This window comes from Actinoplanes sp. CA-015351 (assembly GCF_050955685.1).
Taxonomy (GTDB): Bacteria; Actinomycetota; Actinomycetes; order Mycobacteriales; family Micromonosporaceae; genus Actinoplanes.
In genome coordinates, this window is sequence record NZ_CP192102.1 from 511,920 (window position 1) to 626,917 (window position 114,998).

At 68.7% G+C, this 114,998-nt stretch carries 101 protein-coding genes, 4 tRNA genes, 1 pseudogene and 1 riboswitch (2 of these 107 cut by a window edge); of the genes and pseudogenes, 77 read left to right on the top strand and 29 right to left on the bottom strand.

Annotated elements, in window-relative coordinates:
- Window positions 1–337, bottom strand: partial view of a transglycosylase family protein gene (locus ACQP2E_RS02280; RefSeq protein WP_433828236.1) — the 5' portion only. 317 nt of this gene lie to the left of the window's left edge; the window shows 337 of its 654 coding nt (coding positions 1–337); it begins with the start codon at window positions 335–337; its stop codon lies beyond the left edge, outside the window.
- Window positions 338–510, bottom strand: a riboswitch (cyclic di-AMP (ydaO/yuaA leader).
- Between the two features lie 224 nt (window positions 511–734).
- Between ACQP2E_RS02280 and ACQP2E_RS02285 the strand changes: the two genes are divergently transcribed.
- Both ACQP2E_RS02285 and ACQP2E_RS02290 read left to right on the top strand, forming a co-directional pair.
- Window positions 735–1,973 (top strand): saccharopine dehydrogenase family protein, encoded by a 1,239-nt coding sequence (locus ACQP2E_RS02285; protein ID WP_433828237.1) that lies wholly within the window; start codon window positions 735–737, stop codon window positions 1,971–1,973.
- Window positions 1,974–2,049: 76 nt separating this feature from the next.
- Complete coding sequence (locus tag ACQP2E_RS02290; protein ID WP_433828238.1) at window positions 2,050–3,159, top strand: calcium-binding protein; 1,110 nt, start codon at window positions 2,050–2,052, stop codon at window positions 3,157–3,159.
- A 335-nt stretch (window positions 3,160–3,494) separates the two neighbouring features.
- On the opposite strand, the gene ACQP2E_RS02295 is transcribed toward ACQP2E_RS02290, so the two are convergent.
- Window positions 3,495–4,772 (bottom strand): serine/threonine-protein kinase, encoded by a 1,278-nt coding sequence (locus tag ACQP2E_RS02295; protein ID WP_433828239.1) that lies wholly within the window; start codon window positions 4,770–4,772, stop codon window positions 3,495–3,497.
- Between ACQP2E_RS02295 and ACQP2E_RS02300 the strand changes: the two genes are divergently transcribed.
- Together ACQP2E_RS02300 and ACQP2E_RS02305 are read left to right on the top strand one after the other, a co-directional pair.
- Complete coding sequence (locus ACQP2E_RS02300) at window positions 4,756–5,364, top strand: RNA polymerase sigma factor (protein ID WP_433828240.1); 609 nt, start codon at window positions 4,756–4,758, stop codon at window positions 5,362–5,364. The genes ACQP2E_RS02295 and ACQP2E_RS02300 overlap by 17 nt on opposite strands.
- Before the next feature lie 27 nt (window positions 5,365–5,391).
- On the top strand, window positions 5,392–6,627 hold the full coding sequence (locus tag ACQP2E_RS02305; RefSeq protein WP_433828241.1) for a D-alanyl-D-alanine carboxypeptidase family protein: 1,236 nt from the start codon (window positions 5,392–5,394) through the stop codon (window positions 6,625–6,627).
- 7 nt (window positions 6,628–6,634) lie between these two features.
- On the opposite strand, the gene deoC is transcribed toward ACQP2E_RS02305, so the two are convergent.
- Window positions 6,635–7,330 carry a deoxyribose-phosphate aldolase gene (gene deoC, locus ACQP2E_RS02310; RefSeq protein ID WP_433828242.1) on the bottom strand — a complete coding sequence of 232 codons (696 nt, stop codon included), beginning with the start codon at window positions 7,328–7,330 and terminating at the stop codon, window positions 6,635–6,637.
- Between the two features lie 66 nt (window positions 7,331–7,396).
- Between deoC and ACQP2E_RS02315 the strand changes: the two genes are divergently transcribed.
- Window positions 7,397–8,107: a GntR family transcriptional regulator gene (locus ACQP2E_RS02315; RefSeq protein ID WP_111648605.1), complete on the top strand. Its 711-nt coding sequence runs from the start codon at window positions 7,397–7,399 to the stop codon at window positions 8,105–8,107.
- Between the two features lie 33 nt (window positions 8,108–8,140).
- Here the strand turns inward: ACQP2E_RS02315 and ACQP2E_RS02320 are convergent, their stop codons facing one another.
- Window positions 8,141–9,430: a cellulose binding domain-containing protein gene (locus tag ACQP2E_RS02320; RefSeq protein ID WP_433828243.1), complete on the bottom strand. Its 1,290-nt coding sequence runs from the start codon at window positions 9,428–9,430 to the stop codon at window positions 8,141–8,143.
- A 204-nt stretch (window positions 9,431–9,634) separates the two neighbouring features.
- Here ACQP2E_RS02320 and ACQP2E_RS02325 point away from each other — a divergent pair, with 204 nt between their 5' ends.
- Window positions 9,635–14,479, top strand: a complete 4,845-nt coding sequence (locus ACQP2E_RS02325) for an ExeM/NucH family extracellular endonuclease (RefSeq protein ID WP_433828244.1) — start codon at window positions 9,635–9,637, stop codon at window positions 14,477–14,479.
- Window positions 14,480–14,567: 88 nt separating this feature from the next.
- Here ACQP2E_RS02325 and ACQP2E_RS02330 read toward each other — a convergent pair whose 3' ends face one another.
- From ACQP2E_RS02330 to ACQP2E_RS02355, 6 genes are all read right to left on the bottom strand, one after another.
- Entirely contained in the window at window positions 14,568–14,840 is a 273-nt protein-coding gene (locus ACQP2E_RS02330; protein WP_111648603.1) for a DUF3040 domain-containing protein, read from the bottom strand.
- A 232-nt stretch (window positions 14,841–15,072) separates the two neighbouring features.
- Window positions 15,073–16,275, bottom strand: coding sequence for a glycosyltransferase (locus ACQP2E_RS02335; protein WP_433828245.1), 1,203 nt, complete (start codon window positions 16,273–16,275; stop codon window positions 15,073–15,075).
- Window positions 16,276–16,421: 146 nt separating this feature from the next.
- Entirely contained in the window at window positions 16,422–18,614 is a 2,193-nt protein-coding gene (locus ACQP2E_RS02340; protein ID WP_433828246.1) for an ArnT family glycosyltransferase, read from the bottom strand.
- A 128-nt stretch (window positions 18,615–18,742) separates the two neighbouring features.
- A complete protein-coding gene (locus ACQP2E_RS02345) occupies window positions 18,743–19,807 on the bottom strand; it encodes a 3-deoxy-7-phosphoheptulonate synthase (RefSeq protein WP_433828247.1) in 1,065 nt (354 codons plus the stop codon).
- Window positions 19,808–20,011: 204 nt separating this feature from the next.
- Complete coding sequence (locus ACQP2E_RS02350) at window positions 20,012–21,631, bottom strand: HAMP domain-containing sensor histidine kinase (protein ID WP_433828248.1); 1,620 nt, start codon at window positions 21,629–21,631, stop codon at window positions 20,012–20,014.
- 1 nt (window position 21,632) lies between these two features.
- Window positions 21,633–22,370, bottom strand: coding sequence for a response regulator transcription factor (locus ACQP2E_RS02355; RefSeq protein WP_111648599.1), 738 nt, complete (start codon window positions 22,368–22,370; stop codon window positions 21,633–21,635).
- 325 nt (window positions 22,371–22,695) lie between these two features.
- Between ACQP2E_RS02355 and ACQP2E_RS02360 the strand changes: the two genes are divergently transcribed.
- Both ACQP2E_RS02360 and ACQP2E_RS02365 read left to right on the top strand, forming a co-directional pair.
- Window positions 22,696–23,067: a tetratricopeptide repeat protein gene (locus ACQP2E_RS02360; RefSeq protein WP_433828249.1), complete on the top strand. Its 372-nt coding sequence runs from the start codon at window positions 22,696–22,698 to the stop codon at window positions 23,065–23,067.
- Window positions 23,068–23,077: 10 nt separating this feature from the next.
- Window positions 23,078–23,362, top strand: coding sequence for a Smr/MutS family protein (locus ACQP2E_RS02365; RefSeq protein WP_111648597.1), 285 nt, complete (start codon window positions 23,078–23,080; stop codon window positions 23,360–23,362).
- A 1-nt stretch (window position 23,363) separates the two neighbouring features.
- Here ACQP2E_RS02365 and ACQP2E_RS02370 read toward each other — a convergent pair whose 3' ends face one another.
- On the bottom strand, window positions 23,364–25,718 hold the full coding sequence (locus tag ACQP2E_RS02370; protein WP_433828250.1) for a M28 family peptidase: 2,355 nt from the start codon (window positions 25,716–25,718) through the stop codon (window positions 23,364–23,366).
- A 75-nt stretch (window positions 25,719–25,793) separates the two neighbouring features.
- Between ACQP2E_RS02370 and ACQP2E_RS02375 the strand changes: the two genes are divergently transcribed.
- The 11 genes from ACQP2E_RS02375 to ACQP2E_RS02425 all read left to right on the top strand — a co-directional run bounded on the left by ACQP2E_RS02375 (window position 25,794) and on the right by ACQP2E_RS02425 (window position 36,877).
- Window positions 25,794–26,135: a hypothetical protein gene (locus ACQP2E_RS02375; protein WP_433828251.1), complete on the top strand. Its 342-nt coding sequence runs from the start codon at window positions 25,794–25,796 to the stop codon at window positions 26,133–26,135.
- A 70-nt stretch (window positions 26,136–26,205) separates the two neighbouring features.
- Window positions 26,206–27,402 carry a PP2C family protein-serine/threonine phosphatase gene (locus tag ACQP2E_RS02380; RefSeq protein ID WP_433828252.1) on the top strand — a complete coding sequence of 399 codons (1,197 nt, stop codon included), beginning with the start codon at window positions 26,206–26,208 and terminating at the stop codon, window positions 27,400–27,402.
- Window positions 27,399–29,000, top strand: a complete 1,602-nt coding sequence (locus ACQP2E_RS02385; protein WP_433828253.1) for a sensor histidine kinase — start codon at window positions 27,399–27,401, stop codon at window positions 28,998–29,000. The genes ACQP2E_RS02380 and ACQP2E_RS02385 overlap by 4 nt, the downstream gene beginning before the upstream one ends.
- Window positions 28,997–29,452 carry a response regulator gene (locus ACQP2E_RS02390; RefSeq protein ID WP_111648592.1) on the top strand — a complete coding sequence of 152 codons (456 nt, stop codon included), beginning with the start codon at window positions 28,997–28,999 and terminating at the stop codon, window positions 29,450–29,452. The genes ACQP2E_RS02385 and ACQP2E_RS02390 overlap by 4 nt, the downstream gene beginning before the upstream one ends.
- Window positions 29,445–30,266, top strand: coding sequence for an inositol monophosphatase family protein (locus ACQP2E_RS02395; RefSeq protein ID WP_433828254.1), 822 nt, complete (start codon window positions 29,445–29,447; stop codon window positions 30,264–30,266). The genes ACQP2E_RS02390 and ACQP2E_RS02395 overlap by 8 nt, the downstream gene beginning before the upstream one ends.
- A 10-nt stretch (window positions 30,267–30,276) precedes the next feature.
- On the top strand, window positions 30,277–31,050 hold the full coding sequence (locus ACQP2E_RS02400; protein WP_433828255.1) for an SDR family NAD(P)-dependent oxidoreductase: 774 nt from the start codon (window positions 30,277–30,279) through the stop codon (window positions 31,048–31,050).
- Window positions 31,051–31,113: 63 nt separating this feature from the next.
- Entirely contained in the window at window positions 31,114–32,127 is a 1,014-nt protein-coding gene (locus tag ACQP2E_RS02405; protein ID WP_433828256.1) for a coiled-coil domain-containing protein, read from the top strand.
- A 116-nt stretch (window positions 32,128–32,243) separates the two neighbouring features.
- Window positions 32,244–32,681, top strand: coding sequence for a deaminase (locus ACQP2E_RS02410; RefSeq protein WP_433828257.1), 438 nt, complete (start codon window positions 32,244–32,246; stop codon window positions 32,679–32,681).
- A gap of 96 nt (window positions 32,682–32,777) precedes the next feature.
- Window positions 32,778–34,277 carry a fused MFS/spermidine synthase gene (locus tag ACQP2E_RS02415; protein ID WP_433828258.1) on the top strand — a complete coding sequence of 500 codons (1,500 nt, stop codon included), beginning with the start codon at window positions 32,778–32,780 and terminating at the stop codon, window positions 34,275–34,277.
- Between the two features lie 58 nt (window positions 34,278–34,335).
- On the top strand, window positions 34,336–36,135 hold the full coding sequence (locus ACQP2E_RS02420; RefSeq protein ID WP_433828259.1) for a serine/threonine-protein kinase: 1,800 nt from the start codon (window positions 34,336–34,338) through the stop codon (window positions 36,133–36,135).
- A gap of 16 nt (window positions 36,136–36,151) precedes the next feature.
- Window positions 36,152–36,877, top strand: coding sequence for an SDR family NAD(P)-dependent oxidoreductase (locus tag ACQP2E_RS02425; RefSeq protein ID WP_433828260.1), 726 nt, complete (start codon window positions 36,152–36,154; stop codon window positions 36,875–36,877).
- Between the two features lie 6 nt (window positions 36,878–36,883).
- On the opposite strand, the gene ACQP2E_RS02430 is transcribed toward ACQP2E_RS02425, so the two are convergent.
- Entirely contained in the window at window positions 36,884–37,315 is a 432-nt protein-coding gene (locus ACQP2E_RS02430; protein ID WP_433828261.1) for a hypothetical protein, read from the bottom strand.
- A gap of 1,258 nt (window positions 37,316–38,573) precedes the next feature.
- Here ACQP2E_RS02430 and ACQP2E_RS02435 point away from each other — a divergent pair.
- The 3 genes from ACQP2E_RS02435 to ACQP2E_RS02445 all read left to right on the top strand — a co-directional run bounded on the left by ACQP2E_RS02435 (window position 38,574) and on the right by ACQP2E_RS02445 (window position 41,793).
- Window positions 38,574–38,756, top strand: coding sequence for a hypothetical protein (locus tag ACQP2E_RS02435; RefSeq protein WP_433828262.1), 183 nt, complete (start codon window positions 38,574–38,576; stop codon window positions 38,754–38,756).
- A complete protein-coding gene (locus tag ACQP2E_RS02440; RefSeq protein WP_433828263.1) occupies window positions 38,756–39,526 on the top strand; it encodes a hypothetical protein in 771 nt (256 codons plus the stop codon). The genes ACQP2E_RS02435 and ACQP2E_RS02440 overlap by 1 nt, the downstream gene beginning before the upstream one ends.
- A gap of 113 nt (window positions 39,527–39,639) precedes the next feature.
- Window positions 39,640–41,793 carry a RecQ family ATP-dependent DNA helicase gene (locus ACQP2E_RS02445; protein ID WP_433828264.1) on the top strand — a complete coding sequence of 718 codons (2,154 nt, stop codon included), beginning with the start codon at window positions 39,640–39,642 and terminating at the stop codon, window positions 41,791–41,793.
- A gap of 100 nt (window positions 41,794–41,893) precedes the next feature.
- Here ACQP2E_RS02445 and ACQP2E_RS02450 read toward each other — a convergent pair whose 3' ends face one another.
- Window positions 41,894–42,349, bottom strand: a complete 456-nt coding sequence (locus tag ACQP2E_RS02450) for a GNAT family N-acetyltransferase (RefSeq protein ID WP_433828265.1) — start codon at window positions 42,347–42,349, stop codon at window positions 41,894–41,896.
- 139 nt (window positions 42,350–42,488) lie between these two features.
- On the opposite strand from ACQP2E_RS02450, the gene ACQP2E_RS02455 reads away from it, so the two are divergent.
- Both ACQP2E_RS02455 and ACQP2E_RS02460 read left to right on the top strand, forming a co-directional pair.
- Window positions 42,489–42,701, top strand: coding sequence for a heavy-metal-associated domain-containing protein (locus tag ACQP2E_RS02455; RefSeq protein ID WP_111648580.1), 213 nt, complete (start codon window positions 42,489–42,491; stop codon window positions 42,699–42,701).
- A gap of 160 nt (window positions 42,702–42,861) precedes the next feature.
- Window positions 42,862–43,926: a hypothetical protein gene (locus ACQP2E_RS02460; RefSeq protein ID WP_433828266.1), complete on the top strand. Its 1,065-nt coding sequence runs from the start codon at window positions 42,862–42,864 to the stop codon at window positions 43,924–43,926.
- Window positions 43,927–44,304: 378 nt separating this feature from the next.
- On the opposite strand, the gene ACQP2E_RS02465 is transcribed toward ACQP2E_RS02460, so the two are convergent.
- Window positions 44,305–45,453 carry a class I SAM-dependent methyltransferase gene (locus ACQP2E_RS02465; RefSeq protein WP_433828267.1) on the bottom strand — a complete coding sequence of 383 codons (1,149 nt, stop codon included), beginning with the start codon at window positions 45,451–45,453 and terminating at the stop codon, window positions 44,305–44,307.
- 109 nt (window positions 45,454–45,562) lie between these two features.
- Here ACQP2E_RS02465 and ACQP2E_RS02470 point away from each other — a divergent pair, with 109 nt between their 5' ends.
- Window positions 45,563–46,204 carry a heme oxygenase (biliverdin-producing) gene (locus ACQP2E_RS02470; RefSeq protein WP_433828268.1) on the top strand — a complete coding sequence of 214 codons (642 nt, stop codon included), beginning with the start codon at window positions 45,563–45,565 and terminating at the stop codon, window positions 46,202–46,204.
- 50 nt (window positions 46,205–46,254) lie between these two features.
- Here the strand turns inward: ACQP2E_RS02470 and ACQP2E_RS02475 are convergent, their stop codons facing one another.
- The 3 genes from ACQP2E_RS02475 to ACQP2E_RS02485 all read right to left on the bottom strand — a co-directional run bounded on the left by ACQP2E_RS02475 (window position 46,255) and on the right by ACQP2E_RS02485 (window position 49,404).
- Window positions 46,255–48,204, bottom strand: coding sequence for a DEAD/DEAH box helicase (locus ACQP2E_RS02475; RefSeq protein WP_433828269.1), 1,950 nt, complete (start codon window positions 48,202–48,204; stop codon window positions 46,255–46,257).
- A gap of 278 nt (window positions 48,205–48,482) precedes the next feature.
- Window positions 48,483–48,707: a DUF3107 domain-containing protein gene (locus ACQP2E_RS02480; RefSeq protein ID WP_111648577.1), complete on the bottom strand. Its 225-nt coding sequence runs from the start codon at window positions 48,705–48,707 to the stop codon at window positions 48,483–48,485.
- A gap of 37 nt (window positions 48,708–48,744) precedes the next feature.
- Complete coding sequence (locus tag ACQP2E_RS02485; RefSeq protein ID WP_111648576.1) at window positions 48,745–49,404, bottom strand: TetR/AcrR family transcriptional regulator; 660 nt, start codon at window positions 49,402–49,404, stop codon at window positions 48,745–48,747.
- 286 nt (window positions 49,405–49,690) lie between these two features.
- On the opposite strand from ACQP2E_RS02485, the gene ACQP2E_RS02490 reads away from it, so the two are divergent.
- The 6 genes from ACQP2E_RS02490 to ACQP2E_RS02515 all read left to right on the top strand — a co-directional run bounded on the left by ACQP2E_RS02490 (window position 49,691) and on the right by ACQP2E_RS02515 (window position 58,661).
- A complete protein-coding gene (locus tag ACQP2E_RS02490) occupies window positions 49,691–51,457 on the top strand; it encodes a Daple (protein ID WP_433828270.1) in 1,767 nt (588 codons plus the stop codon).
- Window positions 51,457–52,401 carry an alpha/beta fold hydrolase gene (locus ACQP2E_RS02495; protein WP_433828271.1) on the top strand — a complete coding sequence of 315 codons (945 nt, stop codon included), beginning with the start codon at window positions 51,457–51,459 and terminating at the stop codon, window positions 52,399–52,401. The genes ACQP2E_RS02490 and ACQP2E_RS02495 overlap by 1 nt, the downstream gene beginning before the upstream one ends.
- A 94-nt stretch (window positions 52,402–52,495) precedes the next feature.
- Complete coding sequence (locus ACQP2E_RS02500) at window positions 52,496–53,404, top strand: DUF3152 domain-containing protein (RefSeq protein WP_433828272.1); 909 nt, start codon at window positions 52,496–52,498, stop codon at window positions 53,402–53,404.
- Between the two features lie 151 nt (window positions 53,405–53,555).
- Complete coding sequence (locus ACQP2E_RS02505) at window positions 53,556–56,435, top strand: DUF3152 domain-containing protein (protein ID WP_433828273.1); 2,880 nt, start codon at window positions 53,556–53,558, stop codon at window positions 56,433–56,435.
- Window positions 56,436–56,544: 109 nt separating this feature from the next.
- Entirely contained in the window at window positions 56,545–57,726 is a 1,182-nt protein-coding gene (moeZ, locus tag ACQP2E_RS02510; protein ID WP_111648573.1) for an adenylyltransferase/sulfurtransferase MoeZ, read from the top strand.
- Window positions 57,727–57,923: 197 nt separating this feature from the next.
- Entirely contained in the window at window positions 57,924–58,661 is a 738-nt protein-coding gene (locus ACQP2E_RS02515; RefSeq protein ID WP_433828274.1) for a prenyltransferase/squalene oxidase repeat-containing protein, read from the top strand.
- Between the two features lie 658 nt (window positions 58,662–59,319).
- On the opposite strand, the gene ACQP2E_RS02520 is transcribed toward ACQP2E_RS02515, so the two are convergent.
- Complete coding sequence (locus ACQP2E_RS02520; RefSeq protein WP_433828275.1) at window positions 59,320–60,561, bottom strand: glutamate-5-semialdehyde dehydrogenase; 1,242 nt, start codon at window positions 60,559–60,561, stop codon at window positions 59,320–59,322.
- 131 nt (window positions 60,562–60,692) lie between these two features.
- Entirely contained in the window at window positions 60,693–61,805 is a 1,113-nt protein-coding gene (gene proB, locus ACQP2E_RS02525; RefSeq protein ID WP_433828276.1) for a glutamate 5-kinase, read from the bottom strand.
- Window positions 61,806–61,867: 62 nt separating this feature from the next.
- On the opposite strand from proB, the gene ACQP2E_RS02530 reads away from it, so the two are divergent.
- Both ACQP2E_RS02530 and ACQP2E_RS02535 read left to right on the top strand, forming a co-directional pair.
- The gene (locus ACQP2E_RS02530) at window positions 61,868–62,170 is read left to right on the top strand and encodes an MGMT family protein (protein ID WP_433828277.1); all 303 of its coding nucleotides are present in this window, start codon (window positions 61,868–61,870) and stop codon (window positions 62,168–62,170) included.
- Window positions 62,158–62,967, top strand: coding sequence for a class I SAM-dependent methyltransferase (locus tag ACQP2E_RS02535; RefSeq protein WP_433828278.1), 810 nt, complete (start codon window positions 62,158–62,160; stop codon window positions 62,965–62,967). Before ACQP2E_RS02530 ends, ACQP2E_RS02535 begins: the two co-directional genes overlap by 13 nt.
- Before the next feature lie 6 nt (window positions 62,968–62,973).
- Here ACQP2E_RS02535 and ACQP2E_RS02540 read toward each other — a convergent pair whose 3' ends face one another.
- Complete coding sequence (locus tag ACQP2E_RS02540; protein WP_433828279.1) at window positions 62,974–63,654, bottom strand: TetR/AcrR family transcriptional regulator; 681 nt, start codon at window positions 63,652–63,654, stop codon at window positions 62,974–62,976.
- 104 nt (window positions 63,655–63,758) lie between these two features.
- On the opposite strand from ACQP2E_RS02540, the gene ACQP2E_RS02545 reads away from it, so the two are divergent.
- Complete coding sequence (locus ACQP2E_RS02545) at window positions 63,759–64,688, top strand: NAD-dependent epimerase/dehydratase family protein (RefSeq protein WP_433828280.1); 930 nt, start codon at window positions 63,759–63,761, stop codon at window positions 64,686–64,688.
- 181 nt (window positions 64,689–64,869) lie between these two features.
- A complete protein-coding gene (locus tag ACQP2E_RS02550; RefSeq protein WP_433828281.1) occupies window positions 64,870–70,347 on the top strand; it encodes a fibronectin type III domain-containing protein in 5,478 nt (1,825 codons plus the stop codon).
- Window positions 70,348–70,406: 59 nt separating this feature from the next.
- On the opposite strand, the gene ACQP2E_RS02555 is transcribed toward ACQP2E_RS02550, so the two are convergent.
- Entirely contained in the window at window positions 70,407–71,798 is a 1,392-nt protein-coding gene (locus tag ACQP2E_RS02555) for a gamma-glutamyltransferase (RefSeq protein WP_433828282.1), read from the bottom strand.
- 48 nt (window positions 71,799–71,846) lie between these two features.
- Here ACQP2E_RS02555 and ACQP2E_RS02560 point away from each other — a divergent pair, with 48 nt between their 5' ends.
- The 5 genes from ACQP2E_RS02560 to ACQP2E_RS02580 all read left to right on the top strand — a co-directional run bounded on the left by ACQP2E_RS02560 (window position 71,847) and on the right by ACQP2E_RS02580 (window position 78,655).
- Window positions 71,847–73,184: an MFS transporter gene (locus ACQP2E_RS02560; protein WP_433828283.1), complete on the top strand. Its 1,338-nt coding sequence runs from the start codon at window positions 71,847–71,849 to the stop codon at window positions 73,182–73,184.
- A 41-nt stretch (window positions 73,185–73,225) separates the two neighbouring features.
- Entirely contained in the window at window positions 73,226–76,192 is a 2,967-nt protein-coding gene (locus ACQP2E_RS02565) for a tetratricopeptide repeat protein (RefSeq protein WP_433828284.1), read from the top strand.
- The gene (locus ACQP2E_RS02570; protein ID WP_433828285.1) at window positions 76,189–76,575 is read left to right on the top strand and encodes a DUF5663 domain-containing protein; all 387 of its coding nucleotides are present in this window, start codon (window positions 76,189–76,191) and stop codon (window positions 76,573–76,575) included. Before ACQP2E_RS02565 ends, ACQP2E_RS02570 begins: the two co-directional genes overlap by 4 nt.
- Window positions 76,576–76,605: 30 nt before the next feature.
- Window positions 76,606–78,030 (top strand): pyridoxal phosphate-dependent decarboxylase family protein, encoded by a 1,425-nt coding sequence (locus tag ACQP2E_RS02575; protein ID WP_433828286.1) that lies wholly within the window; start codon window positions 76,606–76,608, stop codon window positions 78,028–78,030.
- A gap of 103 nt (window positions 78,031–78,133) precedes the next feature.
- Window positions 78,134–78,655, top strand: coding sequence for an NADH-quinone oxidoreductase subunit B (locus ACQP2E_RS02580; RefSeq protein ID WP_111648563.1), 522 nt, complete (start codon window positions 78,134–78,136; stop codon window positions 78,653–78,655).
- Between the two features lie 64 nt (window positions 78,656–78,719).
- Here ACQP2E_RS02580 and hemC read toward each other — a convergent pair whose 3' ends face one another.
- Window positions 78,720–79,649: a hydroxymethylbilane synthase gene (hemC, locus tag ACQP2E_RS02585; RefSeq protein ID WP_433828287.1), complete on the bottom strand. Its 930-nt coding sequence runs from the start codon at window positions 79,647–79,649 to the stop codon at window positions 78,720–78,722.
- Window positions 79,650–79,699: 50 nt separating this feature from the next.
- Here hemC and ACQP2E_RS02590 point away from each other — a divergent pair, with 50 nt between their 5' ends.
- On the top strand, window positions 79,700–81,016 hold the full coding sequence (locus ACQP2E_RS02590) for a DUF2252 domain-containing protein (RefSeq protein WP_433828288.1): 1,317 nt from the start codon (window positions 79,700–79,702) through the stop codon (window positions 81,014–81,016).
- 10 nt (window positions 81,017–81,026) lie between these two features.
- Here the strand turns inward: ACQP2E_RS02590 and ACQP2E_RS02595 are convergent, their stop codons facing one another.
- Both ACQP2E_RS02595 and ACQP2E_RS02600 read right to left on the bottom strand, forming a co-directional pair.
- Window positions 81,027–81,995 (bottom strand): hypothetical protein, encoded by a 969-nt coding sequence (locus tag ACQP2E_RS02595; RefSeq protein ID WP_433828289.1) that lies wholly within the window; start codon window positions 81,993–81,995, stop codon window positions 81,027–81,029.
- On the bottom strand, window positions 81,992–82,516 hold the full coding sequence (locus tag ACQP2E_RS02600) for an RNA polymerase sigma factor (protein WP_433828290.1): 525 nt from the start codon (window positions 82,514–82,516) through the stop codon (window positions 81,992–81,994). Before ACQP2E_RS02600 ends, ACQP2E_RS02595 begins: the two co-directional genes overlap by 4 nt.
- A gap of 64 nt (window positions 82,517–82,580) precedes the next feature.
- On the opposite strand from ACQP2E_RS02600, the gene ACQP2E_RS02605 reads away from it, so the two are divergent.
- Window positions 82,581–83,189: an NADH-quinone oxidoreductase subunit C gene (locus ACQP2E_RS02605; RefSeq protein WP_111648557.1), complete on the top strand. Its 609-nt coding sequence runs from the start codon at window positions 82,581–82,583 to the stop codon at window positions 83,187–83,189.
- A complete protein-coding gene (locus ACQP2E_RS02610) occupies window positions 83,189–84,148 on the top strand; it encodes a complex I subunit 1/NuoH family protein (protein WP_433828291.1) in 960 nt (319 codons plus the stop codon). Before ACQP2E_RS02605 ends, ACQP2E_RS02610 begins: the two co-directional genes overlap by 1 nt.
- On the opposite strand, the gene ACQP2E_RS02615 is transcribed toward ACQP2E_RS02610, so the two are convergent.
- Window positions 84,145–84,717, bottom strand: coding sequence for a Uma2 family endonuclease (locus ACQP2E_RS02615; RefSeq protein WP_433828292.1), 573 nt, complete (start codon window positions 84,715–84,717; stop codon window positions 84,145–84,147). The two genes, ACQP2E_RS02610 and ACQP2E_RS02615, sit on opposite strands and share 4 nt — an antisense overlap.
- A 106-nt stretch (window positions 84,718–84,823) precedes the next feature.
- Here ACQP2E_RS02615 and ACQP2E_RS02620 point away from each other — a divergent pair, with 106 nt between their 5' ends.
- From ACQP2E_RS02620 to ACQP2E_RS02690, 15 genes and pseudogenes are all read left to right on the top strand, one after another.
- On the top strand, window positions 84,824–85,471 hold the full coding sequence (locus tag ACQP2E_RS02620) for a NuoI/complex I 23 kDa subunit family protein (protein ID WP_433828293.1): 648 nt from the start codon (window positions 84,824–84,826) through the stop codon (window positions 85,469–85,471).
- A complete protein-coding gene (locus ACQP2E_RS02625) occupies window positions 85,468–85,995 on the top strand; it encodes an NADH-quinone oxidoreductase subunit J family protein (RefSeq protein WP_433828294.1) in 528 nt (175 codons plus the stop codon). The genes ACQP2E_RS02620 and ACQP2E_RS02625 overlap by 4 nt, the downstream gene beginning before the upstream one ends.
- On the top strand, window positions 85,995–86,366 hold the full coding sequence (gene nuoK, locus ACQP2E_RS02630) for an NADH-quinone oxidoreductase subunit NuoK (RefSeq protein WP_433828295.1): 372 nt from the start codon (window positions 85,995–85,997) through the stop codon (window positions 86,364–86,366). Before ACQP2E_RS02625 ends, nuoK begins: the two co-directional genes overlap by 1 nt.
- Window positions 86,363–88,303, top strand: a complete 1,941-nt coding sequence (locus ACQP2E_RS02635; protein ID WP_433828296.1) for an NADH-quinone oxidoreductase subunit 5 family protein — start codon at window positions 86,363–86,365, stop codon at window positions 88,301–88,303. The genes nuoK and ACQP2E_RS02635 overlap by 4 nt, the downstream gene beginning before the upstream one ends.
- Window positions 88,303–89,838: a complex I subunit 4 family protein gene (locus tag ACQP2E_RS02640; protein WP_433828297.1), complete on the top strand. Its 1,536-nt coding sequence runs from the start codon at window positions 88,303–88,305 to the stop codon at window positions 89,836–89,838. The genes ACQP2E_RS02635 and ACQP2E_RS02640 overlap by 1 nt, the downstream gene beginning before the upstream one ends.
- Window positions 89,835–91,295 carry an NADH-quinone oxidoreductase subunit N gene (locus tag ACQP2E_RS02645; RefSeq protein ID WP_433828298.1) on the top strand — a complete coding sequence of 487 codons (1,461 nt, stop codon included), beginning with the start codon at window positions 89,835–89,837 and terminating at the stop codon, window positions 91,293–91,295. The genes ACQP2E_RS02640 and ACQP2E_RS02645 overlap by 4 nt, the downstream gene beginning before the upstream one ends.
- 130 nt (window positions 91,296–91,425) lie before the next feature.
- Entirely contained in the window at window positions 91,426–91,932 is a 507-nt protein-coding gene (locus tag ACQP2E_RS02650) for a SigE family RNA polymerase sigma factor (RefSeq protein WP_433828299.1), read from the top strand.
- Window positions 91,929–93,104, top strand: coding sequence for a hypothetical protein (locus ACQP2E_RS02655; RefSeq protein ID WP_433828300.1), 1,176 nt, complete (start codon window positions 91,929–91,931; stop codon window positions 93,102–93,104). Before ACQP2E_RS02650 ends, ACQP2E_RS02655 begins: the two co-directional genes overlap by 4 nt.
- Window positions 93,101–93,628, top strand: a complete 528-nt coding sequence (locus tag ACQP2E_RS02660) for a SigE family RNA polymerase sigma factor (protein ID WP_433833732.1) — start codon at window positions 93,101–93,103, stop codon at window positions 93,626–93,628. The genes ACQP2E_RS02655 and ACQP2E_RS02660 overlap by 4 nt, the downstream gene beginning before the upstream one ends.
- A complete protein-coding gene (locus ACQP2E_RS02665) occupies window positions 93,625–94,800 on the top strand; it encodes a hypothetical protein (protein WP_433828301.1) in 1,176 nt (391 codons plus the stop codon). The genes ACQP2E_RS02660 and ACQP2E_RS02665 overlap by 4 nt, the downstream gene beginning before the upstream one ends.
- Window positions 94,801–94,989: pseudogene (locus ACQP2E_RS02670) on the top strand (protease HtpX); the annotation flags it as partial.
- A 102-nt stretch (window positions 94,990–95,091) separates the two neighbouring features.
- On the top strand, window positions 95,092–96,348 hold the full coding sequence (locus ACQP2E_RS02675) for an MFS transporter (RefSeq protein ID WP_433828302.1): 1,257 nt from the start codon (window positions 95,092–95,094) through the stop codon (window positions 96,346–96,348).
- 44 nt (window positions 96,349–96,392) lie between these two features.
- Entirely contained in the window at window positions 96,393–96,956 is a 564-nt protein-coding gene (locus tag ACQP2E_RS02680) for a TetR family transcriptional regulator (RefSeq protein WP_433828303.1), read from the top strand.
- Window positions 96,953–97,966: an LLM class flavin-dependent oxidoreductase gene (locus ACQP2E_RS02685; protein WP_433828304.1), complete on the top strand. Its 1,014-nt coding sequence runs from the start codon at window positions 96,953–96,955 to the stop codon at window positions 97,964–97,966. Before ACQP2E_RS02680 ends, ACQP2E_RS02685 begins: the two co-directional genes overlap by 4 nt.
- A gap of 104 nt (window positions 97,967–98,070) precedes the next feature.
- A complete protein-coding gene (locus ACQP2E_RS02690; protein ID WP_433828305.1) occupies window positions 98,071–98,751 on the top strand; it encodes an MOSC domain-containing protein in 681 nt (226 codons plus the stop codon).
- On the opposite strand, the gene ACQP2E_RS02695 is transcribed toward ACQP2E_RS02690, so the two are convergent.
- From ACQP2E_RS02695 to ACQP2E_RS02705, 3 genes are all read right to left on the bottom strand, one after another.
- Entirely contained in the window at window positions 98,732–99,955 is a 1,224-nt protein-coding gene (locus ACQP2E_RS02695; protein ID WP_433828306.1) for a hypothetical protein, read from the bottom strand. The genes ACQP2E_RS02690 and ACQP2E_RS02695 overlap by 20 nt on opposite strands.
- Window positions 99,952–100,410, bottom strand: coding sequence for a sigma factor-like helix-turn-helix DNA-binding protein (locus ACQP2E_RS02700; RefSeq protein WP_433828307.1), 459 nt, complete (start codon window positions 100,408–100,410; stop codon window positions 99,952–99,954). The genes ACQP2E_RS02695 and ACQP2E_RS02700 overlap by 4 nt, the downstream gene beginning before the upstream one ends.
- 272 nt (window positions 100,411–100,682) lie before the next feature.
- Window positions 100,683–100,763, bottom strand: a tRNA-Tyr gene (locus ACQP2E_RS02705).
- A 147-nt stretch (window positions 100,764–100,910) separates the two neighbouring features.
- On the opposite strand from ACQP2E_RS02705, the gene ACQP2E_RS02710 reads away from it, so the two are divergent.
- Genes ACQP2E_RS02710 through ACQP2E_RS02720 form a run of 3 tightly spaced genes read left to right on the top strand, consistent with a single transcriptional unit; the run spans window position 100,911 to window position 102,405 of the window.
- On the top strand, window positions 100,911–101,402 hold the full coding sequence (locus ACQP2E_RS02710; RefSeq protein ID WP_433828308.1) for a YajQ family cyclic di-GMP-binding protein: 492 nt from the start codon (window positions 100,911–100,913) through the stop codon (window positions 101,400–101,402).
- 31 nt (window positions 101,403–101,433) lie between these two features.
- Window positions 101,434–101,724: a hypothetical protein gene (locus ACQP2E_RS02715; RefSeq protein WP_433828309.1), complete on the top strand. Its 291-nt coding sequence runs from the start codon at window positions 101,434–101,436 to the stop codon at window positions 101,722–101,724.
- A 45-nt stretch (window positions 101,725–101,769) separates the two neighbouring features.
- The gene (locus ACQP2E_RS02720; RefSeq protein WP_433828310.1) at window positions 101,770–102,405 is read left to right on the top strand and encodes a LysE family translocator; all 636 of its coding nucleotides are present in this window, start codon (window positions 101,770–101,772) and stop codon (window positions 102,403–102,405) included.
- Between the two features lie 80 nt (window positions 102,406–102,485).
- Here ACQP2E_RS02720 and ACQP2E_RS02725 read toward each other — a convergent pair whose 3' ends face one another.
- The gene (locus ACQP2E_RS02725; protein WP_433828311.1) at window positions 102,486–102,725 is read right to left on the bottom strand and encodes a hypothetical protein; all 240 of its coding nucleotides are present in this window, start codon (window positions 102,723–102,725) and stop codon (window positions 102,486–102,488) included.
- Window positions 102,726–103,050: 325 nt separating this feature from the next.
- On the opposite strand from ACQP2E_RS02725, the gene ACQP2E_RS02730 reads away from it, so the two are divergent.
- The 16 genes from ACQP2E_RS02730 to ACQP2E_RS02805 form a co-directional block, all read left to right on the top strand.
- Window positions 103,051–103,191 (top strand): hypothetical protein, encoded by a 141-nt coding sequence (locus ACQP2E_RS02730; RefSeq protein WP_433828312.1) that lies wholly within the window; start codon window positions 103,051–103,053, stop codon window positions 103,189–103,191.
- 43 nt (window positions 103,192–103,234) lie between these two features.
- The gene (locus ACQP2E_RS02735) at window positions 103,235–105,763 is read left to right on the top strand and encodes a putative bifunctional diguanylate cyclase/phosphodiesterase (RefSeq protein WP_433828313.1); all 2,529 of its coding nucleotides are present in this window, start codon (window positions 103,235–103,237) and stop codon (window positions 105,761–105,763) included.
- Window positions 105,764–105,860: 97 nt separating this feature from the next.
- Window positions 105,861–105,936 (top strand) — tRNA-Thr (locus ACQP2E_RS02740).
- A gap of 46 nt (window positions 105,937–105,982) precedes the next feature.
- Window positions 105,983–106,055 (top strand) — tRNA-Met (locus tag ACQP2E_RS02745).
- Window positions 106,056–106,168: 113 nt separating this feature from the next.
- Window positions 106,169–106,336: a 50S ribosomal protein L33 gene (rpmG, locus tag ACQP2E_RS02750; RefSeq protein WP_014687739.1), complete on the top strand. Its 168-nt coding sequence runs from the start codon at window positions 106,169–106,171 to the stop codon at window positions 106,334–106,336.
- A 79-nt stretch (window positions 106,337–106,415) separates the two neighbouring features.
- Window positions 106,416–106,868, top strand: a complete 453-nt coding sequence (locus tag ACQP2E_RS02755) for a MaoC family dehydratase N-terminal domain-containing protein (protein ID WP_433828314.1) — start codon at window positions 106,416–106,418, stop codon at window positions 106,866–106,868.
- A complete protein-coding gene (locus ACQP2E_RS02760) occupies window positions 106,865–107,260 on the top strand; it encodes a MaoC/PaaZ C-terminal domain-containing protein (protein WP_433828315.1) in 396 nt (131 codons plus the stop codon). The genes ACQP2E_RS02755 and ACQP2E_RS02760 overlap by 4 nt, the downstream gene beginning before the upstream one ends.
- An 83-nt stretch (window positions 107,261–107,343) precedes the next feature.
- Window positions 107,344–107,416 (top strand) — tRNA-Trp (locus ACQP2E_RS02765).
- A gap of 108 nt (window positions 107,417–107,524) precedes the next feature.
- Window positions 107,525–107,893, top strand: coding sequence for a preprotein translocase subunit SecE (gene secE / locus ACQP2E_RS02770; RefSeq protein WP_433828316.1), 369 nt, complete (start codon window positions 107,525–107,527; stop codon window positions 107,891–107,893).
- 56 nt (window positions 107,894–107,949) lie between these two features.
- Window positions 107,950–108,675 carry a transcription termination/antitermination protein NusG gene (gene nusG / locus ACQP2E_RS02775; RefSeq protein ID WP_433828317.1) on the top strand — a complete coding sequence of 242 codons (726 nt, stop codon included), beginning with the start codon at window positions 107,950–107,952 and terminating at the stop codon, window positions 108,673–108,675.
- A gap of 73 nt (window positions 108,676–108,748) precedes the next feature.
- Window positions 108,749–109,465: a 50S ribosomal protein L1 gene (rplA, locus tag ACQP2E_RS02780; protein WP_433828318.1), complete on the top strand. Its 717-nt coding sequence runs from the start codon at window positions 108,749–108,751 to the stop codon at window positions 109,463–109,465.
- Window positions 109,466–109,538: 73 nt separating this feature from the next.
- Window positions 109,539–110,321, top strand: coding sequence for an ATP-binding cassette domain-containing protein (locus ACQP2E_RS02785; protein ID WP_433828319.1), 783 nt, complete (start codon window positions 109,539–109,541; stop codon window positions 110,319–110,321).
- On the top strand, window positions 110,318–110,995 hold the full coding sequence (locus ACQP2E_RS02790; protein ID WP_433828320.1) for a hypothetical protein: 678 nt from the start codon (window positions 110,318–110,320) through the stop codon (window positions 110,993–110,995). Before ACQP2E_RS02785 ends, ACQP2E_RS02790 begins: the two co-directional genes overlap by 4 nt.
- A 281-nt stretch (window positions 110,996–111,276) precedes the next feature.
- Window positions 111,277–111,822, top strand: coding sequence for a 50S ribosomal protein L10 (gene rplJ, locus ACQP2E_RS02795; RefSeq protein WP_433828321.1), 546 nt, complete (start codon window positions 111,277–111,279; stop codon window positions 111,820–111,822).
- Between the two features lie 56 nt (window positions 111,823–111,878).
- Complete coding sequence (gene rplL / locus ACQP2E_RS02800) at window positions 111,879–112,259, top strand: 50S ribosomal protein L7/L12 (protein ID WP_433828322.1); 381 nt, start codon at window positions 111,879–111,881, stop codon at window positions 112,257–112,259.
- Window positions 112,260–112,818: 559 nt separating this feature from the next.
- A protein-coding gene (locus tag ACQP2E_RS02805; RefSeq protein WP_433828323.1) for a DNA-directed RNA polymerase subunit beta crosses the window boundary here: on the top strand, window positions 112,819–114,998 show its 5' portion. Its footprint extends 1,261 nt past the window's final position; the window shows 2,180 of its 3,441 coding nt (coding positions 1–2,180); the start codon lies at window positions 112,819–112,821; the stop codon falls past the right edge of the window.

Consider the following 114,998-nt stretch of genomic DNA (forward strand, 5'->3'; position numbering starts at 1 on the left):
TGCCGCAGGTTGGCCAAGCGCCGATTCCCTGCCCGCGCAGCACGCGTTCCGCGACGCGGATCTGCTCGGTTTTTGTTGCCCGGTTCGCGGTCCGGGCATAACGCGCACCGCCATATGCACGCCACGTGCTGTGGCTGAACTGGAGGCCGCCGTAATAACCATTTCCTGTGCTGATGCGCCAGTTGCCGCCTGACTCGCAGCGGGCGATGGCGTCCCAGTTCACGTCGGACGGCACAGCATGCGCAGGCACGCTGGAGCCCAGCAGGCCCACGGTTCCGACGAGTCCCGCGACGGCTACACCGATCGCGAGGTGGACCTGCTTTCGGATTTGCACCATTTCAGTTGTCCTCCACGCCTGCGAGGTCAGCTGTCGGGTTCGGGCAGAGTGGCCCGGCCGCACGGTGCGGCTTCACCCCAAGACGCATAAGCGCCGGAGAACCTGTGGGTCCCCCGCTCCATGCCTTTGAGTTGTGATCCGTGGTCGGCGGCAGGATTCGGCGTTCCGGCCACGGTGCCCGCCTCATGCGGGCTACCAACGGGTGTCTCACCCTCCGGTCACGCGGCGCCACGCCTTCACGGGCTACGCCTTCATGCCGGTCCGATGGACCTGTTCCCCCAAATTAGCCCTTTGATCCGGGCTTGTATGGATAACTCGGCAGATTTTCACCAACCCACCTACCAGGAGGTAACTGATGTGCTGCGCACCCTCCACCAAGGGTGCACAATCGGCACCCATGAGCGATCAAGCACGCGAGTTCGACGTGATCGTGTACGGCGCCACGGGTTTCGTCGGTGTCCTCGTGGCACGGCACCTGGCCGGATTCGCACCCGCGGGCACACGGATCGCCCTCGCCGGACGGTCACCGAAGAAACTGGAGGCAGTCCGCACCCGGCTGAACGTGGACTGGCCGCTCGTGGTCGCCGACGCCACCGACAAGGCCGCGCTGGACACTATGGCCGCACGCACCCGGGTGGTCATCACGACCGCTGGACCTTATGCGAAATACGGCCGGATACTTGCGCACGCCTGCGCCGAAGCGGGCACCGACTACGTCGACCTGACCGGTGAGGTGCTGTTCGCCCGGGACAGCATCAACGACAACCATGAGGCGGCTCGGCGTACCGGGGCGCGGATTGTGCACTCGTGCGGGTTCGACTCGATCCCGTCCGACATCGGCGTGCACGTGCTGCACTCGCTGGTGGAGGCCGAGGGCGCCGGCGAGCTGACCGACACCACACTCGTGGTGACGAGCCTGCGCGGCGGGGTGAGCGGCGGCACGATCGACTCGATGCGCTACCAGGCTGACGTGATGAGCAAGGACCGTGCGCTGCGAAAGATCGGCGCCAGCCCGTACTCGTTGAGTCCGGATCGCGCGGCGGAACCGGATCTCGGCCGGCAGGAGGACATGCCGGTCCTCCCGGCATCCGAAGTGGATCCGTCGCTGCGGGGCCATCTGGCGCCGTTCGTGATGGCGTCCTACAACACGCGCGTGGTGCGGCGCAGCAACGCACTGCGCGAGTGGGCCTACGGCCGGCAGTTCCGATACCGCGAGCTGATGAGCGTCGGCGCCTCACCGCTGTCCCCGGTGATCGCGCACGGTACGAAGATCGGGCTCGGCGCGCTGTTCGTCGGGTTCGCCGTGCCGCCGGTCCGGTTCGTGCTGGACCGGATCCTCCCGAAACCCGGCACCGGACCGAGTGAGCAGCGTCAGCAGTCAGGTCACTTCACCATGGACATCTTCACCACGACGAGCAGCGGGGCGCGCTATACGTCCCGTTTCCGGGCGAAGGGCGACCCGGGCTACGCGGCCACCGCGGTCATGCTCGGCGAGTCAGCACTGGCCCTGGCTCTGGACAGGGAGAAACTGCCGCCGTCCGAGGGCGGTGTCCTGACCCCGGCCACCGGGATCGGAGACGCCCTGGTCGAGCGGCTGCGCACCTCAGGAATGGAGATCACCGCTCGCAAGCTCTGACTGCGGCTTTTCTCCTATCGACGTCGTAACGGTGCCGTTCTATGATCCTGGCGCTGGATCTCGGGGGAGGACTTGTATGTCTCGTTCTATCTGGCTGACTCGTGTCGGCATCGCCATGTTCACTATCGTCTCGGCTGGTGTCCTCGCGGCACCCGCGCAGGCGGCCACCTCGGGTGTCGTCTCGGTCGTGGGCAAGACGACGGTGCAGTACAAGTCCGCGACCGGCGCCAAGAACAAGGTCGTCGTCACCCGGGCGGGGCGGACGATCACGATCGACGACCGGGTCACGGTCAAGGCCGGCAAGGGCTGCAAGAAGGTCAAGGGCGACAAGACGAAGGTCCGCTGCCCCTTGGCGAAGGCGCCCACGAGGCTGCAGGTCTACACCTACGACCGCAGCGACTCGATCACCAACAAGACCGGCGTACGGATGACCGCGGACGGCGGCACCGGCAATGACGTGCTGACCGGCGGTTCGCTCGGCGACCGGCTCTACGGCGGCACCGGGAACGATTACATCAACGGTCGGTTCGGCAACGACACGATCTACGGTGACGCCGGCCATGACACGATCCACGGCTGGTTCGGCAAAGACGTGCTGCACGGCGGTGACGGCGACGACGACATGTGGGGCGAGGAAGGCAACGACAAGATCTACGGCGAGGCCGGTCGTGACGACCTGGAGGGTTATCAGGGTCGTGACTACCTCGATGGGGGTTCCGGCGACGACTCGCTGTCCGGGGATGTGTACTCCGACGGCATCGCTGCCGACGTCATTCTGGGCGGCCCCGGAACGGACATCGTCAACTATGGCGGCCACGAGAAGGCGATCACTGTCGACCTCGACGGTTCCCCCGGTGACGATGGCATGAAGGGGGAGCACGACACGGTCGGCGCCGATGTCGAGAGCCTCGTCGGAGGCTGGGGCAACGATCGGCTCACCGGTAACGCGGCGAACAACGTGATCCAGGCGTACACCGGGAACGACATCGTCTACGGCGGCGGGGGCGACGACTGGCTGTTCGGCGACGACGGCCGCGACAAGATCTACGGCGGGGCCGGTGACGACTGGCTTGAGGGCAACGATCACCCGGACGTCCCGGACCGGCTCGACGGCGGTGCCAACGGACCGCTTGGTGACGAGTGCGTCGTAGGCAAACTCGACACAGCGGTTGGCTGCGAACGCTGAGAACGCCACCCATGTCGTAACGCTGAGAAACGCCACCCGTGTCGAAGCGCCACGCGTGTCGTAACGCTGAGTAATTCCACGCAACCTCGTGAGTAAGGCCTGAGCTGCGAGGACACGGCTCAGGCCGCCGCCGTCAGCGCTTGGCCATCCGTTACCTATCCGTGATGTTAATCCGAGAACCAAGAGGCGAGTGGCGGCATCGCACTGGAGGAAAGCATGGGGAGTTCCGCGGGGGATGACCGACCAGTGCTTGTGGGAACGGCCGCAATACGGGGGCGGCCGACTTCACGGCTCTGGTCGGCCACCCGCTCTTTCTAAAACCCGCCCAGCTTTCTCTAAAACCCGCCCAGCCGGAGTGTGCGCAGTACCTCGTCGGTGCGGTCTTTTCCGTCGACCTGGGTGATCTGGATGTAGACGCCATCGAGCAATACCTCGGTATAAGCCGCCTCGCACCCCGTCCACCGCTGAGCCACGCCAGCCCGGCCGGCGGCGACGACGCGGCGTTCAGGCAGGCGTGTGCAGTTCTTGTGACGCGGCGTTTCCGGAGTTCCGAGACCCGCGAACACTCCCGGGGCGTCGCCCGCGTTCAGATCCGCGGAGACGTGCAGGCCGGGGCGCTGGCCATCCTTGCTTTCCCAGCCGCTGTCGTGCAGCTGCTGTCCCCACTGTTCAGGAACGGACAGCGAGATCGCGCGGGTGCTGTCGGTTACGCGTACCCAAGAAGGTGGGGTTGCGTCCGGGACCGTGGCGCCTGCGGTGGCGGCGACGGCGGCCAGGGCGAGCGTCGCACCGAGGAGGCGTCCGGCGCGGCGGGCGAATCGGCGCCTTCGTTTCGGCACCGAGATGTCGAGAGCAGCGGCGAAGGCGGCCGCGGACTCCCAGCGGCGGTTTCGGTCGGCGTCGAGCGCCCGCAGCACCACCCGGTCGAGCTGGCGCGGAATCCCAGGCCGCAGTTTCGACGGGGCAACCGGCGCACGCAGCGCCGGCGTCCGCCCGGTCAGCATCTGATAGGTCATCGCGCCGATTGCGTGCACATCGGCGCGCTCGTCCAGCCCGCCGCCGGGCAGTCGCTGTTCCGGGGCCATGTATCCGGGGGTTCCGGCGGCCACCGTGAAGCCCGAGGCCTGCGCGATCTCCTTGGCGAGGCCGAGGTCGGCGACCAGGACTCGCTCGGCACCACGGACCGTGTCGAAGAGCACATTGGACGGCTTCAGGTCGCGATGCAGCACGCCGGACTCGTGCAGAACGGTGACGGCCTGTGCAATATCGGTCGCGGTACGCACTGCCGCCCCCACCGGCATAGGGCCCTGCTCAAGTCGTTCGGCGAGTGTCCCGCCGGCCGCATATGTCATGACCTGGTACGGCCGCCCGTCCGGCAGTTCACCGAAGTCATGCACCCTGACCAGGCGTTCCGAGTCGGCCCGGCGCAGAACCTGGGCCTCCTGCTCGAAGCGGGCCCGCACGTCCGGGTGGTGCGCCCAGTTGTCGGCCAGCACCTTGATCGCGACCATCGAGTCGAGGACGTCGTCCTCGGCGAGCCACACCGTCGCGAAGGCGCCTGAGCCGAGGCGCTGTACCACGCGATATCGGCCGATCATGGTGGGAAGCGACACGCTCGTATTATGGGCGCCGTCTATCGGGGGGAACGGCATGGGCACACGCGAAGAGGAGCAGGAAGCGCTCGCGGTTCGAGCAGCGGCCGGCGATCGGTCGGCGCTCGACGAGTTACTGGCGCTGATCCAGCCGAACGTTCTGCGGCGCTGTGCCCGCTTTTTGCCCTGTTATCAGGACGCCGAGGAAGCTTGTCAGGACGTGCTTCTGCAGGTCGCGCGCAACATCGGCAGTTTTCAAGGCCGGTCGAAATTCAGCACCTGGTTGCATGTGATCATCGCGAACGGCTCACGTCAGACGTACCGGTCGTTGAAGCGGCGTGCCGCCGAGCAGTCGCACGCCGAGGCGCCGGTCGACGTGGCGGACGCGCGTACCACGAGCGTGATCGCCGGGTCGCGGCTTGATCTGCTGGACGCGCTGGAGCAGTTGGAGGGCCGCCGGGCCGAACTCGTCGCGCCGATGGTTCTGCGCGACATCTGCCAGCTCGATTACAAGGAGATCGCGCTGCATCTCGGGATCCCCGAGGGGACCGTGAAATCGCGGATTCATCAGGCTCGCGGGCACGTGCGGGAATACCTTGTTGCCGGGCTCTAGCTTGATCCGTCCGGCTTTACTGGGCCGATGACCGTCTACGGCACCCCTGCGCCCGTACCCAAGCGCCGTGGATTGATCATCGCGGCGGTGGCCGCGGCAGTCAGCCTGCTCATCGCTCTCGTCGCGGTCTTTCAGCTCGTCCGGGATCTTCCGGCGACGACGATCACCACCACTATCGCCACGAAACTTGCGATTCCCGGCAAAGCGCCCAGTCTGCCGTGGCCGTCGACCGGTAACGCAGAGATCATGGTGGAGGGCCTTGGCCGTCTCGGCGGTACAGGCGGTGACGGGGCTGAACCGATCGGCAGCGTCGCTAAAGTGATGACTGCCTATGTGATTCTCAAGGAACATCCGCTCACTGGTGCGGCCGAAGGCCCGTCGCTGACCGTTTCTGATGATGACGTGAAGGACTACGAAGGACGCAAGGCGACAGGGCAGTCCCTGGTGCACGTCGTGGAGGGCGAGCAGCTCACCGAGCGGGACGCCATCGAGGCGCTGATGCTGCCGTCGGCAAACAACATCGCGCACCAGCTCGCGATCTGGGACGCCGGCAGCGAAGAGGCGTTCGTCGCGAAGATGAACGCCGCCGCGGACTCGCTCGGCATGGACGAAACTGAGTACACGGATCCGAGCGGTTTCCTGCCGACCACTGTCAGCACCGCTGTTGACCAGGTAGATCTCGCGCGCGCCGCGATCAAGATGCCGGTCTTCGCGGAGATCGTCGAACTGCGTGAGGCGGCCATTCCGGTCGTCGGCACGATCCGGAACTATAACGACATGCTCGGCGTCGAAGGCGTTTTCGGCATCAAGACCGGCTCCACCGACGAGGCCGGTGGCAACCTCGTCTTCGCGTCCCGGCTGAAGGTCGGCGACCGCACCCTCACGATCGTCGGCGCGGTCTTCAACCAGCCCGGCGCGAACACCCCGGAGCAGCTCGCCGAGGTCAACACGCACGTCCGCAAGCTGCTGGCCGCGGTCCGCAAGACCGTTAAGGAATACCAGCTGATCGGCACTGATCCGGCCGGGCGCGTGGCGACCGCGTGGGGCGGTTCCACCACGGTGTCGCCTGCGGCGCCACTGAAAGTAGTTGGCTGGCCAGGACTTTCGGTCCCGGTCACGGTCACTACGACGGCGCCGGGTCCGTCGATCGCCGCCGGCTTGGTCGTGGGCCAGGTCGAGGCCTCTTCGGTACGCGTGGAGCTGCGCACTGATGAGGCAGTGGAGAGTCCGTCCGCGTGGTGGCGACTGAGCCGGATCTCGTAAGAAACGATCAGGCGCGCCCGCCCGGAACGTTGACCTGACGCCGGGCGAGGTCGTCGAGGATCTCAGCGGTGGACGACGTCCCGAACCGGGACACACCGACCGCGGCCATCGCCAGCATGGTGTCCAGGCTGCGGATGCCGCCGGACGCCTTGACCTGCACGGCGGTGGAGACGGCCGAACGCATCAGCGCGAGGTCGTCGATGGTCGCGCCGGTCGGGGCGAAACCGGTGGAGGTCTTCACGAACGCCGCGCCGGCCCGCTCGGCAGCCCAGCAGGCCGCCAGCTTCTGCTCGTCGGTGAGGTACGCCGTCTCCAGGATGACCTTGACGTGCGCGTCGCCGGCTGCCTTCACCACGGAGAGGATCTCGTTCTCCACCGAAACGATGTCGCCGGAGCGCAGCCAGCCGATGTTCAGCACCATGTCGATCTCGGTGGCGCCCTGGTCGACGGCGAGCTCGGTCTCGGCCACCTTGATCTGCGTCGCGCTGTCCCCGTGCGGGAACCCGATCACGGTGCCGACCCGCACGTTGCTGTTCTGCAGCAGCGCCACCGCGGTGGGCACGTCACTCGGGCGCACGCAGACCGAGGCGACGTCGTACTTCGCCGCGATCGCGCAGCCGGTGCGCACGTCCTCGACGGTGAACTCGGGCCGGAGGATGGAGTGGTCGATCATCTTCGCGATCTGCGCGACAGTGAAGTTCATGACAGAAACGTAGCTGTCTAGACAGCCTGTTGTCTAGACAGGTTGGCGCATCGGTAGGGTGTGGCCATGCCCGACTTCGTGCCGCGCTATTTCCGTATCGAACAGGCACTGCGCGCACGGATCGCCCAGTCCCGCCCGCACGACCCGTTGCCCTCCGAGCCGGAGCTGGCCAGGGAGTTCGGCGTGAGCCGGATGACCGCCCGCGCCGCCGTGACTCAGCTGGTCAACGACGGTCTCGTCTACCGTGCCCCTGGCCGGGGCACGTTCGTCGCCGTGCCGGCCGGCCCGCGTCGCGCCGACAACCTGATCCGGCTCAGCGAGGAGATCCGCAAACAGGGCCGCAAGCCCTCGGCCCGGGTGCTGCTCGCCGAACTGCGCCCGTCCACCGGAATGGAGGCGACCCGGTTGCGCCTGCGCGACAACGACGCGGTGGTCGCCATCCATCGGGTACGCCTCGCCGACGACGAGCCGATCGCCTTCGAGCGGGCCATGTACCCGGGCACGCTCGCCGCGCTGCTCGACGCGGACGTCTCCGGCTCGGTCCACGAGGCGATCGTCAGTCTCGGCCGGGTGCCCACCCGCGGCACCGCCACCCTGACCGCCCAGCCGGCCACCGAGGAGGACGCCCAGGAGCTGGGTGTCCCGGTGGGCTCGGCCCTGCTCGTCGAGGAACGACTGATCCTCGACGAGACAGGACGGCCGCTGGAGCTGAGCGAGTCCCGGTACGCCGGTGAGCGTTACCGGCTCGACGTCGCCTTCGGGGTCGAGCCGCTATAGAGAGGCGCTGTAGAGAGGCGCTGTAGAGAGCCTCTACAGGCCGTACCGGCTCTTCAGGTGGCGCCACCAGTCACGCAGCATCCACTTGTCGAACTCGGTGATCTCGGTGGCGCTGCCGGCCATCATGATGAAGCCCTGCTTGCCGGCGAGCGGGTCCCAGTCGTAGAAGTCGTCCAGGCCGTACGTGTGGCCGATCTCGTGCAGCAGCACGTGGACGTTCTCGGTGGTCAGGTTGCTCATGAAGTACTCGGTGCCGATCCGCTGGCCCCAGTCGCCGCCGGCGCCACCGTTGAAACCGTCGGTGAGCCAGAGCGAGTGGTCGTAGTGGTGGGCCGTGCCGCCGGTGCACCCGGAGTAGTTGCCGTCCTGGTGGAAGAACCGGCCACACGGTTCGGAGCACTGCGGTGCGTCCTCACGGATGTCGTTCACGTAGATGTCGACCGAGGAGTCGGTCCACTCCAGTTGCGCCCGGTCGCGTACCGCCCAGCCGACAACGTTGACCTTGACCTGCTGGTAGGGCCAGGCGTTCCAACCGGTCAGCTGGTCCATCCACTTCTGGTACTGCTTCTGCAGGGCCGCGTGCACGGCGTCGCGCTGTGCCGTGCTGACCTGCTTGCTGGAGTCCCAGCGTACGCAGTAGTTGATGGTGCCGTTGTTCGCGAAAAGCTGGTCCCAGCCGTAGTTCTTGAAGCCGTACAGATCGCTGTAGGTGTCTTCCTGGTGTTGCCAGACCGCCGCAAGCGGCGCGACCAGAGTGGACGGAGGGTTCCAGGGGTCAGCGCTGGCTGAGGCGCTGGGAGAGGCACTGGCCGAAACGCTGGCTGAAGCGCTGGGAGAGGCGCTGGCGGAGGCGATGGGAGACGCGCTGGCTGAAGCGCTGGCTGAAGCGCTGGGGGAGGCGGTCGCTGCTCCCGTGCAGGTCGTGCCGTTCAGGCTGAACGAGGCCGGCACCGGGTTTGCGCCGCTGAATCGGCCGGTGAAACCGGCAGTCACCGAAGCGCCGGCGGCGACCGTTCCGTTCCAGCCCGCGTTGCGTACGGTCACAGCGGTTCCGGCCTGGGTCCAATCGGCGTTCCAGCCCTGGTCGACCTTCTGATTCGCGTCGGGGAACATGAAGTTCAGCGTCCAGTTCTCCACTCGATCGCCAAGATTCACAAGCGTGATCGAGCCCTGAAAACCGCCGGACCACTGGGCGGTGATCGCGTAATCAACGCGGCAGCCGGTGGCGGCGAACGCGGACTGTACGACGGCGACCGTGGAGAAGGCGGCGGCCAGGCAGGCGGCGAACCACGCGATGCGACGTTTCCGGATCTTTGGGAACACGGGGGAGTCGCCTTTCGAGAGTTGGGGATGTCACACAGGAAGTGGATCCCGCGTCCAAAAAGGTTGCTCGGGCCGAACAAAAACGAACAATAAGGAGTCCGAACTCATCGACTGAATGCCTTTTCGTTACCTGAAAGAGAATTGATCGTCATTCGGCATACCTACGCTCCGGCGGATCTACTTCGTTTCGGAGGATCCACCTCGATGCGTCCATACATACGCAGCGTGGTTTCCCCCGCGCGGTCCCGCTCCGCACTGCTGACCCGTTCCGGGTTGCGTGCGCTGGGCGCCACCGCCGTGGTTACCGCGCTCGGCCTTTCCCTGGCCGGCCCTGCCGTAGCAGCAACTGACACGCCGTTCATCAGCGAGATCCACTACGACAACACCGGCACCGACAGCGGCGAGGCTGTCGAGATCGAGGCTCCGGTCGGGTTCGACCTGGCCGGCTGGCAGGTTGTCCTCTACAACGGCAACGGTGGCGCCGCGTACAACACCGCGACGCTCAGCGGCCTCGTGCCGGCGTCCGGTGTGGTCGTTCAGACCTACGCCACCGACGGCATCCAGAACGGCGCGCCTGACGGCGTCGCCCTGGTGAAGCCGGACGGCACGGTCGTCGAGTTCCTGACGTACGAAGGCACCTTCGCCGCGTCCGGTGGCCCGGCCGTGGGTCTGGCCGGCACCGACATCGGCGTCGCGGAGACCACGACCACGCCGGTCGGCCAGTCGCTTCAGAAGATCGACGGCACCTGGCTCGCGCCGGCCGTGAGCAGCTTCGGCACGCTCAACAAGGCCGTCGTCGTCGAGCCCGAGGAGCCGGAGGAGCCGTCCCTGGGCTGCACCACCGCGATCACCCACACGATCGCCGAAGTCCAGGGCACCGGCACGGCGACCGGCCTGGCCGGCCAGACCGTCACCATCGAGGGCGTCGTCACCGCTGACTACCGCACCGGTGGTTACAACGGCATCGCGATCCAGACCGCCGGCACCGGCGGTGACCGTCCGGTCGCCGCGGGCACCGCGTCGGACGGCATCTTCGTCTACCTGACCTCCACCGCCGCGAACCACCCGGCCGTTGCGATCGGCGACGTCGTCCGGGTCACCGGCGCGGTCAGCGAGTACAGCGGCCTGACCCAGGTCAGCATCGCGGCCAAGGCCGACGTGCAGGTCTGCTCCACCGGCGCGGTTCTGCCGACTCCGGTCGCGCTGAGCCTGCCGGCCTCGGACGACGCTCGTGAGTCGCTCGAGTCGATGCTTGTCGCCCCCGTCGGCGCCTACACCGTCTCGGACAACTACAACACCAACCGGTACGGCGAGATCATCCTGGCCGCCGGCGACGAGCCCGCCCGGATCCCGACCGACGTGGCCCGCCCGGGCTCCGAGGCCGCCGCGAAGCTGAAGGCCGACAACAAGGCCGGCCGGATCCTGCTGGACGACGCCAAGACCACGAACCTTGCCACCGCCGGCCTCGCGCCGCCGTACTTCTCGAAGGACGAGCCGCTGCGTGTCGGCGACACCGTCGAGCAGTTCGGCCCGAGCGTGCTGAGCTACGGCTTCAGCGAGTGGCGCCTGCAGCCGACCACCCCGGTCGACGCGAGCACCCCGGCCGCCACGCGGACCACGTTCAAGCACACCAACCCGCGTACCGCCGGTCCGGCTGCCGTGGGCGGCGACATCAAGGTCGCCAGCTTCAACGTGCTGAACTACTTCGTCCACTTCGGTGGCGAGGCGCGCGGCGCGACCGACGCGGCCGCTCTGGCTAAGCAGGAAGCGAAGATCGTTTCGGCGATCACCGCGCTCGACGCCGACGTGATCGCCCTCATGGAGATCGAGAACTCGGTCCGCTTCGAGGCGACCGACACCCAGCTGGCGCTGAAGACCCTGGTCGGCGCGCTCAACACGGTTGACGGCGCGGGCACCTGGGACTACGTCCGCTCGCCGGCCGAGCTGCCCAGCGCAGCCCAGCAGGACTTCATCACCAGCGCGATCATCTACAAGCCGGCCGTGGCCACGCCGAAGGGCGCGTCCAAGTCGCTCAACGACGAAACGGTCTGGGGCAACGCCCGCGAGCCGATCGCGCAGACCTTCACCTCTGGCGCTATCGACTTCACCGTGGTGGCGAACCACCTGAAGTCGAAGAGTGCCTCGGTCGTGCCGACCGGTGACAACGTGGACACCGGTGACGGTCAGGGCGCCTACAACGGCGACCGGATCCGTCAGGCGAACTCGCTGGCCACCTTCGTCGACAGCCTCGGCACCGACAAGGTGATCCTGCTCGGTGACTTCAACTCGTACGGCCAGGAGGACCCGCTCCAGGTCCTGTACGACAAGGGTTACTCCGACGCGCACGTCACGTTCGCGCCGGACAAGTCCTCGTACGTCTACGGCGGCGAGTCGGGCTCCCTGGACCACGCGCTGGTCACCGAGGAGTTCTCGAAGCGGATCACCGGCGTCGACATCTGGAACATCAACTCGGTCGAGTCGTTCGCCTTCGAGTACGACGGTTACGCGCCGTTCTTCTCGGCTGACGCGTACCGCTCCAGCGACCACGACCCGGTCGTCGTCGGCCTGGACACCAAGGCTGCCGGTCCGGTCGACCTGCAGCTGCTGAGCATCAACGACTTCCACGGTCGTCTCGAAGCGCCGACCACGGGCAACGGCAGTGCCGCGCAGCTCGTCGGTGCGGTCAACCAGCTCCGGGCGGCCAACCCGAACACCGCGTGGGTCTCGGTCGGTGACAACATCGGCGCGTCGACGTTCATCTCCGCGATCGACAACGACAACCCGACGCTCGATGCTCTGAACGCCGGCGGCCTCAACGTCTCCGCGGTCGGCAACCACGAGTTCGACAAGGGCCTGTCCGACCTGCTGGGTCGCGTCGAGGACCGGGCGAACTTCCCGTACCTCGGTGCCAACGTTTACAAGGACGGCGAGCGGGTCCTGCCCGGTTACGTCGTGCAGACCGTGGGCGGCGTCAAGGTCGGTTACATCGGTGTGGTGACGAAGCAGACCGGTTCGCTGGTCAGCCCGGACGGCATCAAGGGCGTGGAGTTCCGCGACCCGATCGCCGAGACCAACACCCTCGCGACGCAGCTCTCCGACGGCAACGAGGCCAACGGTGAGGCTGACGTGCTGGTGCTGCTCGCTCACGAGGGCGCGGCCACCGAGAACATCAGTTCGGCCGCTGCTCTGCAGTCCGACTCGGTCTTCGGTGACTTCACCCGGGTCAGCGCGGACATCGACGCGATCTTCAGCGGTCACACCCACCAGCCGTACGCGTTCCAGGTTCCGGTCCCCGGCACCGACAAGACCCGTCCGGTCATCCAGGCCGAGGACTACGGCCTGAAGCTGGGCAAGGCGGTTCTGACGTTCGACCCGACCACCAAGACGGTCACGAACTCCACCGCTGAGCTGCTCAACGTCAACGGTTACCCGTCCGACCAGGCCGTCGCCGACATCGTGGCGAAGGCCAAGGTGACCGCGACCGAGCTCGGCAAGGCGGAGCTCGGCAAGATCACCGGTGACATCAAGCGGGCCGTCACGGCCGCCGGTGCCGAGGACCGTGGCGCCGAGTCGGTGCTGGGCAACTTCATCGCCGACGTGCAGCTGGACCAGACCAAGGACGCCGGCCGCGGTGGCGCCCAGATCGCGTTCATGAACGCCGGCGGTCTGCGGGCCGACCTGCTGTACGGCACCGACGGTGGCATCACCACCTACTCGGAGGCCTTCGCCGTCCAGCCGTTCGCGAACGACGTGGTGACCCAGACGCTCAAGGGCTCTGACATCAAGCAGGTTCTGGAAGAGCAGTGGCAGCCGGCCGGTGCGTCCCGTCCGGTGCTGCACCTGGGCTCGTCGAAGGGCCTTACCTACTCCTACGACGTCAGCAAGCCGCGCGGCTCGAAGATCATCGCGTCCTCGCTGAAGCTGAACGGCGTGGTGCTCGACCCGAACGGCACGTACCGGGTCACGTCGAACTCGTTCCTCGCCTCCGGCGGTGACAACTTCACCACCCTCGGCACCGGCACCAACAAGGTGACGACCGGCGACAACGACCTCACCATGCTGGTCAACTACTTCGCCAAGTACACCCCGATCACCGCGGACACCACGTTCCGCAGCACCCCGGGTGTGGCCGACGAGACCGCGCCGACCGGTACCTACAGCCTGAACGCCGCGGCGCTCTGGCCGGGCCAGTCGGTCACCCTGACCGAGGTCGCGCTCAGCGATGACGTCAGTGCCGCTGCCAAGGTCACCCGCGTGGTGAACTGGGGCGACGGCAGCGCGGCGGAGACCCTCGCCGCGGGCACGACCACCGCGACGCACACCTACGCGGCGGCGGGTAGCTACACGGTCTCGGTCACGCTGACCGACGAGGCCGGCAACACCGGCCCGGCCACGTTCAGCGGTTCGGCCACTGTGGTGGTCGCGGCGCAGGCCGGCAAGTACAAGCTGGACCCGAAGCTGATCTGGGAGACCGAGTCCACCGATCTCGCCTTCTCCGGCGTGACCGGCGCGACCGAGCTCACCGTCAGCTGGGGCGACGGCACCACCACGAAGACGTCGGCGACCGGCACCAGCGTGTCGCACGCGTACATCAAGCCTGGCTTCTTCCAGGTGAAGGTGACGCCGTCGAACCCGGCCGGTGCCGGCAAGACCGTCACGGTCGGCGTGGTCACCGTCCTCTCGGACTGCTTCAAGCCGGAGGCCCGGATCTCCGAGCCGCGTAACGACGACCGGGCCTCGTCCTGGCAGTCGGTCAGCGGTACGGCGTACGACCTGGGCACCGGTGTGGCCTCGGTCAGCGTCGAGCTGATCCAGGAGCGGTCCGGCAAGTGGTACTACTTCACCGGCACCACCTGGGTGAAGGCCAGCTCCGAGCGGGACGCGGCTGCCAAGGCGGCCACGGTCAGCACGGTACCGGACGCCAAGGGCGGCTGGACCGTGAAGACCGCCGGTGTCGAGAAGGGCACCCTGGAGATCGCGTACTGGGCCGAGGACAAGGCTGGCAACAGCTCGAAGTCCAAGACCTACACGGTGCGGATCACCAAGTAAAAGATCACCAAGTAAGGGATCACCACGTAAGACCCTGAGGTAAGGAAGGGCCCCCGCCGGAGCGATCCGGTGGGGGCCCTTTCCACGTTTACCGGGAGTTGCGCCAGCGGAACGCGCCCGCGATCGCGGTAGCGACCGACCAGGCCGCCACCACCGCTGCGGCGATCCACCAACCCACCAGGCCGAGCACCAGCGAGGCGACGGCGATCACGGCAGCGATGATGAAAAGCGGTAGGGGAGGGCGTCCGGTCGCCGAGACGCTGAAGTTGCCGCCGCCCATCCGGGCGCAGAACTCCGGGTCGTCCCTCTGGAGCTGACGCTCGAGCTGCGCCAGCCGCCGGTTGTCCTCTTTACTGAGCATGCCGTCACCTTCCGGTCCCGCCGCGCCGGTTCAGCTGATCGAGATACAGCGATCTCGGTCACAGCCATTGTTACCTCTGAGTTGCATTTGTGATACGGCTCGGTGTGCCGATTTTTTCGCGCGGCTCACTTCGCCGCGCCCACCTGCTACCGGGTTCACCGGAAAGATCAGATATGTACGGAACGGCGGCACCCCTTCGCCCGGGGGTGCCGCCGTGTTCGGTCGAAACTGATCAGGTGCGGGACCGGAACACCCAGACCCGCAACATGAGGAAGCGGACCGCGGTGGCCACCAGGTTCGCCGTCACGAGCACGGCAGGCTCGGCGATCCAATGCGGTCGCTCCGCCACGGCGTGCAGCAGTGCCAGCGAACCGCTCGTCAGCGCGAGACCGATTCCGAACACCACGAGGCCCTGTGCCTGATGCCGCCACGCCCCGTCCGAACCGCGTACGCCGAACGTCACCCGCCGGTTCGCGGCGGTGTTCGCCACCGCGGTCACGAGCAGTGCCGTGAGATTCGCCCACTGCGGCCCCATCCCGTCGCGCAGCAGCGCGTAGAGCACCAAGTAGGCGAGCGTGCTCGCCACACCGACCGCCGCGAACCGGATCAGCTGCCCGGTCAGGCCGGCCGGCGCCGGCCGCCCGACCTGCTCCCGCAGCATCCCGAGAGGAATCGTCCCGGAGCCGATGCCCCGCAGAATTCGCACGATTCCTTTGAGGTCGGCGACCGCGGTGGCGACGATGTCGACCCGGCTGTCCGGATCGTCCACCCAGTCCACCGGCACCTCGTGGATGCGCAGCCCGGCCTTCTCGGCCAGCACCAGCATCTCGGTATCGAAGAACCAGCCGGTGTCCTCCACCATCGGCAGCAGCCGGGAGGCGACATCGGCCCGGATAGCCTTGAATCCGCATTGCGCGTCCGAGAACCGCGCCGCCAGAGTGCCGCGCAGAATGAGGTTGTAACCGCGCGAGATGAGCTCCCGCTTGGCCCCACGAACCACCCGCGAACCACGCGCCAGCCGCGACCCGATAGCAAGATCCGAATGCCCGGAAATCAGCGGCGCCACCAGCGGAAGCAGCGCGCCCAGATCGGTCGAAAGATCGACGTCCATATAGGCCAGCACGGCGGCGTCCGAGTGCGTCCAGACATGTTTCAGCGCACGCCCGCGCCCTTTCTCGGCCAGATGAACCGCGGCCACCTCAGGAAAACTCCTGGTCAGCCCCTGTGCCACCGCCGCTGTCCGGTCCACGCTGGCGTTGTCCGCAATCGTGATCCGGAACGGGTAAGGAAAGTTGGCCGCGAGATATCCGTGCAACCGACGCACACAGGGACCGAGGTCAACCTCCTCGTTGTAGACCGGAATCACCACATCGAGAACCGGCGAACCCACAAGGCGCGACCCGGCATCCGGCGAAGGCGCGGTCGAAAGACTCATGCCGAAAAGCGTCCGCCGCCCTTCTGGGCGCTCCGTATAAGCGCCCTTGGAGCCCCCTGTGAGACCTACCCATGAAAAAGCCGCGATCTTGGCAAGCCCGGCCCAAATTTCGACCAGGGCTTACCAAGATCGCGGCGAATCTCTTTCTAGGCGGTGGGGGAGGTCAGGTCGTAGATCGTGGTGCCGTCCACCGTTTTGGCCGTGTAGTTGGCAGCCACCCACTCGCTGATCTGGCTGCTGAAGCTGCTGCCGCCGTTACCGCCGCCGCGGCTGAAGCTGCCGCCGCCGATGAAGTAGTGGATCTTGCCGTCGGTCACGTACTTCTGGAATTCTTCGAGGGTGGGTGACGGGTCGGTGCCGTTGAAGCCGCCTACTGCCATGACCGGCTTCTCGGTCGCCAGCTGATATCCGGAAGCGCTCTGCGAGCCGATCGCGGCCGCCACCCAGGTGTACTGGTCGGCGTTCGCTTCGAGCAGCGCCTTCATCTCGTCACTGACCTCGACCGCGTTGAGCAGGCCACCCATGCCGCCGCCGCGCATCCCACCACCGTCGCCGGTCTGCCCGCCGCCGGTCTGCCCGCCGAAGCCGCCGCCCGGGGCAGCGCCTTGACCACCGCCAGGAAAACCGCCCTGACCGCCGCCGGGAGCGCCGCCACCGGTAACGCCGCCACCAGTAGCGCCGCCGCCGGTAGCGCCGCCACCGGTAGCCCCGCCGCCAGGAGCCCCGCCGCCGGGGAAGCCGCCCTGGCCGCCGCCGCGGTTGAACCCGCCGCGACCGCCGCCGCCACCCGGGCCGCCGCCGAAGCCGCCGGCCACCGCCGGGCCCGCGGACGGGATCGATCCGGTGTGCGGCTCGGAGGCTGTCTGCACCGCATAGGCGGCAGGACCGGCCAGGCCGGCGACCGCCGCGACAGTTGCCGCGACCAGCGCCAGCCGCCGGCCGAGCCGGAAGGTGGCGACCACCGCGACCGCCGCCACGATGCCGACGATCAGGACCGGCAACCGCAGCCAGGGGAGGAAGTCGGAGCTGCGGGCCAGCAGTTTGTACGACCACCACGCCGTCACCGCGATCGTGGCGCCCAGGGTGAGCGCCGCGAAGATGTTGCGCCGCCTCTCCCACAGCAGCGTGGCGCCCATCGCGACCACGCCGCCGATCGCCGGGGCCAGCGCCACCGTGTAGTACGCGTGGAAGATGCCCTGCATGAAGCTGAAGACCAGTCCGGTGGTCACCAGCCAGCCGCCCCAGATGATCAGAGCAGCGCGCTGCACGTCGGTGCGGGCACGGCGAGCCGTGATCACCAGGCCGGCCACCAGCAGGATCAGCGCGGCGGGCAGCAGCCAGGAGATCTGACCGCCCTGTGCGCTCTCGAAGAGGCGCAGCGGTCCGCCCTCACCCCACATGCCGCCGGCATTGCCGCCGCCACCTCCACCTGCGCCGCCGCCGACGCTGCCGGTCTCCTCGCCGTTGAGCCGGCCGAGTCCGTTGTAGCCGAGGGTGAGTTCGAGCAGGCTGTTGTTCTGCGAGCCACCGATGTACGGCCGCATCGACGCCGGGACGAGTTCGACGATGGCGATGTACCAGCCGGCCGACACCACGAGCGCGACCAGGGCGAGCACCAGCTGAACGAGGCGCTTACCGATCTTCGGCGGACCAGCGATCAGGTACGCGAGACCGAACGCCGGCACCACGAGCAGTGCCTGGAGCATCTTGGCGAGGAAGGCGAATCCGACGAAGACGCCGATCAGCACGACCCACTTGGTGGAGCCGGTCTGCACGGCACGCAGTGTCGCGTACGCGCCGGCGACCATGAGCAGGACCAGCAGTGCGTCCGGGTTGTTGAATCGGAACATCAGCACGGCGACCGGGGTGAGCGCGGAGATCGCACCGGCGAGCAGGCCGGCGGCCGGACCGAATCCGGCCCGGCGCACCGTGGCGTAGAGCAGTCCTGTGGTGGCGACGCCGAGAAGTGCCTGCGGTACGAGGATGCTCCACGAGCTGAGGCCGAAAACGCGTACCGAAAGGGCCATGATCCAGAGCGCGGCCGGCGTCTTGTCGACGGTGATCGCGTTGGCCGCGTCGGAGGAGCCGTAGAAGAAGGCCTTCCAGCTCTCCGATCCGGCCTGCACGGCCGCGGAGTAGAAGGCGTTGCCCCAGCCGGACGCGCCAAGTCCCCAGATGTAGAGAACCGCGGTCAGCACGAGAAGGGTTATCAGCGAGGGACGGATCCAGGCAGCGTCGTTGCGACCCAGGAAGAGGCGAGCCGCGCCCGTACGGTCACGTGGTGGAGCGGGCGGTTCCGCCGGCTCCTCGATAACGGGCGGCGGCAACGTCGTGGTCATCTAGGTACTCCCCAGGGAGAGCTGGCGGATTCGTACCCGATGAACGATTGACGGATGTTCTGTCGCGGACTTGTGGCCGAACTGTGTGATCCCTGTGAGTCCAAAGCGGACTCACAGGGATAAGAGCCTCAGAGAGCGCGGCGCTTCGCCGATGCCGCGGCAAGCCGCTCCAGCGTCGCCACCGTGGTGTCCCAGCCCATGCAGGCGTCGGTGACCGACTGCCCGTAGGTGAGCGTTCCGCCCAGGTCCTGACGACCCGGCTCGATGAAGCTCTCCAGCATCACGCCGCTGATGGCCTGCTGGCCGGCCTCCACCTGGGCGGACACGTCCTCGACCACGATCGGCTGGCGCAGGTGGTCCTTGTTGCTGTTGCCGTGCGAGCAGTCGATGACGAGCCGCTCGGGCAGACCGGCCTTGCGCAGCAACTCCACCGATGCGGCAACGTCCGCGGCGCTGTAGTTCGGCTTGCCACCGCCACCACGCAGAACCAGGTGGCAGTCCGGGTTTCCGGTGGTGTGCAGGATGGCCGGGGTGCCGGAGTAATCGATCCCCGGGAAGACGTGCTGCGCGGCCGCGGCCTGGATCGCGTCGACGGCAGTGGAGACGCTGCCGTCGGGGCGGTTCTTCATGCCGATCGGCATCGACAGCCCGGAGGAGAGCTGGCGGTGCACCTGCGACTCGACGGTACGCGCGCCGATCGCACCCCACGCCACGGTGTCCGCGATGTATTGCGGGGTGATCGGGTCGAGGAACTCGACCGCGACCGGCAGGCCCCGGCCGAGGACTTCGAGCAGAAGCTTGCGGGCGACCCGTAGGCCGGTGCCGACGTCGCCGGTGCCGTCCAGGGCCGGGTCCATGATCAGGCCCTTCCAGCCGACAGTGGAACGCGGCTTCTCGAAGTAAACCCGCATCACGATCAGCAGGTCCTCGCTGAGCCGCTCGGCCTCCTTCTGCAGGAGGTCGGCGTACTCGCCGGCGGCGATCGGGTCGTGCACGGAACACGGTCCGACGACGACGAGCAGCCGCTGATCTCGGCCGTTCAGCACGTCCTCGACCTGCTTACGGCCGGCCAGCACGGTGTCATGCAACTCAGACGTCAGCGGCAGCTCGTGGTGCAGCAGCGCCGGGCTCATCAGCGGGACGACCTTCTCGATGCGCTGGTCGCGAACTCGCTGCACCTCAGGGGCGGTCATGGCGGTTTCTCTCTCCTTCGCCGGCGCCCGAGGCGAGAGCCGGCTTGCTCGTGGCAAACAAAAAGGCAGCGACGTCGCGTCGCTGCCTCGGCCGGCTCTGGCGGGTGTCTCAGGTCATGCGGTCATGGCCGAGTCACCGGCGTGAGCCGGCCTCGTAAACCAATAGAACGCACAGATCTGAAGCACGCCGCCAGCATAGCCACATCAACGTACGGAGTGCAGCTCCTGTACGTGTTGTTCAGCTGTTGGGACGACGGGTGGTGGGCCGAGCGGCAGCATCACGGTGAAAACCGTCTGCCCGGGCCGGCTCTGTACACCCACCTTGCCGCGGTGCGAGGTGACCACCGCGTGCACGATCGACAGGCCGAGGCCGGTGCTGCCGGCGGCACGCGAGCGGGAGCTGTCGCCCCGGGTGAACCGCTCGAAGATCCGCGACGCCAGCTCGGGCTGGATACCCGGACCGTTGTCGATCACCTGGAGCACTGCGGCGTTCGGCACGGCGCCGACCTTGACCGTCACGGTCGAGCCCTCCGGCGTGTGGGTACGCGCATTGGCGAGCAGGTTGGCCAGCACCTGGTGCAGCCGGGCGCCGTCACCGATCACCGTGACCGGCTCCTCCGGCAGGTCGAGCTGCCAGTAATGGCCGGGTCCGGCGGCGTGCGCGTCGCTTGTCGCGTCGACGGCGAGCATGGTCAGGTCGACCGGGTCCTGCGCGAGAGGCCGGCCGGCGTCCAGCCTGGCGAGCAGCAGCAGGTCCTCGACGAGCGCGGTCATCCGTTTCGCCTCGGACTCGACCCGGGTCAGCACGTGCGCGATCTCGTCCGGGATCACCTGGCGGCTGCGCCGGCTGAGCTCGGCGTACCCACGGATCGCGGCGAGCGGCGTACGCAACTCGTGGCTGGCGTCGGCGACGAACTGACGCACCTGCATCTCGCTGGCGTGCCGCGCTTCGAGGGCATTGCCGACGTGGTCGAGCATCGCGTTCAGCGCCGCGCCGACCTGGCCGACCTCGGTGCGCGGATCGGTGTCCCGCTCGGGCACTCGCTGCGCGAGTTGCACCTCGCCGCGGTCCAGCCTGAGCTCGGAGACCCGGGTCGCGGTCGCTGCCACTCGATCCAGCGGCTTGAGGGTACGACGGACGATGAGCGCCCCACCCCACCCGGCAATGAGCAGCGACCCGAGAACGACGCAACCGGTGAACATCGCAACGGTGACCAGCGTGTGATTGACGTCGGTCAGCGAGAGCGCCGAGATGATGGTGTAGGTCTCGCCGTCGATGCGGGCACTCCCGGTGACGGCGCGGTACTCCTTGCCCAGGCCGGAAAGTTCGACGTCGACGGGCTCGCCGTCCGCGCTGAGCGCGGCCGTGGTCAGCGCGCTGAGGTCCGCGGCGCTGAGATCGGAGTAGGCGTTGTTGCCGAAGGCGGAATCGCTGTCCGAGTTCTTGAACTGAACCAGGCCACCGCCGGCGGCTGTGGAGGTGTCGGACGGGTCGAGGTAGAGCAGGACGGTGCCGCCCGAGACGTTCGGCGGTGGTTCTTCGAGAGGGCTCGTCCGCCGGATCTGGAAGTTTTCCGGGAGCTCGTCGGTCCGCGGCTTGTTGCCGCCCCCGTTACCGAAGGTGGCGTACTTCTGGGCGTCCGCGAGTTTGCCGTCGAGCTGGCTGTAGAGCGACTTCTGCAGGTAGATCTCCGCGGTGCTGCCGACGACCAGGCCCAGGACCGCGAGCAGGGCGATCATGGTGGCGACCAGCCGGGTGCGCAGGGGCCAGCCCGCTGGACTGCGCCAGCGGGCGGGGCGGGGGCGGGTGTCGGCGGCGGTCATGTCAGTCGGCCGGCTTGAGGACGTAACCCGCGCCGCGCATGGTGTGGATCATCGGCGCGCGGCCGGCGTCGATCTTCTTGCGCAGGTACGAGATGTAGAGCTCCACGACATTGGCTTGCCCGCCGAAGTCGTAGTTCCACACGCGGTCGAGGATCTGCGGCTTGCTCAGCACCCGGCGCGGGTTGCGCATGAGATAGCGCAGCAGCTCGAACTCGGTCGCGGTCAGCGTGATCAGGTCTCCGGCGCGGCGCACCTCGTGCGAGTCCTCGTCCAAGGTCAGGTCGCCGACGACGAGCTGCGACTCGGTACGCATCGGCGCGTGACCCATCCGGCGCATCAGACCGCGCAGCCGGGCCACCACCTCTTCCAGGCTGAACGGCTTGGTCACGTAGTCGTCGCCGCCGGCGGTCAGGCCGGTGATCCGGTCCTCGACCGAGTCCTTGGCGGTCAGGAACAGCACCGGGACCTCGGGAGACTCGCCACGGAGGCGGCGCAGCACCTCAAGCCCGTCGATGTCGGGCAGCATCATGTCCAGAATGACGGCGTCCGGACGGAACTCCCGGGCCGTACGCACGGCGGTCATGCCGTCACCGGCGCTCTTGACCTCCCAGCCCTCGTATCGCAGCGCCATCGAGAGCAGCTCGGCGAGAGTCGGCTCGTCGTCGACCACGAGAACCCGGACCGGGGTCCCATCGGGCCGCCGGAGTTCGGTGCTGGTGTCTGCGTTCGCCATCGTCATGCCCCTACTTTCCTGGGCGACGCTCTGCGCCGGCTTTTCGTCTCCTGTGTAGCAGCTGTGCGGTACGGACACAGTTAGGTCACGAGCATTGGCGGCGAGGCTTGCCCGCCAAACGGGTAAAAGTAACATAATGGTCGCGTGAGAGTGGAATCCAAACTGCTCGCGATGCTCCTTCTGACCGGAGGGATCGCTCTGCTCCTGTTGAAGCGCTGACGACAGCCGCCAGATGGCTCGGCGGAATCACGCGTGGGAACACTCGCCGACTGGCGGGTGTTTGTGCGAGCGTTGGTCAATGTCGGCGGCGCCGAGGCGTGGGGAGCGTGACGTGGATCTTCTCGAGGAGTACCGCAGGGCGACTTTCTTCTTCGAGTCCGGTGACCCGCTCGGCGCCTCGAAGCTGCTGGAGCCAATAGTCGAGGCCGAGCCGCACAACACCGCGGTCCGCCAGCTGCTCGCCCGGGCCTATTTCAACTCGGCCCAGCTCAAGGGCGCGGAGGCCCAGTTGCGGGCGCTGGTCGACCATGATCCGTCCGATCACTACGCGCACCACGTGCTCGGCCGGACCCTGGAGAGGGCCGGCCGATTTCGTGAGGCCCTGCCGCACCTGCGGCTGGCCGCCGCGATGAAGACGCAGCCGGACTATCAGGAGGCGCTGCGCCGGGTCGAGACCTGGCTCGGCAAGAACGAGTCCGCGTAGGGTTTCGGGCGTGAAGCTGAAGCTGGATCTGCACGACATCTTCAACAAAGGGCACGAGATCGACCGTGCCCTGCGGGGCATCATCGACGAGGCGATCCAGAAAAAGGCCTCCCTCGTCGAGATCATCCCTGGCAAGGGAAGCGGAGCGCTGAAGAAAAAGGTGCTCCGCTTCCTCGACCAGAAAGAGATCAAACAGCTCTATCACCGGGTGGAGAAGGACGGCGACAACTGGGGCCGTCTCTTCATCCACTTCCGGCACGACGTGTCCACCGGACGTCGCGGGCGCGGGCGCTGACTCAAAGCTGGTAACTGCGCGCGACCGCGACCATCTCGCTGCTGTGTGAACCGAGGACGCCGATGCCCGCGGGCCGGGGCTGGAACCCGGGGATCGTGGTGACGTCGTCGGTCGCGTCCATGGCGCGGAAGGTGACCGGGCCGGTTCCGCTCACGGTCAGGGTGATCTCCACGCCCTCGGCCGGCGGCGCGTGGAAGACAAAGCCGAAACCCCAGCCGGCGCCGGCCGCGCCGGTCACGTCGACCGGACGTCCGCCGACGGTTGCCTGAGTCACCTGGGACGATTCCGCCACGTGCAGGGTCACGAACCTGGCAGGCCGTTGCGGCTTCAACAGCAACCGCAGGGTCCGGGAACTGCCGGCCGTGCTGTCCCCGGTCAGGGTGAGCGCGGGCGCGGCGAGGTCGGACCAGGCCGGCGCCGGGCCGGTCCGCAGCTCCTCGTCACCGAAAGCCGGCAACAGCGCGGTGATCGTGCCGGCCGGCTCGGTGAGGTACTGCGACGTCCAGTCCTGTGGATCGGTCTCCTGGCTGAGCCAGCGGGCCTGCTGGGTGTCCGCGTCGAGTGCGTACATCAGGTGGGTCAGCGACGGGTGCTCGGCGTCGAATCGGTCGACGGCCAGGCCGGTCCCGGTGCAGACCAGCGCGGCGACAGCGGCGAGAGCGGCCGGCGCCGCGCCCAGCCGCCGGGCCTTCGCCGCCTCGGTGCCGCGGGCGCCACCGGCTGCCGGATGGATCAGGTCGAAGACCGGCAGCAGGGCGAGTGCCAGCAGCACCGTCAGGAACGCGCCGACTCCGGCCATCGGCATGCCCAGTGCGGGGAAGAGCATCAGCACGGTGGGCAGCAGGATCACCACGGCGACGACGGCGCCTGCGGTGATCGCGGGGAGCGCGGTTTTCTCCAGCGTCACCGCGACGATCGCGGCGAGCGCGCCGGCCAGAGCCGGCAGGGTCGCCAGGTACGCGCCACCGGGCGTCAGCACCGCGAGCACCACACCCAGCACGGCCAGCCAGCCGAACCCGGCCACCGCGAGGGCAGCCGGTCCGATCCGGCGGCGCAGCAGCGCGTACCAGGTGAGCACCGTGAACGCGGCGACAGCGATCACCGCGAGGCGATACCAGAGTGGACGGTACGGGTCGATCGGCAGCCCGGCGTACGCCGGCCGGATCAGGGTGAGCAGCGTCCACAGGCCCTGTGCCAGCGCCGGAGCGACGACGATCGGGATCAGGGTGAGCCCGGTGGCCGCGGCCATCCGCCCGGCCGTGGCCCGGCCCTGCCGGCGTGCCAGCCAGGCCAGGGCCACGACCGCGACCAGGGCCAGCACGGCGAGCGGCAGGACCAGTGAACCCGGGTACCGGATCAGCAGGCCGGGCACCGGGAAGTAGGTGGCGTCGCCGCCGTCACCGATGCCGGCGAGGTCACGTCCGCCCAGTTCGCGCAGGACCGCCAGGGTGTTCTCGCCGTGATGCTGCAGGCTGTCCCGGTTCATCGACTCCGGCGTGTCGGTAGGTGCGTGATAGACGGCCGCGCCGTCGATGTACGCGGCGTTCAGCCCGAGGAAACCGGCGTCCAGGAACGGGGTGAAGTCGGTGTCGTTCGGCAGCAGCCGATAGATCTCCACGGCGAACGACGTGCCGACCGGCTGCGGCGCCGCGCTGTACGCCCCGACCAGCCGCCCGTTGTTCTCCGACGTCTCGAACATGATCGCCGGGCCGTCGCTGCCACGGGCCTCCAGGTTCAGCACCACCCCGCCGTCACGGGCCAGCGGGTGCTGGTCGACAAACGCCTTCGCGCCGCAGAGGCAGGCCTCCTCGGCGTCGGTGAGCACCAGCACCACGTCGTTGCGCAGCCGGTCGCCGGCGCTGGTCAGCGCACGGGCGATCTCCAGGACCGAGGCGGTGCCGGCCGCGTCGTCGTTGCCGCCCGGGCCGACCTGCGCCGAGTCGTAATGCGCGACCAGGAAGATCCGCTTGGTCGATGCGGTGCCCGGGATCAGCGTGACCACGTTGCGTACCCGGGCCAGTCCGGCGCCGCCCGCGCTGGCCGACAGCGTGCCGCCCTGGATCGTCACGGTGTCCTGCGACTCGGGCGACAGGCCCAGTCCGCGCAAGGTCTCGATCAGGTGGTCGTGGACCTTCTCGTTCGCCGCGCTGCCGGCCGGGTGCGGTTCGGACGCGATCGTGCGTACCTGTTCGAAGGCGCGTTCAGCGCTGAAGTCGCCGGCCGGGGCGGACGCGGGCAGGGCCGCCGGCGGGGTGATCGACCGTACGGCGAAGAACCCGGCCAGGGCCAGAACGGCCAGGACCGCCGCAGCGGCGATCCCCCGGCGAGCCGGCCGGGTGAGAGCGAAGTCACGCATGGGTGACATCTAAGCGCCCAGGGCCTCCGGCGGGTACCCCGAAGATCCATTGGCGCGTGCAATAGCGTGGACCGGGTGACTACTCCGCTCGACCCGGCCGCAGTCATCGCGGAATTCATCGACGCGGTGTCTCCATACAACCCGCACCCGGACGCCGCCCCTGTCGCCGTCGTCGGGGTGCGTACCGCTTTGGGGGAGGATGTCTTCACCCTCAGTGATCACGTGGTGCGCGCAATGTGCAAGGCGCTGGTGTCCTATCGCGACCCGGAGGACCGGGGGAACTGCATCGGCTGTGGCGGCCGGCACCTCGACGAGAACCTGCATTGCCGCGATTGCGGTCAGTTGCACGGAATTCTGGGTCAGGTGATCGCCGAGCATGCCCGCCGGGTAGCGAGCGAGAACGACAGCTCACAATGAGCCCAGTTGTGGTCGCGCCCCTAGTGGTGGACGATTTGCAGGTCACCTATGCGTCGAGTGGGGAAACGGAATGACGGAGCGGTCGCTCGCGCCCTCTCGGTACGCGGCGAACCAGCTGGAACGGTTGCGGATCCTGCTCGTCGAGGACGACGAGGGCGATGCTTTTCTCGTTCGTGAGCTGCTCAGCGAGGCGGACACTTCCTTCGAACTGACCGTGGCCAGCAGCCTGCGCGAGGCGCGGGAACGGCTGACCGGTGTCGAGTGCGTGCTGCTCGACCTGGGCCTGCCCGACGCGGAGGGCATCGACGGGCTCCGCAAGCTGCTCGCCGTCGCCGGCAGCGCCGCGGTCTGTGTGCTCACCGGGCGCTCCGACGAGCACCTCGGTGTCCAGGCGGTCGCCGAGGGTGCCCAGGACTACCTGGTCAAGGGCCAGGTCGACGGGGTGCTGCTGATCCGTTCGCTGCGGTACGCGGTCGAGCGCAAACGCGCCGACGAGAACGCCCGCCGGCTGCGCGAGGTGGAGCTGCTCCAGGCCGAGTCGGCTCGCCTCGAGCGGGGCCTGCTGCCGCAGCCGCTGATGCAGACCGACGAGGTGTCGGTCGAGACGTTCTACCGCTCCGGGCGGGCGCTGGGCCTGCTCGGCGGCGACTTCTTCGACGTGGTGCAGATCGGCGAGGACCGGCTCCATGTGATCGTCGGCGACGTCTGCGGGCACGGTGTCGACGAGGCCGCCCTCGGTGTCGAGCTCCGGGTGGCGTGGCGGGCGCTGGTGCTCGCCGGCGTTCCGGAAGACCAGGTGCTGCCTTCGCTGGAGCAGGTGCTGATGTCCGAGCGCCGAGCTCGGGAGGTGTTCGCCACGGTGGCGGCCGCGGTCATCGACCTGCCGGCGAACCGTGCGACGGTCCGGCTGGCCGGCCATCCGCCGCCCGTTGTGCTCTCCGGTGGGCAGGCCCATCCGGTCAATGCGCGTACCGGAATCGTGCTCGGGGTACGTCCCACGCCGACACCCGCGACCGAGTTGGAGTTCACCGGGAATGACTGGTCACTGCTGATGTACACGGACGGCCTCATCGAGGGGCACACCGGCGCGGGTAACGAGCGGCTCGACGTGGATGGACTCTGCAAGCTGCTGGACGAGCCGGCCGCCCGTGAGGTGTCCCTGACCGGGTTGCCGCCGTGGCTGGTCGCCCGCGCCGACCAGGGCAACGGTGGGCCGCTCACCGACGACGTGGCGATGCTGCTGATCTCCCGAGGTGGTGGACGGTGAACCTGTTCAACGTGCGCAGCTGGACGCTGCGCCAGCGGATCATCGCGCTCTGCGTGGCGGTCGGTGTGGTGCTCGGCGGGCTCGGCATCTTCGCCGCGGCCACCGCCGCGGCGAACAACCGGCAGGTCGACGACGTGCTGAACCGGGCGAGCCCGATGCGGGCCGCCGGCGAGACGCTGAACACCGCGCTTGTCGACCAGGAGACCGGCGTCCGCGGTTACGCGATCACCGGTGACATGCGCAACCTGCAGCCGTACGAGACCGGGCTTGCCGACCAGCAACGGCAGGTCGCCCGGATCGAGACGCTGCTCAACCCCGAGGACGACGACATCCGCAACGCTCTCGCGATGGTCAAGGCGCGAGCCGACACCTGGCGGACTGACGTCGCGGACCCGATCATCAAGACCGCCCGGGAGCAGGGGCCGGAGGCCGCCCAGGCGCTGGTCGACGCCTCCGACACCTCGGACTTCGACGCGGTGCGTACCGCGGTCGCCGAGATGCAGTCGCACATCCAGGTGCTGCGGACCGCCTCGGCGGACGCGGCCCGCGACTCCAGCCGCACCATGGTGGCGATCGAGGTCGCCGCCGCCGTGATCATCGTGCTGACCGGCGCGTTCCTGCTCTTCCTGCTGGACCGGGTGGTGACCAAGCCGATCACCGAGCTGGCCGAGCAGGTGCGCCAGGTGGCGGCCGGCGATTACGACCGGCACATCGAGAGCAAACGCGGCTCGTCCGACCTGGTGCTGCTCGCCGCGGACGTCGACCGGATGCGGCAGCAGATCGCCAGCGAGCTGTCCGAGGTACGCGAGGCGCGTACCCACGTCGAGTGGGTGAACCAGCAGCTCAAGTCGCAGACCGAGGAGCTGACCCGGTCCAACCGCGACCTGGAGCAGTTCGCGTACGTCGCCTCGCACGACCTCCAGGAGCCGCTGCGTAAGGTGGCGAGTTTCTGCCAGCTGCTCCAGCGCCGGTACGCCGGACAGATGGACGAGCGCGCCGACCAGTACATCGCGTTCGCGGTCGACGGCGCGCAGCGCATGCAGCGGCTGATCAACGACCTGCTGGCGTTCTCCCGGATCGGCCGCCTCACCAGCGGTTTCGCCGAGGTCGACCTGAACAAGGTGCTGACCGAGGTGAAGTCGCAGCTGGAGGCCCGGGCCGGCGAGGACGCCGAGATCACCTGGGACCCGCTGCCCACTGTGGAGGGCGAGGAGCCGCTGCTCACCACGCTCTTCGTGAACCTGCTCGGCAATTCGCTGAAGTTCCGCCGGCCGGACGTCCCGCCGGCGATCCACGTCTCGGTGGAACGTGACGGCGAGGAGTGGCAGCTCAACGTCCGGGACAACGGGATCGGCATCGAGGCCGAGTTCGCTGACAAGGTGTTCGTGATCTTCCAGCGCCTGCACTCGCGGGACGCGTACGAGGGGACCGGCATCGGACTGGCAATCGTCAAGAAGATCGTCGAATACCATGGCGGGCGGGTCTGGCTGGACGTCGAGGTGCCGGAGGGCGCGTCGATCCACTTCACGCTGCCGGTGCTGCCCGGTACCGAGGACCCCCAGACACAGGCCGACACACGGGAAGCGGTGGGAGCATGAGCTTGGAATCCCGGGAGGGCGGCACACCGATCGAGGTGCTGCTGGTCGAGGACGATCCGGGCGATGTCCTGATGACCCAGGAAGCGTTCGAGGAGCACAAGGTCCGCAACCGGCTCACCGTCGTGCAGGACGGCTCGGAGGCGCTGGCGTACCTGCGCCGCGAGGGCCAGTTCGCCGGCGCGGTGCGCCCCGACCTGATCCTGCTTGACCTGAACCTGCCGAAACGGGACGGCCGTGAGGTGCTTGAGGAGATCAAGAAGGACGACGAACTGGGCCGGATCCCGGTCGTCGTGCTGACCACCTCCTCCGCCGACGAGGACATCCTGCGCAGTTACCAGCTGCACGCGAACGCGTACGTGACCAAGCCGGTGGACTTCGAGCGGTTCATCGCGGTGATCCGCCAGATCGACGAGTTCTTCGTCAGCGTCGTGAAGTTGCCGCCGCGTGCTTGATCAGGTCGCCGAACTCATCCGCGAGGTCGCGCACACCATCGTCCTGCCTCGGTGGAAACACCTGGCCGAGGGCGAGGTGTCCCAGAAGGCGCCGGGTGACCTGGTCACCGTCGCCGACCAGGAGTCCGAGGTAGCGCTGACCAAGGGCCTTACCGCGCTGCTGCCCGGTTCCCTGGTGGTCGGCGAGGAATCGGTCGCCGCTGACCCGTCGGTCCGTGACCGGCTCGCCTCCGAAGGCGCCGTGTGGATCGTCGACCCGGTCGACGGCACGAACAACTTCGCCGCCGGCAAGACACCGTTCTGCGTGATGGTCGCGCTGGTCCGTGACGGCGAGCCGCAGGCCGCCTGGATCCTCGACGTGGTCGGCGATCACCTCACGGTGGCCGAGGCCGGTTCCGGCGCGTACCGCGACGGCGTCCGGGTCAAGACCCGCACCGACGATCCGGGTGCGGCCGCGCTGCACGGCGTGATCGCCGCGAAATACCTGCCTGACGATCTGCGGCACCAGGTCCGTGCGAACGCCGCCGGCTTGGGCGGTTTCACCGCCGGCAAACACTGCGCCGGGTACGAGTACCCGGCGCTGGCCACCGATGAGCAGCAGTTCGCGATGTTCTGGCGGATCCTGCCGTGGGACCACGTGCCGGGCAGCCTGATCGTCACCGAGGCCGGCGGAACCGTGCGTCACCTCGACAGCAGCCCGTACCGGCCGACGGATCGGCAGCGCGGCCTGCTGGTGGCGCCGAATGACGAGATCTGGGAAACCGTGCACGGCACGCTGTTCCCGGACGGCCCTCCTGTCGTACCCGAGGGTTAAAGTCGGCGGCGTGTCCTCGTACCTTGATCGGCTCTTTGGTCTTAGCGGTCGCACCGCGGTGGTGACCGGCGGCAGCAGCGGGATCGGCAGGGAGATCGCCCTGGCTCTCGGCCGTTCCGGCGCGCGTGTGGTGCTTGTCGCCCGGCGCGAGGCGCCGATGGCCGAAGTCGTCGCCGAGCTGCGCGAGCACGGCGCCGAAGCCCACGCGATCTCCGCTGACCTCACCGTGCGCGAGGCGGTCAAGACCGCCGCCTCCAAGATCATTGCTGAGTACGGAGAACCGGACGTGCTGGTGAACTCCGCGGCGGTGAACCTTCGACCGCCGCTCGGCGAGCTGACCGACGACGTCTGGGACGTGACCCTGGAGGCGAACCTGACGGCGCCGTTCCTGCTCGGGCAGGCGTTCGGGCCGGCGATGGCCCGGCGCGGCTGGGGCCGGATCATCAACGTGGTGTCCCAGCAGGCGTTCCGGGCCTATGGCAACAGCGGCGCTTACGGCGCGGCGAAAGCCGGACTGGTCGGGCTGACCCGCTCGCAGGCCGAGGCGTGGTCGCGCCAAGGCGTCTGCTGCAACGCGATCGCGCCCGGCGTCGTGCACACCCCACTCACCGAAGCGGTGTTCGCCGATGCCTCGAAAGTGTCGGCGCACGCCTCCCGGACGATGATCGGCCGCAATGGCTTACCGGCGGATTTTGCCGGATGTGCGGTTTTCCTGGCGAGTGATTCATCCCAGGCGGTAACCGGACAGACACTCTTCGTCGATGGTGGATATTCGGCCACCTGATCGATCTATGTCTACCCAGGTCGGGCACGGTAAAGTACCGGCGCTTACGACTTGGAGGTCTTCGTGGCGGCCAGATTCCCGCGCCGGTGCACCGCCCTGCTCGCCCTGATCGTCGCCGCCGTCGCGATGATTCTTGCGGTCCCAGGGTCCCCCGCATTCGCCGACCCGGATGACGAGGGCGGCAGCAAGAAGCTGCGTACCGCGCTCGAGACCGCCGCCAAGGGTTACGACCAGGCGAAGACGAAACTCGCCAGCTCCAAAAAGCGGCAGAAGCAGCTCGCCGCGACTCTCAAGAAGACCGAAGCGGACGCTTCGGTGATGACCAAGCAAGTCAACGAGCTGGCGAACCGTTCCTATCAGATGGGCCGGATCAGCACCGTCACCCTGCTGCTCAACAGCAGCTCACCGGACGGCTTCATGGCACGGGTGCAGAGCGTCGACATGCTCGCCCAGATCGACAGCGCCATGCTGGCCGATTACCGGGAGGAGGTCGAGACGTCGAAACGCGCCAAGGTCGCGCTTGACGCCGAGATCAAGGAGCAGAAGAAGCAGGTCACCCTGATGTCCCGCAAGAAGCGGGAGGCCGAGCTCGCGCTGGCCGAGGTCGGCGGCGGCTCGGCCGGTGGATTCGTCGATGTCAACTCGCCGGCGGCGAAAGCGGCGCCGCGCAACTCGGACGGTTCCTGGCCCAAGGAATCGTGCACCGTCAACGACCCGACGTCGACCGGGTGCATCACACCACGCATGCTGCATGCGTACGACGAGTCGCGTGACGACGGCTTCAAGCGTTACACGGTCTGTTACAGCTCCCGGGCGTCCGGCGAGCACCCGAAAGGCCGGGCCTGCGACTTCTCCTCGAATTCCAGCACGTTCAAGAATGCTGCGGCGACCGGCGGTGACAAGGCGTTCGGTGACCGGCTCGCCGCGTACTTCGTCAAGAACGCCTCGGAACTCGGCGTGATGTACGTGATCTGGTATCGGCAGATCTGGATGCCCAGCACCGGCTGGCGTGCCTACAGCGCGAGCGGTGGACCGGCCGCTGTGCACACCAACCACGTGCATCTATCCATGCTCTGATGGTTGCTTTTGCGGACCCTCTTGGTTCGTTACCGAAAGTGCGGCGCTAGCGTTCCGATGAGGCATGGGCCGAACCCGTGACCGCAGACTGGAGCCGTATGGACCACCACCGGTGGATGAGCCGCGCTGTCGACCTGGCGCACCGCTGCCCTCGTTCGGAGACCGCATTCGCCGTTGGAGCCGTGATCGTTGACGAGTCCGGCCGGGAGATCTCCTCGGGATTCTCCCGGGACGGCGACGCCCGGGTGCACGCGGAGGAGTCGGCGCTGCTCAAGGCCGCAGGTGACAGCCGGCTGCTGGACGCGACGATCTACAGCACCCTGGAGCCGTGCTCGGAGCGGGCCAGCCGTCCGCACGCCACCTGCACCAGCCTGATCATCGCGGCCGGGATCCCGCGGGTCGTGATCGCCTGGCGCGAGCCGGACATCTTCGTGACCTGCGAAGGCGTCTCGATGCTGCGTTCCGCCGGCATCGAGGTCATCGAGATGCCGGACTTCGCGCTGTCCGCGTCGGAGCCGAACATGCACCTGGGTGGTGTCTTCTCCCGGCTGTGAACCTGCCGGCGTTTTCCGCTGTGAACCTGCTGGATATCGGGGAGAGCGGCCTGTCGAGGCCGGTCGGGTCCGGCGGGCGCCGGTAGCATCCGCGCGGTGGAGACCCCGCCGCGCGCCCTTCCCTCGGCCCTTGCCTCCGCCCTGGCCTTCGGGGCCAGCGGAGCCGTCCTCGTTCTCGAAATCGTCGCGCTGCGCCTCGTCGGGCCGTACGTCGGTGTCACCCTGCAGGTGAGCAGCTCGGTCATCGGTGTGGCGCTGGCCGCTATCGCGTACGGCGCCTGGCTCGGTGGCCGCCTCGCCGACCGGTACGACCCGCGGGCCTTGCTCGCACCCGCCCTGATCCTCGGCGCCATCGGCACAGCCATCACCCTGCCGCTGGTCCGCTGGGGTGGTGAGTTGCTGCGCGGTGGCGCGGCGCCCGCGGTGCTGCTGCTCGCCGCGCTGGCCATCTTCCTGCCGGCCTTCGTGCTCTCCACGGTCGCGCCGATGGTCGTGAAACTCCAGCTCGGCGACCTGCGGGAGGCCGGCAGCGTGGTCGGCCGGCTCTCCAGCATCGGCACTCTCGGCGCGATCACCGCGACGCTGGTAACCGGGTTCGTCTTCGTCGCGGCGATGCCGAGCAGCGTGATCGTGCTCAGCCTCGCGGTGCTGCTCGGTGCCGGCGGCCTGGCGCTCGGCTGGTGGCTGCGCCGGGACATGCGGAACATGCCGGGCTCGCCCCGGGCCCGGGCGGCTCTCGCGGCGGTCGGGCTGGTCGGTGCCGGACTCGGCGCGGCCTCGCCGACACCCTGTGACGTGGAGACGGCGTACCACTGCGCGCAGGTCCAGCAGGATCCCGCACGGCCCGGTGGGCAGACGCTGGTCCTCAACTCGGCCCGGCACTCGTACGTCGATCTGAACGACCCCGAACACCTGGAGTTCGAGTACGTCCAGTGGATCGCCGCGACCGCCGGCACTCTCCCGGAAGGGCCGGTGGATGCTCTGCACATCGGGGGTGGCGGGTTCACCGTACCCAGCTATCTGCGGGCCACCAGGCCCGGCAGCGACCAGCTCGTGCTGGAGCTCGACGGCGGCCTTGTCGACCTCGACAAGCAGAAGCTCGGCCTGGTCACCGGCCCGGACCTGCGGGTCGAGGTCGGCGACGCCCGGGTCGGCCTGGCCGGACAGGCCACGTCGTCCTACGACTTCGTCGTCGGTGACGCGTTCGGTCACCTGGTGGTGCCGTGGCACCTGGCGACCAGGGAGATGGCTGTCGACGTGGCGCGGGTTCTGCGTACTGACGGGATCTATGCGCAGAACGTGATCGACTACCCGCCGAACCGATTCATCCGGGCCGAGGTGGCGACGGTCGCGGCAGCTTTCGGGCACGTGGCGCTGATCGCGCCTCCGGAGGCGCTGGCGGGCGGCCGGGGATCGAACTTCGTGATCCTGGCGTCGGAGAGCCCGCTGCCGGTGGACAAGGTGCGGGCCGGGCTGGGCACCCTGGCCAAGGAACCGGTGACCGTGCTGTCCGGTGACTCGTTGGACGATTTCGTGGCCGATGCCCGAGTTCTGACCGACGATTACGCCCCGGTCGACCAGCTATTAGCGGGTTGATCCAACGGGTTTCCGAGTGCGGCAACGAGGGGCTCGCTGATCGGGCGAGAATCGGCGCATGGCGCGAACGGAGCGAAACGGTCAGGGCGAACCGCTCCGCATCGCCGGCCGTTACCGTCTGATCGAGAAGCTCGGCACCGGCGGAATGTCGGTCGTCTGGCGCGGGTACGACGAGACGCTCGGCCGTGACGTCGCGGTCAAGGTGCTCTCGCCGCAGCTCGCCGAGGATCGCACGTTCCGTGACCGGCTGCGCCAGGAAGCACTGGCCGCCGCCCGGCTCTGCCATCCGCACATCACCGGCATCCACGATTTCGGCGAGGCGCGGATCTCGGAGGAGCTGACGGTCCCGTTCGTCGTGATGGAGCTGAACGACGGCGAGTCGCTCGGCGCGCGGATCGGACGGCAGGGCTCGCTGGAGTGGCGGGAGGCCGTGACCATCGCGGCCGAGGTGGCGTCGGCGCTTGCCACCGCGCACGCCCGGGGTCTTGTGCACCGCGACGTCACCCCCGCCAACGTGATGCTCACCGGCGCCGGTGCGAAAGTCGTCGACTTCGGCATCTCGGCGATCGTCGGGCAGCGCGACGCCGCCCCGGACGGCAGCCTGCTCGGCACACCCGCGTACCTGGCGCCGGAACGTCTCGCCGGTGTGGCCGTCTCACCCGCCACCGACGTGTATGCCCTGGGCCTGCTGCTCTATCGCGCGCTCACCGGCCGGATGCCGTGGCCTGCCGAGAACACCGCCGAGGCGCTCCGCGCCCACCTGTACTCCGACCCCGAGCCGATCCCGGACCTGCCCGGGATGCCGGCCGGAGTCGCCAGCATGTGCTTGCGCTGCCTCGCCAAGGACCCGGCCGGCCGGCCCGGCGCCGCCGAGATCGCTCGCGTGCTGTCCGCCATCGCCGGCATCCGCCCGGTCATCCCGGCGGTGCGGTCCGGGGACGGCCCGACCGTACCCTGCGCCCGGGGAGTCGTCCCGGTGCCGGCTGAACGGACTCAGCGCTCCTGGAGCGGTGTGAAGCTCAAGTTGCGGGCAGGATTGAAGATTCGCAACGCTCTGCGGATCGGCGGCGTACGGCCGCTCGGTGGAGGGCTCTTCCTGGGCGGGTTCTTTCCTCGCTTCCTGGGTGAGATCTTCCCCCGCTTCCTGGGTGGGATCTTCCCCCGCGAACAGTTGCCGGGGACCACACCCCGCAACCGGATGCCGGCCTTCGCCGCGCTCGCGACCGTGGTCCTGCTCGGTTCGACAGCGCTCAGCTGGTCGGCCCGGGAGGAATCCCGCGACGCCGAGGCGGCACAGGCCACAGCAGTGGGCGAGGCCGGCGCGGTGGTGGGCGGTGCGGTGGTCGGCAGTACACCGAGAGGTCGATGCGCTGTTACCTACGAGGTACGCACCGACTCGGGCGCCGACTTCGAAGCCAGGCTCACCGTGGTGACCACTGCCGCGGACGACACCCGCTGGCGAGTCGAATTCCGGTACCCCGGCACGCAGCGCCTCTCGCCGATGCCGAAGGCCATCAGCCAGCAGGGCCGCCGTGTCGTCGTGAACGGCAAGGGCCGATCCAAATCGGTCATGCTGCACGGTGGTTACCGGGGCCGGAACCCGCTGCCGCTGGCGTTCGCCGTCGACGGGCTGCCGTGCCGGACCGAAGTCCTCGGCAGCACCAACCCGGGCACCGTCGAGAACAACTCGGTGAGCGCGGAGACCGGTTCGGTGTCCGAGTCCGCGAATGGGAAGCGTAAGCGGGCGCCTTCGCGGCGGGGAGCGGGCTCACGCAAACCGGCGCCGGCCCAGGAGCCGGCCGGTCGCGCCCCGGCGCCGGTGTCCAAGCGCGGGGCCGGCTTTTCGCTCGCGCTGTGACCGTTAGGGTCGGGTCATGACACGACTCGCAGTGGTCACCGGCGGCGGAACCGGCATCGGGAAGGCGACGGCGGGCATGCTCGCCGGCGAAGGATTCGACGTCATCATTGTGGGGCGGCGCGCCGACGTGCTCACCGACGCGGTGAAGTGGATCGGCCCGCAGGCGAGCGCCGTGACAGCCGACGTCTCGGATCCCGCCCAGGTGCCGCGGCTCGTCGAGGCGGTCGGCGACCGGGAACTCGACGTGCTCGTCAACAACGCCGGGGCATTCATCGCCCACGACGAGAGCACCCTGGACGGCGTCGCCGAGCGCTGGCGCGCCAACCTCGACTCGAACGTGCTCACCGCCGTCCTGGTGACCACGGCCCTGCTGCCCAAACTCCGCCGCCCGGGCGGCAAGATCATTCTGACCAGCTCGATCGCGGCGCAGCGAGGCGGTGGCGGGCCGTACTCCGCGGCCAAGGCCGCACTGCATGGGTACGCACTCGACCTCGCCACCAGCCTCGGAACCGAGGGGATCACGGCGAATGTGATCGCGCCCGGATACGTCGTGGACAGCGAGTTCTTCGCCGGCCGGATGACACCGGAGGGCCATCAGTCCCGGGTCGACGCGACGCTGGTGAAGCGTGCCGGCGAGCCGGGCGACATCGCCGAGACGGTCCGCTGGCTGACCGGGCCGGGCGGCGGCTTCGTCACCGGCCAGATCATCAACGTGAACGGCGGGACGGTGCTGGGGCGCTGAGATCTTCTACCCTTCGCCCGTGAATCGGCCTTCGCCCGTGAATCGGTCTTCGCCCGTGAATCGGTCTTCGCCCGGCTGGTTGGCCCGGAAACGCAGGGCTGACCAGCGCTCGTCGATCGCTACCTGGTCGCACGGGCGCATGTCGTAATCAGCGACGATCGGCCAGAGCGTGTCCCTGTCGATGGCGGCCGTGTTCCCCGTCGGGTACGCGATCCAGAACGCCCCGGGCTTGTCCAGGTCGGCCCGGTGCTCGGCCAGTTGGTCCCGCACGCCGGCCGCGTCCTCGGCGAAGATCACGGCGGTTCCGGCGGTGGACAGCATGCCGGTTTCGCGTACGCCGTCGGGCATCGGCGTGAGCAGCGGAAGCCGCGACGGCTCGTTGAGCCAGACAGTCGAGTTCGACTTGATCAGCAGCTTCTCGGCGATCGTCTTGGTCATGGCCTCGACATTTCCATCCTCGCGGTCCGGCTTCGGCGCTTTCGTCGAAGCGTCCTCCTCGCCGTGCGGTGCCGCGAACGCCCGGAACTGTCCCCCGGAAGATCGACACGCCGAAAAATCTCTGACGAAAATCTGCGCAACTCGATACGCGAAGCCGTGTCGATGGCTACACAGGGTGATACCGCACTGTCGGACTTATAGTATTTTGACGGAAAGAACCTTTAAGGGGGCTTTCTCCGTGCCGGAGTTTGTCTGCGCCGCCAACTTTCTGCAAAGGTGTGCGCCTTTTGGTCCTTCGTAAAAGAGCGGCGGCCCGGAGATCGCATCGCTGATTGAAAAGCGCCTTGCCGGGCATTCGCATTATTGTGCCAAAGCGGCGCCTTTGTGAAAATGAAATGCTCACAGTGAGTATTTCGTTCTTCTGTGGCGTGGTCACCCTGCATCCCCCGGAAAGTCGGATCGCCGCCACCGAAAGGATGACTCAGTGCCTCGGAAATGCTGGATCAAGTCGGACACGTGCAGTGATCTTCGCAAATTTCGTTGCCCGGCGTTTCGTGGTGTTTCGCAACCGTACGATCATTAGGTTGGGAGTTGCCAGGTCGGAGCCCCGGGTGAGCCCGTCGGCGTTTCGCGTTGGTGACTCGGTATGGCTGTGGGTGGATGCCTGGCCGCACGATCTCGTTGCGTAGCCGAACCTTATCCCCTGCTTAAGATGATCTTCTGGCGAAGTTGATCTGGCGACATCCCGGCGATGGCGAGTAAGGTTGTATCCGTGGACGACGAAAGTGGTCCCGCCCGATGTTGTGTTCGGTTGGTCCCGGGCCACTTCGGTAAAGCGATATCCAGGAAGCCGCTATGGTGGCAGTCTTCCTGGCAGGTTGAGGGGCCGGTGCGAGCGATCAAACGCTCATGCCGGCCCCTTAATCGTTTTCCGGCACGGTTACCCATAGAGGTTCGTAAGATCTACCGGCCCGGACGTGCAAGTTGCACGTTTCGCGGCGGCGAAATGATCATTTCGTGGGGCCCGATTCGGTGTTGGTGCATCGGCGTCCGTGTGTAGCAGAATGTGGAACGGCGATGCGGCCCTGCCCACCATCGGGGCCCGTCGCTCTGCATATCCACTTTTCGAGCTTCGGCCCGGGACCGCTGAATCAATGAAAGGGCTGTCATGCCACTTCGCTTCGAGAAACCCAATTCGGAATGGAAGGATCCAGTCACACACTGTGATTGGATAACCGATCGGCAGGGACGCCGCCGGATGATCGTTTTCGTCGTTGTCATCGTCTGCGGCGGAGCTCTGCTCTCGTCCGGGACGGACGCCGGCGCGGTGCTGCTCATCCTGGCCGGGTCCGGACTCGTCGGCGCCACCGTTTCCCGGTGGGTCGTTGACGACGTCCGGTTGCCCGCCATCACGGAGCTGCCCGTGGGAGGGCGATTCTGATGCCGAGGCACCGGCACGACCTCGACGACTCGGGCGAGCCGTTCAAGTACGCCCCACCGCCCGGCACCACCGGCCGATACGCCGCCGGCCGGCACCGGGAAACCGAGCCGGCGCCCACCGGCCGCCCGAGCGCGAGCCGGGACGTCGCGGCGAACCTGGTCCGCGACCACGAGCTGGCGCGGATGCGGGCGAAATTCGTCAACGGGCAGTCCGCCTGGCCGGACCTGGTCGAGCAGCTGAACTTCGCGCACCTGCAGGCGGGCAAGCCTTCGCTGAGTGTGCTGGGCGCGCAGGTGCGCTACAGCAAGGCCACCCTCAGCAAGGTGCTCACCGGCAAGATGATGCCCTCCTGGAAACTGGTTCAGCTTCTCGGCGCGGCCCTGCGGGTGCCGACCGGGGTGATCGTGCAGGAGTGGTTCCCGCTGTGGACCGCGGCCGAGATGCACCGGGCCAAGCGGCTGGGCGCGATCCGCGGCACAGCGAAAGTGCCCGCGCCCGGCGAGCAGGCCGCACCTTCGTCTGATCCGGTGCGCATGGCGACCGGCACGTCGGCGGCGACGATCGCCGCGATCACCGAGCCCACCGGTTACACCTGCCCGAGCTGTGGCAGCTGGGTGGTGGACACCCCGGTGCACACCGCGTGGCACATGCGGATGGATCGGCCCGGGCAGGTCCCGCCCGCGGCCGAGCCCATCACCGGCGGCACGATCCCGGAACGGGAGATCCGCCTGCTGCGCGAGGCCCTGGGACAGAACGACCCCCTGCTCTGAGAAATCGACGTCCCGGGCGGGCCGACCCCGGCCCGCCCGCTTTCCCGCCTGTGGACAACGTCCGGACTGTGGATAACTCCGGACCTGTCTCACCCTCCTGATAGACATGCCGGGTGACTGACGCAACCCAGGACCGAGCCGTCTCGACCCAGGACCGGGCCGCCGTGCGTGACCGTGCCGAGGCCGTCCTCCGCCGCCTGGCCGGTGATCACGCCAGGCTCCGCGAGGACCAGTGGCGCGCGATCGAGGCGCTGACCGTCGACCGCCGGCGGGTCCTCTGCGTGCAGCGCACCGGTTGGGGCAAGTCGGCGGTCTACTTCGTGGCGACGGCCCTGCTGCGTGAGGCACACAACACCGGCCCCACGGTGATCGTCTCGCCCCTTCTGGCACTGATGCGTAACCAGGTGGACGCCGCCGCCCGAGCCGGCATCCGAGCCCGCACGATCAACTCGGCAAACCTCGACGAGTGGTCACTGATCGAGGCCGAGGTCCGCGCGGGCGAGGTCGACGTCCTGCTGATCAGCCCGGAGCGGCTCAACAACCCGGACTTCCGGGACAACGTCCTGCCCGGCCTGGCGTCGAGCACCGGCCTGCTGGTGGTCGACGAGGCACACTGCGTCTCCGACTGGGGCCACGACTTCCGCCCCGACTACCGGCGGCTGCGCACCTTCCTGGCCGGGCTGCCGTCGCGGACTCCGGTGCTCGCCACGACCGCGACGGCGAACGCGCGGGTCACCGCCGACGTGGCCGACCAGCTCGGCGAGGGCGACACGCTGGTGCTGCGCGGCACGCTGGACCGCGATTCGCTGCGTCTGGCCGTGCTCCAGCTGGATAATCCGGCACACCGGCTGGCCTGGCTGGCCGACCACCTCGATCGGCTGCCGGGTTCCGGGATCGTCTACACGCTGACCGTGGCGGCGGCGACCGAGACGGCGGACTTCCTGCGGTCGCGCGGTTTCCCGGTGGCTTCGTACACCGGTCAGGTCGAGGACGCGGATCGCCGCGCCGCCGAGCAGGACCTGCTGGACAACAAGATCAAGGCGCTGGTCGCGACGTCCGCGCTGGGGATGGGCTTCGACAAGCCGGACCTCGGCTTCGTGGTGCACCTGGGCGCGCCGCCGTCGCCGATCGCCTACTACCAGCAGGTCGGCCGTGCCGGTCGTGCCGTCGAGCACGCCGAGGTGGTGCTGCTGCCGGGGCCGGAGGACGCCGCGATCTGGCGCTACTTCGCGTCGCTCGCATTCCCGCCGGAGGACCAGGTGCGGTCGGTGCTGGCACAGCTCTCGCCGGATCGGCCGTTGTCGACACAGGCGTTGGAGCCACTGGTGGACCTTCGGCGTACCCGTCTGGAATTGATGTTGAAGGTCTTGGACGTGGATGGCGCGGTGCGCCGCATGCGCGGCGGCTGGCTCGCCACCGGCGAGCCCTGGACATATGACAGCGCGCGCCTGCGCCGGGTCGCCGAGGCGCGGGCCGCCGAGCAAAAAACCATGATCGGGTACGCGGAAACGACCGCCTGCCGGATGGAATTCCTCCGTCTCTGTCTGGACGATCCGGAAGCCGTCCCGTGCGGACGCTGCGACAACTGCGCCGGACCACTCTTCGACGCCGATGTCTCGTCGGCCTCGCTGGCGGCGGCGGACGCGTTCCTCGGCCGTCCCGGCATGGAGATCGCGCCGAAGAAGATGTGGCCGACCGGCCTGGCCGCGATCGGCATCAGCCTGAAAGGGAAGATCCCGCCGGCCGAGCAGATCGAGCCGGGCCGTGCGGTCGGCCGCCTCTCCGATCTCGGGTGGGGGAGCCGGCTGCGCAGCGCGGTGAGCGCGGACGCCGTGGACGCCCCGATTCCGGACGATCTGGCCGGTGCGGTCGTCGAGGTCCTCAAGTCGTGGGCGCACGGTGACGACGCCTGGCGGCAGCGTCCGGCGGCCGTCGTGGCGGTCGGTTCACAGCGTCGTCCACAACTTGTCCACAGCCTCGCAGAGCACATCTCGCGGGTGGGGCGGCTGCCGCTCCTCGGCGCGCTGACCTCGACGGCAGCGGGGGAGACCTCGGCGCGAGGCAACAGCGCCCAGAGGGTACGCGTGTTGCACGAAGCCTTCGCCGTCCCCGCTGAGGTGGCCGCCGAGCTGGCCAACCTGGCCGGCCCGGTCCTGCTCGTCGACGACCTGGTCGACTCCGGCTGGACGATGACGCTGGCCGGCCGGGCGCTACGCCGAGCCGGCGCCGAGTCCGTCCTCCCGCTGTCGCTGGCCGTCGCCGGCTAGCGGAGTCGCTGGTCGTCGCCGGCTAGCGGAGCTTGCGATCGCCTGATGGCAGCGCTGCCGTCGCCGGAGCTTGCGGTCGCCGTCTGGCCGTTCCTAGGCGCTAGCTGTGGCCGAGGATCGCGTTGCGGGTGGGCCGGCGGTCGATCTCCATGAAGCGCTGCGCGCCGGCGAGTTCGGAGAACCCGGACCGCCGGTACACCTCGTGCGCGTCCCTGGTGGCGAGCAGGAACCGCAGGATGCCCCGGTCCGCGAGACTCTCCACGATGGAGTCGATCATCCAGGTTCCGAGGCCGTGACCCCGGTGGGCCGGATCGATGTAGACGTCACAGATCCACGCGAACGTCGCGCCGTCGGTCACCGCCCGTGCGAACCCGACCTGCTCATCACCCAGGAAGATCGAGTACGGCAGGGAGCCCTCGACCGACCGCATCACGACGTCGCGTTCGCGCCCCGCCGCCCAGTAAGACTCCTCGGACAGCCATCGGTGTACCCGGTCCAGGTCGACCCGTTCCCGGTTCTCGGTCAGCACGTACTGCCCACGTTCACGATCCGTCACATCCGGAGAATCTACCCATCCGCAAAGACCGCTGGGAACTCACGAGGGCCGGGGCACGACCAATTCACAGCGGCGAAATGCGTGATACAGGTGGGGGTAAAGTCGCGATGTGTCCGGTGAGAACGGGAGAGGTTCGACGATGGCGGTGACCAGTACCTACCAGGTGAAGGGCATGACCTGCTCGCACTGCGTCCAGGCCGTGACGAGCGAGATCTCAGCGCTGCCCGGTGTCGCTGAGGTACGGGTCGACCTGGCCTCCGGCGGCGTGACCGTGACCAGCGCGACACCGCTCACCGACGCCGCCGTGCGCGACGCCGTCGACGAGGCGGGCTACGAGCTCACGGATGCCTGACCCGAGCCCAGAGATCCCTGACCCGAGTTCGGGGGCGTCCGGCGGGAGCGCACGGATCACTGACCCGAGTTCGGGGGCGTCCGGTGGGAGCGCATGGATCGCCGACCCGAGTTCGCACGTTGCTGGCGGGGGCGCGGAAACGCCTCGCGACGACGACGCCGTGCTTCTCGGGGCTGCCTCGACGGCTCCGGCGATCCCGCCGAACGCGGGTTTCCGGCTGGCCGCTTTCGGCGCGCTGCTGGTCGTCGTCCTTTTCGCCGGATACGGCCTGGGCCGCCTCAACAACGGAACGGCGACCAGCGCTACTAGTGCGGCGGGTGCAACCACGGCGGCCGGTGCGGCGGGTGCAACTACGTCGGCCGGTTCGGCGGGTGCAACCACGGCGGCCGGTGCGGCGGGTTCGGCTTCGCAGGCCGGCACGAACCCGGCAGCTCCGGCGCCGTCCGCCTCGGTCATCGACGAGAGTCAGCCGCACACCCATGGCGTGACGGTCCCGGTCCCCGGCGCGAACACTGCCGGAGCCGCAGTCGGCGGCCTATCACTCAGCTCATCCGGGCTGACCCTCACCCCGGTGAGCACCACGTTCGAGCCGGGCCATTCGCAGAAGCTCGAGTTCGTGATCCACGGCCCGGGCGGTGCACCGGTCACCACTTACGCCATCGTGCACGACAAACCGCTGCATCTCATTGTGATCCGCCGCGACCTCACCGGCTTCCAGCACGTGCATCCGGCGATGGCTCCGGACGGCACCTGGAGCGTCGACCTCACCCTCGACGACCCGGGCAGCTACCGCATGATCGCGGACTTCACCGCGCTGGTCGGCGGCACCCAGCTCGCCACCACGCTCGGTAGCGACCTGACGGTCGCCGGAAACTACGCTCCGGTCACCCTCCCCGATCCGGCGCGCGCCACCACCACCGAGAGCTACAAGATCGGGTACGAGGGAACGCCCGGCACGGAGTCGACCCAGCCACTGCTGATGACGGTCACCGACGACTCCGGCAAGCCCGTCACGGTCGAGCCGTACCTGGGCGCTTTCGGTCACCTGGTCGTCCTGCGCCAGAACGACCTGGCGTACGTCCACGTGCACCCGGAAAGCCAGCTGATCGACGGCAAAATCAAGTTCTGGCTGACCGCGCCGAGCCCAGGCACCTACCGCATGTTCCTCGACTTCCAGACCGCCGGAAAGGTCCACACGGCAGCCTGGACAGTCGTCGTCAGCTGACCGAATCCGATCCTCCCGCCCACCAAACCGCAAACTCACCAAGTCTCCGGCACTAACCGCCCGGCACGCCATTTGTGGACTGGCGACGGGTGCGGGCCGGTGACGTGGCGCCGTGGCGGCGTGGCGGCGTGGCGGCGTGGCGGCGTGGCGTCTCGCAGATCTTGTGGAGTTGAGCGAACCGTTTGCGCACAACTCCGCAAGATCGGCTAAGCCCGTTCGATCTTGTGGAGTTGTGTGGACACGTCTGCGGGGAACTCCACAAGATCCAGGCAGAGTGGCCCGCCGCGACCGCGACGGGGCCGCGACCGCGACGGGGCCGCGACGGGGCCGCGACGGGGCCGGGGCGGGGGCCGGGGCTGGCGCTGGGGGCCGGGGCGGTCAGCTGAGCATTGTTGCCAGGGCTGGGGTTACGCCCCACTGGGTGGTCAGGGCGGCGAACTCGGCCTGCTGGGCCTCGGTGGGCTCGGCACCCGTGCGGCGGGCTCGGAGCAGCAGGTTGCGGGGCGTGTGCGCGGAGTCGACGAACTCCACCACGTCGACGCGGTAACCGTGCAGCTTCAGCAGGGCGGCGCGCAGCGAATCGGTCAGCACGTCGGCGAAACGTTCGCGGAGGATGGCGTGGCGGGTCATTTCCGCGTACGGATGCGGGGTTTGACTGTTTTTGATCTGCGCCGCGATGTCGTGGTGGCAGCAGGGCGCAGCAAGCACCCAGGCCGCCTCCCAGCGCACGGCCCGGGCCAGCGCCTGATCGGTCGCGGTGTCGCAGGCGTGCAGCGCGAGCACCAGGTCAGGTGCGAACGGCAGATGCGCGTCCTCGATCGTGCCGGCCATGAAACTCACCTCGGCGGAGCAGCCGAGACGCTCGGCGACCGCGGTGTTGCGTACCCTCTGGTCCTCTCGGACATCGACGCCCACGACCTGGACGTCCGCGCCTCGCGCGGCCAGATAGCGGTACGCGGCGAAGGTGAGGTACGCGTTTCCGCAGCCCAGGTCGACGACGCGCAGCGGTGACGGCAGCTCGTCGGGCAGGGTCGCGGCGAGCGCGCGCAGGAAAGCGTCGATCTGGCGGCGCTTCGCGGCGTTGCCACCGATCACCTCGAAGAGCGGGTCGCCCGGGTCGAGGAGCCACTGTTTCGGCCGGTCGTGAGCCTGCGGCTGGGCTTTCCCGGCCGCATCCTTCACGGCGGCGCGGTGCACCTGGGCGTCGCCCTTCTTGGTGATCCGCACCTGGACCGTGGCGGATTCGGTCTCGACGTGCCAGTTGCCGAACGGCTCGGCCAGCAGCTCGTCGAGCGCGGCAGCGGCCGCTTCGGAACCGGGCGCGACGTTGCGGGTGAACGGCCGGACGCCATCGTCGGTGACGATCTGTAGTTTCTGCCCGGTCTTGAGGGTTACCGGCCGCACTTGCACTCTGGTCACCGACGGTACGAGACCGCGGCGCTTCCCGGCCGCGACGGCCCGGGTCAGGCCGGGAGCGAGCAGGAGCTCCCGGACCTCGGCAAGTACTTGATCGAGCGGTTCTGGCATGACGTCCATTCTGCCCGGGGCCGCGAACGTGCCTGGGAGCTGTGCCTTCGGGGCTGTGGATCTCGCGCGGCGCGGTTTAAGTTGATCAGCGGGCGAAGGGAGCCACGCGATGTCGTTGATGGCCGGCGTGCTCTCCGCCCGCCTGCGGGAAGCTACCCGGGAAGGCCGCGAGATCGCGCGGCGCAGCAGGTACGTCGACGGGCTCGCCACCGGCCGTTTGCCACTCGCCGCATACGCGGAGATGGTTGCACAGCACTGGTTCGTCTACGAGACGCTGGAGCTGGCCGCCGCCGCGATGGCTGACGACCCGATTGCCCGGCAGTTCGTCTACCCGGAGCTGTTCCGGATCCCGGCACTCGAAGCCGACCTGCGGTTCCTGTACGGCGCCCGCTGGCAGAGCCGGATAACCGCGCTGCCCGCCACGACGACGTACTGCACCCGGATTCGTTCCGCGGCGTTCGACCGGGCCACCGGGTACGTGGCGCACCAGTGCACCCGATATCTCGGCGACCTCTCCGGCGGGCAGTGGCTCGGTGCCAAGCTCGTCGCGGCGTACGGGTTCAACCGGCACGGGTACCGGTTCTTCGTCTTCGAGGGTGTTGATCCGCCGTTGTTCCGTGCCCGGTACCGCGACCAGCTCAACTCGGTGCCCTGGTCGCGGGCCGAACAGAACGCTTTCCTCGACGAGGTGTCCGCGGCGTACCGGCTCAACCTGGATTTGCTGGCTGAGCTGGAGGAACGCTGGTGCTGAGTATCGGAGCACGGGACCGCGTCGGTCCCGTGCCACGAAAAAGCGGTGGATCAGGCGTCAGCAGCTCCGGCGCCGGCCTCGGCGGGTGCGTCCGCGCCGGCGGTACGGCTGCGGCGGCGACGGCGACGAGGAGCGGTGCCCTCGGACGGCTCGTCACCGTCGGTCGTGTCGTTCGCGACGGCCTTGGCGGGTGCGACGACCTCGGCGGGTGCGACGGCCTTGGCGGGTGCGGCGGGTGCGGCCTCCGCGACGGCCGGTGCCGTGTCTGCGGAGCCGTCGGAGAACGGGATGGCAGTGGCGGTCGTGCGGCGACGACGGGTCCGGGCACGCGGTGCGGCCGTCCCCTCCTCAGCGACCGGAGAGTCCACACCCGGCGAGGAGTCCACAGCCAGCGAGGAGTCCACGGCCGGTGCGGAAGCCGCGGCTGAGTTCTCGGAGACGTCCTGCGTGGGCGTACCCGTACCCGGCTGGTCCTCGTCGACCCGGCGGCGGCGCCGCTGGCGCTTGGGACGCTCGATCGTCGACGTCGCGTCAGCGGAGCCGGCACCCTCAGAAGGCGCAGAGCCACGGTCCGAACCACGGTCCGAACCACGGTCCGAACCACGGTCCGAACCCCGATCCGAGCCACGGCCAGGACCACCGGCACGGACGCGCCCGCCACGGCCTCGCGGAGCCTGGCCCCGCCGGCCGACGCTGCCCAGGTCTTCCTCGATCTCGGCGGAGAGACCGACCCGGCTGCGGTCAGCGGTCGGCAGAGTGCCGGAGATCTCGGACGGAATGTCCAGGTCGGCGTAGAGCGCGGGGCTCGTGTGGTACGTCTCCGGCGGCTGCGGCATGCCCAGGCCGAGAGACTTGTCGATCAGCACCCAGCGGGGCATGTCTTCCCAGTCCACGAACGTGATCGCGACGCCCGTGGCGCCCGCGCGGCCGGTCCGGCCGATGCGGTGCGTGTAGGTCTCCGGGTCTTCCGGACAGTCGTAGTTGATCACGTGGGTGACGCCGGACACGTCGAGGCCACGGGCCGCGACGTCGGTCGCCACCAGAACGTCGATCTTGCCGGAGCGGAACGCCCGCAGCGCGCGCTCACGAGCGCCCTGGCCCAGGTCACCGTGGACGGCCGCGACGGCGAAGCCACGGAAGTCCAGGTCCTCGGCGACCCGGTCGGCGGCACGCTTGGTCCGCGTGAAGATCATCGTGAGGCCGCGCTCGCGGGCCTGCAGGATCCGGGCCACCATCTCCAGCTTGTTCAGCGGGTGGGTGCGGTAGACGACCTGCTTGGTCAGCGGAGACGCGGCACTTTCCGCGCTGTGGCCGGCGTGGATGGTGACCGGGTTGTGCAGGAACCGGCGGGACAGCGCCACGATCGGGTCCGGCATGGTGGCCGAGAAGAGCATCGTCTGACGCTTTTCCGGCAGCATCGCCAGGATCTTTTCGACGTCCTCCAGGAAGCCGAGGTCGAGCATCCGGTCGGCCTCGTCGAGGACGAGCGCCTTCACCGAGCCGAGCTTCAGCTGCTTCTGCTTCGCGAGGTCGAGCAGCCGGCCGGGAGTGCCGACCAGGATCTCGACGCCCTTTTTCAGGGTGTCGACCTGAGTCTCGTACGCCACGCCGCCGTAGATCGGCAGAACGCGGACGCCACGGGTGCTGCCGGCCGCCGCGAGGTCACGCGCGACCTGGAGACCGAGCTCACGGGTCGGGACGACGATCAGGGCCTGGGGGAGGCCGTCAGCGCCCTCGGAAGGGGCGAGGATGCGCTCCAGCAGCGGCAGGCCGAAGCCGAGGGTCTTGCCGGTGCCGGTGGGCGCCTGGCCGATCAGGTCGGTGCCGCGCAGAGCGATCGGCAGCGCGTATTCCTGAATGGCGAACGCGTGGGTGATGCCGGCCTTGGCCAGCGCCTCGACAGTCTCGGCACGCACGCCGAGCTCGGCGAAGGTGGGGCTGTCCGGGCGGACCGGCGCTCGGCTGGTTACGGGTACTAGAGCTTGCTCATTGTCGGTCATGAAGTTTTACGGGTGCCCTCTCGTGGTGCGCCCGTCGAAGTCTTGGGCGCGGTCTTGTTTTGGCGCGGGCCACACGCGGTTAAGCGGGCCGCACACGCGATCGCCGTACATCGCGGACCCGGTAATCCGGGCCTTGGCGGGTCGATTTGACAAATCGACGAGACGGCAACGGCACAAGTCTACCCGACCAGCGGCCGGGCGCACCCGAGAGCAAGTTACGGGAGGGGACCCTGTGTATCAGGGTCCCCACTCGTCGTATCCAGCGAGCCGTAAAACTTTCAGCGAGTCGTGAAACCGAACGGGCGGTGCGACGCCTCGGCGATCTCCACGTAAGCCACCTTGGCGACCGGAATGATCACCTTGCGGCCCTTTTCGTCCGTGAGCGCCAGAACGCCGTCCTTGGCCAGCGCCTCGGACACCGCCTCCTCGACCTCCGCCGGGGTCTGCGCGCTTTCCAGCACCAGCTCACGCGGCGAATGTTGCACGCCGATCTTGACCTCCACGGGGCCCTCCTTTGTCAACCGTCTACCGCCGATGAGGCTATCCGATTTCCGGCGGCGTACCGGCCGTTGAGCCGCCCTGGAGCGGGAAGCTGGCTATGCCACGCCAGATCAGCGCAGCTACGAGCGCTTCGGCTTCCGCTTTGGGCGTACGCCGGCCGTTCGCCAGCCAGAACTGCGCGGCCTGCCCCGCCGCTCCGGCGAGACCGGAAGCGAGCAGTTCGGCCTGATCCGGGCGGAGCCCGGTATCCGAGATGATGGTGTCCGTCACAGCGGCGATGCAGCCCTGCTCGACGCGCTCCACCCGCTGGCGAACCTGGGGGTCGTTGCGCAGGTCGGATTCGAAGACGAGCCGGAAGGCCTCGCTCTCGTGATCCATGAAGTCGAAGTACGCGCGGACCGCGCCCTTGACTCGCTCCTTGTTGTCGGGGGTTGCCAGCATCGCGCCACGCACCTTGGCGATTATCGCGTCGCAGTGCGTGTCCAGCAGTGCCAGATAGAGCTCGAGTTTGCCGGGGAAGTGCTGGTAGAGAACGGGTTTGGAGACACCCGCCCGCTCCGCGATGTCATCCATCGCCGCGGCGTGGTACCCGTGGGCGACGAAGACCTGCTGCGCGGCGGCCAGGAGCTGCTTGCGGCGGGCCGAACGTGGCAGGCGGGTGGGTCGGGCGGTCTGTGCCCCGCCGGACGCAGCGGTCATTTCTCTGAACCTCCAGGGGGTCGGTCCCCGCGGTTTGTCGTCGTGGATTGCCCGGATCGGCGCTTGTCGCGGTCGTGCGGGCAATTGTCGCGACGCTGCAACTTATCGCCACTGCAACCACACGGTAGCCTCAGCTGGGGCGAGCGAGGAGCACGCGGTGGATGAATCAGGGCATTCCGGAGACGCCGGAGCCACAGGGAGCGGCAACGGCGCCGACTCGCGAGGCCGCAGTCGAGTGAACGGGTGGGCGAACGCCGATAGTCCGTGGTCGAACGCAGGAGCGGCAGTGGAGCAGGAGACGGACGTGCCGTCGTGGCGTCGCCCGTCGGACGGTCGCCCGTTCGGGCGTCAGCAGTTCCCGCCGGAGCGCCCGTTCGGATCCGTGCCGTCCTCCGCGGTGCCCGCTCAGAATTCGCCTGAGATTCCCCCTAACGGGTCGGCCGAGCAGCCTCCCGCCCCGTGGCCGGGTGAGCGCAGCCGCCTCGCCGAGATCCTCGGCCACCGCCGCGCACCCCAGCCGACGTCACCGGCACCCGCGCCGAGCAGTGCTCCGCCGTACCCGTACGAGGGTGACCTCGACGACACCTACCGGGACGGTCCCGCGCCGCGTTCCGCACCACCGGTGCCCAGGCCCGACTGGGTTCCGGTCAACGAGCCCGCCGCCGGCGCCGAGCGCTCCCGGCACGCCTTGGTCACCGACACCCTCGCCCAGGGCCTGCCCCAGGTCCCGGGCGCCGCGGACAACAACGCGACCTTGGCCCGCCCGTCGTACGATTCGGCGAGCTACCAGCGCCGCTACGAGCAGGGGCCGGTCGCGTTCCCGCCAGCCACCGACGACCTCAGCCCGTACCCGGTGCCTGGTCGTCCCGACGAACCGGACGATGCCCTCGTCGCGGCCGTGACCGAGAACAGCGGCGCGCTGCCCCAGCGGGTTCCGGCCCAGCCTGACGTCCCCCGAGTTCCGGAGCCGCCCTCCGTGGAGCCATCGGCCGAGGCGCCCGCCCTGGCGCGCATCGCGACGCATCTGCGTCGCGGTGACGTCGTGCCGGTGCAGGAACGGCAGGAGGGCTTCGACGTCCAGGACATCCTCGCCGCCGTGCGCGAGGTCTCCGGCGTCCGTGACGCGTCGCTGCGGGCCACGCCGGCCGGCGCGCACAGCCTCCGGCTGGACCTGTCCGACGGCGCCGACCCGGCCGAGGTGAGCCGCCGGGTGGCCCGCCTGCTCCAGGACCGGATGGGCCTGGACGCGGCGATGCCCGCGGACAACCCCGGCCCGGTTTCCGCCCCGCCGCGTGCCGCTGTCGCTCCGACCTCCGCGCCGCCGCAGCGTTTCGCTCCGGCGCCCACGTCGGCGCCGCCGCAGCGTTTCGTGGCCGCACCGGTGTCCTCGCCGGTCGTGCCGGGCCAGTCCCGGCAGGGCCGGGCCTCGGTGCCGGCGCCTGTCTCGGCGGCACCGATCTCCGCCGCGCCGGTCTCCGCCCCTCCGCCGATTCTGCCGGCGGCACCTGTCTCGGTGGCCCCGCCCGCGCCGGTCTCGTCGGAACCGGCCCCGGTGCCCGCGCCGCGTAATCCTCTCGTCGAGCGGGCCTCGCTCGTCCCGGTCGACTCGAGCAGGCCCCGCCCGCTCGACCCGGGCGAGAACCCCGGCCCGCGCGTGGTGATCGAGAACGTGCACGTCAACACCTTCGGCGCGGATGCCAGCGTCGAGGTGCGGCTGCGTGCCGGCGGCCGGGCGGCCTCCGGCGTCGCGACCGGCCCCGCCGTCGACGGTTACCTTCTGCGGCTCTGCGCGACAGCCACCGCCGGAGCGGTCGACGAACTGCTCGCCACCTCCCAGCACGAGCACGGCCCGGCCCGCTGTTTCGTCGAGCACGCCGCCTCGGTCTCGTTCGGCCAGATGCAGGTCGCGGTCGTCGTGCTGCTGCTGTCCTGCGACGGCGGCTGGGTCGAGCAGCTGGCCGGCTCCGCCGTGGTGAGCGGTGACGACCGGCACGCCATGGTTCGCGCCACTCTCGCCGCGGTGAACCGCCGGCTTGAGGCACTCTTGACTTGATGAGAGGCGCGATGCTTGCCGACGACAGCGTGCTGTTGCCGGCCGACGAGATCCCATCGCCCTGGCCCGCTCGCCGGGTCACGGTCGGTGGTTCGATGCTGCACGTCCGGGACACGCCGGGTCACCCCGGCGCCGAGCCCGCGGTGTACGTGCACGGCCTCGGCGGGTCGTCACAGAACTTCACCGATCTGGCCGGCCTGCTCGCCGACCGCCTCGACGGCCAGGCCGTCGACCTGCCCGGATTCGGTTACAGCGACGCGATCCCGCGATACTCGATCCCGGCGTTCGCGACCACCCTCATCGATTACCTGGAGCACTCCGGGCGGGGTCCGGTCCACCTGATCGGCAACTCGCTCGGCGGGTCGATCTCGGTCCGGGTCGCCGCGTTACGCCCCGACCTGGTGCGCACACTCACCCTGGTCTCGCCGGCCATGCCGTTTCTGAACCCGCGCCGCACCGCGCAGGGCCCGGTGCTGCCGCTGCTGGCCCTGCCCGGCGCCGAACGCCTGATGGCGTGGGCGCTGACCCGGGTCACCGCCGAGCAGATGGCCGAGCAGGTGCTCGCCGCGTGCTTCGGCGACACCACGAAAGTGCATCCGCAACGCCGTGCCGAGGCGATGGAGGAAATCCAGCTCCGGTACACCGTGGCGCACTACCCGAAGGCATACCTCGGGACGCTGCGCGGGCTGGTGAGCAGCTTCCTGCGGGCGTACCTGCCGGGTGAGGACTCGCAGTGGCGGCTCGCCGCCCGGGTCCAGGCTCCGACGCTGGTGATCGGCGGGCTCAACGACAAGCTGGTCGACCCGCGGGTGCCGGCCCAGGTGGCGAAAGCGATCCCGGACAGCCGGCTGCTGATCCTGCCCGGCGTGGGCCACGTCGCCCAGATGGAAGTGCCCCGGCTGGTGGCTCGGGGGATCGTCGGCCTGCTCGACGACGCGCGCTGAGGTTCAAACCTTTCACCCATTCGATGTGGGCATCGCCGCACTTGATCAACTCGCGGTGCCGGGCATCGACGGCGTGTGCCAATGTGGAAAGCCCATGATCTCTTCAGCCCCGCCCACCGATCGGTGGCGTCAGTCCTGGCTGGTGATCCTGGCGGCGACGCTGATCCTGCTCATCGCCGTCGTGATCGGCAACCAGGTCACCGCAGACCCGTCCCCGGTCGGCAACGCCGCAGCGGCAGCCTCGCCGTCCCCAGCTGCCGCTTCGCCGTCCGTTGCCGCCTCCACGCCTCCGGTCGCGTCCGTCGCACCCTCGCCCTCCGCCTCGCCGCCGGCTCCGATCCTCGAATCGGCCTCGGCTTCGCCTTCGCCCACCAGCCCCTTCCCGGCGGCAAGCTTGCTGCGCCTCTCCGGCGCGGTGCCCACCAAGGCTTCAGGCCATTTCCTGTACGCGTCTCAGCGCGGGCCAGTCGTCGGCAGCAAAGGGCAGGTACGCCGTTTCCGGGTAGCAGTGGAAAAGGGCAGCAACGAGGATGCCGAGGTGTTCGCGGCACAGGTGCAGGCGATCCTCGGCGACAAACGGAGCTGGATCGGCAACGGCACCCTGCGCCTGCAGATGGTCTCCGGCGCTGACAAGGCCGACTTCACGGTGTACCTGGCCACCCGGGACACCGCTGGCCGGATGTGCGCACAGGGAGGCACCAACATCCGGGTCGGCGGGGTGCCGTACACGTCCTGCCGTACCACCGGCAAAGCGATCATCAACCTGGACCGCTGGCGGTTGTCGGCCAAGCCGTACCTGGACGCGAATATCAACCTCGCCACCTACCGCCAGTACGTCATCAACCACGAGGTCGGGCACGAGCTCGGCCACGGTCATCAGGGCTGCCCGAAGGCCGGCGGACCCGCCCCGGTGATGGTGCAGCAGACGCTGACGGTACGAGGTTGTGTGCCGTACGCGTGGCCCCGCCGCGACAACCGGAACTTCGCCGGTCCGTCGATCTGATCTTCACTGGGGAAATGCGAAAGTCCTGTGACAAGCGGTAAGTCGTGGCAGGCTTGCGCATGTTATGGCAAACGCGACAAATGGTTCTGCTGATACCAGCGCCCCCTCCGCCGGACGTTCCGTCGAGCGTTCCCGGGCCGAGGCCGCGCTGATGGCCGGCCTGCCAGCGGTGCGGCGGGTGGGCGCACACCGCGCCGACCCGGAACCGGACGAAACCCCGGAGCGCAGCCGCACGGTAGCCGCCACGGCAACCGTCGGCCGGGCTGTGGTGACGGCAACCGCCGACCCCGCGCGGTCGTCCGCCGACCCCGCCCGGCCGTCCGCCGACCCCAACCGGTCCGCCGAGCCTGCCCAGCCCGCCCGCAAGACGGCCAGCCACACGCCGGCAGCGCCCGGGCCGGACCCGGACGGCGACTCGCCGAACGACCGCTCTCCGGGTGGCGCGAAGCCGCGTGCGGTGGTCGCCCGGGCCTCGGTGCCGGTGAAGCCGGCGACGGCCAGGTCAACCCCGGTCAAGTCGACGTCAGCGACCACCGCGCCCGGCAAGCCACCGGCGGTCAAGTCAACCCCGGTCAAGGTCACCCCGCCGAAACCGTCCGCATCAGCACCGGCCGAGTCAGCTCAGGCCGAGTCAGCTCAGGCCGGGTCAACTCAAGCCGAGCCCGCCCAAGCCGAGCCGGCACGCGCGGTGAAGTCGCCCGCTGTGAAGCCGCCTGCGGTGAAGTCGACCGCCGTGAAGTCGACCGCCGCGCGGCCGCCCGAAGACGAGCCCGCGGGCAAGACCACGAGCCGTACCGCCCGCAAGAGCACGTCAGCTGCCCCGCAACCCGAAGCGGCGCCCCCACCTGCGAAGACGGTGCGTCGCGCGCCGGCCGCCAAGTCCCAGCCGGACACCACCGGGACGAAGCCGGCCACCCGGGCGAAGACGCAGGCCACCACCAAGACGTCGCCGGACACAAAGACCGTGACCGACGCCAAGACTGCGACGGACGCCAAGACGGCACGCAACGCCGTCACCCGGGCCGCTCTTGCCGCACGTGGCGCCGGCCCTGCGAAAGCCGTCCCGGACAACCGCGCCACCCCGGCACGAGTTCAGTCCGTCGAGGCCGCACTCGCCGCCCGAACAGATTCCACTGCCAAGGCAAGCCGCACAACCGGCGTTACCCCGAAATCGAGCCGCCCCGCCGCTGCGAAGGCGAGCCGCACCGAGCCCGACGAGGTCGTCGAACCGGCGAAGGCGCGACGCCCTCGCGGCTCGTCCGCCGCTGCGAAGAGCACCGAAGCCGTCGCGCCGGTGCCGGAGCGCACCGAACTGACCCGGGGGATCGTCGAACTCGCCGCCGAACGGCTGGCCGCCTCACGCCCCACCGAGACGGCGCTTCCGGACACCACGCCGGCCCGTAGGGCGCCCGGCGAAACTCCCGCGGCGCGGCGCCAGGCCAACTACAAGCAGGCCCAGCAGCTGAAAGCCCAGCAAGGGCAGCCCGCTCACCCGGGGACCGGATGGGCAGGCGGCCAGGCGCCCCTGCCCGCCATCAGCTGGACGGGCGCGGACGCGACGGATCAGCAGCAGCACTTCGAGCCGCAGTGGCCGCAGGACTTCGATTACCACTACGACCAGACCGGCAACCATCCGCCGGTGGGTCTTCCGCCGAGCCTCCGGCTTCCTGTCGAACTCCCCGACAACCTCTGGCCGCCCGCCGGCCTGCCCCAGAGCGACAGAGCAGCCCTGCCCGGATTCGACTCAGCCACCTCGCCCGAATTCGACTCAGCCGCGCTTCCCGAATTCGACTCAGCCGCGTTGCCCGAACTCGACACAGCCGCGCCGCCCGAATTCGACACGACGGAGGACAACCCCGACGACCTTCGCGAGGACGCCTGGGGAACCGCACCCGACGACGCCTGGGGCGCACCAGCCGAGACCTACAGCGCCACCGAGCCGCACGGCACGGTCGCCTACCCGGACACGGCCGAGGAGACGACCGCCGAGCGGGACTACCCCGCCACCGAGCACCACATGTCCGCTCTCGGCCAACGTCTCAACGGGCTTCCGGCCGACCACGGCCACGACCACGGCTTCCTCCCCGGTGTCCTTTACCAGGACGACAGCCACGACAGCCACGACACCCGCGAAGGCCACGCTGGACACGACACCGAGGAGACCGCCCGTCACGGCGCTCCGTCCCCGCGCGTCCGGCAGACGATCCGGCGGCGGAGGCGTGCGGTGCTCCTCGCGTACCTCTTGGTGGTCGCCGGGATCCTGGTCGCCGGGCATGAGCTTCGCGATCGAGAAAAAGCGGCGCCAGAGGCCGCGCAGCCGGCGGCTGAGCAGGCAGCCCAGCCGACGACGGCGGCGGAACCCACGGCAGCGGCAACAGCCACGCAGGGCATCGTGCCGGCCGACACGGGCGCGAAAGCGCCCGCCGCCACCGACGAGCCGACCGGAAACGCCGAGGCCCTCGAGACCGGCGACGCCGGCGAGTTCCAGTACGCGAAAGGCCGCGGCCCGATGCTGGGCACCGGCGGACAACTCCACCGTTTCCGGGTAGCCGTCGAGGAGACCGTGGACGCCACGGTCCCGGCCGACTTCGCCGAGATGATCGACGAGACGCTCGGCGACGACCGGAGCTGGACCAATGACGGCAGGCTGCGGCTCCGGCGCGTGCAGAACGCCGGCAACGCCGACTTCACGATCTATCTGGCGTCGGCCGCCACCTCGGAGAAGATGTGCGCCACAGGTGGCCTGCAGACCGAGGGGTTCACCTCGTGCCGGGTGCCCGGCCAGGTGATCATCAACGCTGACCGCTGGGTGGATGGGGTCGTCGATTACGACGGGCACCTCGCCGAGTACCGCAGATACGCGATCAACCACGAGGTCGGCCACGAGCTGGGACACGGCCACGAGACGTGCCCGGGTGACGGCGAGAAGGCCCCGGTGATGATGCAGCAGACGTACGGTCTGAAAGGCTGTACCCGCAACGCCTGGCCCTATCTGGACGGCAAGCGATACTCCGGCGAGCCGACCGTCTGAATATTCCCAGATCCCGCATGTCGGGCCGGTGTCCGACGTCATGGGCATATCCGCGCCGAACGAGCGACAATGGGCGGCGATCCTTACCACCGAACCCCGGGGAGTGACTGTGGCTCTGCCCCCGCTCGTCGAGCCGGCCGCTGAGCTGAGCATCGACGAGATCCGCCGCTATTCGCGACACCTGATCATCCCCGACGTCGGGATGGACGGTCAGAAGCGGCTGAAGAACGCGAAGGTGCTCGCGGTCGGCGCGGGCGGCCTCGGCTCGCCGACGTTGCTGTACCTCGCCGCTGCCGGCGTGGGCACACTCGGCATCATCGACTTCGACACGGTCGACGAGTCCAACCTCCAGCGCCAGATCATTCACGGCGTCTCCGACATCGGTACGCCCAAGGCTGAGTCCGCGGCACGCAGCATCGCCGAGGTGAACCCGCTGGTGAACGTGGTCATCCACAACACCGCGCTGGACCGTGACAACGTCAAGGAGATCTTCAGTCAGTACGACCTGATCGTCGACGGCACCGACAACTTCGCGACCCGATACATGGTCAACGACGCTGCGGTGCTGCTCGGCAAGCCGTACGTCTGGGGTTCCATCTACCGCTTCGACGGCCAGGCCTCGGTCTTCTGGGAGGAGCACGGTCCCTGCTACCGCTGCCTCTACCCGGAGCCCCCGCCGCCCGGCATGGTTCCGAGCTGCGCCGAGGGCGGCGTGCTCGGTGTGCTCTGCGCGTCGATCGGCTCGATCCAGGTCAACGAGGCGATCAAGCTGATCACCGGCATCGGTGAGCCGCTTGTCGGTCGCCTGATGGTCTACGACGCCCTGGAGATGGAGTACCGCAAAATCAAGGTCCGCAAGGACCCGGACTGCGTGCTCTGCGGGGACAACCCGACGCTGACCGACCTGATGGAGGACTACGAGGACTTCTGCGGCGCGGTCTCGGTCGAGGCGCAGGAAGCCACCTTCAACGCGACCATCACGGCCCGCGAGCTGAAGGACTGGCAGGACACCGGCAAGGACGTGTTCCTGGTCGACGTCCGTGAGCCCGCCGAGTGGGAGATCAACCGGATCCCGGGCGCTGTCCTGATCCCCAAGGGCGACATCCTCTCCGGCGCGGCGCTCTCGCAGTTCCCGCAGGACCGGCAGATCGTGCTGCACTGCAAGTCCGGTGTCCGCTCGGCCGAGGCGCTCGCCGCGCTGAAGGCGGCCGGCTTCAAGGACGCGGTGCACGTCCAGGGCGGCATCGTGTCCTGGGTCAGCACGGTCGACCCGTCGCTGCCCTCGTACTGACGTTTGGTTGTCACTCTGAGGGGTTGCCTTTGCAACTCCTCAGAGTGATGAACGCGTGACCGAAACGGACGAACGTCACAGATGTCGAATCGGCACGGCGAATCACAGGCGCGGACGGTAGCGTCACCACAGTGGTCGATATAGATGCCGCAATCGGGTACGTGGTTGCCCACGGTGACCCGGTCGAGCGAGCTCGCTTGTCTTACCTCCGGACCGGTCAGCCGGCGCCGGAGGAGGTCGTGGACCGCATCGCCGCCGGGCAGATGCTGGAGGGCGGCTGGTCCGCCTCCGCCGAGGGCGCGGTCCCATCGATCGACGCGACATGCTTCCGCCTCGCCGAGCTCGACGATCTGGGCAGCCTGCGCGGCCCGGTCGTGGAACGCGCGCTGAACTGGCTCGCCACCGCCCAGCGCGGCGACGGCACCTGGCAGGAGCACGAGTCCCTTGCCGGTGAGGCCCCACCGTGGGCGATGCCCGGCGACCCGGAAGCGACGCTGTACCTGACCTCGGTGGCCGGGTTCTGGCTGACCGCCGCGGCGGTGGAGGCCGACCCTTATCAGACCCGCTCGCCGTTCGGTGAGGCCATCGGCCGCGCCGCCGCCTATGTGGTTTCCCAGCTGAACCCGGACGGGACCTGGCCGTCCTTCCTCGCGGTCGGCTGGCACGCCGCTGGGCTGCTGCACCAGCGCCAGTTCTTCTACGAGTCGGCTCGGGTCCAGCAGGTCCTCGGCGACCGCCTCCCGGACATGGCTTCGGCCGACGTAGCGGCGATGGCGGCCGCGCTGCGCCGGGTCAACCTGGGCGACGACTGGCTGTTGCAGAGCGCCCGGAAACGTCTCGCCGAGACGCAGCGGATCGACGGCGGCTGGGACAGCAACGAGGGCCCGCTCTTCGACGTCAACATCACCCTGACGGCGCTGCGAGCCTGCCGCTGACGCGACCCCGCTCTGCCCTCACCGAGCGACATCGGCTTCGATCGCTCGGGTTTCGTAATTTTGTGGAGCGGTGGGGGTTCGGGGTGTGGTGGCGGCGTGGTGGTTTCTCGGTGCGAGGCGCCGCTCGGAGATCTTGTGCGGTTTGCCCGGCTGGTCGACCACAAGTGCACGACTTTGCGGGGCGGCCGTCGGTGGCATGTCGGTTTTGGGTGGTGAGCGTGGTGCTTCACAGTTCCGATGTGGTGAACGTGGTGCTTCACAGCTCCGATGTGGTGAGCGTGGTGCTTCACAGTTCCGGCGTGGCGAACGTGGTGCTGGTGCTTCGCCGATCTTGTGGAGTTCGGCGAACCGTTTGCGCGTAACTCCACAAGATCGGCTAGGCCTGTTCGATCTTGTGGAGTTGTGCGGACACGTCTGCGGGGAAGTCCACAAGATCCGCGCCGAGCCGCGCCGAGCCGCGCCGAGCCGCGCCGCGCCGAGCCGCGCCGCGCCGAGCCGCGCCGAGCCGAGCCGCGCCGCGCGGACCCGAACCGGCAAAGCGCCGCGTGGGACGCCTCCGGCGGAGGGCGTCAGCGCCCGCATAGCAGTGAATCTTGCATCGTGGCTGATCGCGGTCTGTATCGAAAAGCGAAAATCCCCAACACAACCGCGCAAACCGTCAGCGAGTGTGACCGTTACCGGTCACCACGTACTTCGTCGACGTCAGCTCGGGCAGGCCCATCGGTCCGCGCGCGTGTAGCTTCTGTGTGCTGATCCCGATCTCCGCGCCGAACCCGAACTCGCCACCGTCGGTGAACCGGGTGGACGCGTTGACCATCACGGCCGCCGCGTCGACGCCCGCCACGAAGCGCCGGGTTGCGGTGACGGACTCGCTCACGATGGCCTCGGTGTGCCCGGTACCGTACCGGCGGATGTGGTCGAGCGCGTCGTCGAGGGAGTCGACGACCGCCACCGAGATGTCGGCGGCCAGGTATTCGGTGCCCCAGTCGTCCTCGGTTGCGGCGACCACGTCCTCGCTGTAACCGGCGACCCGCGCGTCACCGTGCACCGTCACGCCACGGCTCGCGAACTCCTCCAGCACCAGCGGCAGGAACTGCTCGGCGATCTCGGTGTGCACCAGCAGCGATTCCGCGGTGTTGCAGGTGGAGAGCCGCTGGGTCTTCGAGTTCACCGTGACGGCGAGGGCTTTCTCCAGGTCGGCGGCGGAGTCCACATAGACGTGACAGTTGCCGACGCCCGTTTCGATGACCGGAACCGTCGACTGCTCGACCACCGTCTTGATCAGCGAGGCGCCACCGCGCGGGATCAGCACGTCGACCAGGCCGCGGGCCCGCATCAGCTCCTTCACCGAGTCGCGGGTGGTGGCGTCGAGCAGCTGGATCGTGTCGGCCGGGAGCCCGGCGTCGGTGACCGCCTTGCGCAGCACCGAGACGATCGCCGCGTTCGACGAGAAGGCCGAGCCGGACCCGCGCAGCAGCGCCGCGTTGCCGGACTTGAGGCAGATCCCGGCGGCGTCGGCGGTCACGTTCGGCCGGCCCTCGTAGATCATCCCGACCACGCCGAACGGCACCCGGACCTGGCGCAGTTCCAGGCCGTTCGCCAGGGTCGAGCCGCGTACCACGTCGCCGATCGGGTCGGGCAGCGCGGCGAGCTGGCGCAGGCCGTCGGCCATCGCGGCGACCCGCTCGGTGGTCAGTGTGAGCCGATCGATCATCGCTTCGCCGATGCCGTTCTCCCGGCCGTTGGCGATGTCCACGGCGTTCGCCGCGACGATGTCGTCCGACCGCTCGACCAGGCGGTCCGCCATCAGCAGCAGCGCCTTGTCCTTCTCGGCGCGGGTAGCGCCCGCAAGGTCGATGGCCGCGATCCGGGCCGCGGCAGCCTGCTCCAGCACGCTCATGGCAAACCTTTCTCAGATAAAAGCAGCGAGGGTACGCACTGAGCCTTTTTCAACGTGGCGAGGGCCTCGCATCCTGGCGCCGGGCGACGGCCCGGCAGCTTCAGGCCCAATGCCAGGTTGAAAATTGCTCACTAAAGCAGCACCAGATCGTCCCGGTGCACAACCTCTCGTTCATAACCCGGACCGAGCGCCGCCGACAACTCATGCGTGGACCGTCCGAGCAGGGCGGGTAGCTCCACGGCGTCATAGTTGACCAGACCGCGAGCCACCGGTGTGCCCGAGCCTGCGTCGACCAGGTCGACCGGGTCGCCGGCCGCGAACGAGCCGTCCACAGCGGTGATCCCGGCCGGCAGCAGCGATTTGCGCCGGGCCACCACCGCGGCGACAGCGCCGGCGTCCAGGTGCAGGCGCCCGCGCGGCGAGGTGGCGTTCGCCAGCCAGAACAGCCGGGCGGCCGGGCGCGACGACGCGGCCTGAAACAGCGTGCCGACGTCCTCACCGGCAAGTGCCCGCGCGGCCAGCGGCGCGGCGGTCAGCACCACTGGAATGCCGAAACCGGTGGCTATCCGGGCCGCTTCCACCTTGGTGACCATGCCGCCGGTGCCGACCCCGGATTTGCTCGGCGTGGAAATGCTGACACCCGATAGATCGGACTCGTCGGTCACCAGAGAGATCCGCCGGGACGACGGGTCGGATGGACTCGCCGTGTACAGCGCGTCCACATCGGAGAGCAACACCAGCAGGTCGGCGTCGGCGAGGGCGGCCACCAGCGCGGCCAGCCGGTCGTTGTCGCCGAACCGGATCTCCTCGGTGGCGACCGTGTCGTTCTCGTTGACGATCGGCAGCGCGCCGAGATCGAGCAGTTTCCGCAGCGTCCGGTACGCGTTCCGATAATGCGCCCGCCGGGTCACGTCATCGACGGTGAGCAGCACCTGCCCCACGGTGATCCGGTGCCGGGCGAAACCCGCTGTGTACCGCCCCATCAGCAGGCCCTGGCCCACCGAGGCGGCGGCCTGCTGGGTGGCGAGGTCGCGCGGTCGCCGTGGCAGGTTCAGCGGGGACAGGCCTGCGGCGATCGCGCCACTGGACACCAGAACCACTTCACGGCCGGACGTCGCCAAACCGCCGAGGGTGTCGACGAGGGCGTCGATCCGCTGCTCGTCGATACCGCCTGCCGCGGTGGTCAGGGAGGACGAACCCACCTTCACCACGATCCGGCGCGCACCGGTCACCACATCTCGCACCCGGCCCATTGTGCTCGGCAGGGCGGTGTCAACCGTCGTCAGATCCCATATCTTGGCGTGTGATGACACCCGAGGAGTACGTCGAACAGGTCCTGACGCTGGTCGAGAGCATTCCGGAGGGCCGGGTCATGTCGTACGGCGGCATCGCCGACACGCTGGCCGAGGGCTCCGGCCGTAACTCACCACGTCAGGTCGGCACGATCATGGCTCGGCACGGCGGTGGTGTGCCCTGGCATCGTGTGGTGAACAGCGCCGGACGGCTGCCACCCGGGAACGAACGGGAGGCGCGAGCCCGGCTGCTCGCCGAAGGTGTTCCGATGCGCGGAGACCGCGTCCAGATGACGAAAGCCGAGTGGCAGCCTTGATGATGGAGAACGGTCAGCCAAGCAAAACAGCATGGAGTGCCGCGCGCTATCGGGCCGCACACCAGATCATCGAGCATGGACGGATCTTCGCCGATCCTCTTGCCGTACCCATGCTGGGTGAAGCGCAAGCGGATCTCCTGGCTGATGCACCGCGGCGCGCGATGCGGCTTTTCATCGCTGCGCGGACGAGGTTCGCGGAGGACGCGATCGCTGCGGCGGTCCGGCGTGGCGTTCGTGAGCTGGTGACTCTCGGGGCGGGCCTGGACACGTTCGCCTATCGCAATCCGCACCCGGGGCTGCGCGTGACCGAGGTTGATCATCCGGACACGCAGGCCTGGAAGCGGAAGCGGCTCGCCGAGACCGGCATCGCGATTCCGGAAAGCGTGCGTTACGCCGGCGTCGACTTCGAGAAGGAGTCGATCGAAATCGGTCTGGACGGTCCGGCGTTCTTTCTCTGGCTGGGCGTTGTGCCCTATCTGAGCGCGGACGGTTTCGCCGAGACGCTCGCCTTCGTCGCGGCCGGCGAGGGTAATGAGGTGGCATTCGATTACGCGCAGTCACCGGAGCGAATGGCGGGCGCGCGCCGGGCCGCGCTGGAGGAGCGTGCCGCGCGGGTGGCGAAGCTCGGCGAGCCGTGGCTGACCTATTTCGAACCCGATGAGATCGACGCTGAGCTGCGCGAACGTGGCTTCACGGCAATCGATGACCTGGGCCCGTCGGCGCTCGCGGCGCGTTATTTCGATCGTCCGGACGTGCCCCCGGAGACGCCCGGCGGTCACGTCCTGCACGCACGCTAAAGCAGGCTAGCTCAGGCCGGCCGTCGCCGCGGCGGCCCGCATCTGGTACTCGAAGAAGCCGCGCCGGTCCACGTCGACCGACTTGTTGAGCTGGCCGAACAACTCGGCGCTGATCGCGCCGCAGAGCTGGAAGAAGCCGGCCAGCGTGTCCGCGATCACGTGCGGCGGCATGCCCGCCTGGAACGTCTCCGCGATCGGTGCGAGCTCCTGCGCGAAACTCGCGCTGATCGGTTCCCGAGCCGGGATCAAACCCCTTTGGTACGCGTCACCGAGCGTGGCCCCGAGCAGCAGAATGACCCGGGTAGCCGGCCCGATGGTGTCCTGCGGGGCCTGATAACCCGGCACCGGGCTCCCGTAGATCAACGCCCACTGGTGCGGATTGGCCAGGGCCCAGTCACGGACGGCGTGACCGGCTGCGAGCCATCGACCGAGCGGCATCTCTTCCGCAGCGGCGGCCCGATCGGCGGCGTCACCCACCTCGTTGTACGCGTCGATGATGAGCGCCGTGAGCAGCTCGTCGCGGCTGGCGAAGTACCGGTAGACCGCCGACGAGGCCATGCCCAGATCGCGGGCCACCGCCCGCAGCGAGAGGTTCGCGCCGTCGGTGGCGAGGTGGCGGCGTGCCACGTTCTTGATCTCTTCAGTCATCTCGGCCCGTACCCGGGCCCGTAGATTGGCGGCGCTCATGCGCCCAGTGTGCCACAACGAGAGCAGTGCTCTTGCAAACTCGCCATGTCATGTGAGACTGTTGTTCTTAACAGAGAGCACCGCTCGCAAAGGAGATCATCGTTATGGCTCAGCATGTCGTCGTCGGATCCGGCCCGATCGGCTCCAAGGTCGCCCTCCTCCTCGCCGACCAGGGCGAGAGCGTCCGCGTCGTGACCCGCAGCGGCCGCGGCCCGGAGCACCAGCTGATCGAGCGCGTCGCTGCGGACGCCTCCGACACCCGGCGGCTCACCGAGGTCACCCAGGGCGCCGAGGTGCTCTACAACTGCGCGAACCCGAAGTACACCGAGTGGGCCAAGCTCTGGTTCCCGATGAACAACGCGATGATCGCCGCGGCCAAGTCAGCCGGCGCGGTCTACGCCATCACCGGCAACCTCTACGGATACGGTCCCCAGCCCGGCGGCCGGATGACCGAGGCCAGCCCGCTCGCCGCCACCGGCCGCAAGGGTCGCATCCGCATCAAGATGTGGCAGGACGCGCTGGCCAGCGGCGTGCGCACGTTCGAGGCCCGCGGTTCGGACTACGTCGGTGCCGGCACTGCCGGGATCTTCTCCACGGTCCTGCTGCCGGCCATCCAGAAGGGCCGGCCCGCCTGGGGCCCGGCGAAAATGGATCTGCCGCACTCGTTCACCTGCACCGGCGACATGGCCCGCACGCTGACCACGCTGGCCCGCGACGAGAGGGCATGGGGAAAGGCCTGGCACGTCCCGTCGCCCGCGCCGATCACCATCCGTGAGATGGCCGCGCGGTACTGCGAACTCACCGGCCAGCCCCAGCTCAAGGTGCACAGCATGCCGCGGTTCGTGATGCGCACGGCCGGCCTGGCCGTCCCGATCGCCCGCGAGCTCGCCGAGATGGACTACCAGTTCTACGCGCCGTTCGTGATGGACAGTTCACTCACCGAGCGCACCTTCGGCCTCACTCCCACCAGCCTCGACGAGGCCCTGCGGGAGACCGCCGCATCCGCCGACGAGACCGCCGCCCGCACGATGTGACTCCCGCGTTCCCGTGCCGCCCACGTCTGGTCTAGTAGCTCATTTGAGCATTTTTCAGGACAGGACTGGCTACCTTGTGGTGGACGACAAGCCCGGGCAGGCCAGCCCAGGGCGGCTAACCACGGGGGTGGCAGCGGTGCGAACAGCGGGGCCGGAACGCCGGCGAAGGTTCTCAAGATGGATGGTGGTGACCGCGGCCTCGCTCCTGGCAGTGGCGGCTACGTTGACCGCCACGCCCGCGCCGGCCCTGGCGGACCAGCTGGACCAGCCGACCGACGTGCAGGTGACCGCGGGACGCCGGGCACTGGCGGTGACCTGGCAGGCGCCGCCCGTCGACGAGGCCACCGGTTACACGAGCGTCGACCACTACGTGGCCACCTCGTCAGGTGGTCAGACCTGTGTGACCACCGGCCTGACCTGCACGATCGTCAACGGAGTGCTCGGCAACACCAGGTACACGGTGTCGGTTGTCGCCTGCCCGGTGGCGAACGACAACTACACCGACTGTTCGGAACCGAGCGACACCTCCGAGGAGGTGCTGACCGGACCACCGGCAGTGCCCGCGACACCGACCGTGTCCTACACCGGCGTGGCCGGTCAGGTGCGGGTCTCGTGGGTGCAGGCCGCCCCGACCAGCGGCATCGACACGTTCAAGGTGACGCCGACGCCGGCGGTCGCGACCGGTTCGCAGTCCGGGACCTGTATCGCCGACCTGCCGGACAGTGCCACCAGCTGTACTTTCGGCGGTCTGACAGCGGGCACGTCGTACACGTTCAAGGTGGCAGCCGTCGGTGTCGGTTCGACCGGCACGTCAGCGACGAGCGTGGCCACGGCCGCGATCGTGGCGGGCCCGCCGAACGTCCCCGGCACACCGGCCGTGGCGCACCTGAGCGACACCTCGGTGCGGCTCACCTGGACGGCGCCGGGCAGCGGACCGACGGTCGGCAGTTACACGGTCACCTCGAACCCCGTGGTGGCGTCCGCCGACTGCACCAACGTCGCCGCTCTGACCTGTGACTTCGCCGGCCTCACGGCGAGCACCTCGTACACGTTCAAGGTCCACGCCAACGGCGCCGGCACCGGTGGGGGCAGCGGCCCGTCAGCCGAGTCCACCGCTTCGGCGGCCATCACGCCGGGAGCGCCCGGTCCGGTGTCGAAGCCCGGCGTGTCGGTCACCGACGAGGGCGAGGTCACGGTGACCTGGACGGCGCCCACCGGTGGCGCCACCCCGGTCGACTACACGGTGACGTCGATTCCGGCGGCCACACCGACCGACAGCTGTCTGGGCTCCGTCGCGTCCTCGCCGTGTGTTTTCGACGGCCTCGACGCGGCTACCTCGTACACCTTCAAGGTGCAGGCGAACGGTGCCGGCGCGGCGTCTCTCTCGCCGGCGAGCGACGCTGTGGTGCCGGGCCCGCCCGAGGCTCCGGCCAAACCGACCGCGGTGGTCTCGGACGTCAGCCAGGTGACTGTCACCTGGTTGGAGCCCGGTGGTGGGGCGGTCACCGATTACTCGGTCTCGTCCGACATCGACGGGCCGGTGACGGATTGCCAGAACATCTCCGCGCTGGAGTGCATCGTCACCGGTCTCGACGACGAGGTGACGTATACGTTCACGGTCACCGCCAACGGTGCCGTCGGCACCCCGGCGGTCTCGCCGTCGAGTGACGCGGTCCTTCCGGGAGCGCCGAGCGCCGTGAACCCGACCGTCCGGGCCACCGGCCTGGGCCAGCTGACCGTGGAGTGGAACGCGCCGTCCGGCGGCGCGGTCAGCGACTACACGGTCGCGGCCGGCCAAGGCAACGCCACCATCCCGGGGACGTGTCTCGGCACGGTGACCCGGTCCTGCGTCGTGACCAACCTGAACGAAGCCACCGCGTACTCCTTCACGGTCTCCACGCGCGGCGCGGTCGGCACTGCGGTGCCGTCGGCGGAGAGCGCGGCGGTGATCCCGGGTCCGCCGGCCACCCCGGCCGCGCCGGTCGCGACCGTCACCGGCTCCGGCCAGGTCGGCCTCACCTGGAGTGCGCCGGGCGGTGGCCCGGTCGCCAGCTATTCGATCACTTCCGTGCCGAGCGCCACCATTCCCGGTGGCTGCACGAACACGCAGAGCACGTCCTGCACGGTTACCGGTCTGACCGGCTCGACGTCGTACGTGTTCAAGGTGACCGCTACCGGCGTCGTCGGCACTCCCGCGGTCTCCACGTCCAGCAACATCGTGATCCCGGGCCCGCCGGGCGCGGTTGCCAAACCGACGATCGAGGTCAGCGATGTCGACGAGCTGACGATCCGCTGGACCGAGCCGTCCGGCGGCCCGGTGTCCAGCTACACGGTCACCTCGAACGACGGCATCGATCCCGGCTGCACCAATGTTCAAGCGCTCGAGTGCGTGGTCGGCGGTCTGACATCCAGCGAGGACTACTCGTTCACGGTGACGGCGAACGCTGTCGCCGGGGCGTCGCCGGTCTCGCCGAGCACCGATGCGGTCTTCCCCGACGCGCCGGGCACCCCGGACGAGCCGATTGTCCAGGTCACCGGTGAGGGCACGGTCGACGTGACGTGGACTGCGCCCACCGGTGGTGCGGTCACCGCGTACACGCTGGAATCAGACCCGGCGCAGGCGCTGCCGACGGACTGTGTCGGCACCACCAATCTGACCTGTTCGATCACCGAACTGGACCCGACGACGCCGATCTCCTTCAAGGTGGTGGTGGGCAACGCGATCGACTCGTCGGTGGAGTCCGCAGCCACCGCACCGGTGATCCCCGGGCCGCCGGACGTGCCGGCCGCGCCGACCGCGACCGTCACCGCGCCCAGCTCGGTCACGGTGGAGTGGGTGCAGCCCACCGGGCTCGGCGAGGCCACCGATTACACGGTCGTCTCGGATCCGCTGGTCGTGCAAACCGGGGGTTGTGAGTTCACCTCGAGCCTGACCTGCGTCTACACCGGGCTCGACGCGGCCACGTCGTACACGTTCACCGTGAAGGCGATGGGTGACGGCGGCGATTCCGAGTTCTCGTCAGCCAGCAACGCGGTGATTCCCGGCCCGCCGCTCCAGCCGGACGCTCCTTCGATCCAGGTGACCGCGGCCGGCACCGTCGAGCTGACCTGGACGGCGCCGGGCGGCGGCCCGATCACCAACTGGACCGTGCTCACCGCAGCGAACGCGACGGTTCCGGGCTGCACCAACCAGTCGACGCTGACCTGCACGATCACGTCGCTCAACACGTCTCAGGCGGTCAAGTACAAGGTCCGCGCGAACGCGCCGGGAGGCAACGTCACGTCGCCGCTGAGCGCCGAGGTGATTCCCGGTCCGCCGACTGCCCCCGCAGCGCCGACGGTCACGCTGACCGCGGCCGGCCAGGCCGAGGTGCGCTGGGACCCGTCCGCGGGCGGCGGCTCGGTCACCGGTTACTCGGTGACCTCCTCGCCGGGCGTGTCACCGCCCTCCGGCTGCACCGGCACCACGTCGCACTCGTGTGTCTTCACCGGTCTGAACCAGGCCGTCGAATACACGTTCACGGTGACCGCGACCGGTCCGGGCGGCAGCAGCACCTCCACCGCCAGCACCGGAGCCATCGCGGCTGCTCCCGGCGCCCCGGGTACGCCGGTCGCGACCCTGAGCACCCGGAGCCAGGCGACTTTGAACTGGCCCGCACCGACCACTGGCGGTGCCGTCACCGGTTACACGGTCACGTCGTCGCCGGTCGTCGCGACGCCGGCCGCGTGCTCGAACATCACGGCGCGGACCTGCGTCTTCACCGGGCTGAACGAGGAGACCTCGTACACCTTCGTGGTCCGGGCGGCCAACGGCATCGGCGGCGCGGACTCGGCGACGAGCAACGCCGTCGTGCCCGGCCCGCCGACCGCGCCCGGCACGCCGACGGTGTCGTCGGCGACCGCCGGTGTGGTGACGGTGACCTGGACGCCGTCCGGTGGTGGCGTGCTGACCTCGTACTCGGTGACGTCGCAGCCGTCCACCAGCCCGCCGTCCGCCTGTACCGCGATCACGGCGACCACCTGCCAGTTCAGTGGCTTGGTGTCGAATACCCGGTACCGGTTCACGGTGACCGCCACCGGTCCGCTGGGCTCCACTCCGTCGGCACAGAGCGATTCGATCGTTCCGGGTGCGCCGAACACGCCGAGCACGCCGACGGTTGTCTCGATCGCCCGCGACGCGGTACGCGTCTCCTGGTCGATCGAGGCCGGCGGGTCAGCGATCACCGGTTACCGGGTCACCTCGCAGCCGGTTGTCACGCCCCCGACGGCGTGCACCGGTACGACGAACCTGACCTGCGATTTCAGTGGGCTGGACCCGTCGACGGCGTACCGGTTCACGGTGACCGCGGTGAACGCGGTCGGCAACTCTCCCTCCGCCGCGTCGGAGGAGATCGTTCCCGGGCGTCCGGCCGCACCGGCCGACGTCACGGTGGCCACCGGCGATCGGCAGTTCGCGGTCTCCTGGACCGCACCGGAGCAGGCCACCCAGCGGGTCGCGTACTACCGGGTCACCACGACGCCGGCGGGCGGCGAATGCCGGACCGTCGACGCCACCGAGACCGAGTGCATCCTGATCGGTCTGGAGAACCTGCGGTGGTACACCGTCGAGGTGGTGGCGGTCGGAACCGGCACCACCGGTGACTCACCGGCTGGCCGGTCCCGTCTGGTCCGCCCGACGGCCGGCGCACCCGGCTCGCCGACAGCGGTGCTGGCCTCCGGTCGCAACGGCAGCGCCCTGGTCTCCTGGACCGCTCCGGCGGCTGTCGGCAACGGCATCGTCCGCTACACGGCGACCGCCACGGCCACGATCGACGCCACGGACGCGCACGCCTGCGTCACGACAAGTGTCACGGCGCTGTCCTGTGTCGTCCCCGACCTGACCAACCTGCGGGAGTACCGGGTCACCGTGGTGGCGATCGGCAGGGCGGCGAGCGGCAACTCGGCGCCGAGCACACCGGTGTCGGTGACGCCGAGCCTGGTCCCGGCCGCGCCGACGAACGTACAGGTCACGGCCGGTGCGAAGAACCTGACGGTGACCTTCGCGCACGGTGAGGGCGGCGGCACGGCCACCGGATTCACGGCCACGGCCACCGGCGGGACCACGCCGCTGACCTGCCCCACGACGACGGCCGCGGCCACCTCGTGTGTGATCAGTGGGGTGACGCCCGGCACCAACTACACGGTGACTGTCGTCGGGCACGGCACCATCGCGGGTGCGGTCTCCGAGGCCAGTGCCCCGGTCGGCCCGGTCAAGGGCCTGCTCGCGGCGGCACCGGCCCCGCCGACCAGCGTGCCGTCGTCCTCCGGTTCGGTGACCAGTTCGGCCGGGACGGCGGTACGCCTCAACGGCGTCACGACGATCACCGGTACGGGCTACGCCCCGAACACCGGAATCACGATCGGCATCTACCCGGGCGCGTACCGGCTCGCGACCACGACCACCGATGCGACCGGGGCGTTCTCGGCATCGGTCACGATCGCCGGGGTGACGCCCGGGACGACGGCGAAGACGCTCGTCGCCGGCGGACAGAGTAGTGCCACCTCGACCACGCTGAAGTGGAAGACGATCAGCCTGGTCGTCGGTGCGGCGGTGTCGGCGCAGGAGGTCAACCTGCAGCGGTCGGCGGGCCTGCCGGTCCTGATGGGTAAGCGCGACTGACAGAGGTAAGCAAAACGGGCCGGAGGGTTACCCCTCCGGCCCGTTTCAATGAAAGCAACTCACACGAGGATGCCCACCCCACCACGCCGGGGGTCACCGGCCGCACCGGCCAGGCCCACCGCGGTCACCCCGCCGAAGTAATGGTTCAGCTCCGGCCACTCGACCACCTCCCACCCCGCGTCGACGAGCGCCGCCAGCTCCTCCGGTGGGCAGCCCGCCTCGGCGTGCACGGTGTCCGCGACGACGTGATACCTCGGCCGGGCGATCGCTTCCGGCACGGTCAGGTCGTCCACCAGCAGGCCGAGCAGCGTGTCCACCAGGGCGGTACGGATCCGTGACGCCCCCGCCGACCCGGCCGCCACGGCCAGCCCGCCGTCCGGGGCGATCACCACGAGCGGGCACATGTACGACGCCATCCGCCGCCCCGGCACCAGCTCCTCGGTGAGCAGCTCACCCTCGCCGAGCATCGAGTTCAGGTTGATGCCGAGACCGCGCAGCCAGACCCCGGCACCCAGCCCGAGCGTCGTGGTGATCACGCAGGCGTTGCCGTCGGCGTCAACCACTGACACGTTCGTGGTGTCGCCGAGCCGCTGCGCGCCCCGGTTGCGCAGCGCGGTGGCGACCGCTGGTGCCCGTTTCGGCCGGGACAGGTCCTCGGGCAGCGCCGCGATCGTGTCGATGGTGCGGTTCAGGTCGTGCCGGGCGAAAACCTGGTGCCCGGCCAGCCGGGCCCGATCCACGCCGGTCGAGACGACCCGATAATTCGCCAGGTCGGCCGGGCCGAGCGCGCCACCGGCGGCACGGACCGTGTCGACAAGCACGGTGGCGTACTCGCCGGTGTAGAAGACGTCCGGCCCCCGCTCCGCCAGCACGTCCATCGCGGTCGCCAGCCCCGGGTGGAACAGCAGCTCGTCGCCCTGCAGCAGCCGCCCGCCGGGCTGATAGAGCTCGGCGCCGTCGCCGTACGCCAGGGCCGGTGCACAAGCCTCCAGCGTGCGGGCGTGCGCGAGCGGCAGCAGCACCCCGGTACGCGCCAGCCCGGCCGCCGGTTCCACCACCTCGGGCCAGGGCAGACGTCCCCAGCGCCGGTGCACCTCGCCGAGCCCGGCCGGCACCCCGGGGACCGCGACGCTCGCGCCACCTATCGAGTACGTCTGTGGCAGCCCGCCGAAGAACACGTCGACCGCGACCATCGGCTCGGCCTTGCGATCGCCGTCCAGACCGGGCACCGCGACGAAGAAGTCGAGACAGGTGACCTCACCGGTACGCGCATCGAAGAAGGTGGCGAACCCGCCGCCGCCCAGTCCGGTGTAGACGGTTTCGGCGACGCAGCACGCCAGAACCGCACCGACCGCGGCGTCCGCGGCGGAGCCTCCGGCCTCCAGGATCCGCACCCCGGTGCGGGCCGTCGCCGGGTGGCTCGCGGCGACGCCGGCCGCAACGCTTTTCATGCGGCGAGCGTAGGCGGCAGAGGCCGATCATGGTTACGATGCGCGTCGATGACGACACCTGGTCCCTCTCCCGTGTTACCCCGGACGGGCGTACTCCCGCGCGGAGTTTTGGCTGGATATGCCCTGGGCTCCTTGGTTACCGGCGCCTTCGGCACGGTGCCCGGTTTGCTTCTTCTGCCTTATCTGACCGATACGCTCGGTGTTGCGGCGGGTGTCGCCGGACTACTCGTTCTACTTCCGAAGGCCTGGGACGTTCTGGTCAATCCGGTCGCCGGCCGGATCTCCGACCGGCGCGGTTCGCGACGCCCGTTCCTGCTGATCGCCGGTCTGCTGCTGGGCGTGCTCTTCGCCGCGATCTTCCTGGCGCCGTTCAGCGGCAGCGCGCCCTCCGGCGCGTACGTCGCGGTCGCGTTCCTCGCGGCCGCCACCGCGTACGCGTTCTTCCAGGTCCCCTACGTCGCGATGCCCGCCGAGCTGACCGACGGTTATGCGGAACGCACCCGCCTGATGACCTGGCGCGTCGCCGTCCTGGCCCTCGCGATCCTGATATCCGGCGCGCTCGCCCCGCTTGTCGTCGACCTCACCGGCGGCGGCCGCGAAGGACACCGGTGGTCCGGCGCCTTCGTCGGCGCACTCATCGTCGTGGGCACGCTTGCGACATTCTTGGGTACGCGCAAAGCAGACTCCCGTACGGCAGCCGAATCCGAACCCAGCCTGCGTGCCCAGCTGCGGGTGGCCTCCGGGAACCGCCCGTTTCGTGCGCTGCTGATCTGTTTCGTAGTGCAATCCGCCGGCATCGGGACGATGCTGGCCGGTGTCCAGTACTTCGCCGACCACGTGCTCTTCCAGGCCTCCGGCGCGACGTTCCTGTTCGCCGCGTTCGTCGGCCCGGCCCTGCTGGTCATGCCACTGTGGACGGCGGTCGGCAACCGCTGGGGCAAGCTCCGCTCACTGATCATGTCGTCGCTGCTGTTCGCGGCCGGCGCCCTGCTGCTGCTCGCCTCACCAGCGCTTCCGCCGGTCGCGGTCTACCTGATCGTCGCGGTGATCGGCGCCGGGTACGCGGGTCAGCAGGTGTTCGCCCTGTCGATGCTGCCGGACTGCATCGCGTACGACACCGAGCGCACCGGCCGCCGCCAAGCAGGCGTCTTCACCGGCCTGTGGACCGCGGGGGAGACCCTCGGCCTGGCGCTCGGCCCCGGCATCTACGCGGCGTTGCTGCAGATCTCCGGGTACGCCTCCTCGGCCACCGGCGAGGCCGCCACCCAGAGCGACAGCGCCCGTCTCGGCGTACTGCTCGGCTTCACCGTCGCCCCGGCGATCTTTGTCGGCGCCGCGCTGGTGCTCCTCCGCGGATATCGCGACCGTGAGAGTTTGCAGTCCTAGGTGAATATTGAGTCACTGCCTGCTGACTCGGGGAGCCCACTGTGGCGGAAGAGTTCCTCGCTCGTGAAGACGAGCAAGATCGGTTCGTCAGCGTTCTGAAACACGCCCAAGATCGGCAAGATCTGGACGAGGGTTACCTGCTCGTGGTGCACGGCCACGGCGGCATCGGGAAGACCGAGCTGCTCCGGCGTTTTCGCGAGATCGTCCGTGGACAGGTCCGGCACGCCGGCATCAGCAATCGTTTTCACCTGGTCGAAGTCGACTGGAACGAGCATCGCAGAGAACGGCACGCCGACTATGTCTCGTGGGCGGCAGGCCCGCCCGCCTGGGTGGCGCTCGACGCGCTTTACGACAGCCTTCGCGACGAGGTGACCGGCTGGCGGGCACGGCGCCGGGTGACGCGTGCCTTCGCCGACTATCGGGAGCGGGCAACGAAGCTCAAGGAGGAGCAACCGGTCGCGCCCGAACCGAGTTTGCTCCCCGACATCGTCGGCGCCGCGATCGGCGGACTGGCTCCGATCGCCGGAGTTGAGGCGGCCTCCGAACCCTTGACGCGGGTCGCGGCCACTGTCACCCATCAGGCTCAGGAGCGATTTCAGCGCCGTGGCCGCCGATACGAGACGGTGACCGAGGACGAAGCTCTGGTGCGAGCGTTCGCCACGGGGCTCAAACAGGTCAGCCGCCGGCGGCCGATCGTGCTGATCCTGGACACCGCGGAGATTCTCGGCGACATTCGTCGTCGGCTGATCACGGCTGTCCGGCGATCCGGCGGGCGCACCGTCTGGGTGTGGGGCATTCGTCTGGAGGACGAGGCGAACGCGGCTGAGGACAGCGAGATCACCACGCTGCGACGGAGCATGGACAACGCCAGGCTACGGCTGGTGCCACTCTCGCGGTTCGACGACCGCACGATCCAGCGATACCTGCAGGCCCGCCTTCCCGACGCCGAGATCTCCGCGGAGACAGTCCGTGACGTCGCGGCGCTGACGCACGGCATCCCGCTCGCCGTGCAGCTCGCGGCAGATCTGCTCAGTAAAGGCGTGCCACCGGCCGACGTGCGGCATGAGGTGTCCAGCGACGGAGAAGTCTCGACGGTGATTCGTGACCTCGCCCGGCGCTACCTCATCCATCTCCGGGAGGCCTCGGACGCGACTGCCGAGAACGATCTGATCCTGATTTACGGCCTCGCTCTGATGAACGACCCGAGCAACGACCCCGATCTGCTCGGTGCGCTCTGGGACGTGCCGGCCGAGCTGGTGGCCGCGACACTCGACGAGCTGGCGGGCCGGCACGACTTCGTGCTGAGCCGGGGCCATCGGATGCACCAGGAGATCCGGCGCACCATCCGGCTGTTCCTGCTGGACCCGGTACGCCGCCCGGAGGTCCGGGCCGCAAACGAGCGGGCGGTCGAGTTTCTCCGTGACCGCATGAACGAATTCGGTCGGATCACCACGGAAAGCCGGCTCGCAGACGCGGACTGGTGTGCCACGGCGAACCAGCTCCTGTGGCACACGTTCTGGATCAATCCCCGGGACGGTGTCCGTATGCTCGCCGAACTAACACCGGCCGCACACGTTCTGGAGCCCACGCTGGCGGCCGGTCTGCTGCAGGCCGCCGACTGGTTCGCGCCGATCTGCACGCCCGAGCAGCGAACGGCGATCGCCGGCACCCGGGTGCTGATGCCCACCGGGACCTTCCTCCACCGTTTGCAGGGCGTGTTCCGAGGTTCGGTCTCTGGCCTGAGCGCGCTTCCGGCTCTCAATCCGGCACTTGCCGTGATCTCGGATACCGCGGAGGGGGACGTGGGGATTCTCGCCTCCGACGTTCCTCCGGCGTTCTTCGCCCGTCTGCTCCGACTGGACCAGCAGAACGAAGCCGCAACCGGGGAGGAGCTCGCGGACCTTGCCCGGCTCCTTCCGGAAACCGGTGCCGAGCGATTGAGCAGGCTGATCGCGGCTCGTCTCAACCGGGCCATCCGGGACATCATCAACCAGGGTGGCGCCGCGGACGCGGTCGAGATCGCTCGCCTTGCGGTCCGGCTGGCGCCGGACGACCCGGTGGCGAGTGGGATCTTGGCGGAGACGTTGCTGGCCGCTGGCGAATCTCAGCTGGCGTTTGACGCGATCGAGGCGGCGTGCCGGATGAATCCGGACAGCGCGGGCCTGCAGAACCAGCGCGGCATCATCTTGAGGTTCCTGGACCGTGACCAGGAGGCCCTAGCCGCGTACGAGCTCGGCTGCTCGCTGGAACCGTATGGCGCGTATCTGCACAGCAACCGCGGCGGGCAGCTGGCCAAAATCGCCCGGTGGGAGGAGTCCGCCGCGGCGTACAGGGAAGCCTGCCGTCTGCAACCGCACCACCCTTTCCGGCACACCAATCTGGGCGCGGCCCTCGAAAAACTTGGGCAGTACGAAGAGGCGCTGGCCGCATACGAGGAAGCCCGCAGGCTCGATCCCGACGGCTCGGGTCTGTACTCCAGCCGAGGAGTCGTGCTCGTGCGGCTGGGCCGGATGCAGGAAGGTATCGCGACTTTCCGGCAGGGCGTGACGCTCGATCCGGCGTCCAAAGTTCTCCTCAACAACTGTGGTGAGGCGTTGCTTCTGGCCGGACAGGACGATGAGGCGATTCAGATGCTGACCTCGTCCCTGGAGACAACTGCCAGTGACCATCTGGAAGCCATTGTCCTGCTGGGTCTTCTCGTCAAGGAGTCGGATCCGGAGCGTGCCCGGGAGTTGTGTCGGCAGGCTCTGACGCAATCCGGAGCCGATGTCCTTCGATGCCGCCGCGGCGAGTTGCGAGCGATCGCGTTGGCGGTCCTCGGCCGGTTCGACGAGGCGGAGGAGGAGCTTGCGCAGGCGCTGTCGGCCTGGACCGGGAGTGACCCATACCAAGGCCGGCTGTACGACCTTCTGGACGCGGGCGACGGGAAGGCCATCGCTGACCGGCTACGCGGTCTCTGGGAGAGAGCCGGTGTGCCCATGGAGACGAGCGATCGAGGGCTGAAATGATCCGTCTGGACGACCGATTGCTGGAGCAGTTGGGGCTTGATGCGTTGCCGGCCAGCCATCGCCGGGCTCTGTTGATGGCTATTTACCAAGAACTGGAGATCCGGGTCGGAGTCCGCCTGGCCGCCCAGATGGACGGCCGTCAGCTCAACGAGTTCGAGGGGTTCGTCGCCGTGGGAGACAAAGCGTCGGCGCTGGCTTTCCTGGAGCGGGAGTTCCCGCTCTACAAGCGGGTGGTCGAGGAAGAGTTCGATCGGCTGCGTACTGAGATCGGCACCCAGCTGTCCGACATCCAGGCCTTGTCGCAGGTCTACGGTGACGTCCACGTTGTCGTCACGCCTCTGCCCGATCCCTGGAAGGCATCCGCGAAGGCTGCGGGCCAGTAGATTCCGTCCGCCGTCGGATAGCCTCTCGGAATGATCGATGCGCTGCCGGAAAAGGGCGTGCCGGGCGAGCAGGTCCTCGCCGAACTGCGCGAACTGCGCGGTTCTGACCTGCCGACGCACGGCGGACGGCTTTTCGCGTACGTCTACGACCCGGCGCTGGACGGTCTGGACGAGCTGGCCCGCGCCGCGCACGCGATCTCGTCGCACGTCAACGGCCTCGACCCGACGGCGTTCCCGTCGCTGCTCGCCATGGAGAACGCCCTGGTCGGGGCGGCGGCCCGACTGCTCGGTGGCTCGGCTGACACGGTCGGCAGCATCACCAGCGGCGGCACCGAGTCACTGATCCTCGCGGTGAAAGCGGCCCGCGACGCCCACCCCGAGATCTCCGAGCCTCGCCTGGTGATCCCGTCCACGGCACATGCCGCGTTCGCCAAGGCTGCGCACTATCTACGGGTCGCGCTTGACGTCGTACCCACGAAGGGTTTGAAAGCGGACCCGCAAGCGATGGCCGCGGTTATCAGGCCGGAGACCGTCCTGGTCGCGGCCTCGGCCCCGTCGTACGCACACGGCGTGGTCGATCCGATCCCGGAGATCGCGGCGGTGGCGGCGGAGCGCGGCGTGCGTTTCCACGTCGACGCCTGCTTCGGCGGCTGGATCCTGCCCTACCTGCGCCGGCTCGGCGCCGACCTGCCCGATTTCGATCTCTCGGTCCCGGGCGTCACGAGCATCTCGGTCGACCTGCACAAGTACGCCTACGCACCGAAGGGCGTCTCGGTCCTGCTGCACCGCGACGAGGCGCTGCGCAGGCCGCAGTACTTCGCCTACGCGGACTGGCCCGGCTACACGATGATCAATGCGATCATCTCGTCCACCCGCTCCGGCGGCCCGATCGCGGCGGCGGTCGCGACGCTGCGCTCGATCGGCGACGCGGGCTACCTGGACCTGGCCGTTTCCGTTCAGGAGTCGGTAAGCATCCTCGCCGCAGCAGTGACCGAAACTGACGGCGTGCGCCTGTACGCGCCGGCGCAGACCAGCGTGGTCTGCCTGGCCTCCGACGGCGTCGACCTGTTCGTGCTGGCCGACGAACTGGCCGCGCGCGGCTGGCACACCCAGCCGCAGATGGCGTACGGCGACTTCCCCCCGACCATCCACCTGACGGTGACCGCCTCGGTGCGAGCGACAGCGCCATCGTTCGCGGCCGACCTGGAGTCCGCGGTGGCGGCGGCGCGAGCGCGCGGCCCGGTGGAGATCCCGGATCTGCCACCCCTGACCCCCGAGATGATCACCCCAGAGCTGATCGCGTCCCTGGCCGAGGGCCTGGGCCTGGGCGGCGGCGACTTCTCCCAGATGGCAGCGGTCAACTCGATCCTGAACGCGGCCCCACCGGCCCTGCGCGAGGCGCTGCTGACCGGCTTCCTGAGCCTCCTGCAAAGCTCGCCACCAATGACGCAATGATTGCGTCATGAGGAAGGGTCACGGTTCCCCGAGCGGGTGCTCGACGTGGCGCGCGTGACGACGACGCTGACCGCGCCCTATCCGGATGCGTTAGGTTGACCGGATGGCCCTTCCTGGAGTGCTCGGTGAGCCGATCCGGTTCGTGCTGAACTGGGGGCGCCGGTACTCCCTGTGGGTGTTCAACTTCGGTCTGGCCTGCTGCGCCATCGAGTTCATCGCCTCCAGCATGGCGAGGCACGACTTCATGCGGCTCGGCGTCATCCCGTTCGCGCACGGGCCGCGCCAGGCCGACCTCATGGTCGTCTCCGGCACGGTCACCGACAAGATGGCCCCGGCGATCAAGCGGCTCTACGACCAGATGCCCGAGCCGAAATACGTGATCTCCTTCGGCTCCTGCTCGAACTGCGGCGGCCCCTACTGGGATTCATATTCGGTCACCAAGGGCGTCGACCAGATCATCCCGGTCGACGTCTACGTCCCGGGCTGCCCGCCCCGCCCGGAGGCCCTGCTGCACGGCATCCTCAAGCTCCAGGAAAAAATCGCCGCCGAGCAGTCCGGCGTCGGCGGCGTCCCCCGCCCCGACGCCCTGGCCCTGACCGCCCCACTGGTCAAACCACCCCTCTGACCACCGCCGTCCGAGCAGCCGGTCAAGCCGGCCCGGCGTCGCTCGTCCCACCGGTCTGAAAGCGCTAGCGGGTGATTCCGTCCAGGATTTCGCGGGCGCCCTGGCGTAACAGGGCTGCTGCCACCGACGCACCCAGGACGATCGGGTCGGTCGCCCACTCGTGGGCGTCCAGGACTGTTTTGCCGTCCAGGCTGATCACGCGGGCGCGCAGGCCGATCCGGCCGTCCGGTTCGGTTCGGGCGTAACCGGCGATCGGGGAGTGGCAGCTGCCCTGGAGAATGTGCAGCATCCAGCGCTCGGCCTCGGTCTCCTGCCGGGTTCGCCGGTCGCCGAGTGCCTCGGCCAGCTCCCGGGTGACCGCGTCGTCGTCGCGACATTGCAGGACCAGCGTGCCGGAACCGACCGCCGGCACGAACGTGTCGACGTCGATGGGGTGGGTCATCCGGTGCTGCTCGCCGATCCGTTCGAGGCCGGAGACGGCGAGGAGCAGCGCGTCGTACTCGCCGGCGTCCAGTTTCGCGAGGCGGGAATTGGCATTCCCGCGGATCGCCACCGCGGTCAGGTGCGGGAAGTGCAACGAGAGCTGAGCGATGCGGCGTACGGCAGAAGTGCCCACCCTCGACCCGGCCGGAAGCTCGGAGAGTGACGCGCCGCCGGGGTGTACGAGGCAGTCCCGGACGTCGTCGCGGGTCAGGTACGCCGCGAGCACGGTCCCAGCCGGCGCCGGCCGGTCGCCGGGCACGTCCTTGACGCAGTGCACGGCCAGGTCGGCCCGGCCGTCCAGCAGCGCCTGGTCGACCTCCTTGGTGAACGCGCCCTTTCCGCCGAGGTCGGCGAGCGAGCCCTGCCACCGGTCGCCGCTTGTTGACAGCGGCAGCACCTCGACGGTCACCTCGGGACGACGCTCGGCCAGCAGCCGGCGGACTCGGTCAACCTGGGCGAGGGCCATCGGCGAGGACCGTGTTCCGATACGCAGCAAGCGTGAAGCGGACATAGCGGAAAGGGTAGACCTCCGATGGCCCCGGGTGAGTACCGTGATCGGACATGGGCTCTGAGTCTTCCGCTGCCCGATCGAGGGCGGATTTCATCATCGACGTGCTGACCCGCGAGTTCGGCGAGCTGATCGCGATCGACCCCGCGGCGTTTCGTCGCAAATTCCGGAAGATGGCAGCGTCGCCGTTCGCGTTCTATCGGGGCAGCGCCTCGCTCTTCTACGCCGACCTCACCGGCGACTACCGCGACGACAGCTACCTCGACGAGCGCACCAGCCGGGTGTGGATCCACGGCGACCTGCATGCCGAGAACTTCGGCACCTACATGAACTCCTCCGGCCACCTGGTCTTCAACGTCAACGACTTCGACGAGGCGTACGTCGGCCCGTACAGCTGGGATCTGAAGCGGTTCGCGGCGAGTGTGGCCCTGATCGGATATTCCAAAGCGCTCTCCGACGACAACATCACGGCGCTGGTCACCACGTTCGCCGGGTCGTACCTCACCGAACTGCGGGCGATCGCGCACGGCGGCGACGACGCGATCGGCTCGATCACCCTGGAGAACGCGGACGGTGTGCTGCGCAGGGTCCTGCAGGAGGCCCGGCTGAACACCCGGGTCGATCTGCTCGCCGGGCAGACCACGATCGACGACTACGAGCGGCGGTTCTCGCTCGGCGACGGCGTCTACGACGTCGAGGAGGACACCGCCGACCGGGTGCGTGCCGCGTTCCAGCAGTACCTGAGCACGCTGCCGCAGCAGAGCCGGCCGGTGTCCACGAACATCAAGGACATCAAGCTGCGCAAGGGCGTCGGCATCGGGTCGGCCGGCCTGCCGTCGTACAACATGCTGCTCGAAGGGCACACCGAGGCTCTCGAGAACGACGTGATCATCTACATGAAGCAGGCGCAGATTCCGGCCGTAGCGCGCTGGATCGACGACGACCGGGTTCGGTCGTACTTCAAGCACCAGGGTCACCGGACCGCCGAGTCGCAGCGGGCACTGCAGGCGCACGCCGACCCGTGGCTCGGCTTCACCGAGCTTGACGGTGTCGGCCAGCTGGTCGCCGAGGTCTCCCCGTACGCCGCCGACCTGGACTGGTCGGACGTGAACGAGCCGGAGGAGCTGTCCGGCGTGGTCACCGACCTGGGCCGCGCGGTGGCCCGGATGCACTCGGTCGCCGACGACGAGTCCAGCCATGACCTGGTCGACTTCTCCACCGAGGAGGCGATCGTCGCGGTGATCGACTCCGACGAGGCCGGTTTCGTACGCCACCTGGTGGAGTTCGCACACAGGTACGGTGACCAGGCCCGCGAGGACCACCAGGACTTCGTCGACGTCTTCCGCAACGGCCGCCTCCCCGGCCTCTGACAAACCGAATTCATTCGCGGAACCAGGTCGAGGCGATCAGGGAGTCCGCCGGTTTCTCGCTGCGGTAACCGAGGTGCAGGGTGGCGGCCTCATCGATGCGGCCGACCTCGATCTCCTTCTGGCCGGCCGGCCATTCGCACTCGAAAGAGGTGCTGGCGACGATCTTGCCGCGCAGATGTACCTCCACGAGCGCGGTTCCCCAGCCGGCGCAGGCCACCGCGAGCCGGTACCGGGCCTCGCGGAGACCGGGGCCTTCCACCATGACCGGCTCGGTGACGCCGAACCGCATCGTCCCGCCGTTCAGCGACTTCCGGCCGTTGACCTTGATGGCGGAGAACGGGTCGATGGCGCTGTTCATCCATTTGCTCGCGTCGACCGGCTCGCCGGTGTCGCTGGTGACCCGGTACGCGAACCCGGCCTGGCCGTCGGCCCGTTCCGAGTCGATCAGCCGGAAGCGGTATTCGCCGATCGGCCCGGCCATGGCGAAGAGCGTCTCGGCCGGAACGGGGTCCACGGCGCATGAAGCCGTCACCCGGGCGGTCTCCGCCCACGGGGTGATCGGGTTGCGCCTGCCCTGGATCACGAGGGTGATCTGGCCTTCGCCCGCGCAGGCCAGCCGCAACGTCAGGTTGCCCAGGTACTGCGTTTTCTGGTCGGCGCCGTAATCCGTGCTGACCGGGGCGGCGACATCGATCGCCGCGATGGCGTCGTCCGTCTCCCGCAGCTTGCGCTGGGCGACCTTCGAGAGTCCGGCGGGATCACTCGACGAGGCGACGACCGGTTTCCCCTGGTCGACCGGGTGGCGGGTCAGGGCGACACCACCGGTGATCGCCAGCACTGCCGCGCACGCCGATGCCACCACGGTGGCTGCCCGGCGCCGCCGAACCGTCCGGCGAGCCGCCGCCGCCCCCGGCGGCCGGATCTCGTGGACTGCGGAATCCCGCAGGTCGGCGAGGAGTTCGTCCAGCGTGTCGGTCACAGCGACACCCCCTTCAGCTTGATGGCGAGCGCGGCCCGTCCCCGGGACAGCCAGGACCGGACGGTCCCCTCGGCGACCCGTTCCCGCGCCGCGATCTCGGCGACCGGCAGGTCAGCGAGGTAGTGCAGGACGATGGCCCGGCGCTGCACGGGCGGCAGCGTCGCGAGCGCGGCCAGCAAGGCGACACGCGATGGGTCGGGCCCGGCGGTCTGCGGTTCGGCCGGACGCTGCCGGCTCAGGAAGTTCAGTGCGGTACGCGCCCGGCGCCACCTGCTGACCGCCAGGTTCCAGGCGACCCGGCGGATCCAGGCGACCGGATCGTCGTATCCAGCGATGCTGTTCCACCGGGCCAGCGCACGGCAGAACGCTTCCTGCGCGACGTCCTGGGCCTCCTGGCGGTCGCCGAAGTACGCGTAAAGCTGCACGGCCAGATTTGTGTAGTGCGCGGCGTACACCTCGTCGAACGTCGGCGGGTCGTCTCGGGCGTTGATGGGTGTCTCCGGTCGGGCGATGGCGGTCACGGGGAATACACGCGCGGACCACAAGGAACGCTGCGAAGAACTCAAGGACCATAGGATGTGGCGCATGACGCCCGAAGAGGTCGGTGACCGGCTGGTCGCCCTGCTCACCACGGACGAGCCCTCGGGCACCGTCACGGCCGGTGTCTCCGGTGGTGGGCCGGGGCACGCCCGCGCTGTGGTCGACGTGTCGGCGGCCCGCTGGTGGCACGCCGCCCAGGTGGCCCTCGATCCGGGTGCGATCGGTTGCGACTTCTTCGACTGGCTCTCCGCCGTGGACGAGCTGGACGAGGGGCTCACCGTGGTGGCCCACCTCTGGTCGACCCGGCGTAAGCACGGCGTGCTGCTGCGCGCCCGGGTTCCGCGTACCGATTCGGAGATCGAGTCGCTCGTGGACCTCTATCCGGGCGCCGCGTGGCACGAGCGTGAGACGCATGAGATGTTCGGCATCACCTTCGCCCGCCACCCTGACCTGCGTCCGCTGCTGTTGCCGCCGGGGTTCGAGGGGCATCCGCTGCGCAAGGAGTTCGTGCTGGCCTCGCGGGTGGCGAAACCGTGGCCGGGCGCGAAGGAGCCGGGGGAGTCGGAGGCCGGCACCGCGAAACGTGCCCCGATGCGCCCGCCGGGTGTCCCCGACCCGAACGAGTGGGGACCAAAAGCACGGGAGGCCACCTGATGCCGCTCTGGCTCGACCTGCTGATCCGGGTCGTCGCCGTGATGGCCGCCTTCCTGGTCCTCCCGCTCGTTGTCGGGCAGGCGGAGCACAAGGTGATGGCGCACATGCAGGGCCGGCTCGGCCCGATGTACGCCGGCGGCTTCCACGGCTGGGCGCAGCTCGTCGCCGACGGGGTCAAGTTCGTGCAGAAGGAGGACGTCACCCCACGGGATGCGGACCGGGCCGTCTTCCGGCTCGCACCGATCGTGGCGCTTTTCCCGTACCTAGTGGTGCTCTTGACCGTGCCGCTCGGACCCGGCGGCCTGGTCGCGCAGAGCTTGGACATCGGGTTGTTCCTGGTCCTGGCGGTTCTCGGGATCGGCGTGGTGGCCGTGCTGATGTCGGCGTGGTCGTCGGCGAACAAGTACAGCCTGCTCGGCGGCGTTCGCGGCGCCGCCCAGCTGCTCGGTTATGAGCTTCCGCTGGTGCTCTCGGCGGCAAGCGTCGCGATGGCGGCGGGGACGCTGAGCCTGCCCGGCATCGTCGAGGCGTGGCGTCCGTGGTGGCTGATCTGGCAGGCGCCGGCCGCGCTGGTCTTCTTCATCGCCGGCCTCGCCGAGATCCGCCGCCCGCCGTTCGACATGCCGATCGCCGACTCCGAGCTGGTCTTCGGGTACATGACCGAGTACACCGGCCTGCGCTTCGCGTTCTTCCTGCTCGCGGAGTACGTCGGAATCGTGGTGATCGCGGCGCTGACCACGGTGCTGTTCCTGGGCGGCTGGCACGGCCCGAACCCGGATCAGCTGGGCTGGCTCTGGACCCTGCTGAAGGTCTTCGCCCTGTCCTTCGTGATCATCTGGATCCGGGTGAGTTACCCGCGTCTGCGCGAGGACCAGCTGCAACGCCTCTGCTGGCTGATCCTGGTCCCGACCGCCCTGGCCCAGCTGGTCCTGACCGTAGCGGTGAAATCACTGACCTAGAGCAGGTGGCGGGGTGTCAGCCGCTTGATCGGGATGTCGATCGGCCACGGCTCGAGGGTGCGGATCCGGGCGTCGAAAAGCTCGACCGGCCGGTAGGCACCCAGCTCCGGATCCAGTTTCTGTGCGTGCACGACGATGCCGTTTGTCGTCTCGATCCGCCAGTAATAGGGAATCCCGGCGGAGGCATAGAGCGCCGGTTTCATCACCCGGTCCATGGCGAGCGACGTCGGCGACACGATCTCGACGGCGAGGACGATTTCTTTCGGGGTGTAATAGCGCCCTCGGCGCTGGGCCGCCTCGTCCGTCGCCACCTGCACGTCCGGGATGAACGACCGGGTGGGGCCGATCCTGATCTCGACGCCCTGCGTGACCTGGAGGTCGCTCGGGCAGGTCTCCTCAAGAGCCACCATCAGGCGGCCAGCGATGATCTGGTGGATGTCAGTGGGGGAAGGTGACACGAGCAGCACTCCATCGAGCAACTCGCGGCGCAAGCCGTCGTCGGGAAGATCTTCAAGATCATCAGTGGTCCAGCCGCTTCCGCGCGGGAAGAACTCGAGCGCAGCGGTCATTCGAACCTCCGAGAGGGGGTCACATCACCCGTACCACCGACGGTACCCCAAAATCCGGCGCGCCCGAGGTCGCGTCACCCGCCCGGACCGGGCAGGATATGGCCTTGTGACGGAAAACGGCGACCGCGATGTGCCCGGCAAGGGGCTGCTCGACGGGCTCGCGGTCACCCTCAAGACGATGGCCAAGCGGTCCACCACCCAGCAGTACCCGGACGTCCAGCCCGATCTTCCCCCGCGCTCCCGTGGCGTGATCGCGCTCTCCGAGGAGAACTGCACGGTCTGCATGCTCTGCGCGCGCGAGTGCCCGGACTGGTGCATCTACATCGACTCGCACAAGGAAGAGGTCGTCGTGCCCGGCGCGGCGCGCTCCCGCCAGCGCAACGTGCTCGACAAGTTCGACATCGACTTCGCCCTCTGCATGTACTGCGGCATCTGCATCGAGGTCTGCCCGTTCGACGCGCTGCACTGGACGCCCGAGTTCGAATACGCCGAAACCGACGTCCTCTCCCTGCTGCACGACAAGAACCGGCTGGGTGAATGGATGCGCACGGTGCCTCCGCCGCCGGCTCACGACGTGCTCGGCGAGCCGAGCAAGGAGGAGGCCACCGCGGCACGCAAGGCCGCGGGCCCAGGCGCGGCCACTGCCGCCAAGACCTCAAGACCTTCTTCGGTACGCCCGGCGAGCCCCCCAACCGCAAGTCCGGCCCCCGACCGGCCCCCCGGTCCAGCCGCGAACCCGGAGCGGGAGCAGTGACCGTCTCCGACGTGCTGCTTCTCGCGCTCGGCGCCCTCGCGGTGGGTTCTGGCGCACTCGTGGTGACCAGCAAACACCTGGTCCGCGCCGGTCTTTACCTGGTGGTGAGCCTCGGCGCGATCGCCGGCCTCTACCTGGTCCTCGGCGCGGAACTGGTCGCCTGGGTGCAGGTCCTCGTCTACGTCGGCGCGGTGGTCGTGCTGCTGCTGTTCGCGGTGATGCTGACCCGCGCGCCGATCGGCCCGTCCGCTGACCTGGACCGCCCGGTCTTCCCGGCCGCCCTGATCGGCGGCGGTGTCGGCCTCGGACTGGCCGGCCTGTTCGTCGACGCGTTCCACTGGGTCCGTTACCCGGAGCCGGAACCGGGCACCGCCGAGCGGGTCGGCGAGCAGATCTTCGGCGCCTGGGTGCTGCCGTTCGAGGTGCTGTCGATCCTGCTGCTCTCCGCCCTGGTCGGCGCGATCGTGCTGTCCCGCCCGGACATCGGCGCGCGAAAAGCAGAGCCGGAAACGGAGGACGCCTGATGCACGTGGTCATTCCGTACCTGGTCGGCGCGATCCTGTTCGGCCTGGGCGTTTACGGCGTGCTGCGCCGCCGGAACGCGATCCTGGTGCTGATGGCGGTCGAGCTGATGCTCAACGCGATCAACCTGATCTTCGTGACCGCTGACGTCTCGCTGCGATCCGCACTGGAAGGTGTCGTCATCGAGGCGTGGGCCAACCCGGGTGCGGCCGCACCCGGCACCGGCGGCGTCTTCACCCTGTTCGTGATCGTGCTGGCCGCTGCCGAGGTCGGTGTCGGGCTCGCGATCGTGCTGCAGTACTACCGGACGCGCAACGCGGTGATCACCGATGACGTGCGGCTCGATGCCGAAGAGGAACGGGTTTCCGGGTGAGCGTCGACGTCGCCGGGCCGCTGCTTCCACTCGTACCCCTGCTCTGTGGCCTGCTCGGACTCCTGCTGCCGCCGGGCGACGGCGCCGGACCACGCAGAAAGATCGCCGCCGCGCTCGGCATCGCCGGGGCGGCAACGGCGCTGGGCCTCGCGATCCGGCTGCTGTTCTGGCAGGGCGAACCGTTCGAGACCGGGCTGGAGATCGTCAGCTTCGGTGACACTCTGACAGGCGACATCGGGAACGGTCCGCTCGCGGTCAGTTTCGGCGTCGCGATCAACCCGGCCGTGGTCTACGTGTCGCTCGCGGTCAGCCTGGTCGCGCTGCTCGTGCAGATCTACTCGGTCACCTACCTGCACGACGACCCGCGGTACGCGCCCTACGCCGCCCAGGTCAGCCTCTTCACCGGCGCGATGCTGCTGGTGGTGACGAGCCACGACCTGATCTTCATGCTGGTCGGCTGGGAGGTGATGGGCGCCTGCTCCTACCTGCTGATCGGCCACGATCGGCGGCTGCCGGAAGCGCCCGCCGCCGCGGTGAAGGCCTTTTTGGTCACCCGGGTGGGTGATATCGGCTTCCTGCTCGGCATCGCCGTGCTGATCACCCAGACCGGCAGCACCCGGATCAGCGACGTTCTTGGGAATGATTTCGACAACACCACGCTGACGGCGGCCTTGCTGCTGATCCTGGCCGGGGTGGCCGGTAAGAGCGCCCAGTTCCCGCTGCACACCTGGCTGCCGGACGCGATGGCCGGCCCGACCCCGATCTCCGCCCTGATCCATGCCGCCACGATGGTCGCGGCCGGCGTCTACGTCGTCTTCCGGCTGTACCCGCTCTTCGAGCAGTCGCCGGCCACCCTTGCCGTGCTCGGTGTGATGGCCGCGATCACGATCCTGCTCGGCGCGCTCGCCGCCACCGCGCAGGACGACCTGAAACGGGTGCTGGCCTGGTCGACGGTCTCCCAGATCGGTTACATGACCGCCGCGCTGGCCGTCGGCTCGCCCGCCGCCGCGCTGTTCCATCTGCTCACCCATGCCGCGTTCAAGGCGCTGCTCTTCCTCGCGGCCGGCGCGGTGATCCACACAGCCGGCACCGGGTTGCTGTCCCGGATGGGCGGGCTGCGCGCGCACATGCCGGTGACCTTCTGGTCGTTCGTGATCGGCCTGGGCGCGCTCGCCGGGCTGCCGCCGCTCGCCGGCTTCTGGTCGAAGGAGACCGTGCTGACCGCGGCCGCGCACGCCACCGACGGCGGCGAACCGGTTCCGGTCTGGGCCGGGTGGGTGGTCTGGCTCGCCGCGCTGCTCGCGGTCGGGATCACCGCCTGGTACGCGACCCGACTGCTGCTCCGCACCTTCTTCGGAATCTCCCGGGCACCCGGTCCGGACGGGCCGGCCTGGGAGATCGGTTTCGACGACGCCCGCTATCAGACCCCGGCCGCCCCGCACGACCCGCCGTGGCCGATGCGAGCGCCGCTGCTGGTGCTGCTCGTCCCGGCCGCGTTGCTGGGCCTGGCCGCGTACGCGCCCGGTTTCCGTACCTCGCTGGAGCTCGAAGACCCGCACCTCGGTGTCGCGGTCGCCCTGCCGATGCTGCTGCTCGCCACCGGCGCCGTCTCGGCGTGGTGGATCTGGTGGGCCGTGCCGGGAGTCGACCCGGCGCTCGCACTGGGCCGGGCCGGCCCGCTCTTCGCCAGTGGATTCCACCTGGACGACGTGCAGCATCGGCTCGTGGTCGTTCCGGTACGCGCGCTGGCCCGGTTCTTCACGGCCACCGACGAGCACGTGGTGGACGCCGCCGTGACCGGTGCCGGCACCGGGACGCGGAGTCTCGGGGGAGTGTTCGCCGAGGGGCACCGGGTTGCCTTGCCGGCGGCCGCGGTCCTGGTCTTCCTGGGTGCGCTGGTGCTCGGTGTCGTCGCCTGGTTGGGAGCGCTGGCCTGATGTCGTTCGTGGAGGTCCCGGCTTCGTCGGCCGCGTCGTTCCTGCTGGTCGCGCTGCTTGTCGTCCCAGCTTTCGGTGCTCTCGCCGTCTTTCTCGTCCCGGCCCGCCGGGACCGGGCGGCGCGGATCCTCGCGACCGGGCTGGCCGCGGTCACGTTCCTGTTGACGCTGGCCCTGCCGGTGGCCGCGCCTCAGGAGTTCGGCTGGTTCTCCTACGGCGGCGGCCTGCCGAAGGTCATCCCGTGGGCGCAGGTTCAGGCCGACTGGGTGCCGTCGCTCGGGCTTCAGTTCCACCTCGGTGTCGACGCGATCTCGTACCCGCTTGTGGTGCTCACCGGGCTGCTCACGGTGCTTTGTTGTGCGTACACGGTCAAGAAGGTCCCGGAAGGTGGCGCCGGACGCACCCTGGCCGCGTTGCTCCTGGTTCTGGAAGTCGGTGTGCTCGGCACGTTCCTCGCGCTGGACCTGATCCTTTTCTTCATCTTCTTCGAGGTCGTCCTGCTGCCGATGTTCGCCGTGATCGCGGGCTGGGGCGGGCCGGACCGGCGCGCGGCGGCCCGCAAGTTCGTCCTCTACACACTGGCCGGCTCGGTGCTGCTGCTGATCGGCGTGGTGACAGTGGTGTCGCAGACCGGAAGCGGCGACCTGACCGGCTCGTTCGACCTGAGCCGGAACATGCAGTGCCTGGTCTTCGCCCTGCTTGCGGTGGCCTTCGCGATCAAGGCGCCGCTCTGGCCGCTGCACACCTGGCTGCCCGACGCGCACACCGAGGCGCCCACTGTCGGCTCGGTGATCCTGGCCGGCGTGCTGCTGAAGATGGGCACCTACGGACTGATCAGAGTCGGTCTCGGCGTAGCTCCGCAGGGCGCCGAATGGGCCGCCCCGGTCCTCGGTGTCCTGGCCGTCGTCGCGATCATCGCCGGTTCGCTGATCTGTCTGCGGCAGCGCGAGCTGAAACGGCTGATCGCGTACTCCAGCGTCGGCCACATGGGTTTCGTCCTGCTCGGCATCGCCACCCTCACGGTCACCGGAATCCAGGCCGCGCTGATCGGCAACGTAGCGCACGGCCTGATCACCGGCCTGCTCTTCTTCCTGGTCGGCACGATCAAGGACCGCACCGGCACCGGCTCCCTGGACCAGCTCAGCGGCCTGCGCGAACAGGCGCCCCGGCTGGCCGGTCTGCTCGGCTTCGCCGCGATCGCGTCGCTCGGCCTGCCGGGCCTGGCCGGTTTCTGGGGCGAGGCGTTCGCGGTGGTGGCAGCGGTACAGGCCGGCGGCCCGTTCTGGGTCACCCTCGCCGTGATCGCCGCCTGCGGCGGCGCCCTCACGGCCGCCTACTTCCTGCGCCTGCTCCGGCGTGTCACCCACGGTCCAGCAACCCCAGGGGTACGCGCATCGCGCCACTCGATATCGCTGGCGGAATGGGTCGCATGGGGGCCGCTGGTGATCCTCAGCCTGGTCATCGGTCTGCTGCCGGCGCTGGTGTTGTCCGGAACCGACTTCCCGATCACCAGCCTGATCGGAGCCCGCCCGTGAGCAGTCAGAGTGTTGGACATTTCGCTCTCCTGCCGCTGTATGCGGCGGCGGGCACCGCGATCCTCGCCCTCCTCGCCGACCTGTTCACCGGCCGCCGTGCCGCGATCACCGGCGTCACCCTGCTGGGCACACTCGCCACCGCTATCTGCGCCATCCTCGCCGCGAGCGCCGAACCCACCTTCTGCGCCACCGGCGGCTGCTCCTGGATTCCCACCGGCGCCGCCGCGACGACGGCAGTACTCTTCGCCGGCCTGACCGCCGGCGTGCTGGCGTTCGCACTGCCCGCGCTGCGGCTCGGCGTAGCCCCGGCCGGCGAGTTCTGTTTCCTGCTGGCCTGCTCGATGACCGGCGGCGTGACAGTCGCCTACGCCGGCGACCTGATCACCCTGATCGTCGGCCTGGAGACGCTGACCCTGCCGCTGTACGTCCTGGTCGGCCTGCGACGCTTCGCTCCCAGCGAGCGGGTCACGTCCGAACCGGCCGCCGCGTCGCTCACGTTCTTCCTGATCAGCGTCGTCTCCACGGCGATCGCCCTGCTCGGCGTAGCACTCAACTACGTCGCGACCGGAGTCGTACACCTGGCCTCGCTCGGCCCGGCGCAAGCAGCCGTGTTCGCCCCGCTCGCCGGGGTGGGCGCCGCCCTGCTGGTGATCGGGCTGGCTTTCAAGGTCGCCGCGGTACCCCTGCATGCCTGGGCGCCCGCCACCTATGACGGCGCCCCGGTGCCGGTGGCCGCCTATCTGTCCACCGCCTCGAAGCTGGGCGGCATCCTGGCTCTGGTGACCGTGGCGTCCCGTCTCGACACCCGTGCCGTGGTCACCATCCTGGCCATTCTGACCATGACGATCGGCAACCTGGTGGCCCTTCGCCAGACCCGGATGGTCCGCCTGCTCGCCTGGTCATCGGTGGCACAAGCGGGCTACATCCTGGCGGCGCTGGCGATCGGCGCGCCGGGTGCGGTGGCCGCTCTCGCGTACGCGGGCTTTTTCGTGGTCTTGGAACTCGTGGCCTTCGGCGTGGTCGTGGCGCTGCGCCCGCAGGGCGCGGACGGCGGCACCCTGGCTGACTTCCGAGGAGCAGGCCGCCGCAGTCCCTGGCTGGGCGCATCGTTGGTCCTGGCCTTCGCAGGCTTGGCGGGACTGCCACCGGGCCTGGCCGGCCTGTTCGCCAAGCTCTCCGTGGTGGACGCCCTGATCGACGCGAACTGGACCTGGCTGGCCGGCGTGGTCGTCCTGAACGCGGTGATCGCCCTGGCCTACTACGTCCGTGTGTCAGCGGCCCTTTACACGCTTCCGCCGAGGGTCGGCTTCTCGGTGGCCGACCCGGTCCTGCTCGACGAGGCCATCCACCCCCACCTGCCAGTCCCGCGCCCGGTGGCGATAGCGGTAGCAGCAGCGGTGACGGCAGCGGTGGCGCTCGGCTTCGCCCCCCAACTCCTCTTCAACGCCCTGACCTGACCCGGCTTACACCCTGTCCGCGCTCGCCTGCTTGTGGCGGTTGGGAATCGAACCGGGTCGAGCTTGATTGGCATACAACCCACCCGGGTGAACCCGCGTCTATTCAATGGGCGGCAGAACGGGGAGCGGGATGGACGAGGACTATCTGGCGTACGTGAATGGGCGTCTTCCGGCGCTGAGACGACTTGCGTACCTGCTCAGCGGTGACCAGGACCAGGCCGACGATCTCGTGCAGGAGACGATCACCAAGCTTTACGCGCGCTGGCCGAAGATCTCTCGCGCGGACAATGTGGACACCCATGCGCACGCGATGATCGTTCGCGCGTTCCTGGACGAGAAACGACGGGGCTGGTGGCGGCGCACAAGCCGGCCTGCCCCGCCCGAGCAGACAGCAGCACCCGCCATGCTGCGGACCGCGCTGAGGCAGATCCCGGCGAGGCAGCAGGCCGTGCTCGTACTGCGCTTTCTCTGCGACCGGCCGGTCACCGACGTAGCCCAGATTCTCGGCTGCTCCGAAGGCGCCGTGAAGAACCAGACCTCCCAGGGCCTCAGCGCTCTACGCAAAATCCTGGGCCCACCCGCTCACGCCGCGAACCTCTTCCCGGCCGCCAAGCTCCAGGAAGGCGGACTGCGATGAACGACGAAGACTACGGCGCTCTTCTGCTGCGACCGCTGAAAACCGGAACCCCGGACGGACCGACCCGAATCGATGTCGCCAAGGCGATGGGTGACGGCCTGCGCGCTCGCCGGGTGCGTACCTGGTCGACCGTCACGGCGGTCACCGCCGGACTAGCGGCGATCGTCACCGGTGGGGTGCTGGTGCTGATGCCGGCCCCGGCACCCGACGAGGAACTGCCGCAACCGGTGCTGCCGGCGGACGTCGCACTTCCGTCATCCTGCACAGTGGACACGCTGCCGGCCGGGGACGCCAAGTCAGCCGGCGTCACCGGTGGTGACCCGACCGGGACGTACCTGGTCGGGGCGACCGAACCGGTCTACAACGGCGACTTCGACGTGCTCGTGTGGAAGAACGGCAAGCTGGTCGCGGACGTCGAGTACGAAGGCCCGCGCGTCGAGATGACGGACATCAATGGCATCGGCGACGCGGTCGGCCGCAGCAACGAGGGGATCCCCAAGCCGTACGCGTACCAGGGCGGCAAGGTGCGCCCGATGAAAGGCATCGGCACCCCGATCGCGATAAACGACGCCGGCGTGATCGCCGGTGGCACCGAGCACGCGGTCGACGAGCCGTACCCGCAGCGCTGGTCGTCGTGGGACGCCGAGCCCGAACCGATGCCCCTGCCGGACGGGATCACGAGTGGTTACGCCTTCGACATCACCGAGGATGGAACCATCCTTACGGCTCTGGACAGTGTTACCAAGACCAGAGGGGCGTACCTCTGGCACGCCGACGGCGAGATCGAGGCGATCGCGGCTCCGGCGATGGACATCGACCAGCCCGTCAACGTCTGGCCGATCGCCTTCCGGTACGGCTGGGTCTACGCGGCGGCGGGCACTGACGCGCAACAGTCCCTTTTCCGCTACGACCCGATCAGCAAGTTCTGGCAGAAGATCAACGACGAGCCGTACAGCGCTCAACTGCCGGCCGGGGGACCACAGGGCCTCTTTGCCAGTCCGAAGGTCTACATCGGTAAGGAGATGTTCGCCCTGCCGACCGTCGAGAAGTACGGCGACGACTACTTCATGATCGAGTCCCTGAGCGAGGACGCCAGCGTCATCGCGGGATCGAACATCAGCAGTGTGGCGGCCGACCGTCCGGTCGACCCGATGATCTGGCGTTGCCGATGAGCCGCGACAGCACTGCCGACGACGAGTACCTGGCGTACGTGAACGGACGCCTTCCGGCGCTGAGACGGCTCGCCTATCTGCTCAGCGGCAACCGGGACCAGGCCGACGACCTGGTCCAGGAGACGATCACCAAGCTGTACGCCCGCTGGTCGAGGATCTCCCGTGCCGACAATGTGGACGCATATGTGCACACGATGATCGTTCGGGCGTTCCTGGACGAGAAACGGCGGGGCTGGTGGCGGGTGGGGCTGTTCGGCTCGATTCCCGAGCAGGAGGCGCCGCAACGTGACGAGAAAGAGGACCGCACCATGCTGCGGGCCGCACTGAAACAGGTACCGCCCAAGCAACAGGCCGTCCTGGTCCTGCGCTTTCTCTACGACCGGCCGGTTGCCGAGGTCGCCCAGATCCTGGGCTGTTCCGAGGGCACGGTGAAAAGCCAGACCTCGCACGGCCTCAACGCCCTGCGCCGGATCATCGGCGACCCCGTCTCGACCAACCCGAACGGCGAAGGAGGACCGCGGTGAACGACGACGAATACGGAATCAGCCTGCTGCGGCCGCTGGACACCGGAGTCCCGGACGGGCCGAGCCGGATCAACGTCGCCAAGGCGATGGGCGACGGCCGGCGAGCCCGCCGGGTGCGGACCATCTCGGCGGCGGCGGCGATAACAGCCGTAGTGGTCACCGCCGCCGCGCTCGTTCTGCGCCCGCCCACCGAGCATGTGTTGCCCGCCTTGCCGCCCGATCCGGCCAAGCCGTCGTCCTGCGTGGCGCAGAAACTGGAGTTCGGCAAAGCGGCGTCGGCCGAGGTGACCGGTGGAGACCGCACCGGGACATACCTGGTCGGCACCACGAACCCGTGGGCCGGTGCTAAATCCCGTACGGTATTGGTCTGGAAAAAGGGTGAGTTGATCGCTTCCGCGGCCACTCCCAAGCGCATGCCGGTGATGTCGGACATCAATGGATCCGGGATCGCGGTCGGTGGCACCGCCGAGATGCCCAGTCTTCCGTTCTATCTGCGGGACGGGAAGGTGAGCCCTCTCAAGGGCGACGGGATCGCGATCGCGATCAATGAAGCCGGCCAGATCGCCGGCAATTACGAGAAGCGTGACCACGCCGCGCCGCAGCGCTGGGCGTCACCGGACGCCGAGCCGGAGGTGATGACGACGCCGGCCGGCGCGACAGGTGGCCGGACGTGGGACATCGACGAGAACGGCACGGTAGTCACCTCGTTCTACACGAATACCGGCGAGGTGGCGTACCTCTGGCACGCCGACGGATCGGCGGAACCGATCGCCGCGCCCAACCAGTTCAGCAGCGGCGGGGTAATGCCGATCGCGTTCCATTTCGGCTGGCTGTACGCCGAGGTGAGAGGCGGGAACTCCAACGCGCCGACCGGGCCGGGCACGTCGATCTACCGTTACCACCTGCCGACCCGGACCTGGCAGCTGCTCAGCGAGGACTCCTGGGCGGCGCACGTGCCCGCCCCGACAAACGTCGGTGGTTTCCAGTCCGAGCTGCCGACGGTGTTCGTCGGCAGGCAGATCCTCGAACTGCCGGCCATGACCGAGACACCGGACGACGGTTACACGGTCGACTTCATCAGCGAGACGGCCAAGGTGGCGGCCGGCAACAAGTTCAGCCTGACGGCCAGCGACAACAACCCGCCCGTCCCGATCATCTGGAATTGCACGTAGGACGCCTCCGGCGCCACCCTCACCCGCGACCCTCTCGCGCTTGCCAGCGCTCTAGAGAAGATCCATTACGGTACGCAGAAAATGCCCCTGCCCGCCGAAGGACAACTCGCCAGAAGCGCACACCCGATGATCGCCAATCCGCTGCGGGCCGGCGGCCTGTCGTCGCTGTTCGCCACGCACCCGCGGTGAGTCCCGACACCACGGGCGTATTTCAGTTCTGTCGATCATCGCTCCGGAGTTAGCCTCGGAACGCGTTTCAGTCGTTACCGATCAACTCCGGAGGTTCCGCCCGTGACCGCGTTGCGTCAGTACCTTGGCGTGTGGCAACTCCCGGGCGGAAAGGTCCTGCTGGCCGTCGGCATCCTGGCCCGGCTCGGCATCGGCATGACCCCGCTGGCCCTGCTGCTCCTGGTCGAACAGGCCACCGGGCGGTACGCCGCTGCCGGCCTGGCCGGTGGTGTGTACGCCCTGGCCGGCGCGGCCCTGAGCCCGATCGCGGGCCGTCTCGCCGACCGGATCGGCCCGGCGCCCATCCTGCTGGCGACGGCCGTCCTGCACCCGCTCGCACTGGGTGCGCTGATCCTGGCCAGCCGCGGTGGTGCGAACGCCCTCCCGTGGATCTTCACGGCGACAGCGGTGGCCGGTGCCACGTACCCTCCTCTGACGGCGGCGATCCGCAGGGCCTGGACCGATATGACTGCGGCGACCACCGGTGGTCTGGGTTTGAGATCGGCCGCGCTGGCGGCCGAGACGTCGCTCTTCGAGCTGGTTTTCGTGCTCGGACCGATGCTGGTCGCGGTGTTCATGGTGGTCAGCGGTGAGCCTGCGGCGGCTCTTGTCAGTGCCGCGGCGGCGACGTTCTTCGGCACCGTGTGGATCTCCCGGCTGCCGGTGATGCGGCGTCGGACGGCGGCCGGCGGTGAGCACGCGGCGAAAGGTCTCGGTCCGCTGCGTGCGGGCGGCTTCCCGCAGCTGCTGCTCTGTGTCACCGCTCTCGGCATCGCGTTCGGCGCAGCCGGCGTGATCGTCCCGGCGTACGCATCGCAGCACGGTGGCGGTGAGGGGCTGGGTGGCGTCCTGCTCGGCGTCTGGGGTGTCGGCAGCGTGTTCGGTGGCATCTGGTTCGGCACCCGGCGCCCGGCGATGGCATTGACCCGGCAGTTCGCCTGGCTGCTGGCGGCAGTGGGGTCGAGCTTCGCGGTGCTGGCGTTCATGCCGAGCCCGATCTGGCTCGGCGCTGCCCTGGTGATCGGCGGGGCAACCATCGCGCCGGCTCTCACCGTGGAGAACAGCCTGGTCGGACGGTTCGCCCCGGCCGGGATGCTGAACGAGGCGTACACCTGGATGGTGACCGTCTCGGTCTCCGGCAGCGCGGCCGGCGGCGCGCTGGCCGGCGTGATCGTCGACCAGCCGGGCGGCCTGCCCTGGGCGTTCGCTTTCGCGGGCGCAGTGGTGCTGGTCGCGGCCGCGGTGGCGGCGATGCCGGAGGGTTCGATGGCCCGCGCCGACCGGGTGGCCGCCGCGCATCTGGCCGCCGCCCTCAAGTAGCCGGTATCACTTGCACTGAGTGCAAGTCGAGCTATGTTCGAGAGGTGCAGCAGCGCAAGCTCGACACCTGGCGGCAGGTCCGCGAGGCCGCCCTCCGCCTGATGGGCGAGCGCGGCTTCGACGCGGTGTCGGTCGACGACATCGTCGCCGAGGCCGGCATCTCCCGGCGGACGTTCTTCAACTACTTCGCCGACAAGGAGTCGGTGCTCTTCGACCCGGATCCGGACGATCCCTCGCTGTGGCCGAGGCTCACCGCGGTCCGGCCCGAGGGGGAGCCGCTCTGGCTGTCCCTGCGCGAGCTGATCCTCTCCTACACGTCGCTGACGGCCGAGCGGATGATCCGTCAGAAAAGCGTCCTGTCGGTCTCGCCCGAGCTGTCGGGTTGCTCCCGCGAGCTGGCCGACCGCTTCTGGGACGCGGTGCGCGAGTGGGCGATCGGCCGCTTCCCCGGCAACGACTTCCACGTCGACCTTCAGGTCAACAGCGCTCGCGCCGTGCTGAACACGGTCTGCCCCCGCTGGGACGCCGGCACCGGCATCGAAGGCATGCACACCCTGATCCGGGAGGGTTTCGACCTCCTGCAATCTTCAGAACGGATTCCGTCATGAGCGCTCCGAACCGCGTCCCGCTCTCCGTCCTCGACCTCGCCACCGTCCGGGAAGGCCACGGCAGCGCCGACGCCCTGCGAGGCACGATCGAGATCGCCAAAACCGCGGACGAGCTTGGGTACGCCCGATTCTGGGTCGCCGAGCACCACAACATGCCGGCCGTGGCGTCCACCACGCCGCCCGTGCTGATCGGTGCGGTCGCCGCAAACACCCGGAACATCCGGGTGGGCTCGGGCGGCGTGATGCTGCCGAACCACATGCCGTTCGTGGTGGCCGAGCAGTTCGCCCTGCTCGAAGCGCTGTACCCGGACCGGATCGACCTCGGCATCGGCCGGGCACCCGGCACCGACCAGGCCACCGCGGCCGCCCTGCGAGGCGTTTCGCCGTACCTCACCGTCGAGCAGTTCCCCGACCACCTGCAGACCGTGATGGCGCTGCTCGGTGACGTTCGCGGGTCCGCGCCGGCCCGGCTCTCGGCCACCCCGGCGGCGGAGACCTACCCGGAGATCTGGATTCTCGGCTCCTCGACGTACGGCGCTCAGCTGGCCGCGGCGCTCGGGCTGCCGTTCTGTTACGCGTACCACTTCGCGATGAGTTCCGACGTGGACGGTGCGGCCCGGCTCTACCGGGATGGGTTCCAGCCGTCGGCACGATTCCCCGAGCCGCACCTCATGGTGAGCGCCTCGGTGCTCGCTGCCGAGACCACCGAGGAAGCGCAGTACCTGGCCGGGCCCAGCCGGATCATGGCGCTCAGTCTGCGTACCGGCCGGCTCGGCCCGATGGTCTCGCCGGAGACGGCCGCCACCCGGCAACTGTCCGACATGGACCGCGCTGTCCTCGACTCGCTGCCCGGCACTCAGTACGCCGGCACCGCCGAAGAGGTCGTCGCCGGACTCGACACGCTTGTCGAACGCACCGGCGCGAGCGAGCTGATCCTGGCCGGCGCGGTGTACGACCCGGCGACCCGCACTGACAGCCTGGCCCGGATCGCGAAGGCGTGGGGCCTGTAATCGTTTGCCGTGCGAAGGCGTGGGGCCTGTAATCGTTTGCCGTGCGAAGGGGTGGGGCCTGTAATCGTTTGCCGCCGATCACCGATCGTGGTGGAGTCGTATTCATGAGTAGCGGCATCGTTCTGACCGTCAACGTCGGCGCGGCTGAGCCCAACCCGGCCAAGGACGTCGGCGTGACCGGCATCGGCAAACGCCCGGTGGATCACGCCATCGCGGTGCGGCCGCCGGGGGAGAAGACCACCGGGCTGCACAGCGGCGTGGTCGGCGACTACATCGGCGACGTCAAGCACCACGGTGGTGATGATCAGGCCGTTTACGCGTACGCCCGGGAGGATTACGCGTGGTGGGAGTCGGAACTCGGGCGGGACCTGCCGAACGGCATCTTCGGCGAGAACCTGACGACCGAAGGCCTCGACCTGATCGGCGCGGTGATCGGCGAACGGTGGACCTTCCCGTCCGGCGTGGTCCTGCAGCCCACCTTCGGCCGGATCCCGTGCGCCACGTTCCAGTACCGGATGGGCGAGCAGCGCTGGACCAAGCGGTTCGCCCAGGCCAACCGCACCGGGGCGTACCTGCGGATTCTGGGACCCGGTGAGATCCGCGCCGGCGACCGGGTGGAAGTGACCGAACGCCCCGGTCACGGTCTCACCGTGGCCGAGGCGTTCGATATCTACATGCACGACCCGAGCCGGTTGTCCCGGCTGCTGGTCGCTGACTCCCTGCCCCCGTCAGCCCGCAGGGAGATCGAGGAACGCCTGTCCCGGACTAGCGGCACCGCCAGATGATCGGTACGACAGGGCGTTCGGCGGCGATGCCGCTCAGGTTCGAGCCGGCCACGATGCGGGCGTCCGCACTGATGAAGGCGACCCCGAACGAGTCGTCCTCGAACCTCGTCAGCGGTGGCAGCGCAAGAACCTTCTTGCCGACGTAAACGGTCGGTTCGTCCTGGATGAAACCGCCGCCTCGGCGCTGCACTGCCGGCACTTGCACGGCGAACGACCTGCTGCCGAGGTTCTGCCACGTCCTGCTCGCCGGGTCGTACCGATAGGCCATCCCGACGGTCCGCTCCTCGGGTGTCGATTCGCTGCTGTTCAGCGACGGGGTGCGTACCTCGGCGTACAGCCAGCCGAAGTGGAACGCCACCGGCCCGGCGAACACCTCGTGCCCCGGCGCGGCTTTCGGGAGCTCGACCTTCTCGACCGTCCCGTCGGCGTGCCAGAGATAGATCCCGCCACTGCTCCGGTCCCAGAGCGAGGTCAGGATCGTGCCGTCCTCGGTGATGTCGAAGGCCTGCCCGGCGGTCATCCCCGCGGGCATCGGCATCAGCTCGGGCTCGGCGTCCCACGAGGCCCAGCGCTGCGGCCGCGGATCCTTGATCACCGGCTCGGTGTCACCGGCGACGATGCCCGCGTCGTTGATCGCGACCGCGTTACCCGCGCCCTTCATCCGGGTCACCCTGCCGCTTTCGTACGCGTACGGATACGTGACCCCGCCTGTCGTGGCCCCGACCGCAACCCCGGACCCGTTGATGTCCGACATCGAAACCCGAGGACCTTGGTACGCCACATTCGCGACCAGCTTCCCGTCCCGCCACACCAGCACGTTGTGGTCGCCACCCGCGACCGGCTCGGAGGACCCGACCAGATAGGTGCCGCTCGGGTCACCGGAGTTCACCCCGGCCGCCTTGGCCGTGCCGAGCGGCAGCTCTCCGGCGACGCAGGAGGTGGGCACACTGGGATCGGTCGGAAGCACCGGCGGCAGCGCCTGGTTGTGCGGCCGGAACACCAGCAACCCCCCGGTGACCACGACCGCGACCCCGGCCGTGACCGCCACAGCGGTCGACCAGGCCCGTACGCGCCGAGCCCGCAACCCGTCCCGCATGGCTTTGCCGACATCGATCCGAGCCGCCCGGCCCGAGGTCTCGTTGATCTCGTTGGTCTCGTTGTCCAGCGGCCGCAACAGCAACGCCCCGTAATCCTCGTCGTTCATCGCAGTCCGCCTTCCCGCACAGGCTCACCGATGATTCGGCGTAATGCGTCGAGGCCGTGGGAGGTCTGGCTTTTCACGGCGCCCTCAGACCAGCCGAGGATCTGCGCGACGTCATCGACGGAGTGGTCGCAGAGAAAGCGCAGCACAAGCACGGCCTGCTGCTTGGCCGGGACCTGCCGCAACGCGGCCCGCAGCGTGGATGGCGCTGTCTCGGGCGGGGTTGTCCGCTTCCACCAGCCCCGTCGTTTCTCAGCCAGGAACGCTCGGACGATCATCGTGTGCACGGTGGTGTCCACGTTGTCGGTGCGGGAGATCTTGGGCCAGCGCGCGTACAGCTGGGTGATCGTCTCCTGCACGAGATTGTCGGCTTGATCTCGATCCCCGCTGAGCAGGTAAGCAAGCCGTCTCAGCGCCAGAAGCCGCCCATTCACATAAGCCAGATACTCGTCGTCCATCCCCGCTCCCCGTTCAGCCGCCCATTAGATAGACGCGACTTCACACGGGTGGGTTGTATGACCTCACGCGCCGACCTGGTGACAGTGACGTGGCAGCGAGCAAGCCCCAGCTTCCTCGCGACCCGCTGGCCGCCCAGGGCAGGGAACCCGCGCGGATCTTGAGCGATCTTCTACACCGGGAGGTCGAGAATCACTCAAGATCAGCGCTGGGCCACAACAAGAACGGCCCCGGAGCGCGTTTCCGCAGCTCCAGGGCCGTTTTTGTGTCCCAGTGGCGGGTGAAGGATTCGAACCTTCGAAGCTTTCGCGACGGATTTACAGTCCGCTCCCATTGGCCGCTCGGGCAACCCGCCTGGGAACCACCGCGGTTTCCCGCAGCAGCGGACATCAGAATAGCCGTACCGCGGAGCCCCTCCGCAACCGGGTACGGTCGGCATGTCGCGGGGTCTCCAACGCCCCGCTGAAGACATCGACACGAGCCCAGTCGCAGGAGTTTGATCATGGCAGCCAGCCCGTCGTTCGACATCGTCAGCAAGGTCGACAGGCAGGAGGTCGACAACGCTTTCAACCAGGCGGAGAAGGAGTTGAGCACCCGGTTCGACTTCCGGGGCACCGGCACCGTCGTCGCCAAGTCGGGTGAGGCGTTCACCATCACGTCGGAGACTGAGGAGCGGGCCGCCGCCGCGCTCGACGTCTTCAAGGAGAAGCTGGTCAAGCGGAACATCTCGCTGAAGTCGCTGGACGCCGGTGAACCGAGGCAGTCCGGTAAGACGTACAAAATCGATCTCAAGGTTGTCGAGGGCATCGACTCCGACAAGGCCAAGGCGATCAGCAAGAAGATCCGGGACGAGGGCCCCAAGGGTGTGCAGCCGCAGATCCAGGGTGACCAGCTGCGCGTGACCGGCAAGAAGCGTGACGACCTCCAGGTCGTGATCGCGCTGCTCAAGCAGGAGGACTTCGGCGTCGCGCTCCAGTTCACGAATTACCGCTGATCGCCGTCCCGCCGCGCCGCAGACTGGTGCGGTGGGTACCGCGCTTCTGGGTGGCCTGATCGGGCTGGCGCTGCTGGGTTTCGGGGCGCGCATCCTGGTCAGCGGGCGTGCCCCGGCGGTGATCGCCCGATCGTTTCGGGCTGATCGGGAAGCCGGGTGGTACCACCTGCTCTTCGGCGTGGCACTGATGACCTTCGTGGTGGGGGCCCGTCTTCCGGGCGAGGCCTCCGGCACGACCGCGACGATTCTCTCCATAGCGCTGGTCGCGGTCGCCGTGGTCCGCTTCCGCCCCCGAGGCCGAGTCCGAAACGAGGACCCCTGAAACCCCCCCGCCGGGTCCGAAACGAGGACCCGTGAGCATGACTGCATGGATCTGATGGACGCGGTGCTCTCCTTCGCCCTTCTCGGCGCGCTTCTCACCATCACGCCCGGTCTCGACACAGCCCTCGTGCTGCGTGCCGCGGTCACGATGGGTCGTGGTCCCGCTTTCGCCACCGCCCTCGGTATCAACGCCGGCGCGCTCGCCTGGGGAGCCGCGGCCGCCGTCGGCGCCGCGGCCCTTCTGGCCGCGTCAACCGCGGCTTACACCACGTTGCGGCTGGCCGGCGCGGCTTACATGCTCTTTCTTGGCGTACGCCTGATCCGCGACGCGCTTCGAAAAAATGACTCCGGTCCGCAGCCGGTGGAGCCGGCGGCCGCGCCGACCCTGTGGAGCACGTTCGGCCGGGGCCTGATGACGAACCTGCTCAACCCGAAGGTCGGTGCCTTCTATATAGCGGTCATCCCGCAGTTCATCCCCGAGGGCGCGTCACCGCTGGGTATGGGCCTGCTGCTGGCGCTGGTGCACGACCTCGAAGGCCTGCTCTGGTTCACCTTGATCATCATGGGCGCGCAGGCGGCCCGGGGTTTCCTGTCCCGGCGCAGGGTGCAGCGTTCGGTCGACGCCGGCACCGGTGTGGCCCTGCTCGGATTCGGCCTGAAATTGGGCCTGTCGAGCCGCTAGCCCTGCGCTTCGAGCCGCTAGCCCTGCGCTTCGAGCCGCTAGCCCTGCGCTTCGAGCCGCTAGCCCTGCGCTTCGAGTCGCTAGCCCTGCGCTTCGATCCAGCGCTGGTGTGCCTCCCACGCTGCCTGTTTGCTGCTGCCGACCGCCGCGCCGATCTGCGACCACGACGCCCCGGCGCCTCGTGCCGTGCGGATCATCGGCTGCCGCCCGTACCCGGCCTTGCGGATCACGACCTCGCTGAGCGCGAGCATCTCCAGCGACTCCTCCCGGGTGAGGCCGGGTGTGCCTTCCGGGTCCATCGCGGCCAGTGCGTCGCGCATCCTCAGATCGTTGTATCGAGCAGTGGCGGTCACGAGCGTGTGAAGCGGCTCGAGCTCCTCCGGTGTCGTCACTGGAGGATCCTCTCGTCAGGCTGTCTTGACGTCAAGTGACCTTGACAATGAGAGGCGAATTGCCCTCACTTCTGCCGCTAAATCCGGCGCAAAGCCCCCAATTCTTGAACTGAGAGTCGCTGGCTTCACTCAACCGTTCGGCCATTGTTTGATGAAGTGTGGGTCCGACCCGCCGATCGGCGCTCCCTGTCGCACAAAGGGTGTGGCAACATCAGGACACCGAACTTGAGCACCGCGCCAACAGGAGTCACGCATGTCTGCAAAGAAACTGAGCCGCTTGGCCGGTTTGGTGCTCGTGCTGGCGGCTGCATTCGGCGGATTGTCCGTCGGACACACCTCGTCCGAGGACTCCTCGGCGGCTCGCTACACCACGCTTGACTTCGACTGGTCCTGACCGCGCGACACCCCACCTTCCGCGCGACCTGCAGAGGAGCGCCATGGCCGGCCGTCCACGACCCCGGCGGCGTTCCGCTGATTACGCCTGGCTGATCACTGGCCCGCTCGCGCTGTTCGCTCTGGCCTGCACCATCGGGTTCTGGATCGACGATCCGCGGTGGTTCAAGGACATCCTCCCGGCCCTGGTCATTCTGGCCCTTTATCTGGTCAGCCAGTTCGCGACTTTCAACGTCGTGATCCGGCGCAGTGGCCTGACCGTGACGGTGACCGAGGTTCCGCTCGTTCTCGGGCTCTACTACATTTCGCCGGTCCTGATGATCGGCGTTGTCGTCATCGGTGCGCTCTGCATGCAGGTCCGGTCCAGCATGGTGCCGGTCAAAGCGTGGTTCAACGTCGCCAAGCAGGCGGCGAGCATTTCCGCATCGCTGCTGGTGATCGCCGCGTTCCCGCCGATCGTCAACGCGGGCCCGGGCACCTGGGGTGTCCTCGCGGTCGCCGTCGCGGTCAACGTGCTGGTCCAACTGGCGTGCCTGGCCGGTGTGATGAGCGTGGTGCAGGGCGGCCGGGCCGGCCCCGACATGCTTCGGGCCAGCCTTCCCAACCAGATGATCGCCGGTGTCAACGGCGCGGTTGGTCTCCTCTTCCTGATCGCTCTCGAGGCGACCAAGTGGTCGGCGATCCTTCTCGCGGTCCTGGCCGTGGCGCTGACTCTGTTGCTGCGCTCGTTCGCCGGCTTCTTCCGGCAGCACCGCACCCTCGCCGACGTCTACGAGCTGACTCAGGCCCTGCGTAAGGAGACTTCGGACAGCGCTCTGCCCGACGTGCTGCTGGCCCGGATCCGGACGCTGATGCGTTCGGAGTGGGCGACACTCTGGCTCGCGCCGCAGGGCCGCTATCCAGAGGTGCTGCTCACCGCTCAGGTGGACAACAAAGGGCTGCTCGACATCTCCCCGGTGCCCGCCACGATCCGCGACTACGCGATCAAGGAACGTCGGGTGGTCGCCGTCGGTGCCCGGTTCCCGGACACCGAGCACCTGCGCGACGACATCCGATCGACCCGGGTGAAAGACGTCCTGGTCGTTCCGCTGCGATCCGGCCAGACCGTGATCGGCACGCTCGAAGTGGTCAACCGGATCGGTGAGAGCCGCAGCTTCCGGGACAGCGACATCCAGGTGCTCGAGACGATCGCCGCACACGCGGCGGCGGCGGTGGAGAACTCCCGCCTGGTCGACCGCCTGCGCCACGACGCGTACCACGACAGGCTCACCGGCATGCCGAACCGGCGCCGGATCGTCGACGCGCTGGCCGAGTCGGTCAAGGTGCACGCCGAGCACGAGGTCGTCGCGGTGGTCCTCTTCGACGTCGACGGCCAGCGCAACGTCAACGAGTCGATGGGTCACGCCGCCGGCGACAAGCTGCTCTCCGAGGTCGCGGCCCGGCTGCGCGGCATCGCCGACTCGGGCGCCCTGGTCGGCCGGATCGGCGGCGACGAGTTCGTGGTCACCCTGCGTACCGAAAGTCTTGAATCGACGATCGCGCTCGCCACCGAGATGCGTGAGCGGCTGCGCGGCCCGATGGCCGTCGGCTCGCTCACCCTCGACGTGGACACCGCGGTCGGTGTGGCGGTCTACCCGGACCACGGCAGCGACCCGGAGACCCTGCTGCAGCGCGCCGAGCTGGCTGCCAACGCGGCGAAAGCGCTGCCCTACGGCGTGCAGCCGTTCCACCCGGCGCTGGAGTCCCGGGCGGTTCGCCGGCTCGGCATCGCGGCGGACCTGCGCCGGGCGCTCGACAACGGGCAGCTCGAGGTCTGGTTCCAGCCCTTGGTGACGCTCGCCGACCGGCACGTGGTCGGGGTGGAGTGCCTGGCCCGCTGGGTGCATCCGGCGCACGGCGAGGTCGCTCCGGAAGACTTCGTGGCGGTGGCCGAGCACACCGGTCAGCTGGCCCGGCTCACCGAGGTGGTTCTCGCCGCGGGCCTGCGGCGCTGCCGGGACTGGGCGGAGGCGGACCGGCCGCTGTCGGTCGCGATCAACCTCTCCGCGCGGACCCTGCTCGACTCCCGGTTCCCGGAGATGGTCGAGGAGATGCTGGCGGAGTACCGCGTCGACCCCGGTCAGCTGACATTCGAGATCTCCGAGCCGGGGATGCTCAACGACATAGAGCGTGTCCTGCCCTCGCTGTACCGGTTGAGGGATCTCGGTGTCCGGCTCAGCGTCGACGACTTCGGCACCGGCGCTTCCTCATTGGCATACCTTCGGCAGTGGCCGGTGCACGAGGTGAAGATCGACGACACGTTCGTGCAGGGCATGGCGACCGACTCCGGTGATCTCGCGATCGTCCGGGCGGTGGTCGGGCTCTCCCGGGAGTTCGGGCTCACGGTCGTGGCCGAGGGTGTGGAGAGCGAGCTCACCCTGGATCTGCTCGAAGAGATGGGCTGCGAGCTGGGCCAGGGTTACCTCTTCAGCCGCCCGCTTCCGTTCGAGCGGCTGGAGGCCTGGCTGAGCGCTCAAACCGAGCCCGAAACGACGCCGACGGGCGAGGTCAGAAGGCTCCGAGCAGTGATCTGACCAGGAGTTACACCTGTTTCGGGGAGCCGATTTCACCCCCGCTGACTGGCCGTGTACTCTTACCTCTGTCAGCGAGCGAGTGATCGCGAAGCGGCAAGCCCCCTTAGCTCAGTCGGCAGAGCGTCTCCATGGTAAGGAGAAGGTCTACGGTTCGATTCCGTAAGGGGGCTCCACCGGGTTCGTTCCCGCCCCGCCGGCGTTGAACGATGAGCCTGGCTCGGCGGTGTAGCTCAGATGGCAGAGCAAGCGGCTCATAATCGCTGTGTCGCCGGTTCAAGTCCGGCCACCGCTACTGTGATTTTCCAGGTGGACCCCATCCCGGGGCCCGCTTTGCAGAGCGACCGCCTCAGCGTCTACGCTGAAACGTCGACAGTTTGAACCCCGTTAGCAGGAAGGCACCCCGCCGTGGCCAAGGCGACCGACGTCCGTCCGAAGATCACCCTGGCGTGTACGGAGTGCAAGGACCGGAACTACATCACGAAGAAGAACCGGCGTAACGACCCGGACCGCGTCGAGCTGAAGAAGTTCTGCCCGCGCGACGGGAAGCACACCCTGCACCGCGAGACGCGCTGAGCTTCCAAGCCACAAGCGCCAAAAGTTTCACCCTGCGCCGTCCGGAGTCTTCCGGGCGGCGCAGAGTACTTTGTGGGGCATGTCCCTGGACCAGTCTTTCGTCGGCCGCAGCTGGCCGGCCACCGAGCCCTACCTCGTGGGCCGGGAGAAGATCCGCGAGTTCGCCCGTGCGATCGGCGCGACCGACGCCGAGTACCACGACCCCGAGGCCGCCCGCGCCATCGGTTACGCCGACGTGGTGGCTCCGCCGACGTTCCCGGTGGTCTTCACCATGGCGAGCAGCCGGCAGATCATCGCGGACCCCGAGCTCGGCCTCGATTACACCCGTGTCGTGCACGGCGACCAGAGGTTCACCTACCACCGGCCGGTTGTCGCCGGCGACGCGCTGGTGTGTGTGAACTCGGTCGAGGACATCACCAGCCGGGGTGGGCACGAGTTCATCACCACCCGGACCGACGTGCGTACCGAGTCGGGCGACCCGGTCGTCACCGTCTGGTCGAAACTGGTTCAGCGGGGCGAGGAGGCCAAATGAGCGAGGTTCTTGAACCGCAGACGTTCCGGGTCACCCGGGCGGATCTGGTGCGCTACGCGGGCGCCTCGGGCGATTTCAACCCCATCCACTGGAGTGACCGGACCGCCGTCGGCGTCGGGCTGCCCGGCGTCATCGCGCACGGCATGTTCACCATGGCGCTTGTCGGCCGGGCCGTCACCACGTGGGCCGGCGCCGCGGACGCGGTCGTGGAGTTCAGCGTCCGGTTCGCCCGGCCGGTTCCGGTGCCGGACACCGACGAGGGAACCGAGGTCGTGGTCAGCGGCACGGTTAAGGAGATCACCGACGCGGGGCACACACGGCTGAGCCTGACCGCCACGTGCAACGGCGACAAGGTACTGTCGTTGGCGCAGGCGCTCATCAGGAAGCGGTAACACCCGGGTTGGGATAACGCCGGGCGTACCCGTACACTGGTGCGCCGTGGGGCACTGAGCCGTCATAGGCCCAGGTCCCGCAAAGGGGTGTAGCTCAATTGGCAGAGCAGCGGTCTCCAAAACCGCAGGCTGCAGGTTCAAGTCCTGTCACCCCTGCGCATTCCTCCTCGACGTGCCCGCCCGGTGCGCGGTTCGCACGACTTCCGCGTCCGGTCGAGCCCTGACGGGACAATCAACACCCACCGACGACGGAAGTAGCGCGAAGTGGCCGACAAGGACCGGCCCGGTGACGACGTCCCGGGCGACGACGAGGTATTCGCCGACGCTGCCGCCGGCGGTGACGTACCGGACGACGGTGTCGACAAGGCGACCGGCAGTGGCGACACCGCCCTTGCCGAGCGTTCCGCCACGTCGGACAGCCCGAAAGCCAAGAAGCGTCGTGGCGGCCCGATCGGCCGGGTGGGTGGCTTCTTCCGCGAGGTCGTCAGTGAGCTGCGCAAGGTCATCTGGCCGACCCGCCGGGAGCTTCTGACCTACACGAGCGTCGTGATCGTCTTCGTGGTGGTCGTGACCTCAATCGTGACGAGCTTGGACTGGGTCTTCGGGAAGGGCATCCTCTGGGCCCTCGGCTGATCCGCCGCGGCCCGAGTTCCGAACCGAAGAGATCTGATCTGGAGAAGTGAGCGAGCGTGCCTGAGTACGACGACGAGACCGCGCAGTTTGCTGACGAGCAGTCGTCGCTGGTCACCGAGGAGTCGGTGGACGAGTCGGTGGAGGTGGCCGACGAGGCCGCCGACGTCCAGGCGCCCGAAGTGGACGAGGACTACGACCCGGTCAAGGAGCTGCGGCAGAAGCTGCGCTACGCCCCCGGCGACTGGTACGTGGTGCACTCCTACGCCGGTTACGAGAACAAGGTCAAGACCAACCTCGAGACCCGCATCACGAGCCTCGACATGGAGGAGTTCATCTTCCAGGTCGAGGTTCCGACCCGCGAAGAGGTCGAGGTCAAGAACGGCAAGCGCAACCAGGTGCAGGCCAAGGTCTTCCCGGGTTACATCCTGGTCCGGATGGACCTGACCCCGGAGTCCTACTCCTGTGTGCGCAACACGCCTGGTGTGACCGGCTTCGTCGGTGCCACCGACCGGGTCGACCGGCCGGCGCCGCTCTCGCTGGACGAGGTGCTGAAGTGGCTGGCACCGGCCGTCCAGACCGAGGAGAAGAAGTCGAAGCCCGAGATCAAGGTCCTCGACTTCGAGGTCGGCGACTCGGTCACCGTCACCGACGGCGCCTTCGCCTCGCTGCCGGCATCGATCTCTGAGATCAACGCCGACCAGCAGAAGCTCAAGGTCCTGGTTTCGATCTTCGGCCGCGAAACCCCGGTCGAGCTGAACTTCAACCAGGTCACCAAGATCTGATCGCCGAACAAGGCGATTTCAGTGGGAGGGGCTGCATTCGGCGGCCCCGCCAACTACCACAGGAGTAACGGAAATGGCACAGCGCAGCAAGGCGTACCGCAACGCCGCTGAGAAGATCGACGCGAACAAGCTCTACCAGCCGAAGGAAGCCGTCGCCCTGGCGAAGGAGTCCAACCCGGTCAAGTTCGACGCCACCGTCGAGGTCGCGATGCGCCTCGGTGTGGACCCGCGTAAGGCGGACCAGATGGTCCGCGGCACGGTCAACCTGCCGCACGGCACCGGTAAGACCGCCCGCGTCATCGTCTTCGCCCAGGGTGCGAAGGCCGAGGAGGCCGTCGCGGCCGGCGCCGACGAGGTCGGCACCGACGAGCTCGTCGCCCGGATCCAGGGTGGCTGGCTGGACTTCGACGCCGCGATCGCGACGCCGGACCAGATGGCCAAGATCGGCCGGATCGCCCGGATCCTCGGCCCGCGTGGCCTCATGCCGAACCCGAAGACCGGCACCGTGACCGTCGACGTCACGAAGGCGATCAACGAGATCAAGGGCGGCAAGATCACCTTCCGGGTGGACAAGCACTCCAACCTGCACCTGATCATCGGCAAGTCGTCCTTCGCGCCGGAGCAGCTGCTCGACAACTACGCCGCGGTGCTCGACGAGGTCCTCCGGGTCAAGCCGTCGGCCGCCAAGGGCAAGTACCTGAAGAAGGTCACCGTCGCCACCACGATGGGCCCGGGCGTCCAGATCGACCCGAACGCCGTGAAGAACCTGCGCGGCGACACCGAGAGCTGATCTCAGCCCACAGCGACACGATCGAGGCCTCCGGGGACACCCCGGGGGCCTTTTTCGTGGCATTCTTCCGGCCATGCTTTTTGATGGCCTCTGGTTCCGGTACTCCCGCCGCGCGCCCTGGGCCCTGCGCGACGCCGAGGCCACCGCGGCGCCCGGTGACACCATCGTGGTGCTGGGACCGAACGGCGCCGGCAAGTCCACGCTGCTCCAGCTCGCGGCCGGCGTGCTGCGCCCGACGCGCGGCCGGATCCAGGACCGCCCGTCCGTCGTGGGCTGGGTTCCGGAGCGTTTCCCGGCCGCCCAGCCGTTCACCGCGCTCGGTTACCTGCGCGCCATGTCCACGGTCCGCGGTCTGCCGCCCCGCGCCGCCGACCCCTGGATCGAGCGCCTCGGCCTCGCCTCCCACGCGGACGCCCCGCTTGCCGATCTCTCCAAGGGCACCGCACAGAAGGTCGGTCTGGCCCAGGCCCTGCTCACCCCGCCCGGCCTGCTCGTACTGGACGAACCCTGGGAAGGCCTGGACGCCGCCTCCCGAACCCTGATCCCGGAGATCGTTTCCGAGGTCACCACCGCCGGGGGAGTGGTCCTGGTGAGCGACCACAGGGGAGAGATCGCGAACCTCCCCGGCGCTCGCCACTGGACGATCGCCGCCGGCGAGCTGCGGACCACCGCCGCAGCTGCCGTTCCGGCAGCCGAACCCGAGACGGACGAGCTGATCGTCGAAGTCGCTGTCCGGCGGCACGAGGCCGCCGCAGCGGTGGTCCAGCTGCGTGCGGCCGGTCACCGCGTTCTTGGGGTACGCGAAAACAGCCCTTCGGTACGCGAGAAGCACTCCACCGTCGAGGAGGAACGATGATCGCGCTGGCCTGGATGCGGGTGGCCGGTTTCGTCCGCAGCGGCCGTTCCCTCGCACCCCTGGTCGCCGTGCTGGTGGTCCTGTCGATCCTCTACGGCGGCGGTCCCTCACGAGCCGCCGCCGCGTACGGGTACTCGGCCGCCGCTCTCTTCGCCGTGCTGGCCTGGACCACCAAGCTGGTGCTGGACACCGAGCCGGACGTGCAGCGCCGCCTGGCCCGGCTCGCCGTCGGCCCGGCCCGGGAGGCAGCGGCGGGTCTGCTGGCAGCCGGTGTGCTCGGCGCCGGTGTGTGTGCACTGGCGATGCTGGCGCCCTGGGCGTTCGGCGCGATCAGGGGCCCGGGGATCGGAGCAGGCATCCTGCTCGGGGTGCTGGCCCACCTGCTGGCGCTGGCCGGCGCCCTCGCTCTCGGCGCGCTGGCCGGCCGTGCCGTCACCCGCCGGGTCATGCCCGGAGTGGCGGTCCTGGTCAGCGGCGGGGTGCTGGCGATCGTGCTGGGTCTGCGCGATTCGATCGCGCCGTGGCTGGTGCCGCCGGTAATGGCGACCGCCCGGGCGCTGGGCGAGGACTCCGTCCCGGCCGCCGGGGATCTGCTGTGGCTCGTCGTCCGGACGCTGCTCTGGTGTGCCGTCGCGCTCGGTATCTACGCCCGGCTGCGTCGAGCCCGTGCCTAGAAAGGACGGAGCGCACACCGATTTGGTTTTTCGCGGCGGGTCCGCGTACTGTTCCTTCTTGAAGTTCCACCCATAGACCGCTGGTCGCCGCAGTGACCGTCACCACGACGGACGCCGCGGCCGAAGGTCCCGCACAAGCGGGCGACCTGCGCAGGGCGAAACGGTTGTGATTCCGGCAAGCGCAAGCGCGTGCCTGATCCCGCCCCGTGCCCCTGCGCCGGGGCGTTTTTGCTTGTACGGACCCTCTCGACCAGTGGCTGTATCACTGAGAGAGGAGGGACATGGCGGACAAGCCGGTCCGGGCCGACAAGGCTTCGGCCGTCGCCGAGTTCACGGATCAGTTCCGTGCCTCTGCGGCCACCGTGTTGACCGAATACCGCGGCCTCACCGTGAAGGAGCTCACCGAGCTCCGTCGCTCGCTGGGCAGCGAAGCGAAGTACGTGGTCGCGAAGAACACCCTCGCGAAGCGTGCGGCGACCGACGCGGGCATCGAGGGTCTCGACGCTCTGTTCACCGGTCCTACCGCGCTCGCCTTCGTGAAGGGCGATGTGGTCGAGGCGGCCAAGGGCCTTCGTGCCTTCGCCAAGGCCCACCCCGTTCTCATCATCAAGGGCGGTGTCTTCGAGGGCAAGGCTCTCTCGGCGGACGAGGTCAACAAGCTTGCTGACCTCGAGTCCCGTGAGGTGCTGCTGGCCAAGCTGGCCGGCGCCATGAAGGCCAACCTGAGCAAGGCCGCTGCCACGTTCCAGGCACCGCTCACCAAGGTGGTCCGGACCGTGGACGCTCTTCGGGCCGAGCGCGAGAAGGATGGTTCTGCCGAGGCCTGATGCCTCGCGTGAACCCGTAAGACGTCAAGTTCAGTACTTAGGAAAGGTTGCCTGATATGGCGAAGCTCAGCACCGACGAGCTGCTCGACGCGTTCAAGGAAATGACCCTCATCGAGCTGTCCGACTTCGTGAAGCAGTTCGAGGACGTCTTCGACGTCAAGGCTGCCGCTCCGGTTGCGATCGCCGGCCCGGCTGGCCCGGCCGCCGCTGAGGCCGAGGCCGAGAAGGACTCCTTCGACGTTGTCCTCGAGGGCGACGGCGGCAAGAAGATCCAGGTCATCAAGGTCGTGCGCGAGCTGACCGGCCTGGGCCTCAAGGAGGCCAAGGACGCCGTCGAGAGCGCCCCCAAGGCGATCCTCGAGGGTGTCAACAAGGAGAAGGCCGAGGCCGCCAAGGCCAAGCTCGAGGGCGAAGGCGCCAAGGTCACCCTCAAGTGATCTAACGCTCCTCAGCGTTACTTGTCGATGGCGGAGATCCGTGCTGGATCTCCGCCATCGGTGTATCGCCCGCCGGTTTCGGCAGCTCATCAGCGCCCCACCGGCACACGTGGCAAAGACTGTCAAAGCTCGCTATTCATGCGTTATGGTCCCTTGGGTGTGCCGGGTGGACGACCGCACCGGTCCGACCCGCGCCACAGCCCTTGACTGTGTGTCCCCTGACAGGCACGCTGACATCAGCAAGTTTCCGCGCTTGCGACAGTCGCGCTGTGGGTAATCGGTGATCCTGCCGATCCTCCGCAGACCGGCACCCGAGGAAGAGTTACCGCGTTTCTGAGCGGCCCCACCGCTGGTGGGAGCACGTTCCGCGGACCACCTTGGGTGTGGGCTGGACAGCGGTTAGCCGAGCGGCTACACTGCTAGTTTGCGCTGCCTTCTGTCTTGATGCCTGTCGGGAAATCCGTGAGGATTAATTCCCGGGGGCTCATTGGAGTGCACGCAAACCAGTTGCATCAGCAACTCAGCCGCATAGCAGCACCGGTCCTCGGAAGGACGCATCTTGGCAGCTTCCCGCCCTGCGAAGACCAGCCGTACGTCGAGCGCTTACGCACCCCGCCGGGTCTCTTTCGGCCGGATCACCGAGCAGCTAGAGGTCCCCAACCTCCTCGCCCTCCAGACGGACTCGTTCGACTGGCTGGTCGGCAACGAGGCTTGGCAGGCCCGGACGACGGACGACCCGCACGCCCACTCGGGCCTCGCAGAGATCCTCGAAGAGATCAGTCCCATTGAGGACTTCTCCGGCACCATGTCGCTGTCCTTCTCGGCTCCGCGCTTCGACGAGGTCAAGGCCTCGATCGAGGAGTGCAAGGAGAAGGACCTGACCTACTGTGCCCCGCTGTTCGTGACCGCGGAATTCACCAACAACACCACTGGCGAGATCAAGAGCCAGACCGTGTTCATGGGTGACTTCCCGATGATGACCCCCAAGGGGACGTTCGTCATCAACGGCACCGAGCGGGTCGTGGTGAGCCAGCTCGTCCGCTCGCCGGGCGTGTACTTCACCAAGGAGCCGGACAAGACCTCCGACCGCGACCTCACCAGCGTCAAGGTCATCCCGAGCCGGGGTGCCTGGCTCGAGTTCGACATCGACAAGCGCGACACCGTCGGCGTCCGCATCGACCGCAAGCGCCGGCAGGCCGTCACCGTCCTGCTCAAGGCCATCGGTTGGTCGGCGGACCAGATCCGCGAGCGGTTCGGCTGGTCCGAGCTGCTCATGACGACGCTTGAGAAAGACCACATCGCAGGGCAGGACGAGGCCCTGCTAGACATCTACCGCAAGCTGCGCCCTGGCGAGCCCCCCACCCGGGAGAACGCGCAGACCCTGCTCGACAACCTCTTCTTCAACCCGAAGAGGTACGACGTCGCCAAGGTCGGCCGGTACAAGTTCAACAAGAAGCTCGAGATCGACGTCCCGATCGTCCGGGGCACGCTCTCCGAGGAAGACATCGTCAAGACCGTGGACTACCTCTGCCGGCTGCACGCCGGTGAGGAAGGCTACGAGGCGGACGACATCGACCACTTCGGCAACCGGCGTCTGCGTACGGTCGGCGAGCTCATCCAGAACCAGGTCCGTGTCGGCCTGTCCCGGATGGAGCGCGTTGTCCGCGAGCGGATGACGACCCAGGACGTCGAGGCGATCACGCCGCAGACCCTGATCAACATCCGTCCCGTCGTGGCGGCGATCAAGGAGTTCTTCGGTACGTCGCAGCTGTCGCAGTTCATGGACCAGACCAACCCGCTCGCGGGTCTGACCCACCGTCGCCGTCTCTCGGCGCTCGGCCCGGGTGGTCTGAGCCGTGAGCGGGCCGGCTTCGAGGTCCGTGACGTGCACCCGTCCCACTACGGCCGGATGTGCCCGATCGAGACCCCTGAGGGTCCGAACATCGGTCTGATCGGCGCGCTCTCGACGTTCGCACGGGTCAACCCGTTCGGCTTCATCGAGACTCCGTACCGCAAGGTCGAGAACGGCATCGTCACCGACGAGGTGCACTACCTCACGGCTGACGAAGAGGACCGCTTCATCAAGGCCCAGGCGAACGCCGTGCTGTCCAGTGACAACACGTTCGCCGAGGACCGCGTCCTGGTCCGCCGTAAGGGCGGTGAGGTCGACTACGTGCCTGGCACCGAGGTCGACTACATGGACGTCTCGCCGCGACAGATGACCTCGGTCGCGACGGCGATGATCCCGTTCCTCGAGCACGACGACGCGAACCGTGCCCTCATGGGCGCGAACATGCAGCGTCAGGCCGTTCCGCTGGTCAAGGCCGAGTCGCCGCTGGTCGGCACCGGCATGGAGTACCGCGCCGCGGTCGACGCCGGTGACGTTGTCGTCGCCGAGGTCGGTGGCGTGGTCGAGGACCTGTGCGCGGACTACGTGACGGTGCACCAGGACGACGGCCACCGCCGGACCTACCTGCTGCACAAGTTCCGCCGCAGCAACGCCGGCTCCTGCGTCAACCAGAAGCCGGTCGTCTTCGAGGGTGACCGCATCGAGGCCGGCCAGGTCATCGCTGACGGTCCCTGCACCGACGAGGGCGAGATGGCCCTCGGACGCAACCTGCTGGTCGCGTTCATGTGCTGGGAAGGCCACAACTACGAGGACGCGATCATCCTGTCGCAGCGCCTCGTGCAGCAGGACGTGCTCACCTCGATTCACATCGAGGAGCACGAGGTCGACGC

Coding starts and splice junctions, on each gene's coding strand:
- ACQP2E_RS02435 (WP_433828262.1), top strand. CDS start 38,574: ATGATCGTTTTCGTCGTTGTCATCGTCTGCGGCGGAGCTCTGCTCTCG.
- ACQP2E_RS02285 (WP_433828237.1), top strand. CDS start 735: ATGAGCGATCAAGCACGCGAGTTCGACGTGATCGTGTACGGCGCCACG.
- ACQP2E_RS02555 (WP_433828282.1), bottom strand. CDS start 71,798: ATGAAAAGCGTTGCGGCCGGCGTCGCCGCGAGCCACCCGGCGACGGCC.
- ACQP2E_RS02370 (WP_433828250.1), bottom strand. CDS start 25,718: ATGCGTGACTTCGCTCTCACCCGGCCGGCTCGCCGGGGGATCGCCGCT.
- ACQP2E_RS02590 (WP_433828288.1), top strand. CDS start 79,700: ATGGGCTCTGAGTCTTCCGCTGCCCGATCGAGGGCGGATTTCATCATC.
- ACQP2E_RS02545 (WP_433828280.1), top strand. CDS start 63,759: ATGGCTCAGCATGTCGTCGTCGGATCCGGCCCGATCGGCTCCAAGGTC.
- ACQP2E_RS02505 (WP_433828273.1), top strand. CDS start 53,556: ATGGCCGGCCTGCCAGCGGTGCGGCGGGTGGGCGCACACCGCGCCGAC.
- nuoK (WP_433828295.1), top strand. CDS start 85,995: ATGCACGTGGTCATTCCGTACCTGGTCGGCGCGATCCTGTTCGGCCTG.
- ACQP2E_RS02575 (WP_433828286.1), top strand. CDS start 76,606: ATGATCGATGCGCTGCCGGAAAAGGGCGTGCCGGGCGAGCAGGTCCTC.
- ACQP2E_RS02465 (WP_433828267.1), bottom strand. CDS start 45,453: ATGCCAGAACCGCTCGATCAAGTACTTGCCGAGGTCCGGGAGCTCCTG.
- ACQP2E_RS02710 (WP_433828308.1), top strand. CDS start 100,911: ATGGCAGCCAGCCCGTCGTTCGACATCGTCAGCAAGGTCGACAGGCAG.
- ACQP2E_RS02425 (WP_433828260.1), top strand. CDS start 36,152: ATGACACGACTCGCAGTGGTCACCGGCGGCGGAACCGGCATCGGGAAG.
- ACQP2E_RS02690 (WP_433828305.1), top strand. CDS start 98,071: ATGAGTAGCGGCATCGTTCTGACCGTCAACGTCGGCGCGGCTGAGCCC.
- ACQP2E_RS02340 (WP_433828246.1), bottom strand. CDS start 18,614: ATGACCACGACGTTGCCGCCGCCCGTTATCGAGGAGCCGGCGGAACCG.
- ACQP2E_RS02755 (WP_433828314.1), top strand. CDS start 106,416: ATGTCCCTGGACCAGTCTTTCGTCGGCCGCAGCTGGCCGGCCACCGAG.
- ACQP2E_RS02720 (WP_433828310.1), top strand. CDS start 101,770: ATGGATCTGATGGACGCGGTGCTCTCCTTCGCCCTTCTCGGCGCGCTT.
- ACQP2E_RS02610 (WP_433828291.1), top strand. CDS start 83,189: ATGCCGCTCTGGCTCGACCTGCTGATCCGGGTCGTCGCCGTGATGGCC.
- ACQP2E_RS02790 (WP_433828320.1), top strand. CDS start 110,318: ATGATCGCGCTGGCCTGGATGCGGGTGGCCGGTTTCGTCCGCAGCGGC.
- ACQP2E_RS02325 (WP_433828244.1), top strand. CDS start 9,635: ATGCGTCCATACATACGCAGCGTGGTTTCCCCCGCGCGGTCCCGCTCC.
- ACQP2E_RS02355 (WP_111648599.1), bottom strand. CDS start 22,370: ATGACGATGGCGAACGCAGACACCAGCACCGAACTCCGGCGGCCCGAT.
- ACQP2E_RS02580 (WP_111648563.1), top strand. CDS start 78,134: ATGGCCCTTCCTGGAGTGCTCGGTGAGCCGATCCGGTTCGTGCTGAAC.
- ACQP2E_RS02520 (WP_433828275.1), bottom strand. CDS start 60,561: ATGAGCGTGCTGGAGCAGGCTGCCGCGGCCCGGATCGCGGCCATCGAC.
- ACQP2E_RS02315 (WP_111648605.1), top strand. CDS start 7,397: ATGCCCGACTTCGTGCCGCGCTATTTCCGTATCGAACAGGCACTGCGC.
- ACQP2E_RS02695 (WP_433828306.1), bottom strand. CDS start 99,955: ATGAACGACGAGGATTACGGGGCGTTGCTGTTGCGGCCGCTGGACAAC.
- rplA (WP_433828318.1), top strand. CDS start 108,749: ATGGCACAGCGCAGCAAGGCGTACCGCAACGCCGCTGAGAAGATCGAC.
- ACQP2E_RS02430 (WP_433828261.1), bottom strand. CDS start 37,315: ATGACCAAGACGATCGCCGAGAAGCTGCTGATCAAGTCGAACTCGACT.
- ACQP2E_RS02725 (WP_433828311.1), bottom strand. CDS start 102,725: ATGCGCGACGCACTGGCCGCGATGGACCCGGAAGGCACACCCGGCCTC.
- ACQP2E_RS02390 (WP_111648592.1), top strand. CDS start 28,997: ATGAGCTTGGAATCCCGGGAGGGCGGCACACCGATCGAGGTGCTGCTG.
- ACQP2E_RS02300 (WP_433828240.1), top strand. CDS start 4,756: ATGGTGGGAAGCGACACGCTCGTATTATGGGCGCCGTCTATCGGGGGG.
- ACQP2E_RS02650 (WP_433828299.1), top strand. CDS start 91,426: ATGGACGAGGACTATCTGGCGTACGTGAATGGGCGTCTTCCGGCGCTG.
- ACQP2E_RS02420 (WP_433828259.1), top strand. CDS start 34,336: ATGGCGCGAACGGAGCGAAACGGTCAGGGCGAACCGCTCCGCATCGCC.
- ACQP2E_RS02700 (WP_433828307.1), bottom strand. CDS start 100,410: ATGGACGACGAGTATCTGGCTTATGTGAATGGGCGGCTTCTGGCGCTG.
- ACQP2E_RS02485 (WP_111648576.1), bottom strand. CDS start 49,404: ATGACCGCTGCGTCCGGCGGGGCACAGACCGCCCGACCCACCCGCCTG.
- ACQP2E_RS02530 (WP_433828277.1), top strand. CDS start 61,868: ATGACACCCGAGGAGTACGTCGAACAGGTCCTGACGCTGGTCGAGAGC.
- ACQP2E_RS02495 (WP_433828271.1), top strand. CDS start 51,457: ATGAGAGGCGCGATGCTTGCCGACGACAGCGTGCTGTTGCCGGCCGAC.
- ACQP2E_RS02345 (WP_433828247.1), bottom strand. CDS start 19,807: ATGACCGCCCCTGAGGTGCAGCGAGTTCGCGACCAGCGCATCGAGAAG.
- ACQP2E_RS02605 (WP_111648557.1), top strand. CDS start 82,581: ATGACGCCCGAAGAGGTCGGTGACCGGCTGGTCGCCCTGCTCACCACG.
- ACQP2E_RS02470 (WP_433828268.1), top strand. CDS start 45,563: ATGTCGTTGATGGCCGGCGTGCTCTCCGCCCGCCTGCGGGAAGCTACC.
- ACQP2E_RS02730 (WP_433828312.1), top strand. CDS start 103,051: ATGTCTGCAAAGAAACTGAGCCGCTTGGCCGGTTTGGTGCTCGTGCTG.
- ACQP2E_RS02410 (WP_433828257.1), top strand. CDS start 32,244: ATGAGCCGCGCTGTCGACCTGGCGCACCGCTGCCCTCGTTCGGAGACC.
- ACQP2E_RS02475 (WP_433828269.1), bottom strand. CDS start 48,204: ATGACCGACAATGAGCAAGCTCTAGTACCCGTAACCAGCCGAGCGCCG.
- ACQP2E_RS02760 (WP_433828315.1), top strand. CDS start 106,865: ATGAGCGAGGTTCTTGAACCGCAGACGTTCCGGGTCACCCGGGCGGAT.
- ACQP2E_RS02640 (WP_433828297.1), top strand. CDS start 88,303: ATGTCGTTCGTGGAGGTCCCGGCTTCGTCGGCCGCGTCGTTCCTGCTG.
- ACQP2E_RS02500 (WP_433828272.1), top strand. CDS start 52,496: ATGATCTCTTCAGCCCCGCCCACCGATCGGTGGCGTCAGTCCTGGCTG.
- rplJ (WP_433828321.1), top strand. CDS start 111,277: ATGGCGGACAAGCCGGTCCGGGCCGACAAGGCTTCGGCCGTCGCCGAG.
- ACQP2E_RS02685 (WP_433828304.1), top strand. CDS start 96,953: ATGAGCGCTCCGAACCGCGTCCCGCTCTCCGTCCTCGACCTCGCCACC.
- ACQP2E_RS02660 (WP_433833732.1), top strand. CDS start 93,101: ATGAGCCGCGACAGCACTGCCGACGACGAGTACCTGGCGTACGTGAAC.
- ACQP2E_RS02570 (WP_433828285.1), top strand. CDS start 76,189: ATGATCCGTCTGGACGACCGATTGCTGGAGCAGTTGGGGCTTGATGCG.
- ACQP2E_RS02440 (WP_433828263.1), top strand. CDS start 38,756: ATGCCGAGGCACCGGCACGACCTCGACGACTCGGGCGAGCCGTTCAAG.
- ACQP2E_RS02305 (WP_433828241.1), top strand. CDS start 5,392: ATGACCGTCTACGGCACCCCTGCGCCCGTACCCAAGCGCCGTGGATTG.
- rplL (WP_433828322.1), top strand. CDS start 111,879: ATGGCGAAGCTCAGCACCGACGAGCTGCTCGACGCGTTCAAGGAAATG.
- ACQP2E_RS02560 (WP_433828283.1), top strand. CDS start 71,847: ATGACGACACCTGGTCCCTCTCCCGTGTTACCCCGGACGGGCGTACTC.
- ACQP2E_RS02290 (WP_433828238.1), top strand. CDS start 2,050: ATGTCTCGTTCTATCTGGCTGACTCGTGTCGGCATCGCCATGTTCACT.
- hemC (WP_433828287.1), bottom strand. CDS start 79,649: ATGTCCGCTTCACGCTTGCTGCGTATCGGAACACGGTCCTCGCCGATG.
- ACQP2E_RS02655 (WP_433828300.1), top strand. CDS start 91,929: ATGAACGACGAAGACTACGGCGCTCTTCTGCTGCGACCGCTGAAAACC.
- ACQP2E_RS02335 (WP_433828245.1), bottom strand. CDS start 16,275: ATGAGTCTTTCGACCGCGCCTTCGCCGGATGCCGGGTCGCGCCTTGTG.
- deoC (WP_433828242.1), bottom strand. CDS start 7,330: ATGAACTTCACTGTCGCGCAGATCGCGAAGATGATCGACCACTCCATC.
- ACQP2E_RS02330 (WP_111648603.1), bottom strand. CDS start 14,840: ATGCTCAGTAAAGAGGACAACCGGCGGCTGGCGCAGCTCGAGCGTCAG.
- ACQP2E_RS02540 (WP_433828279.1), bottom strand. CDS start 63,654: ATGAGCGCCGCCAATCTACGGGCCCGGGTACGGGCCGAGATGACTGAA.
- ACQP2E_RS02615 (WP_433828292.1), bottom strand. CDS start 84,717: ATGACCGCTGCGCTCGAGTTCTTCCCGCGCGGAAGCGGCTGGACCACT.
- ACQP2E_RS02350 (WP_433828248.1), bottom strand. CDS start 21,631: ATGACCGCCGCCGACACCCGCCCCCGCCCCGCCCGCTGGCGCAGTCCA.
- ACQP2E_RS02380 (WP_433828252.1), top strand. CDS start 26,206: ATGACGGAGCGGTCGCTCGCGCCCTCTCGGTACGCGGCGAACCAGCTG.
- ACQP2E_RS02455 (WP_111648580.1), top strand. CDS start 42,489: ATGGCGGTGACCAGTACCTACCAGGTGAAGGGCATGACCTGCTCGCAC.
- ACQP2E_RS02550 (WP_433828281.1), top strand. CDS start 64,870: ATGGTGGTGACCGCGGCCTCGCTCCTGGCAGTGGCGGCTACGTTGACC.
- ACQP2E_RS02785 (WP_433828319.1), top strand. CDS start 109,539: ATGCTTTTTGATGGCCTCTGGTTCCGGTACTCCCGCCGCGCGCCCTGG.
- ACQP2E_RS02735 (WP_433828313.1), top strand. CDS start 103,235: ATGGCCGGCCGTCCACGACCCCGGCGGCGTTCCGCTGATTACGCCTGG.